We start from the raw sequence: 115,343 nt of genomic DNA on the forward strand, positions 1-115,343 counted from the left end.
AGCTTATTTTCAAGCAAGATTTTTATTGATTTTCTTTTCTATGTCCTCATCCATAAACTTAAAATACGGAAGCAGTATCCCTAATACACCATACATCCGATAATCAACAATCAGGCAAGGAATACTTTCCTCATTAAGTGATACGGTATGATTTTTTTGACAGATTGCCGTGTTATATATAGTAAAAACCCAGTTCTGTAAGCCTTTTCAGTTATTGTACATAAATATGTTAAAATGATATTATGAGCACATATGATAAATAGAAAAGGGTGGCGGAGTATGCTGGAAAACAACGATAAGAACGTTCGTTTACCTCATGAAATTATTCAAATTCTTGATAAGAGCTCTAATGGGAAAAATATTGATGAAAAGGTACGCTTATCACTAACTATTGGAATGTTTGCAGAAGGTACTGTTACTTTAGAGCGTGTTGCTGAACTTGCAGGAATACCATTGGTAAATTTTATAGACATCCTACAAAGTATAAAAATCCCCTGGATGGAATACACTCCTGAACACATTAAAGATGATGAACTGGCTATTCAAAAATACAAAGACAGGACAAATAAATGACATCAATTATAGATTCATATTGCTTTTTCTAAATCCCCATCCAAAAATTTAAAATACGAAAGCAGTATTCCCAATAAAGAAGTAGTACTTATCACCATCCCTATCATTAAATACAATGGACGAACTCCCCAAATTTCACTTAAAAATCCTCCTGACAGTATACCTAATGGCATCATGCATCTAATAATCAACAGCCGTACAGAGAATATTTTCCCCATTAAATGATTAGGTATGATTTTTTGACAGATTGTTGTATTATGTATTCCAAAAACAGCCATGGCAATTCCGCCTGCTACCTCTGCCAGAATTCCCAATAAAACACTTGTATTAATAAATAAGAAAACAAATGTAAGCCCGCCGGTAAATAAGGCTCCGAGCATTAATCTTCTTCGGCTTTTATATTTCATTTTACCAACCAGGATAGAACCTAAAATAAACCCGACCGGAAAACCAGCCATAAAATAACCGTATTCTGCATAGCTTCCCGACAATTCCTCAGTAATATAAGGAAGTGTCGTAACCATTGTTACCCCGACTCCAAATTGGACAAAACCCAGAAATATTCCCAGCCAGACAATGACGCGCTTCGTAAAAAAGTAAGTAATCCCTGCGGTAAATTCCTTGATCCATGGTTCTCTTGTTTTTTGCGGAATTCTGTCTTCCTGGATAAACAGTAATGCAAATCCGCTAAATAAGAGCAGCGTACTTACCAAAGTCATTGTAGGCATAACACCTATATATTCAATCACTACTCCCCCTAAAAAAGGAGCTGTAAAAGTCATTAATCGTGCCGTGCCTTCCAGGTATGCATTAGCCGCTTCTAATTGATTCCTTACCACGATAGAAGGAGTTATCGCCTGATTTGCCGGAACATAGAGCGGTGTAATTAATCCAACAATTATCTGCACCAGGTAGATATGCCATGGCAGCAGGCTGTCTGTAAATAAAGCAAACAACGGTACAAGAAAGACAAATCCTCTTGCCATCTGAGAGAAAATCAATATCCATTTCCGGCTCCACCGATCAATAAATGGACCAATAAACAGCTGGAGCACTAAAGATGGAATAAAATATAATAGCCACATACTCCCCAATGCTAATTTCGAACCTGTTAATTGATAGATTAAAATGGAATTACAAAAAGTCCCGAAAGCACCTCCCAGCTCTGAAATCCCATTGCCAATCCAAATGGAAAGAAACGATCTATTTCTGAAAATCGATGTGTCCATCCGCTTCCTCCTTTCATTTTTCCAGATACCAGTCAAATTCCTTTGCTAACAGAGTAAATACATTATTTTTTAAGCAATACTTTGAATCAATTATCTCTACTAATTTCGCTGCTCTTAATATCTTCAAATGATGGTGGATGGTTGACTTCCCTATATCCAGTTTTTCCGTCATATCCTGTAATGTCCTGGGGTGCTCAGACAGCATTTTAACCATTTTCAGACGCACCTCATCGCCCAATGCCTTATATTTTTGAACCAGAAAATAATCTGGCATATAACGGTCACTTGGAGATACACTTTCATTGGAAACAGGATAATAAAATACTTTTGTCCCTTCCATATCTGCCTCAATATTCCATGGACGATAAATATATTGAGGGATTAATAAGACGGTATGTACACTTGGTTCAGGCGTATAGGTAACTCCGCCGGTAGCCCACTGCACTAATTCCTCCGAAGACATTTTCTGCTGCTTCTCTTTCTTTGACTGATAATCCTTTTCCAAAATGACCTTTGTTTCCTGCTCACTCTTTCTCACTATTTCTTGGTACCAGCTGTTCATCACCTTTATCAGATGTTTTTTTAAAGGCTCCGCTTCACAACTGCTGATAAATTCGATATATGATGGAAAAAAGGGATTGTTAGCAGTAATACGCATCAGCTCTTTGATTGCTTTTTCCTCCCCTTGCGCAGCCTGCTCCCGATCTGCCTGATACGGATTTCCGATAAATGGCAGGCAAATAAATTTCAATTCTGTATCTGTTAAATGCTGTACATATTGCTGAAACACATCCAGATTGGAAAATTCCTGCTGGTGGAGTATTTGGAGCAATGCCTTCCATGTATTATTTTGTTCAACATAGTCCAATTCCTCCGATAACTCTGCTGAAACAGATTCTCTTGTCTGTATCCAATATTCTTTTGGCTTCTCTAATGTATCCAGCAATCTTGTGTTTGTTATTGCTGCGATTCCTAAAGCACACTCCCATAATATAGAATAAGTCAATTGGATCTCATAGCTCTCCCGTTCTCTGCTTGTTAGTTGCAAAACATCCATGTTATCGCTCCTTTGTATTTGATTAACTTTATCGTATCACATATTCTACAAATATAGAATATTATATTTCAAATTTATAGAATTTAATTACCCAAATCTTTCTATACCTCATTCTCAAGCACTTTACAGGCATACACTATGAAGATTATTTATTTCACAAAAAAACACTCTCTTAACCGAAAGTGCTTTTTATCAGGCAGAGTTATAACAGTACTGAAGAACAGAAAGCAAACTCGCCACTGGCATATATAACAATCATTGACCATCAGCTTTTTTCCAGCCGTTTGAAATGTATAAAACGGACAAAATAGACAAATAGAATAGCAAATATATGAAATCCTATCCATGCCCAGTTAAAAGATTCTGCTAATACATTTATAATCAGCGCGATAACAAAACAAACCACCGTAAAACCGAGAAGCACATTGAGTACGATGCGGTCCACCAGCTTATTAGGCTTCAAATCCTCCTCTTTAATCCCCTTCTTCTCTCTCCATTTATTGCCTGCCATTCTAAGAATCGGCGTAAGAATGATTAAGATAATCACAGCATACAGCACCAGCTGCCAAAAAGGTATAATTCCCCTGGTAAAACTCACCGCAATAGAACCGGCAAAAGCAAATCCCAGTGCAAGGTAACTGTCAATTGTCGGCGTAAAAAAGGGCAGCGTTAATTGTCTTTCCAGTTTCTTCAAAAAAGAACTCATATCAATCGTTCAACTCCTTGACATTGCTATGAAGAAAATAATCTTATTGTCTGAGTATCTATCATTGGGCTCTTAAAAATCTTTTCCCTAAATTGCACTGAAAGAAACAAGAAGAATACAGCTAATGGAAAAAGTTCATCTGTTTAATCCACGTGGTTCTTTTAAAAGCCTTTGCTTTAGATTCTTTTCCAATAAATATGTTTATAAATTACCTATACGTGGAAAAATGTTGCTAAACACAGAAAAAAATAATTAAAGGAGGAACACATGAATGGAACCAACAGAGATGCAGAAGAATGGTACTCCTAGACAGAAACAAGACAAACAGCCGGGACTCGAATCAAAAATGAATCCGCTCCCGCATCAGCCATATGATTATAAAGGAACGGATAAATTACGAGGAAAAAATGCGTTGATTACTGGCGGTGACAGCGGTATTGGCCGGGCTGTAGCCATTTTATACGCAAAAGAAGGAGCAAACGTAGCGATTTCCTATTTGGACGAGCATGAGGATGCGAAGGATACGAAGAAATCAGTTGAAGCTGAAGGAGTGCAATGCCTTCTTCTACCCGGAGATATAAAAGAAGAATCCCATTGTATTGATTTAGTCGAAAAAACCGTACAAGCATTTGGCGGTATCAATATTTTGGTTAATAATGCTGCCATCCAATTCGTTCAGGAAAATGTAGAGGATATTCCTTCTGAACAGTTTGAAGAAGTATTCCGTGTGAATTTCTTCTCGCAATTCTATCTGACAAAAGCAGCTGTTCCCCATATGGGAGAGGGAGATTCCATCATTAGTACTTCATCCATCAATGCTTATAAAGGAAATGCCACGTTAATGGATTATTCAGCAACCAAAGGCGCTATTACTGCTTTCACCAGAAGTATCGCACAAAGTCTGGAAAAAAAAGGTATTCGTGCGAACACCGTTGCTCCAGGACCAGTTTGGACGCCACTTATCCCATCTTCATTTGATGAAAATAAAGTAGAGCAATTTGGACAGGATTCTCTAATGGGCCGTCCCGGGCAACCTTCCGAGCATGCTTGGCCTTATGTGATGCTTGCTTCCAAAGAAGCTTCTTATATGACGGGACAAGCTATCCATATTAACGGAGGTAGCTGGACATCGTCTTAAGCATCCTGCAAAAATAGCCGGTATTCTCCCGTCAGAATACCGGCTATTTTCTATTTTATATGAAACTACTCTGTTTCACTTCTAAGATTTGCACTGCCGCATGATCATGAGGCTCTATATCTTTACTTTCAAATGGGTTCTTTCCTGTAAGCACACCGTATGCAATCACAACAAGACAAACATAGATAATCCCGATACTCACCCATTTTTTAATCGACATCAATTACGCCTCCCTTTTCAGCTTCAAGCGCTGGAGTCTGAGAGCGTTGAGCACAACAGATACAGAGCTGCATGCCATCGCTGCGCCGGCAACCCAAGGAGCTAACAGCCCAATCGCAGCAATTGGAATGGATGCAGAATTATAGGCAAAGGCGAAAAATAGATTTTGCTTGATATTTCGCATCGTTTTTGCACTCAGCTCAATACTGTCAGCCACACTGTGTAAATCACCGCGCATCAGAGTAACATCTGCAGCTTCTATTGCGACATCTGTTCCTGTACCAATTGCCATTCCAATGTCTGCAATGGCTAAGGCAGGAGCATCATTGATACCGTCACCTACCATGGCAACTTTTTTACCTTCCTGCTGCAGCCGTTTAATTTCATTTGCTTTTTGGTCCGGTAAAACCTCTGCAATAACACGATCTACGCCGACTTCTTTCGCAATTGCCTGCGCTGTCCGTTCATTATCGCCAGTAAGCAAAATCACTTCTAATCCTTGTTCATGCAAACGATCAATAGCTGCCTTCGAAGTTTCTTTTACGGTATCAGCAACAGCAATCATTCCTGCAAGCTTGCCTTGAAAACCGACGAGCATTGCTGTCTTTCCGTCAGCTTCCAATTCTGTCATTCTTTCTTCGATACTACGGATATCAACGTTTTGCTGCTTCATCAATTTTCTCGTTCCAATATAGAGAGGCTCTCCCTCCCATGTTACTTGGATACCGGATCCGGGTACCGATTCAAAGTCAGTTGTTTCTATTAAATCAATACGCTGTGCCTCTGCACCTTTAACAATTGCTTCAGCAAGCGGATGCTCTGAGTGCTTCTCAGCAGATGCTGCCATTTTTAATAAATCAGCTTCCGTCATATCCCCTTGAGGAACGACATCAGTCAATGCAGGTTCACCCTTTGTTACGGTTCCTGTTTTATCTAATACAATTGTTTCAATCAAGCGGGTGTTTTCTAAATACTCTCCGCCTTTAAACAGAACACCTAATTCTGCAGCTCTGCCTGATCCGGCCATGACAGAGGTCGGTGTCGCCAAGCCAAGTGCACAAGGGCAGGCAATAACCAAAACGGTAATCGCAGGAACTAAAGCTGCACGTAAATCCCCCGGCGAAACAAAGATGTACCAGGCAAGAAACGTTACAACAGCGAGCCCGACAACAACAGGAACAAAGATTCCAGATACACGATCTGCTACACGCTGAATATCTGCTTTACTGCCCTGAGCTTCTTCCACTACCTTTACAATCTGGGCAAGGGCAGTATCTTTTCCAATTTTGGTTGCTTCAATTGTCAGCGTACCATTTTTATTGATGGTTGAACCAATTGCTGTATCCCCGATATTTTTATCAACGGGTATACTTTCACCAGTAATCATTGACTCATCAATAGCTGACTTCCCTTTGACAATTGCCCCATCAACGGGTATTTTTTCTCCCGGACGGACAATAACCTGATCGCCGACAGCTACTTCTTCAATAGCGATCTCCAGCTCTTCACCATCACGGATAACACGGGCAGTTTTAGCCTGCATATCCAGCAGCTTTTTAATCGCTTGACCAGTGCGTCCTTTCGCACGAACCTCAAATAACTTCCCAAGCAGAACTAACGTAATAATCACCGCAGCAGCTTCGAAATAAAGCTCAGGCATTCCAGCTGCACCGTTGATTTGCCATTCTATTCCGAGAAAAATACTATAGAGATAGGCTACTGAGGTTCCCAATGCGACAAGAACATCCATATTTGCACTTTTATTTCTTAATGCCTTATAAGCTCCAACATAGAACTGTTTTCCGGCAATAAACTGCACAGGTGTTGCCAGTGCCAGCTGTACCCATGGATTCATCAGCATATCCGGTGAATAAATAAATGAGGTGAAAGAAAAATGCGTCACCATCGTCCATAATAATGGAAGTGATAAAATAGCAGAGAAAATAAATTTTCCGGTTTGATGACGAATCTCCTCTTCCTTCCGATTTGTTGTCTCTTCCTTGGATACCTGGGGTTTAAGCGCGTAGCCAAGCTTCTTCACAACCTCCATCATATCCTGGACAGTTACTTGATTTTCATTATATTCAACCGCCACATTCTCCAGAGCAAAATTGACATTTGCTTCACTCACACCATCCATTTTATTTAAACGTTTCTCAATCCGGTTGGCACAAGCAGCACACGTCATTCCCACAACATCAAATGTCTGCTTTTCATGCTGAACATGGTAGCCCAGCTGTTCAATTTTCTTCTCAAACGCTTCTATCGATGTTTGTTCGGGATTATAGTGGATCGTTGATTTTTCAATCGCAAAATTGACATTAGCATCCTCTACGCCATCTACCCGCTTTAACCCTTTTTCAATTCGGGTTGCACAGGCTGCACATGTCATCCCTTCAATAGGCAATGTGACTTCTTTTTTAGCTTCCATTTAAACCACCTCCATACCTGCATAGGGTATGTAATTATTTAAAAAGGAGATCGTGCAGAAAATAGATTGCACGATCCTTGATCATTTATCTAAAAAGCTTTCGAAACGAGATATTTTATTATTTATACAACGTCGTATCCCTGATCTTCAATTGCTTCTGTAATGTCGCCCAGCTTTACTTTCCCTTCATCAAAGGAAACATCTACTTTTCCTTCCTGAAGATGAACGTTTACTGTATCTACACCATCTAATCCACCAACTGCTCCTTCGACAGAGCTGACACAGTGACCACATGACATACCTTGAACTTGAATTGTTTCTTTAGTCATTTTATTAACCTCCTCTTAACTTATATATCCATCTTAACATACCCCTCATAGGTATTGTCAAGAATTTAATTTTTTAATCTTCTTATACTCGATTTGAGTATGATTTACCAGGTGAATCCTTTGATGAATATATAAATTCCTTATAATTCATGATATTCCGACAAATAAACCTGTATTATATGATTATCTAAAAGAAATCTCGTTTATGCGTAACTTAACGGCATTTTATAACCTATATGAAGGTCCTTGTCCGGTTGCTCCTCCTCTATGTTCCCGCTATTCTTAAAGATAGGTCTATTTAAGAGGATGTTCAAAAGTCCAATAAAAATGACACTGCGATAATTTGAACACGCATTCTATCGCAAGATTTTTTTATTATAGTTATAGAGAAGTGAGGAGAAATTTTATTATGAAAAAGAAGTTAAGCTATTTGCTCATCGGATTTTCCTTCATTCTGCTTGCCGCATGTGGAGAAAAGACAAATGAAGGAGGAGCAATTGTTTTAGCCGACGAAGGCTGGGACAGTTTAAGATTCCATAATGAAGTCGCCGGTTTTATTATTTCCAATGGTTATGGTTATGATACAGAAACAATGACAGGCTCAGCAGCTGCATTAATGACCGGATTGAAAGATCAGGAAATTAACATACATATGGAAGTATGGACGCAAAATCTTGGAGAATCTTACGCTGAAGGGTTGGAAAATGGCGATTATCAAAAGGTCTCTGTCAATTTTGACGATAACTTTCAAGGCTTATATGTTCCCACTTATATGATTGAAGGGGACCCGGAACGCGGCATTGAACCAATGACTCCAGATCTGGAGTACGTTACCGATTTACCGGAATATTGGGAGGTTTTCCAGGATCCTGATGATAGCAGTAAAGGACGAATTGTCGGCGCTATCTCCGGATGGGAGGTCGATAAAATGCTCTCAGATGGAATTGATGAATACGGTTTAGATGAATATTATAATTACTTCCGCCCTGGTTCAGAATCAGCAATTAATATTTCTCTGTTAGATGCTTATGAAAGTGGAGAACCCTGGATTGGGTATAACTATGAACCCAATTGGGTTATGGGTATGTACGATATGACACCAATTTTGGAAGAAGACCCGGATGGACCATTCTCCGAAATGGGTGCACAGGATATTGATATTACTGTAAGTAATGATTTAGAGGATTGGGCACCCGAAGTTGTAGAGTTTTTAAGTCACTACGAAACCTCCAGTGAAATTGCCAGTGATGCATTGCAGTATATTCAAGAGGAAGACGCAAGTACAGAGGAAGCTGCCGAAAGATTCCTGAGAGAGCATGAGGATCTCTGGACAGAGTGGGTGACAGATGAAGCAGAGGAAAAAGTAAAAGAGGCTTTAGAGTAAAACTCACATCATTTTAATAAAAATAAGTTTGGCCGATGCCACAGTAATTGAGATGAATTTCATCCAAGACTGTGGCATTTTATTCCAAGATAAGGGAGCAGAAAGTATGAATCAATCGGAACAAAAGCAAATTATGATGAACAATCTAAATGCAAAAATAAAAGCCAGATCAGCTATCCTTAAGGAAGCAAAAATTCATGAAACAGAAGACGGTTTTACTTATATAGATGCCGATCTTCCATCCTATAATTTTAATGTCGTAACACTTCCTGAAACGAATCGTCCTCTAAATCCTAATACTTTTAAAGAAATCATGGCGTATTATAACAGCAGAAAATACCCCATAAACGTATGGTGCTGGAGCCAGCAGACAGACATTATTACCTTATTTAAAGAAGCGGAGTTAAAGGATTATGGAACCGATTATTTAGGTATGATTGCAGAACTTGGAGACTTCCAGCCCATCGTTCCGGATACAGATGCAGACTTTCATTTTGAAAAAGCCGCAAGTCCTGAACAATTCGTTATTTTCGGTAATATTCTCTCCAGTTTATATTCAGGCACCAATGAAGAAAAACAAATTCAAACCTATTTTGAAAAAGCTGCTCACTCTACCCTTTTAGAGGATCATAATTTCCAGCACATTATCGGCTATCACCAAGGCAGACCTGCAGCGATAGGCTCCATATTCTTTTCAGACGGCATTGCCGGCTTATACGATATTGCCACCTTAGAGGGCGAAAGAGGTAATGGGTTTGGAACAAAATTAACGAATCATCTGTTAAGCACAGCAAAAACAGAAGGCGCAGCGTACTGCACTTTACAAGCATCTCCTGAAGCGGAGAGTATTTACCGGAAACTTGGTTTTGATACGATTGATAGGCTGAAGGTTTTTGTGAACTTTGGATAGGTATAGTAAAAAGTTGATTCAGGATTTTTGAAAACGGTATACTTTATTTAAACATTCATTTTCATTAGGGCAGGTTCAAAAGGAGTTGAAGCAATGTTTTACAGACGAAAATACTACCTGGTAACATCTGAATTCGCGGAAAGATTAAATGCACATTTCAAAGAAACAAATCTTCCTAACCAGCTAAAGCACGGATCCCGTCTGACAGGGCGCTGGATGAAAGACAATAAAGATAATACAACAGAAATTTTTGCTATTTGGGAGTATGACAGCTACGACGACTATTTACGAATTGAGACGGCTATCCGGGAAGATATGGAGCATGTAAAGCGTGTCCAGGCATGGTATGACAAGTTTGGTGGAAAAGAGTATGTTTTGAAGAACTATATTTTGGAAACTAAAAATGAATGGCTGCAATCTACTCTTGATTAACAAAGGCAGTCATAACCTATTAAAAAGCTCCAGTGAGCAATAACGGCCTGGCATGCTCGCCGGAGCTTTTCTCAATTTATTCTCTCTCCTGTAACCTTTTTCGTTTATGATCGAGATATAATCCCATTTTTTCAAATCAAAAGAAGCTGCTGTATGCTTAGCAAATAGTTTGATTCCTTTGCTGTATTCCTATACCCTCTCTTCTATCAATGAGCAGCTAAAAAATTCTCTATCTGCTTTAAGTGGTGTGCATCATGCTTCACAAATATTTTCACAAAGCTTTCTGTTGAAAAAGCTCTTTTTCCGCTACCAATAGTAAACCTGTCCTGCTTATCTACTTTTCTTACTGTATCTAAAAATTCTTCTCTCCGCTTTATAAACAAGTCTATTATTTGATAAACAGATTGGCCTTCAAGTGATTGGACAGCTTTTTCATTTTGAGCATCATGATCTGGAAAAGCCGGAAGATTGGCACCATTAGTCATCTGAGAAATCATGTTATGAAGATTGTAATCATCCCAATAATACATATGGCCAATAATTTCTCTTATTGACCAGGCTTCCTCCTTAATCGGTGTGACCAGTATTTGTTCATCCGCTTCTTTTAGCTTGGAAACTTCATCAATTGTTTTACTGTACTCCGTAAATACTTTGCTCATGATAAAACCTCTCCTTAAATTAGAATGCTTGTAAAGCCATAATATATTGCTCGCCCTTGGGACCTTCCTTCCGTTTACCCGTGTCTGCAAAACCGACATTATGATAAAGCTTTTGTGCTGGTATATTTCTATGATTCACTGCTAATACAATCTCATCACATTCAGGAAATACATCCTTTACAAACTCCGCAAGTATTATCATTCCTTTTCTCGCATAACCCTTCCGCTGATGAACCTGATTGATAGATAAAGCAGTTAAAAGAATAGCTTTATGATTCTCGGAGTATTCTTTTACACGATCCGTCTGATGCAGCAGAAAAAAACCCACCGGTTCTTCATAGTTCATAATCATGACACCATATTGACCTTCCGTCAGATCTGAAATCTCCTTAGGCAATGCAGTAAATTTGTGCTGTTCTTCCAGAAGCTCGAATTGATTCAAGTCATCAATGTATGCTTCTGTTAAGAGTCTCAAGGTTATTGCTTCTGTCTTTTCCATATGTATTCTCCTTATTAAATGTAACTTAATTTCCAGTTTAACATCTTTGGCTATGTTAGGTCTATATATTTTAGAATTTTCTAAAATATTTTTATACTGTATATCTAAAAAAGAGAAAACCAACTGCCTACCACGTAAAGCTCTGAATGACAATTTTGATTTTCTCTAAAAACCTTTATATATGCTTATTTTTTATCTCCACAACAGCTTCCACCGCTTCCTCCAATGAAGAGGTAATCACGCCATTTCTTTTCACTAACCCTACCAAAAACAAATTACGATACACAAATTGATTTTCTAACCCATCTTCTACCAGCGCATCTATCTTTTTCTGATTATCTCTTCCCTGCTGGCGTGTATCCGTAAATACCCCGACAATCGGGCGTTTAAGCATTGAAAAAGCCCCAATTTCAGCTGCTACACCAGAATCGATTTCTACTCCATCCAGTACTGCTATTAAAAAATCACTTTCTTCCAGCTTGGATAAATCCGCTTCTGCAATGATCTCACTATTCGCAAAAGCAGTCTTATCATTAATTGCCGCATTTTCCTGCGGTAAATATAAGTCTACTTCTGGAACAGCCTCACGAATCGCCTTTGCCAGCTGTTCATTCACATAACGATCGCCCATTGAAAATAATCCATTTGCCAAATAACCTTTCACTTCAAGCACCTCTTTATCCAGTCTAGTTCTCTTACTTATTTCTTACATTCATTCCTTCATATTTTAACAGAATTATCCTTATTTAGTTATCATTGCTGCTCTTTTTGAAACTCCAAATAGATATAAACTCCAACAATTAAAAAGGTCAGGATAAAACTCAGGAAAGCCTGCATATTTACTCCCAAAGGTGTGTTTCCCAAAATCAGCGGAGGAAAATTCCAGGCAATTAAAATAACAGGTAATATCCATGTTTTTGCCCAAACAGACATTAGTATTGCTGCAGCTGTCACTATTCCCAATAAAATCATATTTCCTAAGAATTGAATTGTTACGAGGGAGGTTTCTACATAACCATCCATAAAATAAGCCGCTACAAATAAAAGCATACCAATAACCGCCGGAATAGCGAGAATTCCATACTTTTTAGTTTCAGATAACTGATTTTTAGAAGTGTATCTGACCGCAAATGCCGAACCAATGATAAATAACAGCCCAATAACAACTGTACTCAGAATTCTAAAAAGGCTGTATGCTACAATTTCTCCATATAATACGCCTCGTAAGACATCACCAAATACCATAAAAATAATGGCACCTATAAGGATATATGGGATTAACCAGAATACGGATGTATTCTTTTTTCTATCTACTTCTTCCTTTAGTTCATCTAAATATTCCTGTGGAGATTTATTCGTAATTTGTTCAATGGGCTCATTATTTTGTTCCATTTCATAGAGCTGCTGTGCTAAATTATCTGCAACGCCCTCAATATCAGATTGTTCTATGCCTTGAGAGAATAAATACAGCCGCAGCTTTTCTATAAACCGGTTACTTTCCGAGCTTAATTTTGTCCGGTCCATTTCTATACCTCCTCCTACACCTTATCAATGTGTTCATATATTTATAATCATCTTATTTAGGTTTTTGAATTGTATTATCCACTCTTTGTCCAAGCAAACATCTTCTTATAACAAAACATCCTCATTTTAAAGGACATTTCCTTGTTTTACAAGAAATTTGGACAGAAAAAAAATTACTCTTCACTGGTAAAAGTAATTTTTTAAAAGTATGATATTAATCAAACAAGGTCGGCTTCTCAGGATCTCTTAAAAATTCAAATAAACGTTTGATTTGTGTTTCTGTATTCCGGTTTAATGACAGGTTAGGAAGGTTGTCTTCTGCAAAAAAATCAATTCCCTTTGTCTCCATTCCTAAGCTCGCTTCTCCACTGACAATCTCACATTGGATAAACAATTTATAATACTGATAGGGCTGAGGCGGATGAGGGTGCTTATGTGTATCAAAAACAGCCAGCAGCTTTTTGGACTGAACATGAAAGCCCGCCTCTTCCTGAATTTCTTTGGTAACATTTTCTCTAGGAGATTCACCAATATCACAGAAACCACCCGGTAATGCCCAGGCTCCATCATGCTTTTCACGGACCATTAAAATACGATTATCTTTAAAAACCACACCCCGTACATCGACTTTCGGAGTCTGATAGCCTACCTCATTAGCAAATAAATCACGAATAGACTCGAAATCTAACCCGGTATATTCATTCATAATTTCGATGCTTAACGTACGCAGCTGTTCATACCGTTCTCTATCATACATATCATTTGTAAAAGTTAAGCCCGCTTGAGAAATAGCCTGGATTTGCTTCGCCCATTTCAGCCACTTATCACTCATTAAAATACATCCTTTCCTCGAATTAATCGGTTGTAAAATAACGCTATATCTCTATGTAAAAAACAGCATAGAACATCTTTCTACACTGCTTTCATCTATAATTATAGCTGATAGTCTACACAGACACGATCCTGCACACACTCTTTCACAAAGCTTGATACACGGATATGCTCCGGATGTATTTGATATTGCTGCAACGCTTCTTCTGTCTCAAATTCGCTGTCCAGAATAATATCACGGTCACTTGTCGCCAAAGGATTAATAATGACATTGATAGAAACAACACCATCTATCTTATCTTTTAAGCTTTCTAATTCATTTTTGATTTTCTCTGCATTTACTTTTTTCTCTGCTTCACTGAAATTTTCACGATGATTCCATTGTACGATATGTTTTATCATGGCTTACAACTCCCCGTTTATTTTATAGTTAAAGTTTATCATAGACTTACTTCCCTTTACATAGATAACGTATTTATATATTTCTCTAATTTTCAGAATCATTTGATATGTTTTTTTAGAATGATAAAATATAAGTAAGGAATTTAAAATTAACATGGAGTGCTAACCTTAAGCGAACATAGATTACTATGAAGGTTAGCACTCCTTTTATAGCAAGGATTATGAAGAAATATTCCAATAATGAAAGGAAATAATTTCAAATTTTGATTAGGTTAGCACTTTTCTGGTCTTTAGGCCTTGCTGTATTAAGGTGTTTTATGTGTGCTTTCGCATCCTATATGGGTGCGTGGATTGAAATATGGATAAAATAGCACGTCAAGCACTTGGAAGGTTCGCATCCTATATGGGTGCGTGGATTGAAATATCAGCTGGCACATTCGGTGCTGTCAGCGTTAAATTCGCATCCTATATGGGTGCGTGGATTGAAATACTTCAACATCATCAATTGAGATTCGTTTTCGCTGTTCGCATCCTATAAAGGGGTTCGAAACCCAGCGCCTCCAATACAAAAAGACGAGGTGCCAAGTGTGGTATCTCGTCTTTTCGTGTTTGCGTTCCTGTTATTACTTTCTCCGCACAGCCATCCAAATCTCACTATACACATTATCAAGATTGCTATAATCCTCTACAAAAGAAATTTCAGGTGCTTTCACTAACTCATAATCCGAGGAAGGAAACCATTCAGCTGCTATTTTTGCCCATGTTTCCTGCATTGTTTCAGGGAATGGCCCTTGTGATGAAAAAATAACCCAGGTATAAGCAGGTACCTCCAGCACATCCAGCCCTCTAAAAGGACCCTCTTCATCTGTCAACACGCCAATCATATGGTTTAAATATCCTTCTTCTTGCGTTCTTCCTTCATCAAAATTATAAGAAGCATTAATCACCTGTCCAGGCTCTAAGTTAGCATGTTGACGCATTTTTGCTTTCTGGGATTCAGTAACACTTTGCGCTAATTTTTCAATTCCCGGATTAACTCCTTCAAACTGTATTGGCACCTGTTTACTGACTCCAATTATTTTAAACGCTTCTTTCTCCACAATTCGATAATCCATTTCTGCTCCTCCTTGAATCGTTAATTGGAAGGTGAGCCTCGGAAAGGCTTTAAGACGCTTTTTTTGCTGATTTCTCACTTCAGAAGGGTTAAATCCAGCCCATTCCCGAAACGCCCTGGAAAAACCATCAACAGAATGATAACCATATTTAAAAGCAGTATCTGTTACATTAATATCATCCCGCAACAAATCAAACATCGCATTGGAAAGCTTGCGGTTACGGATATAAGCTGTCAGTGTCATCCCGGCTAGGAAAGAAAACATTCTTCGGAAGTGGTAAATCGACATACCGGTAATTTTTTCTATTTCTTTCTCGTCGATTTCTACATCCAATTTCTCCTCAATATACTGTAACGCCTCATTCATTCTGCTTTGCACTTCCTTCTCCTCCTTCCATTAGTTCAATTATAGAAGCAGCTTGCATAAATCACTCGACAAAAAATAAACGGGTTTTATCGGTTATGATACATCAGTTGCTGGATAAAATCACTTTTCCTCTCCTGCCGTCAGCAACAGCATCAACAGCCTGTTTTATATCTGCTAATCCATATTTTGTTTTCTCAAAGCTAAGCAGCAGCTCTTTCTTCTCTACAAGGTTTATGATTTGCTGGAAGGTTCTCTGCCATTCCTCATGACCTGCCTTCTTGTTCCAGTGCCTTAAATGAAAAATATTCATTTTCACCTTATCTGCAAAAGCTCCCCAATTCATTTGCTCCCCAGACAACAAGCCTATACTTAAGAATTGTCCCTGACTTCGCAAACAGCCGGCTAAATCCGTTCCTGCGCTTCCGCCTAACGAATCAATCGCTGCATCTGCTCCTTTTCCATTTGTTTTTTCCATTACAACCTCAAACAGTGATTGACTGGATGTATCCACCACTTCAAAAGCACCAAGATTTAAAAGTGTCTGAGTATGTTTATTATTTCTCGTAACTGCAATCAAACGTAAATCTAAAATTCTGGCAAACTGCGCATACAAGTGCCCTATCGCTGACCCGCAAGCATTAACTAGCAGTACATTCTCAGGCTGTAATTTCAATATTTCTGTCAGTGTAACCCATGCAGTAACAGGGTTAATATACAGCTGTGCAGCAATGATATTATCCATAGATTCTGGCACAGGTACAACAAACCTTGCCGGAGCTATGACAAAATCCTGCCATGTCCCCTCACCTCGTAATGGCAGAACTTGTTTTCCAATGAGATCTGTACTTACTGAAGCTCCAACATCCTCTACAATTCCAACACCTTCATAACCGGGTATATATGGGAGAGGAATTCTGTGTGAATAGCTTCCTCTTACCGGGATTAAATCGGATGGATTAATCGGTCTGGCTAACATCCTGACCAATACTTCATCTGCGTTTGGCGGGCAAATCTCTTTTTCTCTCATCCTTAATACTTCATTAGGATGACCAAATTTTTCACAATAAATGTACCTGTTTCGCACTTTAAGATGTCCTCTCCTGTATGTCTTTTTCTTTTATTATAACGAAAAAAAGGAATAACAGCGTGCGTGTCATTCCTTTTTTCAAATACAATTATTAAATGTTTCACTATCAAATAGCCTTTTTCAGGAAGTATAGATAGCCTCCAATAAAAAACAATAGAAAGCTGCCGCCAACAACCATTAGAATTTGATCCCAGGGCACAAAAAAGACATCCTCTGTACTTCCACCAATATTCATCATTAAAAATGGCTGCCCCCAAGGATAATACGGTCCAAACCGTTCTGAATTAATGACTAATATTGTCGGTAATGTAAAAATAACATTAATCGCAAATGGAGCTGCAAAGCTTTTAAATGCAATGGAAACCCATAACTGCAAAGCAATTAATGGTAATGTTGCCACCCAGCCTCCGAAAATAGACTTCCAAACAATATCCATTGGAAAAGGATCTGTAATTCCTTCTATCATACCTACTAAATAAATAGAAACCAAGTACATTAATTGCATAACAAGCATCAACAGAATCAGCAGCAGGTATTTAGAAAGAAAAACCTTCCCTCTCGTTACCGGCAGTGCCAGCAGCTGCTTCCAACCTCCCTCCTGATGCTCATACCGGCAAATTACACTGGCTAAGACACCTGAAATCAATGGCAGGAATAAGATAGCATAAGTAAAATTCATCATAACCAGCTTTCCATGCCACGCATTGATTCCTTCTATTTCAATAGATGAATTGGCTATCCCAATAAATAATCCAATCAGCGGCGCGATTAATAGAAGAAATAGTACTTTTGATTTTCGCAGCTTATACCACTCAGAATTTATCACGGAAAACATTTATTTAACGTCCCTTCTTTTAAAATCAATCATTCCCAGCACATACAGCACCAATCCAAAACCGATTCCTAATAAGGCATTTATATATGAATGGTCCCAATCATTAGATAGTGCCGGCCATTTCCAAATCACCCAGTCAGGTAACAACGGAGCAGAGTATGCTAAAATCACTCCTACCGCCCCTAACGTGACAGGGATGGCCTGATTCTTACTTACAGAAGCCACCCAAAGCTGTAATCCCAGAACAGGAAGGGCAGCAAAGAAAGGCAAGAAACTATACTCTATTATTCGTAAATAAGGGATATCCGCTCCCAATCCCAACGTCAATCCATATCCAAGCATAAAAAGAAATAAGAGTACAGAGGATAAAAATACGATACAGCTGACTACCGTAAATTTAGATAAATACACTGCCCGCTTGGAAACAGGTAAAGCAACTAACTGCTTCCAGGCATTTGTTTCATCTTCAATGCTCGCCATAAAGGATGTCAAAATCACTATCCCTAAGACAATAGCAAGCGGCGTAAATGTGTTGATGTTCAAAATATAATAAAGCCAGCGGTCATCCATCTGATCAAACAAATAATCCTTTCGCACCCCGTAATTCACCATCTGTAATGCCACTACACCAAAAGGACCAATCAGACATAACAGCCACATCCCTTTACGCTTTATCTTTAAAAAATCCGCCTTCACCAGTGAAAGGATCATCCTGCCTGTTCCTCCTTTGTCATCTCTAAGAAAATATTCTCCAGAGATCTTTTTTCCTCCTGTACTCGATAAATAGAGAATCCCTGCTGGACAAGATAGCGAATGGAAGCTGCTACCTGCTCGTCATCTTCTGCCTGCAAGGTTACACTTTCTTCCCCTAAGTCTGCTTTTTGTCCATTAGCAAGCAGCGATCGCCACGCTGCTTCATTATCGTTCACCTTCACCTGAATAGAAGCTTGAGCAAATTTACGCATGGTCTCGATCGAATCCTGAAAGATCATTTTCCCCTTAGATACAACACCTACTCTGGTCGCCATCTGATCAATCTCAGATAGTAAATGACTGGATATCAGCACCGTCATACCGTATTCTTTCGGCAGACTTTGAATCAGCTGACGCATTTCAATAATGCCGGATGGATCCAGCCCGTTTGTAGGCTCATCCAAAATCAGCAGCTCCGGCTGATGAAGCATGGCAGCAGCAATCCCGAGACGCTGTTTCATTCCAAGCGAATATCCTTTCACTTTCTTATTGGCAACCCCATGCAGGCGAACCTGTTGAAGTACCTCATCAATTCGCTTCTTTGGTACGTTAAGAATTTTTCTGCTTGCTTCTAAATTTTCCTTGGCAGTTAAATGCGGATAATAGGAAGGGTTTTCTACCAGTGATCCGACATTTTTCAAAATTTCTATCCGGTTATTCTTCATATCTTTTCCAAATAATTGGACAGAGCCGGAAGTCGGCCGCATTAATCCCAGCAGCATGCGGATGGTTGTTGTTTTTCCAGCTCCATTTGGACCAAGAAATCCATATATCTCTCCCTTAGGTATCTTCATTTCCAAATTTGATACTGCTTTTTCTTTTCCAAATGATTTTGTTAAATGCTTCGTTTCTACGATATATTCCATCTTTATCACCTCTACTTTCAAGGATAGAGGTACAAGGTTAAAATGAAGTATGGACTTTGTTTAAAGTTTGTTTAAAAAGCTGCGTACTATAAAATAAAAAATATTTCAAGAAAATATAGAAAATGAAACTTTTTATATCCCTGAATGACTCTAATAAATGAGGGGAGGAATCATACAGTGAAGCACAATATACATACCGTGAAAAAAGCAATAGATGGGGATGCTGCGGCTTTTGAAGAACTGCTTTTCCTGGAAGAGCAAATGCTGTATTACAAAGCGCTCTCTTACGTTAACAATAAACAGGATGCTCTGGATGCCATTCAGGAAACATCCTGTAAAGCATTTCTAGCCATTGGTCAATTACGAAATCCAGAATATTTTTCAACATGGCTATTCCGAATCCTGATACGTAAGTGTTACCAGCTTTTAAAAGAGCGGAAACAAATTATTCCTTATGAAGAAAATGAATTATTCATTCGATTAGAGAGCAATCAAGAGAAAGAAATAGAATCATTTCATCTGAGTGAAGCATTATCCAAACTGAAAACCTCCTATCAGACTTCTATTATCTTATTTTATTATCATGACCTTTCGATTCAGGATATTGCAGAAATTATGGAGAAGCCTGCTGGAACAATAAAAACATATTTACGCAGGGCAAAGAAGAAATTAAAAACCGAAATAGAAAGGAGTTATAAGTTAAATGAACAATCGACATAAGCAATTAGAACCTTTCCCTAAAGAGCAAGTACGTTCAGCTATTCAAACAGGGATGGAACAAGCAGAAAAACAACGCAGGAAAGAGTCAGTGAATCCTCAGCAGCATCGAAGAAACAAGATTAAACGAAGAATATTCTATGCTTTTGGCAGTGTTGCAGTTATTTTTGTCATATTGATTGGTTCATCGTACTATTCTCCAGCCCTGGCAAGCAGCCTGTCTCAGATTCCTATTATCGGTTCTGTATTTGAAAGTTCAAATTTGGCTAACCTCGAAAAAGCTCATAAGCAGGGATTAACCAGCCAAATTGGAGAAACTCAGACCGTTAATGGAATATCTGTTACACTCGATGAAGTCTTGTATGATCAGAATAATATTAGCATTAGTTATATCATTGATTCAGAAAAACCGCTTGAAGAGAATTATACTAGTGCTGGTATGGAATTTACCATTAATGGAGAATCACCAAATATGGGTTCCTTAATGTATATGGAATCTAGTCAATCAGCAACAACCCGGACAGCAGTTCAGGAAATAAGCGTAACAAAAGAAATGCCGGATAAATTTGAACTGGGAGTAATTTTAAAAGGGGAGAATGAGGAAGTTTGGAATTTTTCAACTTCTGTAGAAAAAATGGAGAACATTCAAACCATCCCTGTCCAACATTCCCAAAGTGCTGACGGAATTAACCTTACTATTACAGATCTGTCTCTCAGTGAACTAGGCGTCAGCATATCTTATGAAAGCCTTGATGAAAAAACAAATTTTGGTATTATCCGGGTAGACCGTATTGGAATAAATTTGTTTGATCAGGATGGCAATGAAATTACTTCCTTTTCCGGAAGTGGAGAAAGCTGGTTTTTCGATAATAATCCGGGATTTAAAAATATTGAACTGTTTGATCCAATTGATTCCAATGTTACAGAACTGACAATTATTCCTTATTTAAATAGAGGCGCGGAGTTTGATAAAAACGGGGAAGAGATTAAAATAGAAAAAGAAGATGTTGATTTTGAACCTATTATAATTGAAATACCAAAATAGACTATTATAATCGGAAATATATCTGAATCCTTTAGACAGTAAAAAGCAGTGGCCGCCAACTTGTAATGGATTTCACTGCTTTTTACAAAAGAATAGTATATCAATTACTTTGTGCAGCTTTAACTAAAATATTTTGATGCAGCTCATTCCAATTATTACTGTAATTATCTACTTCTCCCGGATCTATCCAGATTCTTTCTTCCGATTCATAAGCACCCTTAAACTCATAAACTCGCTGCACATCCATACGGTAAAATACCTGATAACCGATTCTCGGATAAGGGCTGTCCTTATCCCATTCGATATTTTCGGTATGGTTTACTTCGATACAACCTAAAAGATAACACCCCCCTGTAACATAGCCTTCTTCATATGCCTCACGTTTAAAACAAGCTACAGGCGTCTCTCCTTTTTCAATATGTCCTCCGGGTATATCCCAGCCTCTCGCATTTAAATTTACAAGGAGCAGCTTATCGTTTTTGAAGCATAAACCATGTACACTTGTTATAAGCTTATTTTCAGGCAGATTGTTATCTGGTATCCAGGTTAATTTCACTTTTCCATTTCCCCAATAGGTGTAAATACTTGTCATCGAGACTCCTCCCTGCTTAAAGTTTCTTCATTTAGAGCAGAGAGATTAACCTTCCACTCTTTTCATCCTGATAATCTTTATCGTGGTTCCTTTTTCAGTCGAATCCATATCCCAATCCAGACGCATTCCCTTTACCATCATATCAACAATAGAAAGACCGATTCCTGCTCCTTTTTGTTCTGTATCCACCTTCATGCCCTTTCCTTTATCTGTCACCACTATAGCATCATGCTGCTCTGTTGATTCTGTCCCCACGGCAATATATTTTCCATCTGCTGCATGACGAAGAACATTTTGCAGAAGATTATCTAAAATCCGGCTAAACCATAATGGATCAATTTTCCATTTATTCTGTTCAAATGCTTCTATGTCAATATCAACTTCAAATATTTCCTTTTCAAAAACTGGATACCAGGCTGCCAGATATTGACGAAGAAATCGTGCCATATCTATTTCTTTTAAATCCTTCTTATATTTACTCGCCATCAGCAGCGTATAAGACATTAGATTTTCAATTAATTTATCCACATCTTCAATAGATGCTGACGTCAGCTTAAGAGAACGCTTTGCTTCTGTTGGTAAATCCATTTTCTGCAATGTGTAGGCCTGTGCGTTTATTTTGGTTAGTGGTGTACGTAGATCATGCGATAAATTGGCAATCAGCTCTTTACGCAGCTGCTCTTCCTCTTGTTCACGCTCTCTACTTTCTCTTAATTCCTGTACCATTCGGTTAAAGGACTTCTCTAAGTCCCCAATTTCATCCTGTTTCTTCTCTTCAATAAGAATCGGCAGTCCATCCGTATCCCGAATTTCCATAGCTTCCTCCAAACGAACCAAACGCTTACGGATTCCTCTGAAAAACCATAAAGAAAGAAATATAAATAAAATCACGACACCAATTGTCAATATAATTATCGCCCAGCCATATTCATCATTCAGTTTTTGCCCATCGGACTTAAGCATATCCCGGGGTAGCTGGAAAACAATAAACCCCTCTTCCTCGCGTTCTCCTACAAAAGCAACGACAGTAAATGGATCTTCATCATAATGATTTTTTAAAAATTGGGCGGTGTATGTTGCATCCCATTCATCCGGTAAATTTTCCTGAAGATTGCTTTGCAGATTCAAAGTTCCGTCACCATCCACCCAAAACATAGAAGCATTCGGGTACACTTCCTGCCACTCTTCAAACAAAGGGTTAATATCATTTTTAGATGTTATTTGACTGGCTTCCTGATGCCAGTTTTCTTCTATTTCTTCATACCCCTCCTGTCCCCCTGATGAATCCCTGTCTCCCATCAGATTAAAAAAGATAATGATGATAGCGAGGTAAGCTGCGTACAGTATAAATAGGGCAATAATAATAATCAATACATATTTCGCTAATAAAGAGTGGAAAAATCGCTTCATTGCTTCACCCGATAACCAATCCCGCGAATGGTTTCAATAATAGTCGGTTTCGCTGGATTTTCTTCAATTTTCTCACGCAAATAGCGGATATGCACCATCAATGTTTTATCCCCTTCCATAAAACGCTCTCCCCATACACCTTCATAAAGCTGTTCCTTCGTTAAAATCTGATTCAGATGACGAAGGAAGTATTGAAACAGTTGATACTGCTTCCCAGTCAGTAAAATTTCTCCTCCAGTATGTTTATTGATAATAACCGACGATTTCGTATCTATTTGAAGATGCCCAATTTCCATGCTGTCTTCTCCCTTTTGAAAACGGCGAAGCAAGGCATCCACACGTGCTGCCAATTCATCAGGATGGAATGGTTTTGTAACATAATCATCCGCAAAGCTCAGCCCCTCCAGCTTATCCTCCACTGCGGAGCGAGCGGATAACATCACAATCGGTGTATCCTGATTCACTTTTTTTATTCGCTTGCCGATTGAGAATCCATCAAGTCCTGGCAGCATAATATCTAAAATGGCAAGATCAATATCGTTTAAATATTGTTCTAATTGGTTTCCGGATGTCAGCCAGGTCACATTATGCCCTCTTCCTGTTAAATCTTCTGTTACCCATCGTCCGATTTCTTCTTCGTCTTCGATATATAGGATATGTGCCATTTTTTCACCTCATTGACTTCTGATTTTTATTTGTATTATTACTTTTATTTCATTTATTTGCTGGATAAATTTTATAAAGTTCTATAATCTCTGTTTAATAATCATAACAAGAGTTATTAGGAAGTGAACGAAAATCCATTATTTTTAAACAAAATTTAAATAACACACTTAGCTTGCTTTGATTTAATTCTTCTATCCCTGCGCTGCGAAGAACTGCCTTACTTTAAATAGTAAGTAAATATATAGTGATATCTTATTTTCCAAGCATTAAATATGCTTTCTTATGCTATACAGATGTGTTAATGGAAATATAATTGGTTAGGTCGTTCAAGGTATGTAAGAGAGGTAATTGTTTATGATTATCATTTGTATTTATGGTAAAGTAGAACTATCCTCTATTGTTATGTAAAACTTATCATAATAAAGACGAATTTCTTATGAATAAATATTTCAAGCTAATTATTTTTTACAGGTGCTAACCTAAAGCGAACATGAATTACTAGGGAGGTTAGCACCTGCTAGTTTATAAGGGATTTATGAGGTTTCAAATAAAAATGAATCAAAATGCGGGAGGTTAGATTCAGGTTAGCACTTTATTGTTTATAAAAGCTTGCTGTATATAGTCTTATTATGTACGCTTTCGCATCTTATATGGGTGCGTGGATTGAAATCCAATGGCTTTACCGTCCATTTCACTAGTAACGTTTCGCATCTTATATGGGTGCGTGGATTGAAATCTTAAAATTGGTGGCGGACTTGCCGGGATGATAGTTCGCATCTTATATGGGTGCGTGGATTGAAATTGTATCTCCATAGTAATTATAAGTATATCTTACATTCGCATCTTATATGGGTGCGTGGATTGAAATTGGAAGACAACTTTAAGGATTTATTTACACCAGTTCGCATCTTATATGGGTGCGTGGATTGAAATTTTAGTTAACTCTAATACTCCTACACTTGCTAATTCGCATCTTATATGGGTGCGTGGATTGAAATTTTGATAATAGATTAGGCGGCAGCGGGAGTGATTTCGCATCTTATATGGGTGCGTGGATTGAAATGACAAATTCAATATTGAAAGAAAAACAATTCATATTCGCATCTTATATGGGTGCGTGGATTGAAATTCTAATACAAGAGCCAGCTTAGGATAATGTTCTATTCGCATCTTATATGGGTGCGTGGATTGAAATATGAACGAACCAGTCAATATATGAATGATCATGAATTCGCATCTTATATGGGTGCGTGGATTGAAATTTTGTTGTAATAATCATCCATATTAGGAACATCTTCGCATCTTATATGGGTGCGTGGATTGAAATTGTAGGTTCAGGTTCAGGGTCGGGGTCTGGCTTGTTTCGCATCTTATATGGGTGCGTGGATTGAAATATCAGACTATCCTGTTGCTATACAAGCAAATATTTTCGCATCTTATATGGGTGCGTGGATTGAAATATCAGACTATCCTGTTGCTATACAAGCAAATATTTTCGCATCTTATATGGGTGCGTGGATTGAAATTGTGAATCGCACAAGAGATGATAACGGCGTACGGTTCGCATCTTATATGGGTGCGTGGATTGAAATATTTAAGATGCGTTTTAGATGGTCAATTAGCTTGTTTCGCATCTTATATGGGTGCGTGGATTGAAATCGTATGACGCAGGATTATGGGATTGGCTTAGATATTCGCATCCTATATGGGTGCGTGGATTGAAATACATCCTATATAACAACCACCAAAGCTCCCGGCCCAAGATAATATAATTCCATTAAAAATCCATCCTCATACAATAAACTATTAATGAGGATGGATTTAAAATTTTTATTCCTTCTCCCTAACCATAACGCAAAATCCGCTCTGCAGCCTTTCTCGCTCCAGCAATATTTCTCGAAACCGGTCCAATTTCCAGCTCAGCTAATGCACCAGCTACAAAAAGACCACTTTTCCATTCAAGAGATTTAGAAACAATAGGAAAACCACAAGGCGCACAAGGCAATTTCATTTGCTTTATTACTGGATCTAACCATTCCTTGCCTGGCATTGCAATTGCTGGCCCCGTTGCCAGCATAATAGAGCTCCCTTCCAGCTTTTCATCATTTTCCATAAAAAGCTGCATTGCTCCATCAGCCGCTGCTTTTATTTCCTGGATACAGCCTGTATGAATATCCAGCCTGCCCGTTCTTTCTTGCTTCAACAGCTTTAAATATAAATCTCTGGTTATAGAACCATGGTTCCTTGCTTTTTGTATGGTTTCCCGTCTTTCTTTATAGCTGGTAAGCTTATGGTACTTATTCAAATATTTAGGTCCCAGCCAGCCTGGATCGCTGTCAAAATGATGAATACGTAACGGATGCCGTTTTACCAGGGTAACAGAATGGATGGATTCTTTTTGAGTAAGTGCATAAGCAAGATGTGCTGCAGTCATGCCGCCGCCAATAACAATTACATCTCCTGTATCCGGGAGCCTGCTGTCCATTTCAAATACATGCCCCAGCGCTTTATTATCCCTATACTTCTCAGCCCATGATGGATAATGCGGCGTATGGTTAACACCCATAGCAAGCACTACCCGCTCACTTAAGAAACAACGTCCATCCTTAACACCAACTTTCCACCCCTGTTCTGTCCATTTAAGTCCATTTACCTCTCCCTGCAGCCAACATTTCATCACACCTGTTTCTTCCAGTAAATCCAGACTGTGCTGATTAAACATGTCTAAACGCGGCCGCTGATACCGTCCTTTAAAGCCCGAGGCATAATTGTTTATGGAAGAGTATTTTTTTAAACTGTAGGGATCGGTATGTAAATGATGAACTAAAGGGGAGCGTAAATATTCCATTTCAATCTTGGCTGTAACTGTCCTCCATCTTTCCAGCGGCTGTTTATGAGAATCGATAATTAATAAATCTTTTTTCTCTGCTTTTTTCTCCGCAAGCAGACGGGAAGCTACGCAGCTTCCTTGAATTCCCCCACCAATTACTATCCATTTATACATACATATCCCTCTCTTCCTTTTCACACTCATCATAAACGTAATCATTACGGTTTATGATTAAAATTTTTTAGTACGGTATACATACTTAAAAAATTATCCTGCCAGCTTCTAAATATCTATTTTTTCTTTTTCATCCTTCATTTCAGCCTCTTTTTCGTTTACAATCCTTCTGTATAAAAATATTTCCTCTTTTCGTTTGTCTCAAAAGTACCTGAAACAGCATTTGTACAGTCGAGCCAACGCGTTTCTAGGTTTATCTTTTCTATACAGTTCTCTATTTTCTCTTCAATCTTTTTTAATACTTCTAAAAGCTCAGGTAAGGATAAACCAAATTCTACAGCTACTTGCTTGTGTGGTATTTTAGCTCGAAGCAAATCAACAAAATGTTCAGGTGTCAAAGCCCTCTCAGAAATTACATTTTCCATATTTATAACTTTTCCATATAATAATCGTTCCTCTTTTGAGAGAAAGCGGCTAACCACCTTTTCCAAAAGCTTTTTATCTAAGTAACTATCCATTTTAAACACCTCACTAGCTGCCAACTCGCTTTAAAACGTAATAATTACGATTTATCACGGAAATAATATTACTTTACCACGAAATATCGAGAAAGACAAGATATTATTGTATAAAAATATTTAAATTGGATTCAACTGTAAAACGAATTAAGTTATTTCCCAACACAAAAAAAGCTATCATATGTCACAATTCCATAGCATAGGATAGCTTTTTTCATTATTTACAATAAACAACAGAATCAAATACCCTTAAAAGTCATCATTAGGATTGAGACTATGCGTTGAATCAGGATACTCAAGATCACCCGCACTTACAGTCATTGTTACGCTGAAAAGCGAGAAAACTACCAATACAGCAATTAATAATTTCTTCATCCAATCCCTCCTCTCATATCTAGAGCTTTTTTTATCTTAAAATAAGCTTGTTTATACTGCTTATTTTGAGAATAATAATCAGATAGCAATACGTTATATCGAAAGAGAATATCTGTATCGTTTCTCTTTTCAAAAAATGGGATAGCAACAGTTTCCAAATATTCTTTAACATCCTTTTCATCCAATTGTAATCGAAGTACATGAAATTTAATCGCATGCTCCTCCAAATCAGGCTTATCAGCTAGTACTTCCCCTTTAGAAATATAATGTGTTGCTTTTTCCTCATTCTTTATTTTCAGGTATATACTTGCTAATGCCTCTATCGTTTTCAGATTATGCTGCTCATCTGTAGAGACAGAGAGGCTTTTCTGATAGTAAACAATCGCTTTTTCAACATCCTTCTTTTTTTCAAAAGCAAGTCCCATATTATGGTAAACTTTCCGAAGCAGGTTTGTATCATCTTTTATAACCTTTTCTATACGGTAATAATAGTCAATTGCCTCATCATAATTATTCATTTTGTGATAATTAATACCTAATAAAAAATAACAAACTGTACATTGATTATAGTTCATTTCCTGTAAGTATTTATTTAAAGCGGTTTCTAAATGCTGAATCGATTTGTATATATTTCCCTTCCTGTTGTAAACCAGGGACAGCTCATAATGAATATCTGCTTTATATGGATAATTCAGCGAATTTGCCAACCCCAGATATAACTCAAGCGCTGCGTCATAATTGCCGGATACATAATGGTATAAGCCACAAACTCTATTAAATAACGGCATGATTTTCAGATTGCCATACTCCTGTAAAGCTTCAACTTCCTGGAATTTTTCTTCGGCTTCTGCCCGCGTTGAAAATCTCAAAGCAAATCGTAATTGCACTAAACTGATAAGTAATTTCATGCCGGGATCCAGTGAATTCTTGTATTTTTCTAAAAATAATTGACAGGCCTCTTCTGCGGCTGTCTGATTTTCTTTAATTAAATTATAAATGTCTTCCGCTTCTCGGACGACTTCATCACTCATTGCTTCATCTGTTTGAACTAACTCCTGGATGCTTATTCCAAATCTTCGGGCCAGCAGCTGTAGGATTTCTTCATTAGGAACGACATTGCCGTTTTCAATCTTGCTGTAATAGGATACAGAACAAATACCTTCAACAATCTCTTGCTGCCTGGATTTTTGTTTGTTTCGTAAAAATTTAAGTTTTTGTCCTAAATCCAACTTCCTCTCTCCTCTGTATGAAATTTCTCCTATTCTAAATGTAACACAGTTCTAATAATAATTTGAAGTCTATTTTTAAAATTAAAATTTGTCTATGTAACAATAATAACAAATTACATTCAGAAAAGTATAAAATTTAACTCGAAACGACAATATTTTTTATTTTTCAGCACAAATTCGCAATTTTACCTTGTTTATTACATTATTTTCCTATTTTTTAAAGCAAAATTAAATAAGCTGCTCTATGACAATAGCAGCTTATTTAGTTCATTCGTATTCTATGATAAAATACTTTAACACATTAACGTGTTCTCCTACCTTATATCTATACGATTTATTTTTGTACCAAACATTTTTTTATTTTTCTATTAAGAAATGATTATTTAAGAATAAAGTCGATTCCCTCTGCCAGTTCTTCAATAGATTGCACCACTACCTTTGGAATACATTCATTTTCCTTAAAGGGCGCCTCTCTTAATCTATTTTCTTTATGCCATTTTTCTTCACATAATCTTATAAAGCTTGGATGCTCCGTCCTTTTATTCATTGGTAATGATAAAATTTCAGTTGGCAGGGATCGATGAATAAAAACAGAAGTAGTATCTAATTTATTTGCCAATACTACATCATGGTCAATTCGATCACCGACATGCGCCACAATTTCTCCTTCATCTGACAGTTTCTTCAATACAGCTGGATTCGGCTTGGCAAATCCAGCCGAATCAGATGTAATTATTTCATCAAACATTTTATCAAGCCCTAATTTCTGCAATACCGGGAGCTGATACTTGGCGTAACCATTTGTTGCAGCTGCAAGATCGAAGCCTTTTTTTTTGATTTGTTCCAGATGATCCAGCATATTGTCTTCCAGCAAATAAATCTTCGGTGACTCAGAATGCTTGATAACCATCTTTTCGATATCTATAGCTGAACCTGCTCCTAAATTCCCTGTTACGTCAGTTATAATATCATCCCAGTCATATGCTTCTAAAAACCGCTCTTCACTCATCCTTTGTAAGTGCTCACTGACAATCAAATTTAGAATATCCTCTTCCGTGTCTGTTTCTTTCTTTAACATATTCACAACATCCGGAAAAACCCATTTCCCAAAGGGATTTCGCATGATTGTTTCATCAAGATCAAATGTAATCCATTTTGTTCCCACTTACTTCACAGCTCCTTCCGTCAGGCTATCCATAAACTGTCTGGAAGCGAATAAAAATGCAATAATCATCGGTAAAGACGATAAAGTTAAGCCGGCAAACAGCAGATTCCACTGTGTATCATACTCACCGAATAATGTTAACATCCCTAAGGGAATAGTGGATAACGAATCAGTCCGAATAAATATTAACGGATAGAAAAAATCGTTCCAGACATTAATCAGGTTTACAATCCCCACGATTGAAATAGCTGGCTTCATGATCGGCAGTACAATCCGGTAATACACTTGAAAATCATTACATCCATCTAACCTTGCTGAATCCTCCAGGGCTCTTGGTACCGTCCGGAAAAACCCATAGAATAAAAATACTGCGAATGGGATTCCGCCGGCAACATAGATAAAAATTAAAGCGAACAGCGTATCTACCAATCCTAATTTCAGCATCGTCATATAAAGCGGTATAACAGCCAGCTTCATCGGGAGCATCAGCCCAATCATGAAAAATGCTAACAAATATGGATTCCATTTAAATTTATATCGTGAAAGATAGTAGCCGGCCAGAGACGATACAAATAGTACAATAAATACAGCGGAGGCACTGACAATAATACTATTCACAATATAATTGGAAAAATTAACGACTTCCCAGACCTCTATATAGTTATCTAAATTGAAGGAAGTTGGCAAACTTAAAGGATTTGTAAAAATCTCAGCATTCTCTTTAAATGAAGAAACAATCATTAAAAAAATGGGATAGCCAAAAACAAACGTAAATAATGCTAAGACGGTGTACTTTATGGTTTGTAATAACGGATTCGTTTTCATCTTCTCTTCTCCTTCACTGTTTTACCTTTCGAAGTCTTTCCGCTTGAAGACAAATAAAATGAGACTTGTCGCCATGCCGATAATAATAAATAGAACGACTGCAACTGCTGAACCGAGTCCAATTGCCTGCCCTCCATCAACTGTTCCGAAAGCTAAACGGTAAAAGAAGGTTGTCAGTACATCCGTTGAATAATATGGCCCTCCCGAAGATCCCTGCATAGCAAATACATATTCAAATGTTTCAAATGATCCTATAAATGTGAGCACAGTCATGATCATCAGTGCCGGTCCAATCATAGGGAGAGTAATTTTAAATAAAACAGTAAATGAATTCGCTCCATCAATTCTTGCCGCTTCGAAAATTTCCTTATCAATCGCCTGCAGTCCAGCTAAAAATATCAGCATAGAAAAACCAATGGATGCCCAGCTGTCAACAAATATAACACTTAAGAGTGCGGTACTCATATCACCCAGCCAGGGTCTTGTGAATGCTTCAAGTCCGATTGCTTCTAGCAGTGTATTAAGTGCACCTCTGGTCGGGTTTAAGATTAAGCTGAATAAAAAACCGATTACGATAACAGACAGTAATTTCGGCAAGAAGAACATGCTTTTAAAAAACTCTTTACCTTTAATTTTACTATGTATAATTAAAGCTAATATAAGTGAAATAATTAGTTGGGTAATTACCGTAACGAAAAAATAAATCCAGTTATGACTGAATGCGTTCAGGAAAAAATCCTTGTACGGTTTCTCTGTAAATAACGTTATAAAATTTTGAAATCCTATAAAATCCACCCGCTCAAATCCATTAAACGAATAAAAGCTGTTTAAGGCAGCCGAGATTAATGGATACAGCTGAAAAACACCATAAATCAGTGCGGCAGGAAGTATGAATAAATGAACAAGATGCTTTTTATATCTATTTTTCCGCTTATTTTTAGCCATGGAGTCCACCCTCCCAAAAGGTGAATACACAATCAAAGGTGATTGTGTATTCATTTTTATTTAAGTGTGTGTTCAAAAGGTCTGATAAATAGGGCCAAGAAGTTTAAGGCGACTAACTTTTTCCGAACGGAGCGTATGCTTTATAATACGTGAGTATCGGAAAAAGTTAGTCAACGCACTTCCGCAGGATGCGGTGGCTTCTACGTTGCCCACACGACGTGGGCGCTCTTAGTAGAAGATCCTCTTATCGCCGTGTCATCTTTATTGGACTTTTTGAACATCCTCTTTAACGTTACTCATCTTCCTCAATCATCTCTAACTCTTCCACTCCCTCTTCTGCAGCTCTTTCTGCATTTTCCTGTGATTGTTCGAGTAATTCTTCCTTTGTGATTTCTCCTAAATACATGCCCTGCAATCCGTCTTCAAATATCCCCTTTGTAGATGGAGATCCTAACCCATACTCAACAAGCATAAGATAAGGAGTCGAGTTAGCCTCTGAAGCCTCCATAATTTGTTTTACAATATCATGTGATGCAGTTACTCCCTCTACAGCACTAACCCGGGTTAAGTTATCGGTAAATAATTGGCCGAACTCCGGGCTGGCCATAAATTCCATAAACTTTAAGGCTTCTTCTTCATGCTCTGTACCTTCCACAACACCATAGGAACCATCCACCCAGTTCATAACTAATGGATCATCTGAACCTTCCTCCTTAAACCCGGGAATGACACCTATGGAAAGGTCAGGGTTACTATTTTCCAATACTTCTAATTGAAAATCTCCATTTACATACATTGCTGCTTCTTCTGTATAAAATAATGCTGTTGAATCCGCATCATCTAAAGCCATAAAGTCGTCAGCTATATATTCTGTAAGCTCTTCCATTCTATCTAAGGACTCCATCATCCGGGGGTCTGTTAAATCAGCTTCACCCTCTGTTATATCCTCAACAAAGTCATTGCCTCCATATGCAGTTGGCGTTATAACCCCGTGCAGCATAGACAACAGCCACGCTTCTCTTCCACCCACGGATAATGGTGTAACGCCATTATTCTTTAATTCCTGGCTGACCGCTATAAAATCATCCCATGTTTCCGGAGGCTCCAGCCCATATTCATTAAAAATATCTATATTATAGTAAATCAGACCAATATTTAAAGACAAAGGTATTCCATAGGTATTTCCATCACTTCCCTGCGCAGCCTCTAAATACGTTTCATCAAAGTTATCAAGACCCTCTATATCATCTAAAGCCACTAAATATCCATTATCCGCAATTGTCCGGGCACCTGTATAAGGTCTGAGCTGCACAATGTCCGGTCCTGTTCCTGACACTAAGGCATTGGTTAAGATTGTGTTATATTCCGTAGCCTCAAATGGATTAAATTTAATTTTAATATCTGGGTTTTCTTCCTCAAAAGCAGCGATTATCTCCTCATATGCAGATCTGTCCTCTGTTCTCCAGCTATACATTTCCAGCTCTACAGCATCTTCACTTGAATTACCGGAACCTCCCCCATTTCCACATCCAGCAGCTATCCCGCTGAACAAGATGAAGAATATTCCAAGCAATAGCTTTTCCTTCATTACTGAAAACCTCCTCTGTGCTTTTATTACAGCGCGACTTTTTTATGAGATGAATAACCGCTACAGAATGCCTTTTGAGGAAGCGCTGCCAAAACATTTGAGAACTAATTTTTTTATTAACTGTGGTGGAAAATTAAAAACATCCTTTCCCTTTTACTCATCTTCTTCAATCATCTCTAACTCTTCCACGCCTTCTTCAGCAGCTCTTTCTGCATTTTCCTGTGTTTGTTCAAGTAAGTCTTCTTTCGTAATTTCTCCCAGATACATTCCTTGCAGCCCATCTTCAAAAATTGTTTTTGATGTCGGCGAGCCTTCTCCATAATGCACAAGCATAAGGTAAGGTGTGGAATTTGCTTCAGAAGCCTCTGTCACCTGCTGAACAATTTCGTGTGTAGCTGTTACCCCATCTACAGCACTTACACGGTTCAAGCTATCACTGAACGTTTGTCCGAACTCCTGTGATGCCATAAATTCCATGAATTTCAGAGCTTCCTCCTCATGCTCTGTTCCTTCAACGACTCCGTAAGAGCTGTCCACCCAGTCCATCGCCAGCGGTTCTTCTCCGTCTTCCTCCTTGAATCCGGGAATAACACCAATTGGAGTATCCGGAATATTATTTTCAAAGGTTTCTAATCGATAATCTCCATTAATATACATTGCTGCTTCTTCTGCATAGAATAAAGCTTGTGCATCATTATCGTCTAAAGCAACGAAATCATCTGGCAAAAACGCTGCAATTTCTTCCATTCGATCTAGAGACGCTACCATACGTTCATCCGTTAAGTCTGTGTTCCCTTCTGTTAATTCATCAACAAATTCGTTACCACCATATGCTGTCGGCGCGATAACACCGTGAAGCATCGATAATAGATACGCGTCTCTTCCACCTTGAGCTACAGGAATAATATCATTAGCCAATAATTCCTCACTAACGCTTACAAACTCCTCCCATGTCTCCGGAACTGCTAATCCATACTCTTCAAAAATATTCTGGTTATAAAAAATAACACCCACGTTTAATGACAATGGTATTCCATAGGTACTTCCGTCACTTCCCTGTGCTGCTTCTAAATAAGAATCGTCGAAGTTTTCAATGCCTTCTATATCATCTAAAGCCACTAAATATCCATTGTCGGCAATCGTCTGGGCTCCTGAATAAGGTCTCAGCTGCACAATATCCGGTCCTGTTCCCGACACCAGTGCATTGGTTAAAATCGTATTATATTCCGTAGAATCAAATGGATTGAACTTAATTTTAATATCAGGATTCTCTTCTTCAAAAGCTGCAATTATCTCCTCATATGCCGCCCTGTCCTCTGTTCTCCAGCTGTACATTTCCAGCTCTACGGCATCTTCATTTGAGCTGCCGGAACTGTCTCCATTACCACCACATGCAGCAAGCATTCCACTGCATATAATTAAGACCATTCCAAACAATAGACTCTTCTTCATTACTAAAACCTCCTATTTAAAGTATTAAGATTGGTATGATTCCTAAATTATTCAGAGCAGTAATATGCTCACCTCCTATATATGTTTATTCTTTATTCCATTCACCCAACGCTTTAACAAAGTTTCCCTGATGCTTCCTCAATCTTTCTTGAGCAATGCTTGCATCAACATCAAACATCAGCATCAGTATAGCTGCTTTCGTATCTCCACCAGCTTTGTCATAGACCCGGCCGGCCTCTTTATCGCTTGCCTGAGTCAATTCTTTAATAATAGATATAGCTCTATTTCGCAGTTTCTTGTTTTTGGCTTGTAAATTAATCATCAGATTTTCATATACTTTCCCCGTCCGCACCATGGTTACTGTAGACAGCATATTCAACACCAGTTTTTGAGCTGTTCCTGCCTTTAACCTTGTTGATCCGGTTAATATTTCCGGACCTACAGGAAGCTCAATGGCAATATCCACTTCCTCTGATAATCTTGTATTCTCGTTACAGGAAATTCCGATTGTTGTTAATCCTAATGCTTTTGCCTTCTTCACCGCTCCCAGCACATAAGGTGTCTGACCGCTTGAAGCAATTCCTACGATTACATCTCCTTGCTTGGCAGCTTCCTTCACATCCTGCTCCCCAAGCTGGTCATTATCTTCTGCATTTTCGATAGCAGTACGCAGTGCTTTATCCCCGCCAGCGATAATACCTTGAATAACATCAGGCGTTACACCAAAAGTCGGCGGGCATTCAGAGGCATCCAAAACACCCAGCCTGCCGCTTGTCCCTGACCCTAAATAAATGACTTTATGCTTTTTCTCAATTGCTGCTACCATAGCTTCTACAGCCTTCTCTATTTGTGGCAAAGCTTTCTCTACAACATCAGGAACTGTTTTATCCTGTTTGTTCATCAACTGTAAAATTTCATAAGTTGTCTTTTCATGTAAATGGTTCGATTCTTTATTTCTCATCTCTGTCTGCATACACATACATCCCTTCTCTTCTAAAAAATCCTGGACGCTTACCGGCTGATTAATGTTTCATAAATCAGCGTGTGAAACTTTCTTCTGATTTCAGGTAATCGATGCTCCCTCCCATAATGAACCATATTGGTCAGCAAGACGGTAATAATTTCTTCTTTCGGATCAATCCACAGGCTTGTTCCTGTAAATCCGGTATGGCCAAAAGAACCAATAGACCAGGCTGGACCACAGGTTGCTCCAATCGATTTGTCACATAATACCTCAAAGCCCAGACCCCGATTTTGAATCACATTTTCTTTGATTAAAGCCATTGTCTCGGGTTTTAAAACCGACTGTGTTTCCGGATACAGCCAGTAATTCGCATAGGCCGCCACATCCTTAACAGTTGAAAATAAACCTGCCGAACCGCTGACACCTCCCAGATGAAATGCTTTTTCATCATGAACCTCACCATGCACATATTTCTCATTAACTTTCTCAGTGGCTGCAATTTTATTTTTCTCAATCTGTTCAGGAAGGAAGTCCGTATCTGTCATGCTCCATGGCTGATATAACTCCTTTTTTGCAAATACATTCAGTCTCTGCTTCGTTATTGTTTCTATTAATTTTCCCAGTATAATCATACCGATATCACTGTATAATACTTGGGTACCAGGAGGATAAACTGCTTTGCAATTCAGAACTTCCTTCCATACATCTCTTTGTTGATAACGGTTTTTAAAGGTTAAATCCGCAGAAACGCCTGATATATGCTGCAGGAAATGACGGATAGTAATGTCTTTCAGAGGAAATTCGGAAAGATACTTACTCACCGTATCATCTATATGCAATTCCCCTCGTTCATATAAAAATAAAATACCAGGCAGTGTACACATAACTTTTGTTAAGGAAGCTAAATCAAAATAAGTATCTGCTGTGACTGGAATACGTTCCCCCTGATTGTTTAAAAATGAGCCTGCACTGCTTAATGTCTTTCTCTGCTTCCCGTGCTGAATAAGATAAACTGCCCCAGGAATTTCATCTTTCGCTATCAATTCCTCCAAATACTGTTCATAAGCATTCATTTACTAACCTCTTTTCTGCCTGTCACTTGTATTTGTAAGCATTGTTTCAATTTGTTCTGCAGAATAACCCTGCTGTTTAAGAACGAGCACAATACTTCCGACAACGGGATGCCTTTGTGCTTTGATTACCTTTACTGATGAAATCGCAGCTAATTCAGCTGTTACTTCTTTGGCTATAAAATCATTTTGAAAAATTCCTCCAGCCAGTACAAATGGAATATCCTTTACATCTGTCTGGAACAATTTTTGAAATAAAATCCCTCCGCGTTCCGCTATCTGCCTGGCAGTCTCCCTGATAATATTTAGAGCAACCTCATCATTTTGAGCAGCTGCCTGAAAGACATAGCTTGCGAATGCTGCTATCCGCTGTTTTTCAAAATCCTGATAAATAACAGGGACCAGCTCTTCTATCCGGTTAATAGCTTCTCCTTCCAAGATATGATTTGTCAGCATTGTTTCAGGCCCTAACCCATCTAATTCATTAAATACAGCTACCAAAGCCTGAGAGCCTATATGATATCCACTGCCTGGATCACCGCCGACCAAATGCCCCCATCCTCCAATACGAATTGTCTTTGCTTGATGAACGCCGATGGTGATCGCTCCTGTTCCGCAAATAGATACGATGCCATCCCTGCCAAGCGTTTCTGAATAAAGGGCAATTTTCCCATCATTTTCAACTATTATTTCTTTTATTTTATGTAAATACTGAGAAGATTCTTTAAAGTATTCCAGCCATTTCGTCTGGTCTGCTTTTCTTCCCAATCCTGCAATCCCTAACCCGATTGATAATTCGATATTTTCAGATAAAAAAGGAGATTCATATGCTTTGTTTATCATTCGATTAACTACACCCACAGAATGCGCATAGCTGGTGCTATGCGGATTTGCAGCTTCTTCCTCCCCTTCCCAAATGACCCCCTCTCCTTTATGAAATAAGCTTGCTTTTGTTTTTGTACCCCCGCCATCAATTCCTAAAATATACATTTCTCTTCACCCTTTTTTAGGATTTCGAAATTCTCTTTGTAAAGCCTCTCTCGTCTGGTTCAGATAATTAATTGTTGCATCATAATTTCTTGAGGCAACACCGGTAAATAAAATATCAATAATATTAAGCTGTGCAATTCTTGATGCTGTCGCTGCACTTCGGACCAGATCGGATTCTACAGATGAAACGCATAGATGAATATCCACTAATTCAGATAATGTATTTTTTCCGTATCTGGTAATTGCTATTGTTACAGCATTATTTTGCTTCGCATTCCGGATTGCAGAGAGTACATGTTTGGTTTCCCCGGAATAAGAAATTCCAACAGCAACATCTGTTTCTCTGAGCGTGACAGACGAAGTTAATTGTAAATGTGCATCCTCATAGGCAGTACAGTATTTATTAATTCTCAGGAATTTCTGCTGTGCATCCTGAGCAATAACCTGTGATGCCGCCGCTCCATAAAAATCAATTCTGTTTGCTTTATTTAACGCTTCAATTGCTTCCTCCACACTATTTTTTTCTAAGATTTTTAATGTCTGTCTGATTGATTCCACATTTTTCTGGGAAACTTTCTCAATCAATGAATTGACATTTTCATCGGATATAATTTCATTTCCGTTGTAGATATTTAATTCACTGGTCTGCAAGTCCCCGGCAATTCGCAGCTTTAAATCCTGAAAACCGGAAACTCCTATATTCTTGCAAAGACGTGTAATTGCAGCTTGGCTGGAACCGCTCCGGTTCGAAAGCTCTTTAATAGATAGACGCACTATTTCCTCAGGGTTTTCTAATATATATACAGCGGCATTTTTCTCAGCCGGTTTTATATGATTCATTGCTTCTCTTATTCGAATCAGGCCATCATTATTCATTTTTTGTAAACCCTTTCATTTATAATTTATATGGAGTATATTACAATTGAAATTTAATGTCAATATTTTTATAATATTAAAATTAAATTTCAAATACAAATTTTATTTCTGATTAATTTGTAATGACAGCTTGTAAAGGGTATCTTCTTTCACGTAAAAAAGGTGAAATCTGTTTACAATATTATAAAACAAAAAATCCGGACTGCTCATAATGATTACAGCAAACCGGATTTTATATGGCTAACATCCTTACATTGTCATTTAACAATTCATCACTATAAATTAGGCTAAGTAAACAACTATAAAAAGTGGTTCAGACAATCTGTTACCTATTTTTCAACAGCATCTAACAGAGCTTTTTTGCCACTCCTCAATATTTATATCATTCCCGTTTTTTTCTTCTTATATATTGTTTCCTCATTTATTCTGCAAATAATTTATGATATCAATATATACTGATACAGCTGTCCAGATAGCATCTTCATTTATATCAAATTTTGGATGATGATGCCCGGCCGGTAACAAACTGGGAAAAATCATGTATGTGGCGAGGCCACCATTTTTTTGAACGTGGTCAATCATATATGAGGCATCCTCAGAAGCCTTTAATGGCAGTACATCAAAAATTTCTTTTACATCTGAATTATTTTTACATGCCTCTTTCACAATTTGAATCCATTCCTTATCACACTTAGATCCTAAACCCTGCCCCATGAATTGGATACTGGCTTTGACATCGTGCATCATAGCTGCGGCTTCAATAACTCTCACTGCTTTTTCATACATATATTGATTTAACTCTGTCGTCTCTCCCCGCGTCTCCACCATCATTACAGCTTCATCTGCAATCACATTCCGTCCGCTTCCACCGGATAAGCGGCCAACGTTAATTCTTGTTGTTCCGTCTCTATGCCGGGGGGTAGCATTTAATTGCAGCAGGGCTGTCGCTGCTGCAGTTAAGGCATTTTTCCCTTCATTCGGCTCTACACCTGCATGTGCAGATTTCCCTTTAAAGGTCACATCAAATTTTGTACTCGCCAGCAATTGATCAGCTGTTGCTGCTACACTGCCGGTCTGCAAAGAGTTAATGCCTAAATGACCGCTCATAAAATAATCGACATTATCCAGCCAGCCTTTCTGAACAATACTGTTTGCTCCTCTTAATCCCTCTTCAGCCGGCTGAAAGATAATCGTGAATTTTCCTGTCAGCTCATCCTTATGTGCATCCAGATATTTTGCGACAGCAAGGCCAATACTGATATGCCCATCATGCCCGCATGCGTGCATTTCCTTTGAATGCTGTGATAGAAACCCTTCATCAAATGGTATATGCCCTGATTCCTCAGACTCGATAATAGGCAAGCCGTCAATATCATACCTCATCGCAATATGCGGTCCTTTCTTCTCGGTGTCTAACACTGCGATTACTCCGGTATGACCGCCATCCAGCTTTTCTGTAAAAGCTTCTGGAACACCGTATGCTATCGCCCGCTTTTTACTTGCTGCTATTTCTTCAGCTTTTGGAACACCATAGCGTTCCTTGCTTTCAAGTACTTCTTTACCGATATATAATTCAAAAGACAGGCTTTGAAGGAATTGATAAATTTCAAAAGTAGTAATAAATTCCGTAAATCCGACCTCTGGAAAGGTATGAAACTTCCTGCGTGTATCCACAGCAAACTTTTGCAATTCTTTAATCATTCCTCTTCCTCCTTAAGAGTATGAAGGGTATCGATAGCCGCCTGTGTCATTACCGTAACACCGTATTCTACCGCGTCTTCATTAAAACGGAATGCAGGGTTATGCAGCGGCTTCTGGCCTTCTCCAACAGAGCTTCCCAACCAATAATAGACACCAGGGTATTTTTGCAGGAAGCGGCTGAAATCCTCTCCTGCCAGACTCGGGTTCAATGATGGGGCAGCTTCTTCTCCATACAGACCTGTTATTGTCTTTCGTATTTGTTCTGCCCACTCAGGGGTATTTATTGTCGCCGGGTAGCCATCCAGGTATTCGACTTCTATTTCAGCTCCCATAGCTGCAGACACATTTTTTACTATCTCCATAAATCTTTGCCGAATCATTTGTTTGGTTTTATTGGACTGTGTTCTGACCGTCCCGAGAATTTCGGCTGTTTCTGCTATGACATTATGCTGTGTACCTGCTGTAATCTTGCCAATCGTTACTACAGCTGGTTCAAAGGGATCTGCATTTCTGCTTGTAATTGTCTGCAACGCATTAATCACCTGATTTGCAACAATAATAGCATCTACTGTATCATGCGGCATCGAGGCATGGCCGCCAGAACCTTTAATAGTTAATTTAAATCGGTCAGAATTGCCCATAACCGGGCCAGCCATCACACCAAATTTCCCTACTGGCAAACCAGGCCAAACATGCTGTGCAATTAATACATCCGGCTCATGCACATCAAAGACACCGTCCTCCATCATCTGCTTCGAACCACCGGTCGGTGATTTCTCTTCAGCAGGTTGAAAAATCAATAAGACCTTCCCAAAAATCTCATCCTTTCTGGCCAATAATGAACGGGCCGTACCAATAAGCATTGCTGCATGAGCATCATGGCCGCAAGCATGCATGACACCCGGGTTTTTAGAACTGAAGGATTCCCCAGATATTTCATCAATTGGTAAAGCATCTATATCTGCTCTCAGTCCAACTGTCTTACCTGGATGAGACCCTTCAATTACTCCTAATACACCTGTTCCTGCATACCCGGTTGTATAAGGTATTCCGTATCTATCTAACTCTTCTTGTATTCTTTTGGATGTTTCAAATTCTTTATCACTTAACTCTGGATTTTCATGTAATAAACGGCGAAATTTAATTACATCTTCGACAATATCAGTGCGAACTGACATAACATCACTCCTCTTTATATTTGGAAAGATCTGTTCTAAGTCTAATTAACATAACTTCAAATATCAATTTACTTAACATATCCCTATTTATTTATTATTATAATTAAACACTTTCTCAGCATACCATTTAAAATTTGATTGATCATCTTCTTCAATATGATTATTTTTTGTTATATAATGAATAACATTAATCTCTTAACGCTATGTCATTCTATAAACAAGGAGCTTACTATGCCCATCTTTATACATTATCAAACAGCTTCAAAGGAATGGAAACAAGCAGAAAATATTGATTCTGTACCAGATGATGCACTTTTTATATGGTACGATTTTGTAAATGCAGCTTCAGAGGAAAGCAAGCTGCTTGCTTCCAAATTTCATTTTAATACGCTGGCTATTGAAGATACGGTAAAGACTGTTTCACGCCCTAAATTTAAAGAATATCAAGATTACCAATTCCTGGTCTTCCATCTGATAAATCCTAAAGATTACCGTGCGCAGGCTATTAATCTCTTTATGAAAGACAATATCCTCGTAACCTACCATCAGGACAGGCTAAAAAGACTGGGTAATATAGGAAAAGCTATTCGGAAAAGCTACCCTTCCCAGCTTGTCACACCTGCAGATATCGCTTTTATTATTTTAGATTTTATTGTCGATAGTTATTTTGAATATGTTTATCATATTGAGGATGAAGTTTTTTCTTTTGAAGACCGGCATGTAAATGATGTTACAGATAATAAACTGATGGAGGATGTTTTCCAGATCCGCTCGGTGATGATTAAAATAAAACGTGTTACTATGCCGATGCAGGAGCTTATTCAGCACGTAAAAGACGAAACATCCTTCATACAAACGAAGAAGCAGAAAATGTATATACACCATATCGAGGATCATATTATCAAACAGATGCATATCATTAAATCCGCACAGGAAATGACTGGAGATATTCGTGATAACTACGATTCTTTAAACTCCTACCGCTTAAATAATGTTATGAAAATATTAACGCTGGTTTCTGTTATCTTTCTGCCTCTGACATTAATTACCGGGATTTACGGCATGAACTTTCGGAATATGCCGGAACTACAATGGGATTTTGGCTACTTTGCCATTCTTGCTGTGATGCTGCTTATCAGTATTGTACTTATTATTTATTTTAAATTTAAAAGATGGTTTTAAATAGAGAGAGACATTTTCCATGTCTTTCTTTTTTTATTTTGACTTCCCTCTTTCTCTATCCATCCCGATAAATAGGAATGATATACTTTATCTAAAGAAGGAAAATTCAATTGAATGGGGGATCTTTATGAATGATAAAAAATCACTAAGCAGCATTGAAAAGGCACTGCAGCTTCTTAATTGTTTCTCAGAAAAAAAGTTTCAGATGACTGCTGAAGATTTGGCAAGGACTACCGGTATTCCAAAATCATCTGTATTCCGCATGCTCGCTACCTTGGAGGAATACAACTATATTAAGCGGACGAAAACCGCTCATAAAACATGGTACAGTCCCGGCTTTGCCTTTTTTGAAAAAGGGATGATGGTCCATCGGCAATTTAATATAAGAGACTATACCAGAAGCAGAATGGTAGAGCTCCGTAATGAATGGAACCTGAATGTACAGCTCGCTGTCCAGGACGGGCATGATGCTTTATACATAGAACAAGTCCCGTCATGGCGGCCTATACAGCTATACCCGGCTATCGGCAGAAGGGCCCCTCTCTACGCGGCTTCATGCCCCAGGACACTATTAGCTTATATGGAGGAAAGTGAGCGAAATGCGATTCTCAGCAAAGCAAAATGGACAAAATTCACACCGGCAACACCTGGTGGTATAGAAGAGACAGAAAAAGCTATTCAGCAAATTATAGAGACAGGTTATAGTATCAGCAGAGGAGAACTGATCGGCGGTACTACAGGAATAGCAGTACCTATTTTCGAGCCTGTCAGTAATCATATTCTTGCTGCTCTAAGTATTGCAGGCTTAGATACAGATTTTGAAAAAGATGAACTTTATTATATTTCGATACTGAAAGAAACAGCAAAGGAAATCCATGATTCCATAAAAAAGTGAAATTTTTAATTAAATTCAATAGATTTATTTTTCTGATTCTTATATAATGGATTTTAAATATCATTATATGAGATGGAGGGTAATTTATATGGCCGTTGCAAATAACAGCACGACAAGCAATTTAAAACGCGGCTTAGGATTTGTTGATTTATGGAGTGTCGGAGTCGGCGCTCTTATTGGCGGAGGAATATTCACTGTTATTGGACCTGCGGTTGCCGAAGCCGGTCCGGGACTATTCATTGCCTTTATTATTGCAGGGGTTGTAGCTACACTCTCCTCTATGAGCTACGCTGAATTAGCATCTATCTGGCCTTATCAGGGTGCTTCGTATGCCTATTCTAAATTTGCTTTTGCACCAATATCCTCTCACCTGGGAAAGTTAGTTGCCTTATGGTGTGCAGGGTTATACTTTTTATCATTCTGTTTTGCTGCGGGCGCAGTAAACCTGGGCTTTGCAGGATACTTTAATTTTATTTTTCCAGGCCTGCCTCCAGCTATTATTGCACCGATTGTTTCTATTGTTATTACCGGTCTTCTTTTAGTTGGAATAAAGGCTACTGGAAAAGTAAATACATTTTTCTCAATTATCCAAGTAGTTGCCTTGTTTGCTATCGCAGTAATTGCTATATCTGCAAACCCATTGGGACCATTCGAATACGAGAGCTTCCTGCCTAATGGCTGGAGCGGTGTCTTTGCAGCTACTGCTTTGATTGCTTTTGGTCAAATGCAGGTGGAGGCCGTTTTAACACTTGGAGAAGAGGCCAAAAATCCTAAAAGGAACTTGCCATTGGCGCAAATCTCTGCTCTTATTACCGTCGTTATTTTATATATCATAACCGGATATGGTGTTGTATCATCAGCAGATCCTGCAGACTTGGCAGCCTCCAGTGCTCCACTGTCTCTGGCCGTTGAAAATGTCATGCCGGGTATCGGAGCAGTCTTGATTGCTATTGCTGCACTGACAGCAACTGGAACCTCTACTATTGGCTGTTTACTCGGATCTTCACGAATGCTTTATGCCGGCGCACGTGAAAATGCGTTTCCCAGTATTTTTGCAAAGGTAGGAAAAAAATCAGGCGCTCCCTATATGGCTATCATCCTTACTGGTGTCATCGCTCTGCTCACAACAATGACAGCTGTAATGGGGTATGCTGCAGCTATTAGTTTGTTAGTCAGCGCAGCAGTATTTGCCAACTGGCTTATGATGGCGCTTATGAATATAGCGCTGGTTATAGTACGGGTAACTCGGAAAGATCTTACTCCAAGTTTTCGTTACCCTGTGAATATCAGGAACATTCCAATATTGGCGATACTGGCAGCTGTTGCCTGCATATGGATTCTTACATACATTGAACCATTACCTTTATTTATCGGTTTCTCATGGATTGTTCTATTAACTATATGGTATTTTGTCTATTCCAAAGACCGCTGGAATTTGTTAGACGAAGAGCAAATGAAAGAATTAACACGTAATACCGAAAGGGAGTCGAATTAAAATGAAAAAATTATGGTTACAGGAAAACAAATGGGAAGATGTAGAAAATTATTTAAAGAATAAAAGTACGATATTGATTCCATTTGGAAGTGTGGAACAGCATGCTAAACACCTTCCACTTGGAACAGATGCTTATTTATCCCAACAAATTGCTGAAGATGTTGCCAAAGAAACAGAAACATTGATAGCTCCGCCGGTATGGACAGGCTGGGCACCGCATCATATGGCCTATAAAGGAACAATTACATTACGTCCTGAAACATTAACAAGTGTTGTGGAAGATATGTGTGAAAGTCTCATCTATCATGGATTCAAAAAAATCATCTTAATCAACGGACATCGTGAGGCCAATTTACCTCCGATTAAAATCGGTATGACAAGAGTACGGAACCGGACTGGTGCGTTCCTGGCAATAGCCGATCCTTTCTATATTAATGCTGAAAAAGGAAAAGAACTCAGTGAAGTCGCAGAGGGAGGAATTGGACACGCGGAAGAACTCGAAGCCTCTCAAATGTATCATTTCTTCCCTGACCTTTGTTCACCTGAAAAAGCAGAAATTAATATCCGGGATCACCATCGTTTTATGCAGCATGACCCTCATGTATCCGGCGATAAAATGATTACTGCCAGTGACGTCGGTACTTATAAGCAGGCAACAAAAGGAATTGGTATCATGGGAGATGCTACAAAAGCCAATGCTGAAAAAGGCAAGGTCTATCACGACGCTATGATCGCCAATATCGCTGAGTTTGTAACCTATTGCGAAAAAGAAATAGATGTAGAAATTAGAAAAAAAGATATTCCTTTATAAAATTCCTCTCATGGAAATCTTTATTTTATTTACATGGAATCAATCGGACTAAAAAACATACAGCTGTTCAAATTGATTAAACAGCTGTATGTTTTTTTATTGCCTTACTCTAATAGATATCTAAGTATTTTTCCCACGGATTTTAGACAAATGGAAATCATGTATAATCGAAATAACAGGACGAATCAGCATTTGGATACTCCCAATTACGAATAGAACGGTTCCCGTAAACATGGTACTGTCTCGAAAGAACATAAAGCTTCCAATCAGGAAAAGCAATCCAAGGACTACATCATTAATTTGATAGAGAAGTTTATAAATGGAGGTGACTTTTAACTCCACCCATTCCAGATGTAAATTCTTACAAAATGAAATCTCGCTTAAAAGTCTGTTCTGAAAGCGCAATTCAAATGATTGAAAGCACTATTTTTATGTTTGCTTCCTTTTATACCGATTCTTATCTATGTTATGATTTATAAAGTTTCGTTATCAAACGCTATATATAATAGTCTGGGCGTTCAGCCTAAAAGTAAATACGAGGGAGACTTTTCTATGAAACCACTTTTACTGGGTATATCTGGTTTAATGATTACTATATTAACGATTATCAGTTTTATTGTTTACCAGAAACCAGCTTTTTTTATGACTTCTCCGTTTGAAATAGATATTACAGAGAGAACCGCTGATCCAGCAGATACAGGGGAACAAGTTCAAGAAGAATTACAGCCTGTTGATTACAATGAGCCCATAAGTTATTCTCTGCAAAACAATAAGCTGCACCTTACATATGACTCTGGAGAGGATTGGACTGAGGTACCGATTGAAACCGATCAGCTATTTGCCGGGGATTATAACGGTCCTGAACAAGAATTGATTGATAACAGCTATGTACTGACTGAAGACCGGGCTGCTTTCCTGCATACGGACACAGTGAATCCGGAGCAAGAGCGGGTGATGCTTACTTATTCGACAGATAAAGGAGAAACCTGGGAAGAATCAGAAATAGCCTCTCCTTTTCCAGGACTCCGATTTCGAAAAGTCGATTTCTTAGATGATCAATTGGGATATGTGATTATCTCCGGCAGCAGAACGATGTCTCAGGAATATTCCACCGCATTCCTCACAGAAGACGGCGGAGAAACATGGCAGCAAACCAATAGCCCGGAGGAAACAAGATTGATAGCAGATGGAGGATTTGTTGATGAATCTACTGGCTTTCTCTCATTGGGTACAATTAGCCCAGAGGCCCCGACGCTCTATGTTACACAGGATAAAGGAGAAAGCTGGCAGCTGGCTGAATTCAATATGCCAGAAGAATACGAGCCCGTTTTTGTTATTGCAGAGACACCAGTTCGAGATGGGGAACAGCTGACTGTTACACTGAACCAAGGTCCAAATGGGGACTATGCCGGCGGATTGGTAAAAGGAGAATTTATCTCTGATGATAATGGAGAAACATGGAACTTTTCAAAGGAGGTAGAGCCGGATGAAACAGAATAATAAAAAAGGCTGGCAAAGGATTGTTGGAATAATTTCATTGCTGATTGCTGCCGGCTTGTTCTGCATACAGCTCGGCTATCTCTATGTCCACTCTCATTACGAGCTTGTGTACATTGATCATCGTTTATTTTACTTTATTAATATTGTTTGTATAATTTGTCTATTATTAGGCATTTTCCTTTTGCTTTCTACTACAAAAAGATTCAAGCTAATCATTGCGGGACTGGCGGTTCTTTTGATAGCAGTTCAGCTGATCTTGCTCTCCAGCAACAATCAACTGGTTAAAAGTATGACAAGTCTATCGCCAAACGGGCAGCATGTTTTATCTATCAAAAAGAATCTTATGACAGAAGAGATGGTCTATTATCGGTCATACTTTGGCATTTTTTCCCGTGCACAGGAAAGATTTCCTTCTGATGTTAAAGATGAGATGAAAGTAGAATGGCTTGCAGACGATATTGCTGCTATTACTTATCAAACAGACGATAATTCTATTCAGCAGTTTATTGCTACTTATGGAGACAGAGGCGGAGGAATAAGCTACTATTACGTCGGAGCGCAGACACATGGAACATGGAAAGGTGAAGATGTAGAGTTAATCAGCAATTCTGAGGGAATTATGATCACAGCAAATGGCGAAACAGAGCATTTTGATTGGGAAAATACCCAACAATTTGGAACCTTGGCCATTGTTTTAGAAAAAGATAATGAAGCTGCCTGGACCATCTCTTTAGATGAAAATTTCGAGGTTGACTCTGAGATGATACAGCATCCAGATGAAAATATTACTTTATACCGTGCTACGATGGATGATAATGAACCGGTTAAGCTTCAAAGGCAGAGTGAATAAATACAAATGAGAGCCGCACTGGAACTGGAATAATGACATTACACTAAAAGCTATTTCAACAAATTAGATGAGAAAAAGGAAAAGATGACTATCACCAAGTCATCTTTTCCTTTGTTTTAAGAAGCTTTCTTCCAATCCGAGACGTCCACCTCAAGCGGAATATTATTAGCACGAGCTTTAACAGCCGCTTTAAAGAATAAAACAACCAGAAGTGCTGCACCAATGAAACCGCCGCCCCATGATATATTCATCGGTAAATTAAATCCGATTGGCTGTGATAAAATATAGGTAATTACCATAACCAGCATAAACGTTCCAGGAATCAAGGCAACAAAATAGTTTTTTCTTGCAATATAGAGATACATTGCTCCTACAAAGAGAGCAATTACCGCCGTTGACTGGTTTGCCCAGTTAAAATAGCGCCACAACAAATTAAAATCAATTTGCGTTAAAACAGCGGATACTACAAATAAAGGAAGAGCAATCCACAAACGGCTGGACAGTTTTTTCTGAGCAACCTTTAAATAATCTGCAATAATCATACGTGCACTCCGGAAAGCTGTATCTCCGGAAGTGATCGGAAGCACAATAACACCAAGTACGGCAAGAGTTCCACCAATTGCTCCCAGTAATGTAGTCGATGCTTCACTTACAATCGCTCCAGGTCCTCCAGCTGCCAATATCTCATTTAATCCATTATAGCCACTGAACATACTCATGGCAGCTGCCGCCCAGATCATTGCAATAATCCCCTCGGCAATCATCATGCCGTAGAAAATTTTGCGCCCTTCTTTTTCTCTTCTTGTTGTACGTGAAATAATTGGTGTTTGTGTAGCATGGAATCCTGATAAAGCACCGCAGGAAATAGTAAAGAATAGTAATGGGAATATAGCAGCTCCCTCAGGATGGAAATTCTGGAAGGAAAGCTCTGGAATCGGAGCTCCTGTAACAACCAGACCAATTCCCACACCAAGCGCACTCAGTAAAAGCAAAGCGCCGAAATAAGGATAAAATCTGCCAATAATTTTATCAACAGGAAGAAGTGTTGCAAAAATATAGTAGACAAAAATAAATGCAATAAAAATCCATAAAGCTACACGTCCATCTGCCAGTAAGTGCAACAGACTTGCCGGAGTAGAAACAAACACAGTACCAACCAATAATAATAGTAATACTGCAAATCCGTTTACGACATGCTTCATAACCTTCCCTAAAAACTTACTCGCAAGCTCTGGCAAATGCGCTCCCCGGTTGCGGATGGAAATCATCCCAGTTAAATAATCATGCACTGCCCCTGCAAAAATGCACCCTACAACAATCCAGATAAATGCCGCCGGACCGTATAATGCTCCCATAATCGGCCCAAATACCGGCCCGGTACCAGCAATATTTAACAGCTGAATCAGCGAGTTTTTTGGTGTACTCATTGGAATATAGTCTACACCGTCTCCATTAACATAAGCTGGAGTAGGACGGCTTTCCTTCACTCCAAACATCTTCTCAATAAACTTTCCATACGTAAAATAACCAATAACTAATAAAACAATCCCCGCCAGAAATGTATACAAATTTTCTCCCCCTCTTGTATATCTTTTAATGAATACGTTTTCAATCATTATAAAATATACAAGCCGGAAAGAGACGGAATCTGGCATAAAAGGTTATATTTATGAGTTATGATGTTCTCTCAGGTTATTAAGATGCATTTTGCGGAAAGGTTTAAATTTCCAGTTTCGCTCGTAATGCTTTTACATAATTTCTGCTGACGGATAATGTATCTTTACTCCCCTCCAGCTGCAGGTGATATGCTCCATTAAACCATGGTGTTAACCGTTGAATATGCTCCAGGTTAACCAGGAAACTCTTATGTATCCGGAAAAACCCATACGCCAATAAGCGGTTTTCCAGCTCCTTCAAAGGCATTTTCGTATCAAATTCCCCCTGCATGGTAACTAGTTTTGTTCTTTTCTCTATCCGTGACATATATAAAATATCCTTAAGCTCTAAATAATGAATATCTCCCTCGACTTCTACAGCCAGTTTTCCAAGCGTTTTCCCTTGATTCTCCTGTTTTCCAAGGCCAATTTTTTTCTCCAGCCGCTGTACTGTTTCCACAAGCTGCTCTTCATCATACGGTTTTAACAAATAATCTACTGCATCATACCGAAAAGCTTCTGCAGCAAATTGCGGATATGCCGTCGCAAAAACAACGAACGGCGGCTTTTTTAATTCCTGGATTGCCTTTGCCACCTCCATCCCGCTCACCTTTGGCATTTCCACATCTAAGAAGATAACATCAGGCTGATGCTGCATTGTTTTCATAATAGCCTCTTCTCCGGATTCTGCCTCTTTAATGGATTGTATCTGAGAAAAAGCACTTAACAAATGCTTTAATTCCTCCCGATTATACGGTTCATCATCAACGATTAGTACATTCATCAGCTGACCCATTGCTCTTTACCCTCCTTATGCGATAAGACAAAATATATATTTGTTCCTTCATCCTGCCCTGTTTCAATCTGAAGCAAAGCCTCTTCTCCAAAAAGAATATTTAACCGCCGGTTGACATTGTATAATGCTAACCCGCTTCCAGTTTTTGAGTCAATTGGTTTACGCCGTATTTGATTGACTACTTCCTTCTCTATTCCTTTGCCATTATCCTTGATGCCGATATACACACCTTCTTGCTGTTTTTTAATCACAACCTCTAAAATGCAGTCACTATCCTTATCTTTAAATCCGTGCATAATCGCATTTTCAACTATCGGCTGTAAGGTTAAAGGAGGAATAATCTCTGATAATACCTCTTCATCAATCACATATTGTACCGTCAGCCTATCATTAAAACGTTCCTCATATAGGGATAAATAGGCTTGAACCTGCTTCAGCTCCTGTTCTAAGGTTGTTATTTTTTGAGTGGCTGCCGACAAATTCTGTCTAATGAAATGGGACAGAGAAATCAACATCTTTCTGGCCTTCACCGGGTGGAGACGAACGAGCGATACAATGGTATTTAACGTATTAAATAAAAAATGTGGATGAATTTGTGCCTGAAGCGCTTTGATTTCTGCTTCCTTCGCTAATTGATATACCCGCTCGGCCTGGCCAATTTCCAGCTGATGACTAATCATGGAGCTTAATCCGGAAATAAGCTCCATATTTACATTGGTTAAATCATTTTCCGACTGAAAATAGAACTTCAGTGTACCAATTATTTCTCCACGCTCTTTTAGAGGTGCAATAATAACAGCTTCCAGCGGACAATCTGCATTTGTACAATGAATGGCTTCTGCAGTTGCCATTTGGATTTTTCCGGTTTCTATTGCGTCTACTGTTATCTTTGTCTGAATCGGATTCTCCTGCTGATGATGATCATGTCCAAGCCCGATATGTGCAAGAATTTCTGTTTTATTAGTTATCGATACTGCACTTGTGTTCAGCTCTTTATGAATAATACGGCAGACAGCATCTGCAGCTTCGATATGCAAACCATTTCGTAAATAAGCAAGTGTCTGATCAGCGATTCTTAATGTTTTTTGGGCCTGAACCGCACCAGCCTTCTCCTCTTCCTTTAATACACTTTTAATAACCAGCAGAACCAGTACAGAGCCAATGCCATTTGCCAGAATCATCGGTAATCCTATTAAATTGACCAAAGCCCACGCCTGCTCTATCGGACGGGCTAAAGCAACTATCACCAGCATTTGTACAGCTTCAGCAAAGGCTCCTACAAAAAAAGCTGTTTTCAGCTTAATTCGTTTATTTTTCCTGTAAAACAAACTTGAGATAACTCCTGCAATCATGGTTGCCACGCCACATGCAATTCCTGTAAATCCTCCCAGAGTAAAACGATGAGCACCAGCAATCACTCCAGCCCCAATACCGACCTTTGGGCCGCCAAGTAACCCTGCAATAACAATTCCAATGACTCTCGAATTCGCAATGGCTTCTTCTGTCATCAAATCTGATGCCCAGCGATTAAATTGCAGGCTTTCTGTGTTTACATTCAGCCCTGTGTATGTTCCAATAATCCCGAAAAAGGCAAAAAACATAACTGCAGTAAGAGTCTGCTGGCGATTCAGCTGATCCTGATAAAACATTTTCCGGAAGAAGCGAAGCCTTGTCAAAACAAAGGCTATCGTTACAATAATTCCAACCCGTTCTACTAACGTAATTAATAATTCGAACATCGTAATGCTCCTTTCCTTTTTACTCTCTCGAAAACGCTCTCATTATTATAGCAGTTTCCTAGAAATTTGAAAATTGGTGCTCACAGCGTTTATCAGGATAAATAAAAACTCTATTCAGCAAAAACTGCACGCTTTCTGCCAAATAGAGTCTTAAATTATGATAGATTTTTTAAAATGGCAGCAGCTGTTTCTTTATCATCGAAATGGGTGGTTTGGTCGCCGACGATTTGGTATGTCTCATGTCCTTTTCCGGCAATAAGTACAATATCTTTTGGCTGAGCCATTTTTATAGCTGTTTCAATAGCAGCTTTACGATCAACATTACATTGATATTTGCTATCACCTATCCCTTCCGCTATCTGTGCTACTATTTTTGATGGTTCTTCTGTTCTTGGATTATCTGAAGTAATTACTACATAATCACTGAAAGCACCTGCAATGCTTCCCATTATTGGCCGTTTATCAGGATCACGATCCCCGCCACAGCCAAACACGGTAATAACACGCCCTTCGGCAAATTCCTTTAAGGTGGTCAATACATTTTGTAAAGCATCTGGTGTATGCGCGTAATCAACAAGTACCGAAAAAGGCTGGCCGGCATCAACTGATTCCATTCTTCCTTGAACACTATCTAATTGTTTCAAGCTGTCCCGAATACTTTCCAGAGGGATACCTTCCAGTAGAGCTGCTGTAATGGCAGCTAGTGTATTATAAATATTAAAACGGCCAATCAGCTTTAATTGAATATCTATTTCTCCCTTGAAGGTTTCTGCTTTAAAGGAAATACCGCCGGCTCCCATAGTAATATTTTTTGCAGAAACATCTGCTTTATTATCAATACCATAGGTTATGACTTCAGCTGATGTTATCTTGCTAAAATATGCAGAGGCAGACTCATCAGCATTTAACACGGCATAAGATTTATTTTTACCCGAGCTGTTATTCCCTAATCTGGAAAACAAGAGTCCCTTTGCTGCTTTGTATTTCTCAAAATCTTTATGATAATCTAAGTGATCCTGGGTTAGGTTTGTAAATATACCAATTTTAAAATGACATCCTATCACTCTGCCCATATCCAGTCCCTGGGAGCTTACTTCCATCACACAGCAGTCTACTCCCTGGTCAGCCATTTCTCTTAAGTTTTTCTGTAAAGCAGGCGGTTCATGCGTATTAATTTGGACAGGATTTAATTTATCCTTGATTTTCACTCCGTTATTCCCCATCAATCCCATATTTAATTTATGATTAGAAAATATCGTATCTATTATGTAAGATGTTGTTGTTTTGCCGTTTGTTCCTGTAACCCCATAGAGTTTAAGCTGGCTGGAGGGATAATTATAAAAATGAGTGGCCATTACTGCCATTGCATACCTGGCATCCTTCACCTGAATTTTGGTAACACCCGGATAGTTATCCACCTCTTTTTCAACAACAATTGCCGCTGCTCCAGCTGAAACAGCTTCCTCAATATAATCATGCCTGTCTGTTAAAAAGCCATCAATGCCTGGTACACAAATAAAAATATTTCCTTTTTCTATTTTTCTGGAATCCATTTGAATACCGGTGACAGGAATATCTGTGCTGCCTTCCGTTTCTTTTATTGCCAGTAAATGAACCAGTTCTTTTAAGTTCACCTGTTCATCCTCCTCTTACATTTAAATCCTATAATAATATTAATATTTTTTGGTATGTACTGATATAATTAGCTAGTATAAATATATATAATAATGCTATCTATTATACTATAAATAAAAAAGGGAAGGAAAATCTGACCATGGAGAAGGAATTCGTAGGCACATGCACTTTATGCGGGAAAAGCGTTTACTGTCATAACGGCTTTTTAGAAGGTGTTGTACAGGAGAATCATACACTGGTCTGCTTTGCGTGCCAGAATAAAACGGAAGAGGATAAGTCTTTATAGGTGGGCTCCATTTATAAATAACTTTTTTCACTTTTATAAATGGAGCCTATTATTTGGTTTTATTATTTCATTTATGGCATTACCAGGATAAAGAAGCATTAGCCCAAGATTTAATTCATTCTATCTTAGAAGATTTAACGACATCTTTTCGTTTTCCCTACAAAAATAAAAAGTAGCTGACGGTTGATAGTTTATCCACTTCAAATGTGATTATTTTTTATCACATATTGAATAATATGGCTTTCTACCAGTTGTGGAAGGATTCAGAAGGTATCCCCGGATTCCAGTCACAATTTATCAATACACTTATTCAGCTGCATAAAAATGATATCTCTAACTACGCAAACCAAAAAACCGATATGGATAATGAATTATTCATCACTTATCGGGCCTATGGTGTTTGGGGGTTAATTATAAATTGGATAAAAAGTGATTTTCAGACACCAGTGGAGGATATGACAAATCAATTAATTAAAATTTTGAATTATCATCCAGCTTCTAAATACAAATTAAATAATTATTAGCTAAGCATTTGTTCAGAATTTTTTTATTTACATTCTAAAACAAAAAACTGGCTCAAGAAAATGTTTGCCTACTCAAAAGTTAACCATAACTCTTCAAATAGACTCTCTTCTTAAACCAGTCTCACCAGTATTATTATTTAATTCGCAAGCTCATCCATTGGACCAAAGAATTCGAAATGAATATCATTATCGGCAACATTTAATTTTCTTAAATGTCCATTTATTGCACTCATAAATCCTTTAGGGCCGCACATGTAAAAGGATGCATCCGTAGTTGGAATAACGGTTTTTAACCAATCGTAATCAATAAAACCTTGTTTATCACAAACATCCGCATTAGGATTATCCTCATAAACCGCATAATGCGTTACTTGCTTATTTGCTTCTGCAATAGAAGCTACATTGTCTTTCATTGCATGATACGCCCTAGATCTAGCAGCATGGATGAAGATAACCTTTCTTTCAGGCTGTTCTTTTACGACAGCTTCCAGCATACTTACTAATGGGGTTAAGCCGACTCCTCCACTAATTAACACTAATGGTTTTTGTTCTGTTTCATTCAATACAAAGTCTCCAGACGGCGAAGTGATGGAAACAACGGATCCTTCTTGTACCTGATTGTGTAAATAATTCGATACAATGCCTTCAGGGTTGTGTTCATTCTCCCGCTTCACACTGATTCGTAAAAAATTCTGGCCGGGAGCCGCTGATAAACTATACTGGCGCAAATGATCATAAGGTTCACCATCAATTTGTGCTTTTATGGTGATATATTGTCCCGGCTGATAAGATGGAATTTCTCCATTATCAGCAGGTTTTAGATAAAAGGATGTGATGACTTCACTTTCCGGGATTTTCTCTGCGACAGTGAAGTCACGAAATCCAACCCAGTCTCCAGGTGCATTTTGTTTTTCATCATACATTTCTTTTTCAACGCTGATAAAAACATCTGCAATCACACCGTAAGCTTTTCCCCATGCCTCGATAATCTCATCTGTAGCAGCATCTCCAAGCACTTCCTTAATCGCAATTAACAGATACTTCCCAACGATAGGATATTGTTCTGGCTTGATATTTAAGCTCGTATGTTTATGCGCTATTTGTTTCACATTAGGCAGGATATTCTCCAAATGCTCGATATTTGCTGCCGCTGCATATACAGCCCCGGCTAATGCTTTTGATTGTGCCCCTTTCCGCTGATTCGTCTGATTAAAAACATTCTTTAATTCTGGTTCATTCTCTAACATAATTTTATAAAAATGTTTTGTAATAGCTTCCCCGTGCTCCTGTAATACGGGAACTGTTGATTTAATAATTTCAATTGTTTTTTGATCTAACCCTGCTTCAGTGCTCATTTAAAAACCGCTCCTTTATTATATAGTGCTTCTATCATTAAAAGATGTATTTCGAATACATCTTTTATTCTATTCCTGTTAAAATGTGAATTCAATGTGTCTAAAGCAAATTTATGTTACAATTATGTGAAATAATTAACAAACGGAGAGATACTATGAACTTAAAAAAATATACAGACTTCTCCTTACGCGTTTTGATTTTTACAGGGTTAAAGGAAGAGAACGAACTTTCAACAATCAAAGAAGTATCCGACGTATATTCCATCTCACCAGAGCACCTGAGAAAGGTTGTCCATGATTTAACGAAAAGAGGATTACTGACATCAGTACGAGGCAGAAATGGCGGTTTCCGTCTTGCTAAGCCTGCTTCTGACATAAATATTGGATTATTAATCCGCTCACTGGAGAGTGATTTTAATTTACTCGAATGCTTTGATAAAGAGACAAATCATTGTGTAATTTCACCAGGCTGCTCCCTGAAGCATGTTTTAAACAAGGCATTATTTCAATTTTTTAAAGTGCTGGAGGAGTATACGCTGGAAGATTTGATACAGAATGAGGAAGAACTGAAGGAACTGATGGGGATGAAAAGTTAATACAGGCAGATGCTCCTGCAATTTATCATGATGTTATTTATAAGACAGTGATACAAGAACATCTCTTTAAAGCAATTATTTATTTTCAGGAATGTGCTTTATTCTTGTTTAAGTCTTCCCCGTCCTCTATTTTTACAAATGCGTGGACCATCTCGCTGAATTTCTTCTTCTCCTCAATATACGGAAAATGGTTGCTGTAAGAATAAGCATATAATCTGGAATTAGCCAGCTTCATCGCGATTTCCTCTGAAAACACATATGGACACTGCGCATCATGTACACCGCAGTATACAAATACAGGTACTTTTACACCTGGCAATTCCTGCGTAATGTCGTACTCTGGTAACTCCGTATATGAATAATAATCCAGCCTGCTTCCTATGGTTTTCCCGCTGCTCGGCTTTTGGAAATATTCTTCTCTTTTCTCTGGATAATATAAGGACATATCTGACCATTCCTTATTCGCCTGTTGTCGCTCGGCCTTATTCGTTGACGTTTTTAAGATGTTAAGAATTTCTAATAAACGTTTATTATGAGGAGACTCCTTACAGTAAATACTCTCCGGGTGCTTCATATACTGCTTCGATGCAGCTGCTCCGCCTACAATTACTTTTGTTAAAGAATCCGGTTTTAAAATCGCATATTTCAATCCCAGCATGCCGCCAGTTGAATGTCCGGCAAAAGCCCATTTTTCATAACCTAGAGCTTCCCGGATTGCTTCCAAATCATACACTGATTCCGCCATGCTTAATTGGTATTCTTCCTCTGCTTCACAGGAATTTCCGGCTTCTCTTAAATTTACGAGAATCACCGAGAAATAGTCGGTAAACTCACTGGAAAAATAGTCCCCCAGCTCATTGAACGCACTGTATAAATGTGTTGAACATAAAGGTTCTCCTTCTCCTTTACGAAAAATTTCGAAATTTCCCCTTGCTGTTGTTACAATCTCTTGTTTCCACATTTTAAAACCTCCCTTATTTGAATTTTAACATAATTATTCCAATTTCAAATAACTACCTATGGAAAAACCTGGATCATTTTCAACAAATTAAAACCGCAGAAAATCAATAGCAGGCAAATTCTGTCTACTCGGCTTTACTTTTGATTTTCTACGGTTTATTTAAATTTATTTTCAGGCTGACTATTAACCCATTTTAACTATCGGCTTAATTGTCACGCTTTTTTTAGAGTCTTCAAATGCTTCATTCATTTGATCAAAGTCATTAAAATAGACCTTATACAGTGTTATTTATCCTGTATAAGGCCCTGGTAATTTATATATATATAATTATTCTACAGCCTCTTCCTCAACCTCCGCATTTCTATCATAGGCACTCTGCTTAATTTCCAACCATTCCTGATAACCCAAACGATCTATTTCAGCAAGGTATTCTTCCCATTCCTCATCTGCTTTACCATTAGTGATCCACTCTGACTTCTTGCGTTCCACATATGGGAATAAATCATTTTCAATATCACTAAGCTGTTTTAATTCATCTAAAGACATAAATACTTTTGGATAAATATTATCATTATTCATATAAGGCACTAATGTTTCATGCAGTTGGTCCAATCTCCATGCTGCATCATCCGGCATCGTCGTTACATTCCCATAGTAGCTGTCCAAAACAGCTAACGGTCCTTCAATAGCTGTCTCTTCACGCAGTTCTACCGGCGCAGTACCTTCCAACGGTAAATGCTTCAACATAGCTTCATTCTCATCATATTCAAAGATATTTTGTTTCTCTTCATCTCCATAAGTTCCCCAGTTATCCTGCACGGATTGCATCGGTTCATACAGCTTATCAATCCACTTAGCAGTAAGCTCTAAATTCTCGTTGGCCGATGTAATAACCATACGTGACCGATCAAAGCCCATTCCATTGGAGCGCGCGACATGCTTATGTCCATCTGGTCCTTCTAATGGAGGAAGTAATGCATAATCTTCGGTGCCGGAAATATTCGCCATATCCCACGTAAAGTATAAACCGTAACGTCCTTCCTGTCCTTTGGCTAAGTACGTATTCCATTCCTGCTCAAAGGCTTCTATATCAATCAAATCTAATTCATATAATTCATTTAAATAGTTAATTGCATCTTTATAACCTTCCTGTGCAGAGGTGAACAGGACTTCATCCTCGTTGGTGACAACGGTGTGATCCCAGTTCTCCCCTTCGCCGAATGGGGAGAATAAAAAGGATACATCTTCCCCGCCGCTGCTGATCATAAATGATAAAGGAATCGTTTGACCATCTCCAGCCATATCATTTTCTTTGAAAGCTACCAATGCCTCCTTTAATTCTTCTGTCGTTGAAGGCATCTCCAAGCCCAGCTCGTCTAACCATTTGACATTAATCCAGCCGGTAGCATCTAAGGAATGGATACTTTCTTTGCCAGATCCTAATTCCTCAATCCACGGAAAAGCATAGATATGACCGTCCGGTGCTGTCATCATAGCACGATATTCCGGTGCTTCTTCTAATACAGCCTGCAGATTGGGCATATATTGATCAATTAAATCTTCTACTGGAATAATCGCTTCATCAGCAGCTAAATCCAATAATTCATAATCACTATAACGCGTATTCATAATAGCATCCGGTAAGTCACCACTTGCGACTGCCAGGTTACGCTGCTCGGTAAAGGATTCACCCGAAAAGCTCTTCCAGTCAATGTGCACGCCTGTCTGTTCTTCTAAGCGTTGCAGGATTAACTTGTCATTAGGATCTTCCGGAGCCATTGGTGAGCTTTCTGTAATAAATTTCAAGCTGATATCCTCTTCCTCTACCGGAAAGGTGATATCACTTAATTCATAATCCTCTGATGATGCTTGATCACTTTTGCCGCAGCCCGCAATGATCAGCAGGCTAATAAACATAGCTGCCGCTAAATAACGATATAAACCTCTCATACTTTTAACCCTCACTTTTTTATATTATTTTAATGATCCGACCATAACACCTTTTTCAAAGTACTTTTGGAAGAATGGATACATTATCATCAATGGTAAACTTGCTATAACAATTGCCGAATACTTAATCATTTCTGCCAGACGCTGCAATTCTGCCCTTGCCATCTGGTCGCCAATCATCCCCGGCTGCACTTCATTTTGGATCAGAATATCCCGTAAGATTAACTGCAATGGATATAGGCTTCGATCTTCCAAATAAATCATTGCGTCGAAATAGGCATTCCATTGACCGATGAAAGAGTATAGAGCTAATACAAAGATAATCGGTTTCGATAATGGCAGAATAATGCTTAAAAATATTCTCGCATCCGATGCACCATCTATCCTCGCAGCTTCTATCAATCCCTTTGGCAACCCCCTAAAATACGTTCTCGCTAAGATAATATTCCAAACAGTAATCGCACCCGGCAAGATAATTGCCCACGGTGTATTGAGCATTCCCAGCTCTCTTACTAACAGATAAGTTGGTACCATTCCGCCGTTAAAAAACATGGTAATAATGAAATAGAGCATAAGCGCTTTCTTACCAACTAAGCCGTCAACAGATAGAGAATAACCTGCCATAATCGTAAAGATGACGGAGACCAATGTAAATCCGGTCGCATAGAGAATAGAATTCAAAAAGCCTCTCATAATTGAGCCATCCTGGAAAATACGAACATAGCCATCTATCGTCCAATGACTGGGGTCAAAAGAAATTCCTTTTGTCAGTAATACATCGGGCTGCAGGAAGGAACCCAGCAGCACGTACAAAAGAGGGACAGTTACGATTAGTACAATAAGACCCAACAAAATCTTGTTAATAAATAAAATAAATTTATCAGACTTGGAATTATTAATTAATTTATTATCCATGAAACTGCCTCCTCTCTAATACAATGTTTCTCCGTTTAGTTTTTTCACTATAAAGTTAACAGCGACTAATAAGACTAAGCTTATAATGGAATTAAATAATCCCATCGCTGCACCAAACGACCAGTCTGCTGATTGCAGCCCCCGTTTGTATACGTACGTATCAATAATCTCTGAAGCCGGTATGTTCATAGAAGTCTGGAGTAAGTAAGCCTTTTCAAAACCTATTGCCATAATTCCTCCAACCGCTAATATAAACAACACTGTCATCGTAGGCTTCAATGCCTGTAAATCAATATGGCGGATTCGCTGTAATAATGTAGCACCATCCATCGTTGCAGCATCATGCAGCTGTGGATCTACATTGGAAAGCGCTGCTACATAGATGATGGAAGCAAATCCTGCCCCTTGCCAAATACCTGAAGCAATGAAAATCGTTCGAAAATATCCGGGTTCAGACATGAATGAAATCGGCTGATCAAATACCAAACCGAGAATGGCATTTAGAGGACCTGCCGGGGATAAGAAAATAAAAATCATTCCCGCAATCACGACAACGGAGATAAAATGTGGCGCATAAATGATTAATTGAATATTCTTTTTCACTCTTGCCTTTCTCAATTGATTCAGCATAATTGCCAGAATGATCGGAACTGGAAACCCTAATAAAAGATCAAAGGCACTTAATTTAATGGTGTTCATAAAAATTTGCTGAAAGTTAGGAGACTCTAAGAAGTTACGAAAATGCTCAAGTCCTACCCATTCGCTCTCCCATACTCCTTTTAAAGGACTGAAATCTTTAAAAGCAATGGTCACTCCATACATTGGAATATAATTAAAAATAAAAACTAAAATAACAGCCGGTAATAAAAACAAATAAAGAATATAATTTTTTCTGATATATGCCAGCGCACCACTTTTCTTTTTCTTTGCCGGCGGTGTGTTGCCAGGTAATGTATCTGATTTTGATGTTGCCATCTAAATCCCTCCCTTGCTTAAGCTCTACACTTTGCTGTAATCTTTTCGTAATCTAAATATAGCAAAGTTTGTATGCGTTTTATTTCAATATTTTAGGGCGATAGATTATAAAATCTTCGGTTCATGACATGGATTCTGAAAATACCTTTTGGATAACCTGCAATTAAATTACGCTCTCATTAAAAACACAAATAAGCCTGTGAAATAAAAGAAGCTCTTTTACTTCGCAGGCTTATTTGTATAAGTTCAACTTCTATAACTATGTGGATTCATGTAAAACTTGCTTCTTAGGAAATGATAATGAGGCAATCTTCATTATTATAAAACTCATAAAACTGACACCCAATATGAAAACTAATGCCGGAACAAGTATATATAAATAGACAACTGCCGCAACAAAAGCAGCCAGCATAATCGTTTGAAAAGGGCGGGCAATCGTCAATATGCAAGCATACCGGAAATACTCCTTCCACTTCAAATCAAAGTGGACATATACCGGAAAGATATAAAGCAGGGCTATCAGATAAAATATACCAATGATAAGAATAAGGTTAAATAACAGCACCTGCACACTTTCATGGCTCATGCTTTGAATAATACGAAAATCTATTAACAGGAATAAACCAATAAAAGAACCTGCATATCCAATTAAATTTGATGTCTTAAATGAAGCTTTAAAATGGGCAATGAACTCTGGAAATACCGACGCATCTTCATCTTCAAGAATCATTTTCCTTACAACGGCGAATAGAGCTGCTGTTGCTGGAAAGATGCCAAAGACAATACCTCCTAATAGAGTAAATGCTATCCATAGCAAATTTAAATAAATTAAATTAAATCCAAGAGTGCCCAGCCGCATATACCATTTATTTTCAATCATATTGCCCCGCTCCTTCTTTGTCACAGTGTAACTGGTTGTAAGGTCTAACTATCATTCAGAGAAAAAGATAAATCCTCAACTGAATGAAATTTCACTTTATAATCACTGTATCAAAAAAGCAGGACGATCAATTGCAATATTTTTGGAATAGATATTATAAATTTTTTGGCACAGAATCAGAAAATTAATCAGCTTCCCTAAGACGCTTATTTATGGTTTCCACAGCTTCTTCTACAGAAGCTTCCACATCCTTATTCGCCAAACCGATATCTTCAAATAACTTTTTTATTGCTTTGCTTATATCTGGATAGGCAGGTGTTACCGGGCGGTTTCTGGAATAGGAGTAAGCTTGCTCTGCAAAAATATTATAAGGATAGGTATTAAATGCAGGAATATCTTCAGCTACAGAATAACGTGCAGGAACTTCTCCCGTGATAGAGCTATATTTCTTCATAGATTCATAGCTTGTTACATAGCGGATAAATTCCCATGCTTCTTCCGGGTGATTCGTGCTGGACAGTATCCCAAGTGCCCAACTGCCATTCGGAACTACTTGATACTTTGACTTTGGAAGCGGAGCAATACCAAAGTCTTCTCCCAGCTTCAATCCCTTTTCCTCTAAATCCGTTATTGCCCATCCGCCAAGAACCGTCATCATTAATTGGCCATTTTCAAAAGCCTCAGCCGGAAGCTCTCTGACAGCTACTTTGTCTTTATGATACAAATCCTGATAAAATTGTAAAGCCTCCATCGTCTCTGCTGAATCTAAGTATCCGCTGGCCGTTGTCACATCCGGACTAACCGCTTCTCCGCCGAACTGCCAGATAATCGGAAGCTTGAAATAGGCAGGAGCTTCCCCGCTTCCAAATCCTTGTGCCGGATCAATACCATAAATTCCTTCTTCCGGCCGTTGACCCTGCTTTAATAACCCGACCACTTCCTCCCACGTCATTGGACTAGCAGGATCACTATCTGGATATGGAAGATTTGCATCTTCCAATAGATTCATATTGTAATATAAAGCAATACTTGATTCTATCAACGGCATCAGAAACAACTGGTCTTTATAAGTTAATCCCTCCATAATTGTTTCAGAGAAATCTTCCTCCAAACCATCTTTCTCTGTCAAAAATTCATTTAAAGGCATCAAAAGGTCTGCCTCTGCATAGAGAGCGACATAAGGGCTGTCAATTGCCATTATATCTGGTCCTGTACCAGTAACCAGTTCTGTCCGCAGCTCTACTTCATAATTGGCATACTCTATATTTTGCATGTTGACGTGAATATTAGGATGGGATTGGTGAAAATCCTCCAGAATCTCATTGTAGGCCTTATTCTCCGCTGCATTTCCATAATTACGCCAAAACGTTAACTCCACAACATCCTCCTGCTCCCCGCCCAGTCCGTTTTTTTCCTTTTCGTCTTGTGTAGATAAAGGTTGTACCAATATAATCAGATAACCCACAACAATACTTACTAATATCACAAATATGCTGTAATAAATTATTCTCCTCATGATACATCACCCTTTTACTCTATATCCAATGACTTTCGATAATTTGCTGGTGTTTCATTTACATGCTTCTTAAAGACAATACTAAAATAGGATGAACTGGAAAAGCCAACAAGATTAGCCACATCAATTATTTTCAAATGCGGGTCTTTTAAAAATTTCTTTGCCTCTTTCATCCGGACTTCAGTTAAATATTCGCTAAAATTTTTGCCGATCTGTGCCTTGAAAATTTCCGATAAATAAGCACTGTTTATATGAAAAAGCTCAGACAAAATTGTCAGTGAAATATCATTCCATAATACTGGTCAATATAACGACGGACTCCATCAACAATCTGTCTGCCATCCGTTGATCTTGTATCATAGATTTGGGCAACAATTAACTCAGCGAGCTGAGTAAGATAAGCGATGACTTTACCCTGATCATTTAATTGCCAGATGACTTGCTGGCATTCCCAGATCAACTGTTGTGCATTGCTGTTCTCAACATTATATTTTTTGGCGATAGAGCCAAGGCAAAACAAAATCCGGTTCGCAACAATTGAAGACGATAATACCGATTGAGCTGTTGTTTCACCCAGCAAAGATTCTAACTCCCTCTGAAATCTCGACATATCCATCTGCTCAATCGCATTAATAATATGCTTCTCCAGATCTGGTGAAAAATCCATCAGCTCCTCTCTTTTAACATGCTCATTAATTACCTGTGAATGATGATTTAACTGATTCTGACTCCATGCGAGCAAACTGGAAATATAGCCTGTCTTCAATTCTGACAACCCAGTTACCGGATTGCCGGTTCCAATAACGGTCTCTAATTTTAAAAGTTTATTTATTTGATGCTGGATCATTTTCGTTAATCGATCAGGATGATTATCAAAATTCTGATCTAATACAATGAGAAAGTGCATCATATTTGTATAACTCAAATCATAAAAGGCGAATATCCCCGGCCGTTGTTCGACTAATTCCTTGCACAGCATTTGAAAAGCCATCCGCAATTCGTTCACCCGATTCGCCTGACCGCTAAAGTCTCTCACTCCAACACTAATAAACTGTACCTTTAAATCCTCTTTAAGCAGCATATCCAGCTTCAGCTGTTCCAGCCGCTCCTTTACCAGGCTGTATTGAAACCACTCTTCTTTCACCAGCGACAGCAGATATTGTTCTTGTACCTCCTGAAATTGTGTCCGCGCCTGCCGCTTAACCTGATCCAGTTCAAGCTGCCTTGTGCGATCCTGATCAATTTCTTCCTTCATTTGTCTTAAAACCTCCGCTAATTCATCTGGGTCCACCGGTTTTAGCAGATAATCCCTTACCCCTTTTTTCATCAGACTTTTCACATACTCAAAATCCGAATAACCAGATAATACAATCACTTTGACATGAGGGTACTTTTCCCGGCAATGTCTTGCCAGCTCTATCCCGTCCATGATTGGCATCCGGATATCAGTCATTACCAGATCTACCTTCTCTTCCTCCAATTTTGCCAATGCACCCTCGCCATTCGCAGCCTCTGCTACTATATGAAATCCAGCCTCCTCCCAATCTACTTTCCATCGTAACCCCTTGCGAATTTGGATTTCATCATCAACGATCAAGACGCTTCTCATCCATCATCTTCCTTTCTTCTGCTATTTGCAGGATGATAATTGTACCTCCGTTTAACTCTGTCTCAATTCGATAATTGAATCGATCTCCATAATATAACTGCAAGCGATCCAATACATTCTTAAGTCCGATACTGTTTCCGCTGCTCTCCAGAGTATCTGCCTGATCACTCATTGATAAGCTTTGAATTACTTCATCTGATATTCCAACACCGTCATCTGCAATTTGCAGAGTTAATTGGTTATCTTGGTATTCAGTCTTTATTTCAACATGTGCATGCTCTTTAGAAATCAAACTATATTTCACTGCATTTTCCACTAATGGCTGGATAATAAATTTAATAATCGGAAATTCTTTTGCTTTCGTATCCTCTTCAATTTTAATTTCAAGATCCCCTTCATAACGAAGCTCAAGAATTTTGGCATAGTTACGGATATATTGTATCTCTTCAGTCAATGTCACAAGGTCCGACTTTGTATTCAACGCATAACGAAGCATCTTCCCTAAATAAACACTTACATTTACCACCTCTTTATTCTTCCCTTGTGCTGCTAAACCTCCAATAATTTCAAGTGTATTATTAAGAAAATGAGGATTTATTTGCAGCAATAAAGCCTTATATTCAGCATTACGCCTGCGAATATTAGTTTTATATTCACTATCAATCAATTGTTTCAAACGATTCACCATCTGATCAAATACTTGTAATAAATAACGAATTTCATTGTTTTCGGATCGGATGGCAGGTATAACCTTCTGTGCGCTGTTGAAATCCCCTTTTTCCAAGTAACGCATTGCCTTCATCAGTCCCCTTAAAGGATCAGTAATCGACGAGGAGAAAAGAAAGGAAGCAATAATAGTAATTAAAAATAAACCGATACTTAGCAGCAACAGACTTTTCTGTAATTGATTGGAATGGGAAAACAAATCATCTTCGGTTACTTCACTAATTAAAATCCAATCTCCTACTGATAACTGTTGGTAAAACATCAGATATTTTTCCTCTTCGTCTTCTATTTCAAGCAAACCCTGACTATTTCCCATACCTGCAATCTGTTTCAAAGACTGATCAATGATGGACTGCGGAGTGTGAATATCTTCTGTTAAAACATTTTCGCCTTCATGATCCACAATAAAAGCGTGGCCTTGCTCACCTATCTTAATTTTCCTCAGTGAATTTTCTATCATTTCTGTGGAGAAATTAACCTTGATAACCCCGCTGTCCTGAAGGGTATTTAAATCCACAAGGGGTATCAGATGACTATTGATTGGCATTTCCCGTACTAATGCTGATTGCTGATTTGCATCAATATGAGAATGGGTAAAGGTCTTATCATTTTTAAGATAATCCTGGTACCATTCCGTTTCCTCCAACTCTGGATAGTCGCCCCAGATTCCTTCCCCATCATGTGTAAAAATGGAGACGGAAATATTATTAGAATTATTGACCATCATGGAACTGAGCATATCATTAAGCTCGTTTCTCACCATTAATCTGGCAGTTTCCAATGTTTCATCATCATTATTATTATTGTTCTCTACTCGCAGCCAATCCTGTGTAATGGAATTAGCTAATACCTGCTGTCCTACATCCGCCGCCTGCATTGTAACAGAGTCAACATAGAGTGAGAATTGATCCATCATACCAATCGTTAACTCTTGTGTTTGTTCCCTTATATAATTTGTAAATAAATTCGGCATAATTAGAGACAAAATTAAAAAAGGAATGGTTAACACACAGGAGAAAACGAGAAATAATTTATTCCGCAACGATAAAAACATATAAAGTCCTCCATAGAAAATCTCTAAGCTGCCAATCCTTTTTTCATTATATCATCACGGAGAAAGAGAGAATCCTCCATTCAGCTGCACTGTATTTTAGAAAAGGAAGGTGAGTCAGACCTTCCTTTTTCATTGCATTATTCTTTTTCAATATCCGAGAACACCTCTGCTGATACCTGCCATTGCTGATTTGAGCTTGCCTTCTCTTCCTGCAAGTCTGTCAGCGTAAGTTTTCCATCTTCTGTTACCGTCAATACCTGTCCATTATGAAGAGAACGAATGACTACAGCTTCATTATCCAGCTGTTCAATCAGCCAGCGCTGGTTGTCATAACCAAGATAATCATATAGTTGAATTTTTTGTTGATTGGTATCGAGGTCAAATGCCTGACTATGCTCTGTTCTAATTGAATAAGACCCCTGTTCGTCTCCTGTCGGAAAAAGAAACCACATCATTTGTTCTTCTTCCAATACTACGGGCTCTTCATTTTGCAGGTTAGCAGCGTATAATGATTGACCCGTTTCTACATTCATAAAAGCAGTTTGTGCTAGATCAGCATCTGAGACCTGGTTTATCTCTACATTTTGATATGTCGCTTTGCCATCAAAAACATTTAATCCAAAGTGCCCTTGAGCAAATGTGCCATCCCGGAGATTAATGATATTCTCGCCATCAACGTCAATACGGATATGCGGTCCATTGGCTTCGATTTTGATAGCATAGGTTTTACCCGGCTCGATAAATGCTGGTACATTACTAATCACCATATGCTCTTCTAACTGACCATTTACCTTATAAAACAAGCGGAATGCCTTCATATTAGGGTCTAAATTAAAATAGTAACCACTACTGCCATCTTCATTTGCCCGAAACACGATGGCCCCGGCGCCGCCATCAGGGCTCAGTGTCATATCAGCTTCATAAATAAAATTCCCACCTGTATCCTCCGCCATATAATTGGCGTCCCCGCTATGCGAACCACGAATTCCTGCTTCCGTTTTCAGCCATTTTACTGTTTCAATATCAGATTGCCAGCCTGTCAGATTGGTATGGAATTCTCCATCATGCACCTGTATTTCCAGCGTTTTTGAAACCTTTTCATCCGGTGCAGAAACAGTAATCACTGCTTCCCCATCACCAACAGCTTCTAATTCAGCCTGTTGATTATCCGACGTAATAATATGAACCACATCCGTGTCAGATACAGACCATGTCAAGTCCCCAGAACCAGCACCATTTTTCAAAGCAGCCTGAAGAGAAAGTGTATCACCGATATTCATCTCTCTTTTACTTGTATCCATCACAATTTCTGCCTCATCTTCATTGTGACGATCCCAAATATCTTCCAACTGATTTACTTTTAATGAGATAATCTCGACAGGTCCATTTTCTGTATAGAAGCTCATCCCTCTGCTTGCCGCATCAGGGAAAATAACATCAGAGAAAACCACTCGTCCATCGTTCGCAAACACCTCTATCGAACCATTGTCTACGAAAATATTTAATTTCACGCGCTGCCCATCAAGACTTAAATCTGCTTCATGACGTGTGCTAAATTGATTGGAGAAATCTGTTTGTCCAGATTCCGAACGGTCAACAAAGATTTGCTCATCAGCCGGGCGATATCCAATCACACTTTTTTCTTCAGCACCCTGACGAACCCGAAAACCAAATTCTGATGCATCACTGTCAGATGGAATCTCAATCTCTGCTTCGATTTGATAGGATTCACCATCAACCTTCTCCAAAAGTTTTTCTGCATCTTCTTCACTTACCTGTTGATTACTTGCTTCAAATATCGTCTCACTAATCGGAGTTAATTCTTCAATTGGAGATTGAGCAAGCCGTATCCCCTGTTCTGTATCTATCAGCCTTAATTCCCTTGGTATCGTTAATTGTCCTTTCCACTCCTCTGTCGGAAAATCAAATGGATAATCCCAATTCGTCATCCACGCAAGGGTAATCCGACGGTCATCTGGCATATCCGCAAAAGACATCGAAGCATAAAATTCCTTGCCAAAATCAGTTTTCAACACATCTCCCGCTTCATTATCATTAATAAATGTTCCTTCTTCTGTTAAATCACCAATAAAGTATTCGGCATCAGAGCCCTCTGTATTCGGGTTGGCACCGGTACTAATCATTAACACCCATTTGGTCTCATCTGTTCCTTCTATTGGTAATTCAAATAAGTCCGGACATTCCCAAACACCGCCCCGTACATAATCTTCATATCCAAAGCTGTCAGTATGCTCCCAATCAATCAGATTTTCAGAGGTGAAAAAACGGATATGATCACCTCCTGAAACGGCCATTATCCAACGATTATTTTCTTCATCACGGACTACTTTAGGATCCCGAAAATCCCAGCTTCCCGGATCATCTTCTGTCTTTCCTGGGTTATCAATTACAATAGGATGCTCCTCCGAATATTCCCATGTGCGCCCTTTATCATGACTATAAGCAAGCCCAATTCGTTGATTTCCGTTCTCTTGGTCAGGATTAAAAGAGGTATAATAAGCAACTAACCCCTTCCCGTCTGTATCAGAAAAAAGCCCGGATGCATTATCTTCATCTACAACAGCTGAACCCGACCAAACATGACCATGCTCATTCCAAGGCAACGCAGTGGGCAAATGCTTCCAATGGATGAGATCTTCGCTTACAGCGTGCGACCAGGTACCGCCATCCTGATGAAAGAGATGATACTCCCCTTCAAAGTAAACAAGGCCGTTTGGATCACTTGCCGACCCTCTTGCCGGTGTATAGTGGTAGTTCGGACGATAATTTTCTTTGAAATATTTATCGGTTGGTACCGTATAGACATTTTCAAAGTAAGCTGCTCCCGACAAATTAACCAGCCCAATCTGACCTTCCTGATATTGATCGTCTGTATATTCTATTGCCGGCTCACGATAACCGTCCAGATAGGCTGTTACTTGGTTATCCTTCACTATAAGCTCCATATGATGCCTCGCCCCGCTGATGGAGGAATATGATTGCTCTGAGCTTGCCAGCACAGTACCATCCAGTAACTGCAATTGCATCTCAACTTGTTTATTCAGCTTCACTAATACGACTTGGTAACCATCCGTTGTCTCTTGATTTGTCCGGAAAGAAAATCCAGCAGCTCCCTCTTCTTCTGCAAATGAAAAATCACCTTCCATAACAAAGTTATCTTCTTGTCTATCAAAGGTCAGTTGTCCTTCTCCAGTAGCTTTTATCCCCCGGATATCCGGCTGCCACTGTCCTTCTGTCATAATAATCTCACCTAAATTATGAGCAAAATCACTTACATATACATTCTCAAAATATCCTGTTCCATCCTCCACATGGAGTCCCAAAACTCCAGATGCATCGTTTTCTATCTCCGTTACCAATATCTCGTTATACTGATTATTCCAGTATACTTGAAGCTTCTGATTAACTACTTTTACTTTGAGATGATATATCTCTCCCGCTTCCATCTCTATTTCTACTTCCTCTAAAGGCTTATCTAAATCTTGTCGATCATAAAGCTGAAGTCTGCCTTCCTCTTGATCTATTTGAATCATATAACCTTGCTTATCTGTTGTGCTTGCCCGGAAGATTAAACCAGCTTTGGTTTTCTTCTCAGCTATTTTAATATCTGCCTCATAGGTAAAGTCATCAGCAGCTGTATCAGAAAATGCTGCAGCCTGCTCATTCTCCTTTGAAGTTAGCTGGATACCTTGGACAGTATCCTTCAGTTCCCCTGTACCTGCCACGCCCCAGTTCCGTAAATTCGTATTTGCTTTGTTCATTTCTTCCTCCTTATCAACTGCCTCAATTTCTGAGTCATAAATAAACACGATAGCCAGTATAAACAGCATAAACCAGATAGAGCGCTTGCCTATCATTTTTCTGCCGATAGTAATTCCTCCTTTTTAATAGTCATAAAAAAACTGATTTTCCATTTTATATCAACCGGTTGACATAAAATTAATAAATAGACGAATAAGTACAAGACCATCATAGAGTAACCGCTTTCATATGTCAAGCGGTTGTCATAAGATAAAACATTCTGCAGTAGGGGTTTTCTTTCATCCCCCCTGACCAAGAAACAATGGCTAAATTCCCAACATCGTGGGACTGCAACAAAATTCAATCACCTTTTTATGCCCTGTATATTGTATTTTGTGTATCAAGAGAATTTACTCTCTTACAAGAAGGATACTTCCGTTTTATTAACTATATCTTCACTACCCATCACTTTTATAATGAATCAATGTATCCTCTTTTGCAAAGCCGGCTTTCTCGTAAATATGATTCACTTGATGATTTCCAGCATCTACCGTAAGATGTATCTCATTTATTTCAGAATAGGAAAACATTGCTGTTAATGCTTCCTTTAACAGCAGACTCCCAAAACCTTTATTTTGATAATTGTTCGATACAGCAAAATATTCTAACGATGCTTCAGAAACCTCCTTGTCTATTTCAAAATAAGCATAACCAATAAGCCCTCCATTATCATCCTTCAAAACCCTCAGTATATTATCCTTGCCGAGTCTGCTCCAGATTGTCTCTGCGTCATAATATGTACCTGGAAAAGTGACATCATGCAGCTCTTGAAATACAGGAAAATCTTCTGCTTTCATCGAAATGCTTTTTATTTCCTCAAGCATGTCAAAACGGCTCCGATGGATGATTAAACTTAAATGATGACCTTTTTCTTCAGCATTTATCTGCTTCAAAAACAATTGCTGCTTTGTATTTTTTTCGTTAATTAAGAAGGAAAATTGCTGAACTGCAGGGTAATTTTCTTTTAAACATCCCCATAACTCAGCGGATATCTCCATACTTTCTGTTTTATTAAAAGGGCCCCAGGCCTCTGCTTCCCTATTTTCAATATCCAATCCGCATGCAGCTATAATCTCACCAGTGTTGTTTTTTGCTATAAAAAAGGAAGCGTCTCCCTTTTCATCAATGAAATCCTCTTTAAGCGTTCTCAAAATATCTGCCTGATCGGTTCCGCAAAAACCAATATGATTGAATTTTTGATTATTTATATCAGCAAGAAATGCGGACAGTAATTCAAGATCATTTGCTCTTTCTATTAAAATACTCATTGAAAATCTCCTTTTATCTTCATGATCCATATCTGCACGTACTTTCTTTTTAAATGTAACATATTTTTTCAGAAAATATCCATTTATTCCATAAGCAGCGAAATATATCTTATATTGCTTGTTAACGTACATACTTTTACAATAAATGATAGACACATACCAATATATAGATTGATTAACTGAAGAGGAGGGATTTTTTGCAGAATTATCAGTGGGAGCCTTTATCCGTTGAAGAAATGCGTTACCTGATGAAAGATATCTCTATACCATGGTGGATTGCTGGCGGCTGGGCGCTGGACCTGCATTACGGGAAGCAGACAAGAAAGCATGACGACATGGATATTCTTATTAGGAAAATAGATTTACCTTTATTAAAAAAGCATCTGGGTGAAAGCTATGAATTATTTCTTGCTAACAATGGCAGTTTATCCAAGCTTACAGATTCAGAGAATTTAAATATACAATCAGGCAGTATCTGGGTGAAAATGAAGCATGAAATAACCTGGCTATTTGAAATTATGCTTATAGATACCGAAAATAATGAATGGATTTATAAAAGAGAGAATCAGATTAGAAAACCGCTAAATGAGATTGGAGCAATAACTGAGGATGATACACCCTATATAAAACCTGAGATACAATTATTATATAAAGGCGGGAGTTCTGTTATCAGACAAAAAGACGATGATGATTTAGAGCGGATGCTTCCTATTCTGAAAAGAAATGAAATGGAGTGGCTTTACCATACATTAAGTCAGCAATTTAACGGGGAACATCCCTGGCTGCCAATAATCAATAATAGAATTCAAAGTCTCCCCTCTCATATCTTAGTTGTTGGCGGAACTGGCATATTATCCGAAGCATCCCTATGGCTTACTAATAATTCAGCTAAAGTCTCCATTATCGCACGCGATCAGGGAAAAATGGAAAGATTGATGTCTAAAGCCCATCCAGATACCTTCATTACACCACTATTGGTAGATTACAAAGATAGTGCTGCATTAAAAGAAAACATCAAAAACTGCATTCAGCAAGATGGTCCAATTGATTTAGTTATTGCTTGGATTCATTCTAGTTCTAATCATGCTTTAGATATTGTTTCCCGTGAAGTTGCACAGCAAAGTTCGACCTGGAAGCTCTATCATGTATTGGGGAGCAGCTCAAATTTAGCTCAAATCAAAGAAGCTGCCGTAAAGAAATATTCAGGCTGCCAGTACAGACAAATTCAGCTTGGATTTATTTTAGAAAAAGAACATTCCAGGTGGTTAACAAATCAAGAAATCAGCGAGGGAGTAATTGATGCTGTTGCTAATGAAAAGAGTGTCAAAGTTATTGGCACTCTGGAGCCTTGGGATAGACGGCCTTAACTGTTACTTTTTTTGATTAAGCAGCTGCATTTTTATTTCATTAAAATAATCATTCTCCATTGTTTATTATATAAGAACTTCTTCCATTTTAGAGAAATGAATCAGTCACCGCATTTAGGTTATTTTTTTGGTTATCTGACAGGGCCAGTATTAAACCGGCAAAAGCAACAGCTGACTTTCAAATACTGTCATAGCATCACCCCCTGTCTAATGGGAGTGTGCCAGTCACTCTTAAGTTATCCGAATACTATTGATATATCAACTATACCATAAGACAAGCACTTTTCATTATCTATATTCATTGAGAAAAAATGCTTGTATCAATATGAAAATCATCTATTACAAAATAAAGGTGGGAACTTTATGAAAAAAGGAACCATACGGCCAATTGCTATTTGCCTGTTTCAAAAAGACAACACAATACTTGTTGCTGAAGGCTATGATTCTGTAAAAGAAGAATTCTATTACAGACCAATTGGTGGAGGAATTGAATTTGGAGAAAAAAGTTCAGATACCTTGATAAGAGAAATAAAAGAAGAATTAGATGCGGATATCTCTAATCTTCAATTTCTCGGTACGATTGAAAGTATTTTCACTTTCGCTGGAGACACAGGTCACGAAATCGTTCAGGTCTATGATGGGGAATTTATCGACAAGTCCTTATATAACCAGTCTGTTTTACTTGTAAAAGAAGATGATGGAAATACACATAAAGCGATGTGGAAACCTTTAACTGCATTTCAAAATGGAAAATTACGCCTTGTCCCTGAATCACTTTACAATTTATTAACAAAATGAATTTTTCTGATTTTCTTTGTTAAAATCGGGTAAGAGCATACATTAGAAGGAGTGATTCATCATGAGATTAAATAAATCTTATCTTGCAGCCTTAGGAGTTTCATTGATGCTTATTCTCGGTGCATGTCAGAGTGATGAAAATGAGGAACCGGAAAATCAGGAACCAGATCAAGAAGAAAATGACAATGAAGATGGAACTGAATCAGAGGATACAGAGGAAAATGATAATGAAGATGGTTCCGATGAAGACAAAGTTGAGGATATTTTTGAGGGTGGGGAATAGAGTTAAATATATTTAAAAGCTCTAATGATCCTTTCTCTTCGCCTGGAAAAATTTAAGCTGTCATAAAAAGGCTGCCAATAGATAAAGGCTTGATGACCTTATTAGATTCCATAAAGGAGAACCATGCCAGAGGCAGTACGACAACCCTGTCAGGGGATGTGAGCATAACAGAAAATGGTACATTACCAAGTGATGAATGAATGTTAAATAGGGTGAAGCACACCGTCCAGACGCGTACTTCACCCTATTTTACAGAAAACAGCTTTTTAATTACTTCCCTGCTGCATATACTCAAAAACATTTCTCGCCTTAGAAATCACATAGCCACTTCCCCCGCGTTCCTTCACATCCTCTACCATCATTACCAATAATATTTCAGAGTCCGTTTCCTCGAAGCCGACAAACCAGCCATTTTCATTTCCATTATCATCTTCTTTGCTTTCTTTAATTTCTGCTGTTCCGGATTTTCCGCCGATGACCATACCAGGAATATAAGTAGTATGCGCCGTGCCCTCGGGGCTCTCAACGATCTGAACCAGATTCTCTTTTACCAGATTTGCTGTTTCCTGACTGATAAGGTTTTCCTTCCATATTTCAGGTTCATCCTTTTCTACCAAAGACGGGTACAGCATATTTCCTTCGTTAAGATAGGGCGTATAGGTTAAAGCAAGATGCAGCGGGCTCATCATTACCTGCCCCTGTCCATAAGCTGTATCAGCAAGCTGTGCCTCACTGTCAATCTCTCCATTATTTGTCAAATTAGAAGCTGGAATCGTAAATGGAAATGGAATCTCTTCACCAAATCCAAATCCGACCGCTTCTTCTAAAAAGGTATCTTTCCCCATCTCCAGAGCTTCCTGCGCAAAATAAATATTATCCGAATGAACAAAGGCATCACGCAGATCGACATTCGCTTTATCATGTACACGGGTGACATAATAATCTCCCCACGAGTCATCCTTTGTCCAATGAAGTCCATTAATCTGCCTTACCTTTTCAGGGTTGGTCACTCCTGATTCCAATCCAATTGATGCTGTTATCGTTTTAAATACAGAGCCTGGAGCATAACGGCTTGTAAAACGATTTAAGAATGGCTCATCCGGATCTTCACTCCATTTTTCCCATTGTTCTCCTGACAATCCCCGGACAAAAGCATTTGGATTATAGGCTGGAGAGCTGACTAAGGATAAAACATTTCCGGTATGCGGATCTACAGCAACAGAGGTTCCCGGATCCCCTTCAAATTGCTCAAATATTTCCTGCTGCAGTGCAGCATCAATGGTTAATTGTATATCCTCGCCGTCAACAGGTTCTTTTTTAGCCAGCGTTTCTTTCAAATCACCGTCTGCATTACTTATATAAATATGGGTACCATTTTCTCCCCGCAATTTCTCTTCAAATACCTTCTCCAGGCCTGCGTTCCCAATTACATCTCCTGCAGCATAACCATCCAGTTCTTCCAGCTGTTCAGCGGATATTTCCCGTACATAGCCTGTTAAATGAGCCGCTGAAGCTCCCAGCGGATAGGTACGGACCGTCTTTACTTGAGAGCTCACTCCCGGAAGCTTCAGATAGGTTTCTATATCATCTTCTTCCATCGGTAATGTTTTTATCGGCACAAACACTTCCGGCGTAACCCAGGAGGCATCCAGTGCTTTATCTATTTCTTCAACCGAAATACCCAACAGATCTGCCAGCTTTTCTTTTGTATGGCCTTTATCTTCTTCCAGCAGCCCAGGTATGACACCAATGACATTCGCCTCTTCATTGATTGCAAGCCCGGTTCCATTCTTATCCTGCAGCTCCCCTCTTTCTGCTTCTAATGTTTTTACCCTTACTTTATCTCCTGTACTTAACTGTGGAAAAATCTGTGACGAATTCCATTTAATCAGCCAAAATCCCTCATCATCCTGTTCTAATGTCAGACGATGACTATATTCAATTGAACCGGCAATTGTATCCATCTCTACACTATACGGAACAGTAATAAGATCTCCCTCCGGCTCTAATTCCTCCTCTGCATCTGCCTGTGATGTTATTCGTAAATTTTCCATCTCCATTCCATTATATATAGCTTCATAGCGTTCAATAAACGCTTCTTCCGTTATTTTGTTTTTCACTTCCTCGGAAAGCTGTTCATACATGGCGTGAAAATCTTTATTTTCCCAGTTGGAAAGATAGTCGTTTAATACTTCTGACGGCTCCTCTTTCTTAGAACATCCACCAGCTAGCAAAAGCAGCAATACAATCAGGATAATCGTCCGGTATCCTCTCATTTTTCCACCTTCCCGTTATTCTTCATTCTGCAGCTGTTCCATGACGCGTTCAGCAGCTTTTTCGATTAATTCATCATGATAATCTGCGTCTACGGTATCCTGGCTGGAAAGAACGGCGATAACAATCGGAGCTTCATTGTCAGGCGGCCAGACAACAGCAATATCATTTCTTGTACCATAGCTTCCTGCCCCACTCTTATCTCCCACTTCCCATCCTTCTGGAACGCCTGCCCGAATTAACGAATCTCCAGCTTCATTTCCTGTTATCCAGTCAATCAGCAATTCACGCTTGTCTTCAGGAAGTAAATCACTTAACACATATTTTTGCAGGCTTTCAGCAAGAGCTTGCGGGGTGCTGGTATCCCTTTTATCTCCTGGAACGGCTTCATTTAATTCTGTTTCCATTCGATCCATCTCGATTGTTTCATCACCGTTTTTTCTTAATATGCCTTCTAGGCCATCTGGTCCTCCGAGTTCTTCTAACATAAGATTTCCTGCTGTGTTATCACTGTAACGGACAGCAGCCTCTATAATTTCTTCCAGCTTCATCCCATCTCCTGCATGCTTCTCTGTCACAGGAGAATATGTTACTAAATCCTCTTCAGAATAAGTAATTACTTTCTCTAAATCTTCTATTGAATTTGTTTGTAAAATAGCTCCCGCTGCCAATGCCTTAAAAGTAGAAGCATATGCAAATCTTTCATCTGAACGGTAGGTAACGGTCTGTTCAGACCCTGTGTCAATAGCATATACACCAAGTCTTGCATCAAATTCATCCTCCAGCTCTTTAAAAGCTTCTTCGCCTTGTGAAGTCTGTTCTGGAGCTTCAGAATTTTCTACGCTGCTCTCTGTTTCATTGGAACAGCCTGCTAGTCCTATCGCGACAATCGACAACAATAAGATGAAGCCTTTCTTATTAAAAATATCTTGAAATTGTTTCATTTAAAACCCTCCTAAAACTATATTGACTACAACTGTAATACAATACTACACATGTAGTCTAAGTTTGTCAATACCTACTTTTATCCTTTACAATTTTTTTACTGACAGATTGATAACTTCGCTTTATAATGCTAGAATTTAATGTATTACAAATGTAATTTAAAATAAAATCCGGTAAATCGTTCATATATAATTACCGTAACTGAAGAATGGAGACGAAAAGCATGTTTATAACAACACTTATTACAGGCTTCATTATTTCTTCCATTACAATCGGGCTTATTTTTCTAATAAAAAAGTTATTCCCAAAACAGCTATCCGCCAAATGGCAATATAATCTATGGTATTTATTGCTTTTTGCTTTGATCATTCCTTTTATTCCCGGCCGCTTCATTCCAGCCGGGAATCTGTTTCATACATTTACAGGCAGTTCTTCTGCAGATGGAAATTCTGCTGCCATAAATAGCGCAGCGTCCGGAAGCGGAGGAACAAATTCGAATTGGATGCAGGATTTTTCCGTAACGGTAACGCAGACAAATACAGAGCTGTTAAATGGAATTGCCGCTGGGATATGGATTGCTGGAGCCCTTGTTTTCACAGGGCTTTCTATACACGCGTGGCTGAATTTAAGGAGTATTAAAAAGTCGATTTCTCACGTGGAAGATAAAGAAATTCTAGACCTTTTCCAAATATCTAAGCAGCAGTTAAATATCTCAAAAAATATCGTATTGGGAGTTTCAGATAAAGTACGTTCACCGCTGACATTCGGATTGCGTAAAACCTTTGTTGTGCTGCCGGCGAATTTTGAAGAATGGTTATCCAGAGATGACATCAAGCATATTCTTCTTCATGAATTAAATCACTATAAATATAAGGATATTCCTATCAACTATTTAATGGTTTTCTTTCAAATCATCTACTGGTTCAATCCTTTTGTCTGGATTGCCTTTAAAGAAATGCGTCTGGACCGTGAGATTGCCTGTGATCATGCTGTATTAACATCCTTAGATGATAACAGCTATAAGAAATATGGAAACACAATTATTCATTTTATCGATAAATCTCCCAGTCCTTCGTATAATAAGCTGGCTAATCAATTAAATGGCTCTAAAAAGCAGATTAAGAAACGGATTATAGAAATTGCTTCCTTTCAAGCAGACTCTAAATTACAGCATGCCAAAAGCATCGGCATCTTCCTGCTGGCCGGCCTTTTTGTAGTTACACAGATTCCGCTTGCTTCTGCGATGGCTAATGACAACAGCCGCTATACAACTTTTAATCATGAACAGACAAGCGAAGAAGATCTTAGTGCTTATTTTAAAAATTACGAGGGCAGTTTTGTTCTATACGATATGCAAAAGGATGCATATCATATCTATAATAAAGACCAGAGCACATTGCGGGTTTCTCCTGATTCTACTTATAAAATCTATAGTGCCTTATTCGGATTAGAGGAGAACGTTATAACACCGGAACAAAATAGGATTGAATGGGACGGTGTCGAACAGCCTTATGAGCAATGGAATGGAGACCAAAACTTAGAGACTGCTTTAAACCGCTCTGTTAACTGGTATTTCCAGCAAATCGATCAAGAAATAGGTCTGGACAATGTTCAATCCTATCTAAATCAAATCCATTATGGAAACCAGGATACTTCTGGCGGTTTGGAGCAATATTGGCTGGAATCCAGCTTGAAGATTTCGCCAGTGGAACAGGTGGAGCTGCTACATTCATTCTATAACAATAGCTTTGATTTTCAGGAAGAGCATATTGAAGCTGTTAAAAATGCATTGCAAATGGATGAAAATGACGGCTCTGCACTCTATGGAAAAACAGGAACAGGTAATGTGAATGGCAAGGATATAAACGGCTGGTTTATCGGTTTTGTTGAAACAGAAACAAACACGTATTTCTTTGCAACCAATATACAGGATGAGGATAATGCCTCTGGAAGTATCGCAACAGAAATAACCTTAGCTATTTTAAAGGATAAACAAATTATTGATGAATAGAACCGGGGTGATATATATGTCAGAAGGAGTACCGAGCATCTCTGAAGCAGAATGGGAAGTAATGAATGTACTATGGAAAAAAGCGCCGCAGACAGCGAATGACGTCATTTCCAATCTGCAGGGGCAAAAGGATTGGAAAGCAAAAACAGTACGGACACTTTTAGACCGGTTAGTGCACAAAGAAGTTGTTGGTGTCAATAAAGAGCAGCGTGTGTATACTTTTTATCCGCTTTATTCCCAGGATGAATGCCAGCGTGCAGAAGCGGAATCATTCATTAAGCGGATCTACGGCGGCACGGTAAAATCGATGCTTGTCCAATTTATGGAGGAAGACTCTTTATCCGAAGAGGATATTGAGGAATTAAAATCGATTTTGGATGAAAAACCGAAAAAGAAAAAATAACCTGCTCAGAGAAATGATGAAGGGACTGAATCATGCACAGAAAACAATACTTTCCAGACAGATTTCTATAAAATATTGGAGGGCAAAGTATTGAAAGAAGAGCTATTTACAAAAAGATTAATCTTACGAAAAATGCGGATATCTGATGCCGCCGCGCTATTTAATATCTGGTCAGACCCGGCTGTTGCAGCATTCATGAATATCTCTGCTTTCACAAGTGAATCGCAGACAATCGAAATGATTAACCTGCTCAATAAATTAGCTGAAAAAAATCAGGCCATCCGCTACAGTGTGCTTGATTTGAATTCAAAGCAGATTATTGGCTCCTGCGGCTTTAATGCTATCGACGCAGAAAACGCCCGGGCTGAGATTGGCTATGATATTGCGAAAGTACATTGGGGAAAGGGATATGCACCCGAATCCATTCAGGCGTTAATTGATGAAGCCTTTTCGAATTTAGAAATCAACCGGATTGAAGCGAAAGTAGAGCCGGCAAATATAAATTCGATGAAAGTATTGCAAAAACTAGGGTTTACCTTCGAAGGAACGTTGCGGCAATATGAAAAGGTGAAGAGCAATTTTGTTGATATGTATATGTACTCGCTCTTAAAAAATGATTAATTATACTAAAATCGTTCCAGGTCTGCTACAGGATCGGTTTTTCTTTAAAGTTTTTCATTTCAAAAACAGATAAGGAAAGTACGCACTCTCCTTATCTGCTTTCTTTATAAATTTCTTTAATAAATTTATTTGGTGACTCTATCCAAAAATGCTCTTACCTTCTCTATATCCGTTACATGCTGATTACACAAATGGCTGTCAGCACAGATATAATTATAGTGCTTGGTAAATGTCCCGGGAACCTCACCTTTTACAGAAGTGGTAAGACGGACAACTTCCGTATGCTGGTTGCAAAGCGCACAAATACCCTGTGTTGCCGGTAGTATAAAAGTGCCTTTCAGTGCTTTAAAGCTTTCATTTTGTTCCACTACTATATATCTCCGCAGTTTTCCAGGGTCATCCCAGGCTAAATAAGAAATTTGCTGAAAGTCGGTCTCCTCCAGATTAGGGAGCTTCAGCTTTTTTTCCTTTTTAAACAGGCTTTTTAAATTACTTGCTTCCACTGCTTTAAATGGAATAATATAGGGTTTCAGCTTTTCTAAAAAGACTTCTCCCTCTGCCCGTTCATTGATATCTATTAACGGCTGGATTATTTTTTCTTCTTCATCAGACCATGTAAAGGAGTCTATCAACTCACTTTTCACAATCCCGCGTACAGCCAGAATAACATTTTTATCCTTTGTTGTGGCCAATGCACGTATAATTTTATCTGTCTGCTGCTCTATAAAACGATAATTCGCTACTGTTAAAAACGGCTCAATTAGTTGTTTTTCCATTTGAATTCACTCCATTATATTAGGCTTTTTATTAAAACATACGGCCTAAAGAGATCATTCATTATTTATTCTGCTTTATTATACTAAAGACCTCTCAGACCAAAAGGGCGCCCAGCCTAGAGTAAGCATTACCAAAGAATGCTGCCATTTCGATTCCTCCTTAAAAAGAAAGCTACAGCCAGTATAGCACTTTTTCCAAATAAAGCTTCACGATTTATATAATTCTTAAAAAAATCTGGAACTTCAGGATTCGTTTCAGGAAAAGAAGGGAAATATATACAGTAGAAGGAGTGATACATCATGAGACTGAAAAAAACATATTTTGCAGCACCAGGTATAGCACTCTTACTTTTCCTGGGAGCGTGCCAGGGTGCTTCACAAGCAGAAACGGATACCTCACAAGAGGAATCGGATGAAGAAACTGTATCTGGTACAGAGGATGACCAGACGGAAGCAACAGAAGGCAATCAGGAAGACTCCGCAGAGGAACCGGAAAATAACAGTAACGAAGAACAACAGGCAGAAGCTGAGGATTCAAGTAATGAAGATGCCTCCTCAGAGAAAGAAAATACAGAAGCTGAAGATTCTTCCAACAGTAATATAGAAGAAACAGATTATTCCAGTGAGCAGGAAGCAATTAACGCAATTGAAAACTATGAAGAAGTTGAGCAGACAAATATAGACCTTGGTCATGGCGTCAAAGCTCTTTCAGAAGGAGCTACCGGCCACAATTATGTTTCATGGAATGAAGGAAAATGGCTGATTCGCGTAAATGCTCCGACTGACCCAGAATTAGCAACCGGAAATTATAAAGACGGTGAGGAGCTTGCCCGGGCTGTCGTAGATTATTTAGAAACAAATTATCTACCTGCGCCTGATGAGCGTGGAGTAATTGAAATTGACGATTTTGACGAACATCCCGGAACAGTCATCCGCTGGCAGAAAGGAAGCACCGTTTATGAAATTGATGAGAGTACAGGCAATCCAATAGATGCATTACAAATTGCTGTTGAAAGTGATTCTTAACCGTGAGAGACTTGCCTTTTAATATATAGAGGCAAGTCTCTTTGTTTATTCGTGTAACATAATCGCAGGCTTTTATTCATTTTTGCTTGATACTTTCCAGAAGCTGATTCAGCTCTCTCTTGCTGTATATATGTATCACCTTTTCTTCATATACCTCTATCTTTCTTTGTGCTTTTACTAAATTATTTGTATCATACGCAGCATTCCATTTTAATAACTGCACCAAGTCTCTTATATTTTCTTTTTTAGTCGGCAAAATACGAAGCTTTCTTTTTAAAAACCGGTTAATTATTCTCATTTGCCTTACGTACATATTTGTATGTAAAACAATGATTTGATCCGCTTTTTCAAAACTGGCCTCCAGCCAGGCAAAATAGACACCTTCCATAATCCAGGAATCTTGTGAAAGTATATCCTCCAGTTCCTTGTCCCTGATCGCAGGATCTTTTTTCGTTCCATAGCTTTTATTCCAAAACAAGTTATCCAGATCAGCAGCCGGAATAGCAAGAATATCTGATAACACCCTTGCCAGATAGGTTTTCCCGCTTCCCGCACCGCCGATAATATGTATTTTCTTTACTTCTTCCTGCAAATGTGTCACCTGCTTTCTGTTTCAAAAATGAATCACCTCCCTACTGTTGAAGCGTAAGGAGGCAAAGAATAATCTAATACTGATTTAATGCTTTCATGAAACGGAGAATATCATCTTCCTGAATCGTATTTACTGCTGCTTTATTACGCTGTTTTTTTCCACATTTGTTACATTCGTGAATAATTTGATAGCCCTTCTTTCCAGAATAGTCTATCTGAATTGGCCGCATGATTCCTCTACAGGTACTAAGTCTGTCTCCCGGCTCATTATCCAAATGCTTTGAATATAGGCAGAAGGGGCAATGATTGCGAAAGCTCCCGTTTGTTACTGCCGCCACACCCGCCCCGCAATGCTCACATTGAAAGGCTGTATTTTCTGTTATTCTGCTCAACGTCCTCATCCTCCAAGATAATTTTTTTATCTTTGGAGAATGGGTTCTGTTTGTTTTCCTGCTACTTGCAGTTTCAGGCTTTTAAGGAGAAGGGACAAATTCACCGTCTTGTTCTGCAAAACGATTACTTCTAGTTCCAGCTTCACAGGAGCTTATTTCATCTCCTGATCCGGACCACGATTGATTTTGTGAATTTATATCAGCCACTGTAAGACAGCCAACGCCATCTTCCATTAGTAAGTGTTCTTCCCTAATCACTGACATCGGCATCATCCCCAATTAAGGACGTTGATTCCATACTGATATGCGCAAATGACTCCTCCTCTCTTTTCAAATTTAGATTATTCTCTTTTTTTATTATAGAATGGAAGCATATCATTCACAACCTCTTCACGAAAGCTGGTTTGAATATTTATAGAATGGAGGGGTAGGTATGTTCAAGGAATATGGAGAGTTAAATACAAAATTATATGAAATTACCAAGCCTGTCGGATACTCTATGAGCGGTGACATAACTAAAGGAGTGATAGTATCTTGGAGATCCAAACAGAACGACTGATTATACGCCTGTTTACAGCTGCAGACAAGGATATTCAGGCGCTATATGAAATATTGAGCGATGAAGTCGTGAATCAATATTTGCCTTTATCCCCTCTCCAAAATATACAAGAAGCGGAAACCTATTATGCTGAAAGGGTTCTTCCCATGTATCAAAACAATGCAGGATACTACTTGGCGATTTGTCTAAAAGAAAATAATCTGCCGATTGGCTATGTGACTGTCAGCCTGGGAGAAGGACATGATTTTGGATACGCACTAAAAAAAGAATTCTGGGGAAATGGCTATGTGACAGAAGCAGGTCATGCTGTCATTGCAGAGCTAAAAGATACTGGACTCAAGTATATTACTGCAACACACGATATCCTTAACACCGCCAGCGGGAGAGTTATGCAGAAGCTGGGGATGATTTATCAATATTCTTATAAAGAACAATGGCAGCCAAAGGATATTCTCGTTACTTTCCGAATGTATCAGCTTAATTTAGATGATAAAAAAGACCGTGTCTTTAAAAAATATTGGAATATGTACGCTGAACATTTTGTAGAAGATATTTCAGATCCCGGAAGATAATCCCTTTCTAATATTGGGATTATCTTCATTTATGTCAAAAGCAGGGCATTTGAAAACATCAACATTTACCTTATCTTCGTTTATCAGTTGATACGGTCCCAGTGAATAATTAACTGTGAATTTCATATATCTGCTTCACTTAATCTATCTTTCAACATTCCATATTCATTCAATTATATCAATTCCCCATAAAACAGCTTAAAATTTTTATTGACAAACTTGTATATACAAGTTAAACTGAAAACGTTAACACTTGTATATACAAGATATGAAAAGGAGGAATGACATTGAGTAAATACACAGCTCCATCAAAAGAATTATTGGAAAAAGTCGGTGGAAGTGACAACATCTCTGTCGTGACGCATTGTGCAACCAGAATGCGATTTGTCTTAAATGATCCAGAAAAAGCAGATGTAAAAGCTATTGAAGATATCGATATTGTAAAAGGAACATTCACACAGGCTGGACAATTCCAGGTTATTATCGGAAATGAAGTCGCTTCCTTTTATAATGAATTTACGAAAATAGCTGGTGTCGGCGATACTTCTAAAGAAGATGTCAAAGAAGCAGCGAAACAAAATATGAATTTTATCCAACGGTTAATGGCGCACTTAGCAGATATTTTTACGCCGATTATCCCGGCACTTGTTGTAGGGGGACTGATTTTAGGTTTCCGGAATGTCATTGGTGAAATTGAAATGCTGGAAAATGGAACAATGACATTAGCGGCATCCTCGCAATTTTGGTCGGGATTATATGATTTTCTCTGGTTAATTGCTGAAGCTATCTTTCATTTTCTCCCTGTTGCTATTACCTGGTCTATTTCCAGAAAGATGGGAACAACGCAAGTACTCGGAATTATTTTAGGTCTTACACTCGTTTCACCACAGCTTTTAAATGCTTATGGCGTTGCAGAAGCAACAGAAATACCAGTCTGGGATTTTGGATTTTTCCAAATTGAAATGATTGGTTATCAAGCACAGGTTATCCCGGCTATTTTAGCAGGTTTCGTATTAGCTTATTTAGAAATATGGCTCCGTAAAATCATCCCGCAAGTGGTATCGATGATCTTTGTACCTTTCTTTGCATTACTTCCAGCTGTGATCATAGCTCATGTTGTGCTAGGTCCAATCGGCTGGACCATTGGTTCATGGATCTCAACTGTTGTCTATGATGGATTAACTTCGGCATTTGGGTGGTTGTTTGCTGCAGTATTTGGTTTTGCCTACGCACCACTCGTTATTACAGGTTTACATCATATGACAAATGCCATTGACTTGCAATTAATGAGCGAATTTAATGGTACAAATCTCTGGCCAATGATTGCTTTATCTAATATTGCACAGGGCTCTGCTGTTGTAGCAATGATTTACCTTAACCGAAAAGATAAGAAGGAGCAGCAGGTATCTATTCCAGCCGCTATCTCCTGTTATTTAGGAGTTACAGAACCGGCACTATTCGGTATTAATTTACGCTATTTGTTCCCATTTATCGCCGGTATGACAGGCTCTGCTGTTGCAGCAGTTATATCTGTCGGATCCGGTGTTATGGCTAACTCCATCGGTGTCGGCGGTATACCTGGAATTTTATCTATTCAATTACCACATATGCTGATGTTTGCTGTAGCTATGGTTGCAGCTATGGTGATTCCGTTTATCTTAACAATTGTTCTATCCAGAACAAAAATGGGTGTAGATGCATACAAACGCTTAGGTAAATAAAAATAAGGAGGGAGTCTATCCCTCCTCTTTCATTGATATACAACGGGAAATAATTGAAACAAAGCAGTATTTAGGAGGTTGACTATGCAAGAAAAATGGTGGCAAAAATCCGTCGTCTATCAAATTTATCCAAAAAGCTTTAATGATACGACAGGTAATGGAATGGGAGACATTAACGGAATTACAGAAAAATTGGATTATATCAAAGAACTGGGGGTCGATGTGATTTGGCTTACCCCTATTTATGTTTCTCCTCAAAATGACAATGGATATGATATTGCAGATTATTATGCCATTCAGTCGGACTACGGAACAATGGAAGACTTTGAAATAATGCTGGAAAAAGCACACAAATTAGAGTTAAAAGTGATTATGGATATCGTTGTTAATCATACATCAACCGAACATAAATGGTTCCAGGAAGCCAGGAAATCAAAAGATAATCCTTATAGAAATTATTATATTTGGAAGGATGGCAAATCTGGAGAACCGCCGACAAACTGGGAATCCAAATTCGGCGGCAATGCTTGGGAATACGATGAAACAACTGGTTCTTATTATTTACATCTCTTTGATGTTACCCAGGCTGATCTTAACTGGGAAAATGAAAAAGTCCGCAATGATGTCTATCAAATGATGAACTTTTGGCTGGATAAAGGGGTAGATGGCTTCCGGATGGATGTTATCAATTTAATTTCCAAAGACCAGCGTTTCCCAAATGATGACGGCAGTGTCGCTCCGGGAGATGGACGTAAATTCTATACAGACGGACCGCGGGTACATGAATTTCTCCATGAAATGAACCAGGAAGTGTTTAAAGGCCGTGAAACGATTACCGTTGGAGAAATGTCATCCACTTCTATGGAGGATTGTATCAAGTATTCGAATCCGGCACGCGAAGAACTGGGTATGACATTTAACTTTCATCATTTAAAGGTTGATTATCCAAATGGTAAAAAATGGACAAAAGCACCGTTTGATTTTCTTTATCTCAAACAACTGCTATCTGACTGGCAGACAGGCATGCAGGAAGGCGGCGGCTGGAATGCGTTATTCTGGTGTAATCACGATCAGCCGCGAATTGTATCCCGCTTTGGAAATGATACAACCTATCATAAGGAATCGGCAAAAATGCTGGCAACAACGATTCATATGATGCAGGGTACGCCTTATATTTATCAGGGAGAAGAGATTGGAATGACCAATGCCGGCTTTGATGATATTAGCCAGTACAGGGATGTAGAATCACTGAATATGTACAAAATAAAGAAAGCAGAAGGTTTATCCGATCAGGAAATCATTGAAATTCTTCAGGAAAAATCACGGGATAATGCAAGAACACCAATGCAATGGGATAATACAGCCAATGCCGGATTTACAGAAGGAACTCCTTGGATCGGTCTTCCTGATAATTATCAGAAAATCAATACGGAAGCTGCAACTGCTGATAAAACATCTATTTTTCACCATTACCAAAGACTAATCCAGCTTCGAAAAGAGTATCAAGTTATTACTGACGGAGAATATCAGCTCATTTTGCCCAATGACTTTGCAATTTTTGCGTATATAAGAGAAAATAAAGATACAAAACTATTAGTAGTAAACAATTTTTATGCAAAAGAAGCAAAGCTGGAGTTACCTGAATCGATTCATCGTACATTTACAGACAGTGAGATTTTACTTTCTAATTACACAGATTCTCCATCTTTAGTTTCAGATCCGATTTCACTGCGGCCGTATGAGTCTATTGTTTATTATCTAAAGAAATAAATGGAGTTAGTTGCGATGCGAAATAAGTATTTGATTATTTATCAGGAAATGGCTCAAAAAATAGAAAAAGAAACATTTAAAGCAAATGAATTCCTTCCGTCGGAAAATGAATTAGCTGAGCAATATCAGACATCACGGGAAACGATTCGGAAGGCTTTAAATCTGCTTGCCCAAAATGGGTACATTCAAAAAATCCGCGGCAAGGGATCGACGGTGATTGAACGGAATAAATTTGATTTCCCGGTATCCGGTCTGGTCAGCTTTAAAGAACTGGCTGATAAAATGGGAGAAAAGCCGATTACAACGGTTCATCAATGTGCAAAAATCAGCGCAAATGATTTTATCCAGAAGCAATTAAAGCTGGCAGAGGATCAGGAGGTTTGGGAAATCATTCGGACCCGTTCCTTCTCTGGACAGCGCATCATTTTGGACAAGGATTATTTAATAACCAAAACCGTTCAGCACATCTCTATGGATATCGCAGAAGCTTCTATTTATGACTATCTTGAAAATAAATTAGGCCTTATCATCAGCTTTGCAAAAAAAGAAATTATTGTTGAGGAACCGACAGCAGAAGATCATGAGCTATTGGATTTAGAAGGGTTTTATAATGTGGTGGTTATTAAAAACTATGTCTATTTGGATGATGCGACATTATTTCAATATACCGAATCCAGACACCGTCCAGATAAGTTCAGGTTCGTTGACTTTGCCAGGAGAGAACATTAGAAGAAGGCTGATATAAGTACTTAATTGCTTATATCAGCCTTCTTCTCTTTACAATATTCTTTTGACAGATGATTAGGGGATAACGTACTCACGTTAAAAATCAATAAAGCTGTCCATTTCCCGCTTCATACGACATTCGGGAGATCTTTTCGGATCGTGAAACCCCATCTTTTTTTCGCTTCCGCCTACGTTGCTTTCGTCTTTGGTTTTCCCATGCTGCTCTTCCTTTCCTAATTGTCGTAAACTCCTTCGTTCCTAATCTATTAACACTTTCTCCTCCGTATAAAACAAATGTGAAAAGCATCTGCAGTCCGATGAGCCAAACCCTTTTACCGGCGTTGTCCCGCCATTTTCCCGCCTCAGCCTTTCGAAAAGACCACATTCCCCTTCTATATCCGGATAAGTTTGCACAGCCTGAATTTGCAGGTAAGGACGTAAGTAATCGATATGCCAGCGCAACTTTTTATCCATCTGGATATGCCGGTCCACCCGTGCACGAATATTTCGCTTTGCGCTTCCTACGTAAACATAATAACCCTCTGGAAAATTAAATTCTCCCAGTTTGCCGATAGTAACCGCTTCTGCATCTTCCGGAAGCCATGCCTTCACGCAATAAAGTGTATCCGTTTCCCGCACAGAATAATTTACAGGCTTCATTTGTTTTGCCACCCCGATTGCTCTTGATTCCGTTTAAGAAATTTCTCAAAACGTTCTTCGCTTCCTATTTGTTATTATTATATCTTAAAAAATCAGCTGACAAAATGATCAACGTCTAATATACAATTTCCCTTCAAAATCTTTTTATAAATTTAAACTTGAACCTTACGTCACGTAATGTTTTATCCTATTATTAGAAGGGAGCAGATAAAATGACGAATGAAATTATCAGAGCACTTGTTTTAGATAAAAGTATCCGTTTATACTTTACGGACAATACAAAAGTTCTACAAGAAATCATGGAATTAAGTAAAATAAAGGATAAGGTCTGTTATTTGGCACTAGCTAAATCTGTTTCCATTATGAGCCTGCTTTCTGTAACCTTAAAGACTAACGAGCGAATCAGTGCTGTTATTACATTGACTAATCAAAAGCAAAAAATTTATGCAGATACAGATGCAGCAGGAAATGTACGCGGCTATGTTAATCAAGCACTGTTAGAAGCGCACCAGCAGCAAAATTCAGATCAATCTCTTCAGGAATTTATCGGTCCAAATGCTTCTATACGGATGATGAAGGGATTTGAAATGAACCAATTCACAGGGATTACAGATATGTCTTATCAAAATATGGATGACGATTTTGCATATTATTTTAAACAGAGTGAGCAGACAGACACTATGCTTCAAACAAACATGGAATTTGATAATAATCACTTTCTTATCAAAAGCTATGGAATCTATGCTCAGGCACTTCCCGGGACAAAAGAAGGTTCATTAGAGTATGTCCGGGAGCAATTTGCAGCAGAGAATCTTGCTCCTCTGCTGCTTGAAATGAATGATGCAGAAATAGAAAAAGAGTTAAATCAGCGCTTTAATAACTCAAAGGTAATGGAACGAAAATCGATACAATTTACCTGCCACTGCTCGAAGGAAATGTTTTATGGCTTTCTATTTTCGTTATCTGATGAAGAATTGCAAAAAGCTATCGACTTAAATATCTCTATCGATACAAAATGTCATATTTGCGGCAGACAATATACTTTCAGTCCTTCTGAAATAAAAACACTTTTACAAACGAGGTGAGTACATGCAAAATTACTGGACTACCGGTCAATTAGCCACTCTTACAGGTCTGTCCATCCGCACACTGAGATATTACGATCAAATCGGCTTATTTTCACCTTCACTTTATACAGAAGCAGGACATCGGCGCTATACCGGGGAGGATATGCAGCTGTTGTTACAAATTCTTGTATTGAAAAAAATGCATTTGCCTCTGGAGGAGATAAAAGAGATTATTCGTACAAGCAGCCAGGATATGCTGGGTACACTGGATCAGCAGATTAATCGGGTTAAATCAGAGATAACTATGCAGCAAAAGCTGTTACAGCAGCTGGAGCAGACCAGGATGGAAGCTGTTAAATCAGAGCGTATTTCCGTTGAAGGTCTAACCTCACTCTTTGAGTTAATCCAGTTCAATCATTCCAGTTATTTTACAGAGGAACAGCTTCAAAAAATGAGAGAGTACTACCTCAATACAAGTGATACAGCTTTAAAACTAGGGAAAAAACAATTTAAGGATCTTTTAAAAGCATTAAAAGACAGTAAGGAAAAACAAATTCCTCCACAAGATCCGTCTGTGCAGGAGTTAGCAAAAAAGTGGCAGGGATTAACGAATATTTTTTCAGATGGAGATAATGGAATCACTAAGAATGCTGAAAAATTCTATGCTGAGAATCCCCAGCCTGCACTGCATTATGGCTTGGATAGTACGTTATATAAGTATATTCAGGAGGCCTTGGAAGAATAAAAGAAAAGAAACAAGTATGACAGTTCACTGCAGTAAATATCTATTTATATTAGAAAACTTGGTTGTCACCAAGCTTTTTAGGTGACAGCCTTAGTTACACTTATGCAGTAATAAAGTTTATACTTTCTTAACTGTTAAAAAAGGCTAACATATGAAATCCAGTTTGAGTTAGCCTTTATCTAAAATTATTAAATTAAATCATTATACTTCTGGGCACCATATAAAACACGCATAACAAATACACTTTTGTCCTTAATTAAATAAAAAACAATATAATTCTCAACAATAAGTTTACGATAACCTTTATCCTTTAATATATCATCTGCTACTAACTCACACGAAAATGGAAATATACCTAACCTTTTAATTTTAAGTTCTATCTTATTTATTAATTTATCCGCAGCATCTTGATTGTACAAATTTCCAGATATATACTTGTAAATTTCATCCAAATCTTTTACAGCTTTCGGAGCTATCTTAACTATATATTTATTATTTTCCATACTTCTCTTTCAACTTTTCAAATACTTGTTCAGCTTCTAAAAAACTTTCCTCATGATTCAGCTGTTTTTCTGCTTGCGCCAATTTTTCGTATAGATCCAGCTTTGCTAATGATTTTTCATAAGTCTCCAAGCTCATCAGAACCATGTCGCCATAACCATTTTTTGTGATAAAAATTGGTTCCTCTAACTGATGGCATAATTCAGATATTTCCATTGTATTTCTTAAATCTTTTATAGGTCGAATTTCAGGCATTATACTCCCTCCTTTTTTATATAATAACATAATTATGTCCTAATTATGTTATTATATGCATTTTCCCAAGAAGATTCCTTCAATAATTTCTTTTTACTGAAAGTTTGCAACATCTATACAACTAACCTGATTTAATCTATAATTTAAATTTAGGTCATACTTTATACATATGAAAGAAGGAAAAATATGAAATACTACGCAGCTTCCAGCTTTCGAAATATAAGCAATGTCAGGTTACTTACTTCCGCATTAAACGAAAAAGGCTTTACCCAAACTTATGATTGGACAAAAAATCAACACGCAGCTACTATCAAGGATTTAGCAGATATAGGAGAAAAAGAAAAACAAGCGGTTCAAGACTCTGACTTCCTTGTTGTATTAAGTCCGGCAGGCAAGGGAAGTCATATCGAATTAGGGATTGCTTTAGGGCAAGGTAAACCAATTTATCTACACTCTGAAAACAATGATATTTTAGATTTTGAAACCACCAGTACCTTCTATCATTTAGATGGTGTTAAAATGTTTGTTGGAGAACTGCCAGCTTTTATCGATTTTATATTATCCGAACAAGATATTTCTAATTATTAAGTACTTCTTTTCCATTAAAAAATGGCTTCCCTCTACTTGAAGCCATTTTTTGAATAAATATTATTAAAGCATACCGCAGATGTATCCTCCCATTATTTACGGTTAAGATACTGCTCCCTTTTGAGAGCATGCTAATACGTTTGCTTAATTAAAAAGGCTGCCATTTTAATTGTTTTGCTTTATTATAGCGATTTTCCACCTCTGTCCAATTCACGATATTCCACCAATTGTCTACATAGTCTTCTTTCACATTCTCATATTGCAGATAATAGGCGTGCTCCCATACATCGAGAACGAGAAGAGGAACTACATCCCATTGACTTAAGTTTTGATGCTTCTCCGCCTGCAGAATTTCCAGACGCCTTGCCCGCGGCGACCATACTAAGATAGCCCAGCCTCCGCCCTCTACATGGTTCGCTGCTTCTGTAAAATGTGCTTTAAACTGATCATAGCTGCCAAAGGACTGCTCGATTTCACTCATTAAATCTCCTGTTGGCTCACCGCCTCCATCCGGGCTCATCACCTTCCAGAATATCGTGTGAAGATAATGTCCTGCACCATTAAATGCAGCTTCTCTTTCCCAATGTTTAATCAGATCATAATTGTTATCCCAACGTGCCTGCTGCATTTCCAGTTCTGCTTTATTCAAACCGTCTACATAGCTCTGATGATGCTTATCATGATGAAGCTCCATAATTCTTCGTTCGATATAAGGCTCTAAAGCATCATAGCTGTAAGGTAATGGCGGAAGGGTATGCCCGCCAATCGGAACAACTCTTTCACGATTGCCTTCTGCGCGGCTCTCCTTCATGCTCTCTTCCAGATAAGAATTTAACTGTGTATATAAATCTTCGGCGCGCTTGTAAGCATCCTCCTCTTCTGCAATTTGATTATTGGAAAGCTCTTCTTGAAATTGATTTAAATTATCCCTCCACTCCTGCAATGCTTCCCCGCCAGTATTTCCTCTAAGATGTTCACTTGATTCCCGATACGTTTGCAAAATTTCTTCACACCATTGTTTTATTGAATTAAGGTATTGTGACAACGATAAATCCTCCCTAAAATTAGTCGTTAATACTATATGCAAGAGATAGGTGGGCTGATAATATTTTTAATAGGAACAAATGATTAAACAAACGTTTGAATTAAATTTTCCTATTAAGATGATGTCCATTGTCCTCCATTCACGTGTAATGTCTGACCCGTAACAAAACGAGAATCATCTGACGCCAGATAAACAAATGCAGGTGCTACTTCAAAAGGCTGGCCCTGCCGCTGCATCGGATTTCCTGCCAGCATTACTTCATCCGCCGAGAAACTGGCTGGAATCAGCGGTGTCCATATACGTCCTGGAGCGATGGCATTTACCCGGATCCCCTGATCCACTAAATTATTTGCCAATGCTCTTGAAAAGCTGACGATAGCTCCTTTTGTGGCAGTGTAGTCCAGCAATTGTTTATTTCCCTCATAAGCTACAACAGATGCCGTGTTAATAATCGAGCTGCCTGCTTTCAGGTGTGGAAGTGCAGCACGGGTAGTATAGAAATGGGAATATACATTTACTTTAAACGTATCATCGAATTGTTCATCTGTAATGTCCAGCAGGCTTAATTGCTGAAATTGAATACCGACATGATTGCAGAGGATATCCAGTTTCCCAAACGTTTCAATCGTTTTTTCTACAATATAACTGCACTGGCGCTTCTCCCTTAAATCTCCTGCAAGCAATATACAGCGCTGCCCAAGCTCTTCAATACGATTTTTTGTCCGATTTGCATCCTCATGCTCATCCAGATAAGCAATAGCTACATCTGCACCCTCTTTGGCAAAAGCAATTGCAGCTGCCGCTCCCATTCCGCTGTCTCCTCCAGTGATAAGTGCAGTCTTATCAGCAAGCCTATTACTTCCTTTTTCATTTACATTCTCAATAATTGGCCTGGGCACCATCCATTTTTCCAGCCCCGGCTGCCGATATTGCCGCTGCTCAGGTACAGTCATTGCAACCTCTTCATACTGTGTTATTTTCCCGTAGTTTGGATACATCGGATATTTTTGATCTGCTGGTTTATTTGATTTATCCTGTGTCATAAACATCCTCCTTGAAATCACCTGGATAGGTTACTTTATGACACTTGGGCGGAGATAGTGAAAAGAGGAAAGGTTCCGTTCCACATTATAGAAATATGAATAAGGTATGAAGGAGAAGCAAATCAAGGAGGAAATTGTTATGCAGCAATATTATTACAACCCTGAGGCGACACTTTTATTAGTAAAGCATTCCAATAAAAAAGTAGACGTATTGTATACGGCAAATCAGCATATGTTCCAATTGCCGAAAATCGGGCCCAGGCCGCCTTATTTTATAAATCCTGTTTACGAGCAGTATTATCCGGTTATCTAGTGCTGTACGATGAAATTCTAAAGATGTGGAAAAGTAAGCTAAAAAATTTTCGGATTAACTGCTTAAAGCTAATATTATTCTTCGGCTAGAGTGATATTAGCTCATACATAGAAAAATTTATTTCATGGGAGTTTTATTTTCCACTACAGAACAAAACAGCGATACTTATTCATTTGAAAAATATCATAACGTTTCTAAACCAATAAAAATACCGATCAAAAATCGGCATTTTTTCTTATTATTCATTTACTTTACTCTTAATAAAAAGTCCCAGGCTGTGCAGGAGTCTGCGGTCTCCACCAGGACTCTACCGTTTGCCACGCTGATTGAAAATCCTGCCCCTGTCCCATCAGGTAAGCGATCGCTACAGCTTCTCTTAATGCATGTGGATAGCCAAGATGCTGTGCTTCCCTCATTCCGTGATTGATTACCGGATTAACTGCCGATAAAACCTGCTGCTCCATCGAATTTTGCCCCATATTCGGCTGCTGATAATTCCGGGGATATTGCTGATAGTGTTGGGGCTGCTGCTGGTTATAAAAATCCATATGTTGATTTGGGTTAAATGGATTAGTCAAATTAGACACCTCACTTATAAATTAGGTAAATTCCCTACTGTGCAGCCTATGCTTTCGATATTTTAAATGTTCCTTACAAACAATTAGATACCTTTGATTGCAGGTATATCAATTTGTAAGTAAGATCATTATATATACCCGTATAATAAATAGATTTTATAAGAAGCATTTATAAATTCAAAGAACAAAAATTCTGAAGCAGCGATGGAGTGATTGATGTGAGAGACATTAAGATTGCGGTAAAAAAATGATAAAGGAATAAAAAAGAATATCTTTAAGAAAGGAATTCTAATATGGAAATAAATTTGAAAAACAACGAAAAAGCATTTATTCGCCCCTATGAAGAAAAAGACTTCAGTAAAATACAAGACTTAAATAAAGAAGCAGCAGTCCTCTACTTCAAAGCGGACTGCTGCTTCTTTAAGTATCTCTTGTCTTCTTTCAGTACCAGCAAATTTTTTTATTGCTAATTTCTTTTATTTAACAGTAATAACAACATCTTCCCCAGCTTGAACCTGCTTCACATCTTGTTTATTTAAAGCTTCGATATCACTCATATTTGTAATAAGCATTGGTGTAACAGTACTTACAGCTTTTTCACCTACTATTGCCAAATCCACATCAACAAGGGCATCGCCTTTTTTGACTTTATCCCCTTCTTTGACATGGATTGTGAATCCTTCTCCATTCAAAGCAACTGTTTCTAAACCAATATGAATTAAAATTTCCGCTCCATTGTCAGCTTTAATCCCTACTGCATGCTTTGTCGGGAACGCTTGTACAATATCTCCATCAACTGGTGATACAACTTTTCCACTAGATGGTTTAATAGCAATTCCGTCTCCCATCATTTTTTCAGCGAATACTGGATCAGGCACTTCTTCCAAAGGGATTACTTCTCCATCAACTGGAGCAAATAATTCAATTTCCTGATTCTCTTTCTTTTTAAAAAGCTTCCCAAACATAGCTATCCCTCCAAGATTTATATATATCGATTTTATCACATGTTCCAGAGAATTACTTTAATAAGCCCATCAGAAAATCGCTGCAGACAGATTTTGATTAACTCTTCTCATTGTGTAATCTTTTCCCACGATCTTTCGTTACTAAATGCCCATCTGTAATAAGAAGTTTATACGCTCCACCTCTTGGATAACCATTATGGCACTTATTATTTCATCCTTACTTGAATTAGCCGATGAATTAATAAATTTCTTTAAAAAACAGTATGGTGTACAAGATTCTTTTTTGAGAGGAAGCTTAGTAACAGAAAAGTGGGATGACAACTCTGATATTGATATAGATATTAATGTCTTTGGAGTCGATAACGGCCAATTTGCAAAATAGCAATAACAAAGAACCCAGCTATTTTTCGATATCCGGATTCTTTGTTGGCAGAGAGAAGACTTGGCTATACCTCAGCCTCTTTGAAGCTAGTCCTGTTCCTGCTTTTCCTTATCCCAGTCTTCAAAATCATCATTATTTAAGTTTCTTAACTTACCGTTATTTTCGATTACTGCTTCCACATCTACATTGATATTTATATTTGGATATATTTCTTCCAGAAAGTTTTTCAGCTCTGCATTGGTATAATTTTTTCTGATCCGGTTGCTTATTCCTAATACATCTGCATGTTTACCCTGCAGCTTTTTTACCAGTTTAAGGGTATCTTTTTTCATTTTTTCTTCAAACATTTTCTGAATTTTATCATCATTCAAATGGTCCTCTGCTTCAGAGACAATCAATACGAATTCTAACCTTATAGTCAGGTCGACTTCATCTCCTCTAAATTTGTAATCATATTCTACATCTCTTTCAACGAGCTCTACATTGGTGGTGTCATCAATGGTCACAAATGTTTTAATAACATTTTCTTCATTATTTAACAAATTCATCAGCATAACTTCAATAGAGTCTAATGTTTCAACAATTTTTCCATCCTTGAGTACGGATGCACCAAAGTAATCCATTTCCAGATTTTTATTTGAGCTGATTAGCGGTATAGAAATATCCGATGTATACGAATGAATACCTCTATAAACCTCCCATAAAATAACTTCTGGAGTATTAATTTCCCAGCCAATCTGTTTTTCCAGAAAACCAAATATGGGTACCCCTACTTTTTGAAACGTATCAATCATCTGATCAATATAGGTATTCATATCCTCTTTCGTAAATGCAATCGCTGGTGTTCCGGGTACATCACGCATCCTCATGAAGGTGTTTATTATTTTCCCTATTCCTTCTTTACCCAGCTCCTCGTCTAAAACAATAAAACCGATATGCTCTAAGTCAATAGTTGTTTCAATTTTTTTCTTAAGCTGTTCAAGGGCATCTACAATCGTAATTCCCTTGCCATCCACTTTGGCCAAATTCCGCTGTTCAGATACTACTGATACTGGAATAATTAAATACACATGAAATAAATCTTCATCTTTCGTCAGCCCCATCAAAATAGGTGTGGAACGGTAATTAATATCTCTGGAATCCCAGCATCCGCTTAAAAAGATCAGCGATAATAAGAGAATGAGTATTTTTTTCCAATCATTACGTTTCATGCTTTTGCCTTCTTCCTATCCAAAAGATGAAAATCAGCAGACTGATAAATGAATAAAAACGAAGTGGTATAATCCATATGATATGTGTCTGCACCTGCTCCCATGTAGAAATCATATTTGCTGCTATTGTAATGATGATGACTATAATAACAAGGGCAACCGATGCATGCAGTTTGCTGACCCGGAACATATTTTGATATAGCATTCGCAAAATATGCAATAACATCCCTAAAAAAATCGTTGCGTAAATAAGCAGACTTAAACCAAAAAGACTAGTCAGTGTTTCAAAGATAGACCATTGAATATCGACTGTGGCTAACATTTCAATATAGGGAAAAGTAAAATTCCGCGCTACTTCATACCCAAAAACCAGCATAGGGGAATAAGCAGCCATAAAAATAAAAGGAATTAAAAACCATGAAAACCAGAAAATTGTTTTATAATTGAGTTTCTTTTTTTTAGGCAGAAAAGCAAAAAATAAAAAGGTAGGAGACAAGACTAAAAAACCTGTAATAAAGGGCATTTCAAATATAAAATCGATATTATCTACCTTCATCGGAAAGAAGTTATACCATTCTGCATTGAAAAAGGATAATATGAAAATAACCACAATAATATAGGATGAAGCCCCGGCAATTAAAAACGTTGTCCGGAAAATACTCTCCATTGAACCAAGTCCGATATATGTAGCCGTAGCGACGAAAATAACCATGACATATAAAATCGGCGTCTGGTTTAGAAATAATACCGTAGTAAATTCAGCATAGGTCCGGATAGAAACAATAACCGTTCCAATGATAAACAGCGATAAAGGAATCATAAATATGATGGAGATGAACCAGCGTTTCTCAGGTAAATATTGCAGGACATTAGGGTTTTCCAGCTTAGACATCCCAAATAATAAAATTCCTACAAGAGCGATATGTGTAAATCCATGAATCAAAACAACCAGCCAATGCCCATTATCTACCGTATCCAAAATCAATGTCGGATAGAGAAGAAACATTACTCCTATATTCGTTAATAAAAAAAAGGTAATAATCAATAAGTTATTGATTTTCACTTTGAATCCCTTCCTTTTTCCACCGGACATAAGGAACTCCAAAACTCGTAATTCGGGCTATATAGGAGCATAAAACCAGCAGACCGATAACATGTCCCAGAATCCCAAATAAAGCAGAGAAAATAACAATGATATACTTCATCAGCCGTAAGGTAATTCCATTTTCAAAATTAATTACAATACCATTGGCAATTGTCGTAGCAGCAATAATAATAATTAATACACCACTGACCAGACTGGCTTCTACAATGGCCTGCCCCAAAATAATACCGCCTACAACACCAATTGTATTGGATATAGAAATAGGCAGACGGACTGCCGCTTCGGTAATTAATTCAATCAGGAGCAGCATAATAATTATTTCTATAAAAGCTGGATAAGGTACAAATTGCCGGCTTTCTGTGATAGAGAGGGCAAGCTGAACCTTCAGCATCTCAGGATTTATAGTAATCAGGGCTACATACAGCCCCGGCAGTAATACTGCAATCATAATTCCAACAATACGCAGCATATATAGAGAATACACAAATACACTCAGATAATTACTGTCACTCGGCTGCTTAAACACATCAAAAACCGTATTGAACATTACCAGTGCAAATGGATAGCCATCCATAAAGAAGACAATTTTCCCTTGTTCTATGTACTCCATCGCATTTTCCGGAAGCTCAGTGGAGGATACACGGGTAATCAGGGAAAATTTAGAAAATCCGAAAGCAACGTGAATATCCTTCACCTGCTTAATTTCATTTGGATAATCCTCAATTTTCTTCTTGATCATTTCAACCATTTTTTGATCTGTGGTACCCTTCAAAATAAGAAATGAAAAGCGGCGGTTTCTTTTACCATGCTGTGTTGTCATTACTTCAAAATCTTTGGATTGATATTTACTGCGTAACAATCCTATATTTTGCTGGCTGTTCTCTGTAAACGCATCCTTTGCTCCATAAATAACCGATTCGTTAACTGGTACTTCTATACTTCTATAAAGGGGCTGAGAGACAGGATCTACGATTAAAGAAGCTTCTTCAGCACGATCCCAAATAATTAATTTCCCTTCATACAATGCTTGCATTTGTTTGTTTATTTCTATTTTATTCCATGTAATGTTTTTCGATTGAAAACCTTTTGACCCTTGTGACTTATTTTCTTGATTACCAATTAATGCCTCGACTATTTCCCATGTCGCCGAAAAATCCACCAGACTTTCAAAGCCGATCACATCATAAGCAGTATCATTAATCATGATGGATTTCATTTGTAAATCTTTATTTTTTTGTTTCAAATTCTCTATCTCGTTCATGAAATCCATTGCCGGCACCCTTTCTCTTCTCCTATCTTTTAGTTATGAACCAGCAGGCGCATTTTCATACAAAAAAGTCATCAGGTTTATTTCATTCAGTGGTTTTCATTTTTTCATGGACGTAAAAAAAATAATATAAGAAACCTTTTCTTGCTTATTCCGTATTATCTATTAAAGAAGTACCACGGAGGCAGGATAATATGTTGCGTTTTTTCAAGAGCAAGCGCAGACAAAGAGCAATAAAAAAAGTAAAAGATGGAGATGGGCATGCATTGAAGCCATTTCGTTTTTACGAGGTATTTTATCGTTCGCTTTTTTATATAAAGCTTCGTGAAGAGGATGGGGAAATGCACACGTATGCAGTTCATGTTGATTATTTTGATGAAAATGAATCAATCGATTTATATCGTGACGGAAAGCATCATGCAAAAGCTTCTAATCCAGCTTTTTTCCCGGTTTCTGGAGGAGTTATTGAGGCAGCAACAACAACCTATGGTTTGAAACGGATTCATTATGTGACGGAGGATGAACAGGAGGTTGTATTATCTCCAGACCGCCGTTCAGCTGAAGGCTTGCGGATGCGCCTTGATGCCAAATTCCCTGAAATCAGCTCCATCATTGGAAAACTTGCCGTTATCATTCTTTTGATTTCTTTAATATTGGGCTTGCCACAGCTGGCTGCCATGATTTCGCAGCTTCCTATCATTGAGGAAAGATGGGGCTCCTTTACATCACCGATAATCCTTCCAGCCTGGCTGAATACGACACTGCTGGCCGCCGGAACTATTGCAGCTATCGAACGTGCCTTAACACTAAAAAATCATTGGCTAATTGATATGGAAACGAGCTGGTGGGATGACTAGGTGAAATACGATGACTTTTGGATTTGATATACAGAGCATTATGATATGTGCTGTTTTTCTATACGCAAAAAGAGGAGCGCTATTCTATTGCAAACGGGCAGGAGGATCAGATACATCTTGAAAATGTCCTCCAGCTGGCTGCTATGATTTTCAATTTTGAAACATTTAAGCTGATTGAAGTATGATGAGAAATATATTCAATCAGCTCTTTTTTCGTTTTGTTCCTCTTCCCATAACCGTTCAAGCTGATAATTATCATCTGAAATCTGTAATGCATAAATATCTGGATTACTAAGTTTTCTCCACGCCTCGAATCCTGCGTTTTTATCATAATAATACAGAAGCAGCGATATAATTCCTCCATGTGCAACAATGATGCTGTTATCGGCATCACTTTCACGTATTTCGTTCACTGCCTCAACAATTCTTCCTGTTGCCTCGTTACTGCTTTCGCCGCCTTCATATTTTAAATCTAAATCTTTATAGGTTGCTTCAAGTTTAGTCATCCAGTCAGGCATTGAAGCAGAACTGAGCACTCTTTCCCGCAAACGGTTATCCACTTTTATTTTCAAATTATTTGCTTCTGCAAGCGGCTCTACCGTTTGTATTGCACGTAAAAATGGGCTGGAAATAATACGATCCACTTTCTTTTCATACAAAAATGCAGCCAGCTTTTCCGCCTGCTCTTTCCCCTTTTCTGTCAAGGGAGCATCGGGAGCCTGTCCTTCTGCTTCACAATGCCGGATAATATAAATTGTTTTATTCATATTAATCAACAGCTCCTTCATTTAAAAATTTGATCTATACTCTTAGCCTAACATGGTTTTAGGATATATTTCTGATTTTCATTATTTTTTTGAACCTTTTTCCTCCCTTGTTTGTATAGTCAGTAACAGCGGCTAATTAAAATAAAACCATACTTTACTTATTTGCTACATTGCATGCACAATGAAATGTAATAGAACAAATATCATCGCATTGTACTGATTTTAACAAGTTTCAGCATACTATGCTCAAAAAATATACAGATAAGGAGAATCATATGGGAACAGGATATATTATTTCTTTGATTGCAGCAGGAATACAAATTATACTGATTTTGGCAGTCAGTATACCATTTAATCGTAAATATATAGTCAAAGAAGATGGGAAAATAAATTACAAAAAGACAACGGTCTATTTAAGATGGAATATATTTGATACAGTTACAATAGCAGTGGCAGCTTATACCATTCTTTGTACAGTAATCTTATTTTTCTTATTAGCTTCCGGAGAAAATATTGAAAACTCCTGGGTGCAATTTTTATCCAATCAGGCTCAAGCCTGGGTTATCGTAACTGTTTGCTATTTTATCAGCCGTATTTCCATGACTTTAAAATCCATCAAGGCGCATCTAGAGGATAAAGAAGATGAAGCGTAACGAAGAATGGATGGAGTTGTATCAGAATGGAGATGAAACAGGTTTTACTGAATTATATGCCATTCTGCATGAGCCTCTCTACTGCTTTTTATACCGGTACACTCAAGAAGAGCAGCTTAGTGTCGACATCGTCCATGATACCTTTGAAATCCTGCAGAAGAAAAAACAGACATTCGATCCTGATAAAGGAACTGTCAAAGCTTATTTATTCCAAATAGCTTACCGATTATTAATAAATAAGTTAAACAGAAGGAAAAAATGGCGCTCCCTGCTTCCCTTTTTGATTCCACAGGCTGACCACTCAATAAGCATGGATGAAAAAATGTGGGTACAGCAGGCAATCGCTGACTTACCTGATAAACAGCGAGCGATTATTTTACTTGTTTACTATGAGGACCTGCCGCAAAATGAAATTGCATCCATATTAGATATTCCAATAGGCACCGTTAAATCAAGACTACACAAGGCAATGAGCACACTAAAAAACGACCTGAAGGAGGATTTTCATGCTGAAGGATGAATTTAAAAAGGAAGATACATTAAAGAAAGAACTGGATCAATTTCATGTGATTGTTCCTGAGCAAAAGCTGATGCAAAAACAAGTGGCTTGGCAGCGTTTTATACATTACTTAGCATCTCCGGCAAAGGATCCTTTAGAAAAGACAACTGTCACATTCACAGGATTAAATTTAACAAGAATTGTTCCTTTAGCATTGGGTATCGGGATAAGTATTGTTCAGATATGGGTTCACATGTAGAAAGAAATAAGTCCCTCAAATAACAGTTTTCGATGTTATTTGAGGGACTTATTATTAATGATTGGTTCTTCGGTACACTTCTCAGCCTCTTCTAAATTCTGCATGAATTGCCGGTGCTTGATTTGATGCTGCAGATTTTCTATATCAAACTGTGATTTTAAATATGGATACATCTTAGCTGTCTCCTTCTTTTTTTTCCACAAACAGCCCAAAGCTTTTCTTAACGCACAGATTCCATAAAACGCTCTTTCTCCAGCTCCAATACCTTCTTCTGAATAGAAGCTTCTTCCTCTTCCCGCTCCTGTTCATCCAGGATACGGGATGCTGTATCTGATTCTCTGGCAAATAAATGAAAGAGATCTGCTTTTTCTCCCAATACCTCCAGCATCGCTACATCCATGCTGTCTTCTGTTAATAAGCGGTAAACAACTACATTCCGGGATTGTCCCATTCGATACGCCCGGCTGATCGCCTGCTCCTCCATCGTCGGCTTCCATTGCGGTTCACATAAAATCACAACATTCGCGGCCTGAATATTTACTCCGACACCACCGGCAGTGATTTGACTGACCAGAACTGAGCCAGCCTCATCTGCTGTAAATACATCTATAATTTCCTGCCTTTTATGATTAGGAACGTCTCCAGTAATTGCCCGGTGGGTCCCATCCTCTAAATTTTTACTGATGGTCTGGATAACATCTTTAAAATAAGAAAACACCAGCACCTTATGTCCATTTTCTTTGGCATTCTCACAAATTTCCAATAGCTTCTCAAGCTTCGGCGATTTATCTGGTGTTCCACCCTGCCAGGCGGCACGACGCATTGCCATGACCTGTTCATCCTTCACTGCCTGCTGATAGAACTTTTCCTCTTCCTCCCCGAAATGAATCCACTCTGGAATAATTTCTAATTCTGGAAGTTCATTTAAGACATCCTTCCGATTTCTTCTTAAGTACACGGGAGCAATTGCTTTCCGAAATGCCTGCGGATGATGCAGGTGCATTTCTTCAGTTAAACTGTTCGCGATTTCCGGCTGTAAAACAGAGATTAATTGCTTCATTTCTTCCACACTATTTTCCAGTGGTGTACCGCTCATAAATAAGACATACTCTGCCAAATCGGCTAAATGATAAACATTTTGCGAGCGCTTGGCACCTGGATTTTTCACATAATGTGCCTCATCAACAATGAGCGCATCGAGATAATGTTCTTTTTCAAGCGGCATATGGCCTGCCAATTCAAAGGTTGTAATTAATACTCCGGTATTTTCTTCCCATGCTTTAAACTGTTCGTCCCGATTGCTGCCATGGAAGACAAATGTCTGTAAATCAGATCGCTGTTCAATCTCTCTTTTCCAGTTTGCAACCACACTTAATGGACAAATAATAATAGCATGTCCTTGATTGTTTTGCGTAAGATGATTAATAATAGCGAGCGCCTGAATCGTCTTTCCCAATCCCATTTCGTCACCCAGCAGCGTCTTTTTATACAGCAATGCATACTTCGCGCCGAAAATTTGATAATTTCTTAGGGTAATGTTCAGTCCTCTGGTATCAAATGGATAACTGTTCACCGCTTCTACTGCCTCTGGCGGCAAGCTTTCTGAAATATTTTCCGAGTCAAAGTCCGTTGCTTTCTCGATCTCTGTATAGTAGAAAGCATTTTCTGTTTCAAAATGTTTTTTAAGTTCTTCTTTGCTCACTTCAAAATCAAGCATATAATCTAATCTTTTCTTGATCTGATTCAGTTCCTTTTGATGCTTGCTTTTATTTAAATTAGCAAAGGCAGATCGGATTTTCTCCTTCTCCTCTTTCGGCTGGAATAATGCCCCAAAAAAGCTCTTCTGCTTCTTTGCAATTTCAATATCGGGAATCGTTTCTTCATAATATTCCTGGAACTTCGCTTGCAATTCCTCCAGAATTTTCAGCAGATGCCACTTCTTATAAATGGATTCCAGTAAATTGAAATCTTCATCAGAGATATCATCTGGATTCACACGTGGAATTGCTTGTTCATAAACGGATGATTTTATCTTTGAAACAGCTTGATAAAGATCCTGTGCCGCTTTTTCATCAATACCCTCTATCTGCATAAAATCCTCAATTTTTTGATCAGCTATATCTTTCATTGTTTTAAAGCCATTCTTCATCAGATTATCTACAGGAAACCCTTTTTCCAGTGTTAGAATCGTATCCAGCGGCATTGTTTTTAAATGTTCATTTCCTGAGCTTGTTTTCAGCCTCTGCCATATTCCCTTAATCCGATGATTAAATAGCTCCTCTGAGCTGATGTTGATGCTATCGTGAATTCGATTCAGTTCAGCTTCTAACCGCTCCACATCCTGTTTCGTTCTTACCATGATTACTCCTCCTGCTGCTCTATCTGAAACATATATATTTATCACAGGCAGCTGTTGCGGCATGATGAATACCACCTGCTGCCCGTCTTTATTTTAAGATTACGTTTTATTATTGTAGCATTCTTTATCCTTTGATAAAAAGAGAATACGTCCTTGTCACTTCATATTTTTTCTCCATGAAGTATTAAAACTGTTTCACCAGTCTAACTCAAATTAAAAACTGCTCCTTAATTATTGAAAAAACCGCTTGATATAAGAATATCAAACGGCCAAACGATGTTCATCCTGTCTTATTACGGAGATTTCTATTCAATGAAGTTTCATTTATATTCACATAAAGCAAATTCTATGTAATATGATAAGAATTTGCCCTATGAACATTTTGAAAAAAATGCTTGTGAGATTTATTTTTGCTGTTTCCCTTGAGCAGATAATGGTTTCTGTTTAATAACCCCTTATAATACTGGGCAAATCCCGCATGTGATAAGCGCAAATTAGCCATTCTTTTCATTGGCTCATCTGTTTTATCCATCCTATCATCCTCCTTGCTTTAACGTATGTACAAGGAGGATCAATTATGAAAGCCTGCGTAAATAATATCGCTATCACAAATACAGGCTGGCTCGAATAACCGCCAGCCTGTATTTGTGAAGTGTTCCTGATTAGCTTAATTGCATTGTTGTGATACAAGTAAAATCATCGTCAAACGTGCTGATCTCGGATGTCACTTCTTTTCCGTCATGTCTAATTTCAACCGTATATGTTTCATCCCGGGGGAGCCACAGGTCAATAAAGCCATTTTCTTCCGTCTGCATGGTCTCATCTATGACAACATCACCTTCTGCAGTTTCAATATATACATCAAAATCTTCCAGAACCATTTCCCCCTGGCAGCCTGTTAAACTATGAATTTCACAAGGGTGTGTCTGCTGCATAAAAGGGGCAATCGAAACAAAAAATTCATCCTCCGGCAAATCATAAACTGCTTGTTCATTTCCCTCATTATCTGTAACAACCAGCTGTTCGGAAGTAATGGATGCATTCTCATCAACTATATCTTCCGTACTGTATCGATGAACTAATTCTTTAATATCATCTGTTTCTTTCAGTGCATTTTCCTCCTGTTTATTATCCTCTCCACTGCAGGCAGTTAATAAAAATAACAGTCCGAACAGGATCAGGCTCATTTTTTTGGTCATGCAATTCACACTCCAAATAAGATTTCTTGTCTTGTATTATACGGGAATGCAGTAGCATTTCCTATATAGTCCAGGTAACTGACACAATTTAGTTAACTTTAAGGAGCAATAGTGAACAGAGAAGTTCAAAAAATGGATGAAAGTGATTTGAAAGATGCAGTTTTTCATCATTTCGTCATTTTTATTGTTGACAAAAATATAATTGCACTATTTCGTTAACTCACTAACAACTCTTCCTGCTCTATTATTTCATCTTGTTCTCTACAAAATCCATAATTACCTTTTTAAATGTTGCAGGGTTTTCAACATAAGGATGATGACCGCTAGTTAAGACCTGGACGTCCATTTTATTGAATTTAAAGGACTGATGATGGCTTGGTCCAACAGCATAATCATCTTTGCCGGCAATTACTAATACAGGGTTATCTATTTTCCCGGACAACAATGTAAAATCCTGAAAATATTCAGCAGAAGAAAATACGAATTTTTGAAAGTTGGAATCACTGTCTAAACCCTCATTATCAATCATATCCAGCTCTTTCTTTTTATCTGTATCGACAAATTGCAGCTTAAAATAGAGCCCTTCCTCTATTAATTTTGTTAAAATACCGAAGTATGTATTCATAAATTTCGACAGGCTGTCTGCGGCGATACCTGTCCATTCCAGTCCCAGCATTTCAGATCCTGTTCGCATTTGCTGCATAAAGGACTCCGTCATATTTAAGGTAGCATTAGCTAAAATAATTCCCTTTGTTCTCTCTGGAAACTGTTCTGCATAATTTATCGCAAGTATACCTCCAAAAGAATGTCCCATCACCAGCCATTCATCTATTTCCAGATGATTCCTCAGCTCTTCTATATCGCTTATTAATCTATCTAAAGAATACGCTTCTTCCTCACTATGCTCCGATCTTCCGCAGCCCCGCTGATCAAGATAAACCATTTGCAATTTTTCTCCAAGCGGTTCGTTCATAATGTGTTGAAAAGATTTGCTCCAATAGCCCGGTCCTCCATGCAGATACAGACAAGGGATTCCAGTACCGCTTACTTCAAAATATATTCTTATCCCGTCACTTGTTTTAAAATACATAAACAGCCTCCTTCTGCACTGAACCACCCAAAACAAAGTGTATTTGGTGAAGATGCCTATCCAGCATTATTTACCAAATGTGCGGCTCTGTGTCATTCCTTGATAACAAACCATCCTTTTTATTCCGGCAACTGTACGATTTCATCAATCGCTCTTTCAATATCCTGCCTGGTATTATAAACGTGCGGTGCGATTCGGATGATATTCTCCTTCGCAGTTAATACAATTCCTTTTTCTTGCAGCTTATGAACGACCTCAGCAGCCCGCGGATGAAAAAATGCTGTTAAACTTGTTCTGTTTTCCACCTCTTCAGCTCCATACAGTCTCAATCCTTTTTTACGCCCATACTGAACTGTGAACGCTCTCAATTCTTCAAGATATGCAGCAATATGACGGACTCCCACAGAATGAATAAAATCCAAAGACGCCTTAGCAGCATAAGCACTGATAAAGGAAGGTGTACCTGTATCAAATTTTCTTGCATCTTTCTTCCCTTTTCCCAGCCAACCAGTCATGCTAGGCTGAAGTGTATCGGCAATTTTTTTATCAATATACAGAAAAGCAATGCCGGGAATTCCTAATAAATACTTCCTTGTTCCTGTTGCCAAAAAATCAATTCCCATCTCTTTTACATGAATAGGGCAATGTCCTGCAGATTGATAGGCATCAACAAATAATAACGAACCTTTTCGATGAGCAATTTCTGCTATTTCTTTGATATCCAGCTTCAACCCGCTTTTATAATGAACATGTGGAATAGACGTTAGCAGTGTTTTTTCACTGATATGGTCCTCAAAGGATGCCGGAGAAATCTTCCCATGCTCAGATGGGATCACATGAAGCTTCCCCTGAAATTTTGCCTGGGCAGTCCATACATCTGCAACTGTTGGGAAATCAAAATCTGTGAAAATAACTTCATCTCCTGTTAAAGGATCTGGAAAAGCTGTCGCTATTGCAGAGATTGCATGAGATACCGAAGACACAACTGCTATTTCATCCGGGTCAGCCCCAATAAGTGCAGCAAAGGATTCCCGGGCTCTTTCCAGCATTCCCATTGCTGCGTCCCAGTTTATTCCATTAGCCCGTAATTCTTCGTGATACGCTGTGATTGCATCGGAAGTACTTGCCGGCAGAAGCCCTTGAGAACAGCTGGCAAGATAATTCCGATTTGTTAATGTAGGGAATTGCGAGACAATCTTTTCGTTCATGTTATCTCTCCTTTTAAAATAAAGAGTTAAATATAGACGCTTTGTATTTCCTGAGCTTTATACGCACGCAATACCTCGCTTATCATCGCTGGAACATTTTCCTTCTCTATCGATGCAGATGCATATTGTTTAACCTCATGTCCTCCAATACAGACACTGTACATTGCGCTTTCAAACAGGCACTGATCATTACTGTCATTACCAAATGCAATAAAATCCTTCACCTGCAAAGCATGCAGCCCTCTTACTTTATTGATTCCAACCGGGCTGATGTCTATCGCATTTTCACCCTTGTAACAGGTTATATTTACAGGCATAGTGGAAAGCTCATCTATTATTTGCAGTGAAGGCTGAAACAGGACCAGCTTACACAGCTTATCCAGACTTCTCAGCTCCCGATTCTTAGCTGTAGCCTGATTAATATTCTTATAGATTGGATGTGTCTTCTCTCCTGTAAAAGCATAATCCCAATCACTGTCTGCTAAGTAGGTTATCTGATTATCTTCAACCAGAGTTTGAAGCTTTGTAAGCAAACTATCTTGAAAATGGATAACATCAATCTTTCCACCATTTGAAGTATATGCTCCATTTCCTCCAACCAGTTTCTCTTGTTGAAAAGCCTGGGGCAGAACAGGCAACAAATCCCGGATCGGTCTTGCAGATGCAAAAATCACCTCATGCCCTGCTGCTTTTATTTCCTCCAGTGCCCGTATAATAGACGAATCTATTGTTTTTCCATCAAAACAAATTGTGCCATCTATATCAAAAACAAAATTCATTTAAATCACCTCTTTTTTCAAGTATACTATGTATTAAAAATTACAAAAGGACAGATGTCCCGAGGAGAAAATCATATGGCATTAAAACAATTTGCTGCTATCTATCATTATTCGATTCCAAATACATTGGAGAAGGAAATCACCATTCGCACATACAAAATAAATGAATACATATTAACTGCCGGAGAAGAAATAGATGGATTTTACTTTTTAATAAGTGGAAAATACTTTGTTTCCAGTCAGGAAATTACAGGAAAGGAGCTGTTGCTGCGTTACTGCCAGACTCCTGCCATTATGGGAGACATTGAAATTCTGGAAGACTGTCTGATTCAATCAAACTGTATTGCAGCAGAGCCATGCACTTTTGTCTTTATCCCTAAAAAGATTTATGAAAAGGAGCTAAAATATGATGCGTCATTCTCACAGATACTGTTAAGAGAATTAGCTTATAAGCTCCGGACATGCACCATTTCATCCAGGGTGAATGCACTGTCTCCTGCCAATGTCCGGCTTGCTGCTTTTTTATGCACTGTTTCTTCTGATTCTCAGGTATCTTATATCTCAACCAATAACCTTGAAGAAACCGCCGCTTTAATTGGAACAACAAAAAGGCATGTTAATCGTATTTTAAAGCAGTGGATGGATCAGGGGATCGTGGAGCGGGAGAATGATGAAGTACGGATTTTACAGTGGGATAAGGTGAAAGAGATTTCTGAGGATGTACGGTTTGAATAACGAACTGGACAATTAGGTATAAAGTGCAATAACTTTCTAATATTAAATAAATAAAACTCCTTTTACTCATTATGAAAAAGGAGTTTTATTTATAGAGAGCTTTTCTACACATTATGAGGCTTTATTAAGTAACGAGGAGCATGTAAACTAAAATCTTCTTGTCACAACATAAGTTATCGCATTTGTTTGCAGCAGGGCATCTCTATCGTCACGTTCTATGGTATACTTCAAAGGTTTCACCAGCCGCTTCCGTACCTCCCAGCCGTCATACAGCCTGTCTAATTTATGAAGCATTTCTTCTGTCTTAATATTCACTTCCATCATGACATCTAACTTTTTATTTTTCTCGATATCTATTTCTTCTACCTCAGAATTAACAATAATGCAGTTGATGCCATTCTTTTTAGTTCCCTGTGCCATACTTTCGATTACTTTATTAAAAACAGCTTCAGAAGCGACATGCTCTAAAGCAGATACTGCGATAATAAAGTCAAATCTCTCTTTTTTGATTGAATAATCTTCTATATCCCCTGTTTCCAGCTTAATGACTTCTTCCACGTCATATTCCTTACTGTATTGCTTTAATTTTTCCGTTGCCGAAAGCAATAAATCTACGCAGACAACTTTTCCTCTGCCTTTTATTTCTTTTGCTATTGGAATGCTATTCCGGCCAACCCCCGATCCTAAATCCAGAACACGAATATTCGTTTTTTCTTTAAAATATGGCAATTGCTCCATCACTGTTTTAACAGGCTTGTACAGCCAGGAGCCTTTCTCAAACAGCTTATAATTATCATAACATGCATCATGATATTCCTTTTCTTTATTTCTGATGTATTCTACCCTGTTCATTAGAATCTCCCCCCAAGATGGTGTAATACTTTAGTCGTCCTCTGGCTCAAGAAGCAGCCTGCCCCGATCGTTGTAAATTAATTGCTTTCTCGTTTTCCCTGCTTGTTTCAATTTGCTATAGTAACTATTATACAGAATAAACTGAATTTCAGGAGGGTTCTTATGTCAGACAAAGTATCATTACAATTACCAGAAGCATTGGAGCAATACCGCTCTATCATTCAAGAGACGATGAACCCGGTTGTGAAGGTTTCTACTACAGAGCGGGAAACATCTTTATTCGAGAGTAAATTTGCAGGTAATCCGTATTTCCCTGTTTCGATGGAGTATCCTAAAAATGAAGAGGGAAATCCTTTAAAGCTGCTGGCACAAATTAATTTTGACGAGGTTCCTGTTCATTTGCCGCATTTCCCTCATACAGGAATTTTGCAATTTTATATCGATGGTTATGATGATGTTCTCGGAATGGATTTTGATGATGGCCAGAATCAAGCTGGTTTTCGTGTTATCTATCACAAAGATATTATTCAGGATGACTCACAATTAGTGCAGGATTTTTCTTTTGTAACCGTTCCAGAGGATGAGTTATTTTTCCCCGTAGAACAGGAGATGGGATTATCCTTTGAAATAGGCTCAGAAGCTATCACAGTAAGTGATTATCGTCGTGACAAGGTTTACGCAGATATATTTGATAAAATAAACAAAGATGAAAACCTGGAAGAAGAATTTTTCCAGCAATTCAGCGGGAAAGGTCATAAACTGGGCGGCTATCCATTCTTTACACAGGAAGACCCGCGTGCATATGGAGATTATCAAGAAAATGATATACTGCTGCTGCAAATCGATAGTGCCGGCGGTAACATTATGTGGAGCGATTCCGGTGTTGGAAATTTCTTTATCTCTGAAGAGGATCTGAAAGATAGAAATTTTAGTAACGTGCTTTATAATTGGGATTGTTATTAAAATGATGCCTGTGTTGTTCTCATGTAGAACAGCACAGGCATTTTACGTATTAATAAATAAATTCGTTTCCCGCTGATCACTCCCAGCTTGTATCCAATTTATCTGCATAGAAAGTAATTGCTTTGGAAAACTTCCGAATATCCACATCATTTGTCGTTTCCGCAAGGTTTTTTAACAAAAGCTCCATCGCCTGATTGTGCTCTTTTAAATTATATAACGTCATCGAATAGAATACCTGAATCGCTTTATTATCTGGAAATAAATCCATTCCCTTCAAAAATGTTTCCTTCGATTTTTCATACTCTCCCAATGTCCGATAAGTACTTCCAAGCCCTAATAAAGCATCTTCTAAGATCCTTTCTTCTAAGCCCAGCTGAATTGCTTTTTCATAGTATGGCACAGCACTTCTTTCTTCTCCCAAAATATCATGACTCCAGGCACATTGATAGTTGAGAAAAGCATTGTCCGGATTTTGTTCTAACAGCTTTAATATAATATTTCTGGATTGGTCCGCATTCCCTTTTTCTCTTAGTTCAATAGCCTGCTGTAATTGTTTGTTTAACTGTGGATCATCTTGATAAAAATGCTCATTCATCTGCTTCACCTCTCTTTAATCCCTTTCCCGGCAAAAACCGTCGTTTTCGTCTCCTCAGGCGTAACCAGCACCGGCCAATAAAATGCACCATCGCGCCAGCCCTGTTCCTCTGAACCATTCTGTCTTATCAACATTAATGATGGGATGACCCTGGCCAGATTTCTAGCTATTTTCAATTCATCCTGCTTCGTATCCGGTGCATCCTCAAACCGGCCGGTGCTTTTTCGAATACGCGCCATATTGCGATTCTGGCGTAAAATCACCCAGACATATCCCTTTCGATTGGTATCTGTATCCTCTGATAAATAATTCATCACAGCACAATATGTTTCCAGATCCCACTCGTAGCCATCTTCGAATTCATAGGTCTGATAAATCATTTCCAGCAGCTCTTGCATTTTTTCTTTTTTAATCAGGAAACAGCGGGCATCTTTTGGATGTACTGCTTTTGCTGTTTGCTTCATCGTTTCTACATACCTATCTATTTTCTTCATCTGCCGCTCCAGATAGCTCTTCGCAATCGTTTGAAAACCTGTTGGCAGCATTCGTTTACCCGGCTTCAACATTTGCACGCTTGATAATAAAATTTTATTTGGATTACATGGCAAAATCGTATTATCGATATCCTTTTGAATAAAGGTCACTTCTCCGCTGTTTGCCCCGGATTCAAATGCTCTGCGCAGCTCTGTATCAAATTCATGCATCTGCTCCATCACATCATAGATACGTTTTGTTGTATAAAAACGGGTAACTGCAATATCTGCAAATGGACGGGCTCCATACATCCGGGAATGCTGTAAAACTGTATCCTGCTGAAACTTTTGCGGGTTTCTGCCATAATAGAAGCCGATTAAATTTTTTATCGTAATACCACGGTCGAGAATTTGCCCGCCAATAAAGAAGTTTAGCGGCGTCCGTAATTTCAGCTCTCCTGATTTGTCTAGTAAATTATCGACATCCTGCTCGGAGTTTACGATTTCAATCAACAGCTCTTCTTCTATCAACGCATCACGAACGCTGGAAAGAACGTCGTCAAAGGCTGGAAAATACATCCCCTTCATTTGTGAGCGCACAAAATCCTGATAAGCTGTACGAACTAACTGGTCAAAGATGGGATCTTCCTTCTCTATTGCTGCGCGGAGCTGCTCCTCCATATGAAGCATTACCTCTTCCTGCCATTGATGAGCAGCCTTAGTGGTAATGGTATGCATAATAAACGCATATTTTTCAAGACGTTGACCCATCCTTTCCTGTTGAATATTACGAATTTTACTGCCGACAATAAAATGAATCAGCGCACTGCGAATGCCTTCGTAGC

General features: G+C 38.4%; 117 protein-coding genes and 1 CRISPR repeat array (1 of these 118 only partly in view). Of the genes, 38 read left to right on the forward strand and 79 right to left on the reverse strand.

What is annotated here, in order from left to right:
- Positions 1-279: 279 nt before the first annotated feature.
- Positions 280-573 carry a UPF0175 family protein gene (locus BN1068_RS21015; protein ID WP_175637216.1) on the forward strand — a complete coding sequence of 98 codons (294 nt, stop codon included), beginning with the start codon at positions 280-282 and terminating at the stop codon, positions 571-573.
- 14 nt (positions 574-587) lie between these two features.
- On the opposite strand, the gene BN1068_RS21020 is transcribed toward BN1068_RS21015, so the two are convergent.
- From BN1068_RS21020 to BN1068_RS21030, 3 genes are all read right to left on the reverse strand, one after another.
- The gene (locus tag BN1068_RS21020; protein WP_077604770.1) at positions 588-1,802 is read right to left on the reverse strand and encodes an MFS transporter; all 1,215 of its coding nucleotides are present in this window, start codon (positions 1,800-1,802) and stop codon (positions 588-590) included.
- A 13-nt stretch (positions 1,803-1,815) separates the two neighbouring features.
- On the reverse strand, positions 1,816-2,859 hold the full coding sequence (locus BN1068_RS21025; protein WP_077604771.1) for an ArsR/SmtB family transcription factor: 1,044 nt from the start codon (positions 2,857-2,859) through the stop codon (positions 1,816-1,818).
- Positions 2,860-3,124: 265 nt separating this feature from the next.
- Entirely contained in the window at positions 3,125-3,565 is a 441-nt protein-coding gene (locus tag BN1068_RS21030) for a hypothetical protein (protein ID WP_077604772.1), read from the reverse strand.
- 271 nt (positions 3,566-3,836) lie between these two features.
- Here BN1068_RS21030 and BN1068_RS21035 point away from each other — a divergent pair, with 271 nt between their 5' ends.
- A complete protein-coding gene (locus BN1068_RS21035; RefSeq protein ID WP_077604773.1) occupies positions 3,837-4,703 on the forward strand; it encodes an SDR family oxidoreductase in 867 nt (288 codons plus the stop codon).
- A 55-nt stretch (positions 4,704-4,758) separates the two neighbouring features.
- Here BN1068_RS21035 and BN1068_RS23765 read toward each other — a convergent pair whose 3' ends face one another.
- From BN1068_RS23765 to copZ, 3 genes are all read right to left on the reverse strand, one after another.
- Entirely contained in the window at positions 4,759-4,923 is a 165-nt protein-coding gene (locus BN1068_RS23765) for a hypothetical protein (protein WP_175637217.1), read from the reverse strand.
- Positions 4,924-4,926: 3 nt separating this feature from the next.
- Entirely contained in the window at positions 4,927-7,353 is a 2,427-nt protein-coding gene (locus BN1068_RS21040) for a heavy metal translocating P-type ATPase (protein WP_077604774.1), read from the reverse strand.
- 122 nt (positions 7,354-7,475) lie between these two features.
- Complete coding sequence (copZ, locus tag BN1068_RS21045; protein WP_077604775.1) at positions 7,476-7,682, reverse strand: copper chaperone CopZ; 207 nt, start codon at positions 7,680-7,682, stop codon at positions 7,476-7,478.
- Positions 7,683-8,091: 409 nt separating this feature from the next.
- Between copZ and BN1068_RS21050 the strand changes: the two genes are divergently transcribed.
- The 3 genes from BN1068_RS21050 (at position 8,092) to BN1068_RS21060 (ending at position 10,408) form a co-directional block, all read left to right on the forward strand.
- On the forward strand, positions 8,092-9,066 hold the full coding sequence (locus BN1068_RS21050) for a glycine betaine ABC transporter substrate-binding protein (RefSeq protein ID WP_077604776.1): 975 nt from the start codon (positions 8,092-8,094) through the stop codon (positions 9,064-9,066).
- A gap of 106 nt (positions 9,067-9,172) precedes the next feature.
- Positions 9,173-9,976, forward strand: a complete 804-nt coding sequence (locus BN1068_RS21055; RefSeq protein WP_175637218.1) for a GNAT family N-acetyltransferase — start codon at positions 9,173-9,175, stop codon at positions 9,974-9,976.
- Between the two features lie 93 nt (positions 9,977-10,069).
- Positions 10,070-10,408 (forward strand): NIPSNAP family protein, encoded by a 339-nt coding sequence (locus tag BN1068_RS21060; protein WP_077604778.1) that lies wholly within the window; start codon positions 10,070-10,072, stop codon positions 10,406-10,408.
- A gap of 206 nt (positions 10,409-10,614) precedes the next feature.
- On the opposite strand, the gene BN1068_RS21065 is transcribed toward BN1068_RS21060, so the two are convergent.
- From BN1068_RS21065 to BN1068_RS21115, 11 genes are all read right to left on the reverse strand, one after another.
- Positions 10,615-11,067, reverse strand: a complete 453-nt coding sequence (locus BN1068_RS21065) for a DinB family protein (protein ID WP_077604779.1) — start codon at positions 11,065-11,067, stop codon at positions 10,615-10,617.
- 19 nt (positions 11,068-11,086) lie between these two features.
- Positions 11,087-11,566 carry a GNAT family N-acetyltransferase gene (locus BN1068_RS21070; RefSeq protein WP_077604780.1) on the reverse strand — a complete coding sequence of 160 codons (480 nt, stop codon included), beginning with the start codon at positions 11,564-11,566 and terminating at the stop codon, positions 11,087-11,089.
- 175 nt (positions 11,567-11,741) lie between these two features.
- Entirely contained in the window at positions 11,742-12,230 is a 489-nt protein-coding gene (locus tag BN1068_RS21075) for a nucleoside 2-deoxyribosyltransferase (protein ID WP_077604781.1), read from the reverse strand.
- 89 nt (positions 12,231-12,319) lie between these two features.
- Entirely contained in the window at positions 12,320-13,090 is a 771-nt protein-coding gene (locus tag BN1068_RS21080; RefSeq protein WP_077604782.1) for an HAAS domain-containing protein, read from the reverse strand.
- Between the two features lie 214 nt (positions 13,091-13,304).
- Entirely contained in the window at positions 13,305-13,922 is a 618-nt protein-coding gene (locus tag BN1068_RS21085; RefSeq protein WP_077604783.1) for an NUDIX hydrolase, read from the reverse strand.
- 101 nt (positions 13,923-14,023) lie between these two features.
- Positions 14,024-14,323, reverse strand: a complete 300-nt coding sequence (locus BN1068_RS21090) for a Dabb family protein (protein ID WP_077604784.1) — start codon at positions 14,321-14,323, stop codon at positions 14,024-14,026.
- Between the two features lie 623 nt (positions 14,324-14,946).
- Positions 14,947-15,816 (reverse strand): AraC family transcriptional regulator, encoded by an 870-nt coding sequence (locus BN1068_RS21095; RefSeq protein WP_217697339.1) that lies wholly within the window; start codon positions 15,814-15,816, stop codon positions 14,947-14,949.
- A 91-nt stretch (positions 15,817-15,907) separates the two neighbouring features.
- Positions 15,908-16,888 (reverse strand): zinc-dependent alcohol dehydrogenase family protein, encoded by a 981-nt coding sequence (locus BN1068_RS21100; RefSeq protein WP_139344905.1) that lies wholly within the window; start codon positions 16,886-16,888, stop codon positions 15,908-15,910.
- A gap of 109 nt (positions 16,889-16,997) precedes the next feature.
- Positions 16,998-17,726 carry an ABC transporter permease gene (locus BN1068_RS21105; protein WP_077604786.1) on the reverse strand — a complete coding sequence of 243 codons (729 nt, stop codon included), beginning with the start codon at positions 17,724-17,726 and terminating at the stop codon, positions 16,998-17,000.
- Positions 17,727-18,437 (reverse strand): ABC transporter permease, encoded by a 711-nt coding sequence (locus tag BN1068_RS21110; protein ID WP_077604787.1) that lies wholly within the window; start codon positions 18,435-18,437, stop codon positions 17,727-17,729.
- Positions 18,434-19,345: an ABC transporter ATP-binding protein gene (locus BN1068_RS21115; protein WP_077604788.1), complete on the reverse strand. Its 912-nt coding sequence runs from the start codon at positions 19,343-19,345 to the stop codon at positions 18,434-18,436. The genes BN1068_RS21110 and BN1068_RS21115 overlap by 4 nt, the downstream gene beginning before the upstream one ends.
- Before the next feature lie 177 nt (positions 19,346-19,522).
- On the opposite strand from BN1068_RS21115, the gene BN1068_RS21120 reads away from it, so the two are divergent.
- On the forward strand, positions 19,523-20,065 hold the full coding sequence (locus BN1068_RS21120) for a sigma-70 family RNA polymerase sigma factor (RefSeq protein ID WP_254846845.1): 543 nt from the start codon (positions 19,523-19,525) through the stop codon (positions 20,063-20,065).
- The gene (locus BN1068_RS21125; RefSeq protein WP_077604790.1) at positions 20,049-21,107 is read left to right on the forward strand and encodes a DUF4179 domain-containing protein; all 1,059 of its coding nucleotides are present in this window, start codon (positions 20,049-20,051) and stop codon (positions 21,105-21,107) included. Before BN1068_RS21120 ends, BN1068_RS21125 begins: the two co-directional genes overlap by 17 nt.
- 100 nt (positions 21,108-21,207) lie before the next feature.
- Here the strand turns inward: BN1068_RS21125 and BN1068_RS21130 are convergent, their stop codons facing one another.
- From BN1068_RS21130 to BN1068_RS21210, 18 genes are all read right to left on the reverse strand, one after another.
- Complete coding sequence (locus tag BN1068_RS21130) at positions 21,208-21,699, reverse strand: NUDIX domain-containing protein (protein WP_077604791.1); 492 nt, start codon at positions 21,697-21,699, stop codon at positions 21,208-21,210.
- Between the two features lie 45 nt (positions 21,700-21,744).
- Entirely contained in the window at positions 21,745-23,109 is a 1,365-nt protein-coding gene (locus BN1068_RS21135; protein ID WP_077604792.1) for a sensor histidine kinase, read from the reverse strand.
- Entirely contained in the window at positions 23,106-23,774 is a 669-nt protein-coding gene (locus tag BN1068_RS21140) for a response regulator transcription factor (RefSeq protein ID WP_077604793.1), read from the reverse strand. The genes BN1068_RS21135 and BN1068_RS21140 overlap by 4 nt, the downstream gene beginning before the upstream one ends.
- Before the next feature lie 639 nt (positions 23,775-24,413).
- A CRISPR array of direct repeats spans positions 24,414-25,500; the repeat unit is 32 nt; unit sequence TTCGCATCTTATATGGGTGCGTGGATTGAAAT.
- 118 nt (positions 25,501-25,618) lie between these two features.
- A complete protein-coding gene (locus BN1068_RS21145) occupies positions 25,619-26,779 on the reverse strand; it encodes an FAD/NAD(P)-binding protein (protein ID WP_077604794.1) in 1,161 nt (386 codons plus the stop codon).
- Between the two features lie 158 nt (positions 26,780-26,937).
- The gene (locus BN1068_RS21150; RefSeq protein ID WP_077604795.1) at positions 26,938-27,297 is read right to left on the reverse strand and encodes a hypothetical protein; all 360 of its coding nucleotides are present in this window, start codon (positions 27,295-27,297) and stop codon (positions 26,938-26,940) included.
- 249 nt (positions 27,298-27,546) lie between these two features.
- Positions 27,547-27,672, reverse strand: coding sequence for a hypothetical protein (locus tag BN1068_RS24235; protein ID WP_260051776.1), 126 nt, complete (start codon positions 27,670-27,672; stop codon positions 27,547-27,549).
- Positions 27,669-28,901, reverse strand: coding sequence for a helix-turn-helix domain-containing protein (locus BN1068_RS21155; protein WP_077604796.1), 1,233 nt, complete (start codon positions 28,899-28,901; stop codon positions 27,669-27,671). The genes BN1068_RS24235 and BN1068_RS21155 overlap by 4 nt, the downstream gene beginning before the upstream one ends.
- A gap of 379 nt (positions 28,902-29,280) precedes the next feature.
- Complete coding sequence (locus BN1068_RS21160) at positions 29,281-30,066, reverse strand: HAD family hydrolase (RefSeq protein WP_077604797.1); 786 nt, start codon at positions 30,064-30,066, stop codon at positions 29,281-29,283.
- Positions 30,067-30,891 (reverse strand): carbohydrate ABC transporter permease, encoded by an 825-nt coding sequence (locus BN1068_RS21165; RefSeq protein ID WP_077604798.1) that lies wholly within the window; start codon positions 30,889-30,891, stop codon positions 30,067-30,069. It lies immediately after the preceding gene.
- Between the two features lie 21 nt (positions 30,892-30,912).
- A complete protein-coding gene (locus BN1068_RS21170) occupies positions 30,913-31,836 on the reverse strand; it encodes a carbohydrate ABC transporter permease (RefSeq protein WP_139344906.1) in 924 nt (307 codons plus the stop codon).
- Between the two features lie 292 nt (positions 31,837-32,128).
- On the reverse strand, positions 32,129-33,424 hold the full coding sequence (locus BN1068_RS21175) for an ABC transporter substrate-binding protein (protein WP_077604800.1): 1,296 nt from the start codon (positions 33,422-33,424) through the stop codon (positions 32,129-32,131).
- A 153-nt stretch (positions 33,425-33,577) separates the two neighbouring features.
- Complete coding sequence (locus tag BN1068_RS21180) at positions 33,578-34,876, reverse strand: ABC transporter substrate-binding protein (protein ID WP_077604801.1); 1,299 nt, start codon at positions 34,874-34,876, stop codon at positions 33,578-33,580.
- Positions 34,877-34,961: 85 nt separating this feature from the next.
- Positions 34,962-35,849, reverse strand: coding sequence for an N-acetylmuramic acid 6-phosphate etherase (gene murQ / locus BN1068_RS21185; protein WP_254846846.1), 888 nt, complete (start codon positions 35,847-35,849; stop codon positions 34,962-34,964).
- A 38-nt stretch (positions 35,850-35,887) separates the two neighbouring features.
- Positions 35,888-36,913: a serine hydrolase domain-containing protein gene (locus tag BN1068_RS21190; RefSeq protein WP_077604803.1), complete on the reverse strand. Its 1,026-nt coding sequence runs from the start codon at positions 36,911-36,913 to the stop codon at positions 35,888-35,890.
- Positions 36,914-36,916: 3 nt separating this feature from the next.
- A complete protein-coding gene (locus BN1068_RS21195) occupies positions 36,917-37,900 on the reverse strand; it encodes an N-acetylglucosamine kinase (RefSeq protein WP_077604804.1) in 984 nt (327 codons plus the stop codon).
- Between the two features lie 6 nt (positions 37,901-37,906).
- Positions 37,907-38,776 (reverse strand): MurR/RpiR family transcriptional regulator, encoded by an 870-nt coding sequence (locus BN1068_RS21200; protein ID WP_077604805.1) that lies wholly within the window; start codon positions 38,774-38,776, stop codon positions 37,907-37,909.
- Between the two features lie 417 nt (positions 38,777-39,193).
- The gene (locus BN1068_RS21205; protein ID WP_077604806.1) at positions 39,194-40,477 is read right to left on the reverse strand and encodes an amidohydrolase; all 1,284 of its coding nucleotides are present in this window, start codon (positions 40,475-40,477) and stop codon (positions 39,194-39,196) included.
- Complete coding sequence (locus BN1068_RS21210) at positions 40,474-41,655, reverse strand: M20 metallopeptidase family protein (protein ID WP_077604807.1); 1,182 nt, start codon at positions 41,653-41,655, stop codon at positions 40,474-40,476. Before BN1068_RS21210 ends, BN1068_RS21205 begins: the two co-directional genes overlap by 4 nt.
- Before the next feature lie 231 nt (positions 41,656-41,886).
- Here BN1068_RS21210 and corA point away from each other — a divergent pair, with 231 nt between their 5' ends.
- The 4 genes from corA (at position 41,887) to BN1068_RS21230 (ending at position 46,038) form a co-directional block, all read left to right on the forward strand.
- Entirely contained in the window at positions 41,887-42,837 is a 951-nt protein-coding gene (gene corA, locus BN1068_RS21215) for a magnesium/cobalt transporter CorA (protein WP_077604808.1), read from the forward strand.
- Between the two features lie 127 nt (positions 42,838-42,964).
- Positions 42,965-43,732, forward strand: a complete 768-nt coding sequence (locus BN1068_RS21220; RefSeq protein WP_175637219.1) for an IclR family transcriptional regulator — start codon at positions 42,965-42,967, stop codon at positions 43,730-43,732.
- 88 nt (positions 43,733-43,820) lie between these two features.
- Positions 43,821-45,227 (forward strand): APC family permease, encoded by a 1,407-nt coding sequence (locus tag BN1068_RS21225; protein WP_175637220.1) that lies wholly within the window; start codon positions 43,821-43,823, stop codon positions 45,225-45,227.
- A gap of 1 nt (position 45,228) precedes the next feature.
- A complete protein-coding gene (locus BN1068_RS21230; protein WP_077604811.1) occupies positions 45,229-46,038 on the forward strand; it encodes a creatininase family protein in 810 nt (269 codons plus the stop codon).
- A gap of 120 nt (positions 46,039-46,158) precedes the next feature.
- Here the strand turns inward: BN1068_RS21230 and BN1068_RS21235 are convergent, their stop codons facing one another.
- The gene (locus tag BN1068_RS21235) at positions 46,159-46,413 is read right to left on the reverse strand and encodes a YrhK family protein (RefSeq protein ID WP_254846870.1); all 255 of its coding nucleotides are present in this window, start codon (positions 46,411-46,413) and stop codon (positions 46,159-46,161) included.
- A 177-nt stretch (positions 46,414-46,590) separates the two neighbouring features.
- On the opposite strand from BN1068_RS21235, the gene BN1068_RS21240 reads away from it, so the two are divergent.
- Both BN1068_RS21240 and BN1068_RS21245 read left to right on the forward strand, forming a co-directional pair.
- Positions 46,591-47,538 carry a WD40/YVTN/BNR-like repeat-containing protein gene (locus tag BN1068_RS21240; protein ID WP_077604813.1) on the forward strand — a complete coding sequence of 316 codons (948 nt, stop codon included), beginning with the start codon at positions 46,591-46,593 and terminating at the stop codon, positions 47,536-47,538.
- Positions 47,525-48,388, forward strand: coding sequence for a hypothetical protein (locus BN1068_RS21245; RefSeq protein WP_077604814.1), 864 nt, complete (start codon positions 47,525-47,527; stop codon positions 48,386-48,388). Before BN1068_RS21240 ends, BN1068_RS21245 begins: the two co-directional genes overlap by 14 nt.
- A 116-nt stretch (positions 48,389-48,504) precedes the next feature.
- Here the strand turns inward: BN1068_RS21245 and BN1068_RS21250 are convergent, their stop codons facing one another.
- The 4 genes from BN1068_RS21250 to BN1068_RS21265 all read right to left on the reverse strand — a co-directional run bounded on the left by BN1068_RS21250 (position 48,505) and on the right by BN1068_RS21265 (position 54,212).
- Positions 48,505-49,956 carry a carbon starvation CstA family protein gene (locus BN1068_RS21250; protein ID WP_077604815.1) on the reverse strand — a complete coding sequence of 484 codons (1,452 nt, stop codon included), beginning with the start codon at positions 49,954-49,956 and terminating at the stop codon, positions 48,505-48,507.
- A 151-nt stretch (positions 49,957-50,107) separates the two neighbouring features.
- On the reverse strand, positions 50,108-50,839 hold the full coding sequence (locus BN1068_RS21255; RefSeq protein WP_077604816.1) for a LytR/AlgR family response regulator transcription factor: 732 nt from the start codon (positions 50,837-50,839) through the stop codon (positions 50,108-50,110).
- A complete protein-coding gene (locus tag BN1068_RS21260) occupies positions 50,827-52,578 on the reverse strand; it encodes a sensor histidine kinase (protein WP_077604817.1) in 1,752 nt (583 codons plus the stop codon). Before BN1068_RS21260 ends, BN1068_RS21255 begins: the two co-directional genes overlap by 13 nt.
- A 155-nt stretch (positions 52,579-52,733) precedes the next feature.
- A complete protein-coding gene (locus BN1068_RS21265; protein WP_077604818.1) occupies positions 52,734-54,212 on the reverse strand; it encodes a UDP-N-acetylmuramoyl-L-alanyl-D-glutamate--2,6-diaminopimelate ligase in 1,479 nt (492 codons plus the stop codon).
- Positions 54,213-54,705: 493 nt separating this feature from the next.
- On the opposite strand from BN1068_RS21265, the gene BN1068_RS21270 reads away from it, so the two are divergent.
- The gene (locus tag BN1068_RS21270) at positions 54,706-55,023 is read left to right on the forward strand and encodes a TetR-like C-terminal domain-containing protein (RefSeq protein ID WP_260051773.1); all 318 of its coding nucleotides are present in this window, start codon (positions 54,706-54,708) and stop codon (positions 55,021-55,023) included.
- Between the two features lie 137 nt (positions 55,024-55,160).
- Here BN1068_RS21270 and hmpA read toward each other — a convergent pair whose 3' ends face one another.
- Positions 55,161-56,378, reverse strand: a complete 1,218-nt coding sequence (gene hmpA / locus BN1068_RS21275; protein WP_077604820.1) for an NO-inducible flavohemoprotein — start codon at positions 56,376-56,378, stop codon at positions 55,161-55,163.
- A gap of 155 nt (positions 56,379-56,533) precedes the next feature.
- Here hmpA and BN1068_RS21280 point away from each other — a divergent pair, with 155 nt between their 5' ends.
- On the forward strand, positions 56,534-56,974 hold the full coding sequence (locus BN1068_RS21280; protein ID WP_077604821.1) for an RrF2 family transcriptional regulator: 441 nt from the start codon (positions 56,534-56,536) through the stop codon (positions 56,972-56,974).
- A gap of 85 nt (positions 56,975-57,059) precedes the next feature.
- On the opposite strand, the gene BN1068_RS21285 is transcribed toward BN1068_RS21280, so the two are convergent.
- The 11 genes from BN1068_RS21285 to BN1068_RS21330 all read right to left on the reverse strand — a co-directional run bounded on the left by BN1068_RS21285 (position 57,060) and on the right by BN1068_RS21330 (position 72,650).
- Complete coding sequence (locus BN1068_RS21285; RefSeq protein WP_077604822.1) at positions 57,060-57,935, reverse strand: alpha/beta fold hydrolase; 876 nt, start codon at positions 57,933-57,935, stop codon at positions 57,060-57,062.
- A 327-nt stretch (positions 57,936-58,262) separates the two neighbouring features.
- Positions 58,263-59,885 carry an extracellular solute-binding protein gene (locus BN1068_RS21290; protein WP_077604823.1) on the reverse strand — a complete coding sequence of 541 codons (1,623 nt, stop codon included), beginning with the start codon at positions 59,883-59,885 and terminating at the stop codon, positions 58,263-58,265.
- A gap of 24 nt (positions 59,886-59,909) precedes the next feature.
- On the reverse strand, positions 59,910-60,800 hold the full coding sequence (locus BN1068_RS21295; RefSeq protein ID WP_077604824.1) for a carbohydrate ABC transporter permease: 891 nt from the start codon (positions 60,798-60,800) through the stop codon (positions 59,910-59,912).
- Between the two features lie 15 nt (positions 60,801-60,815).
- Positions 60,816-61,775 (reverse strand): ABC transporter permease, encoded by a 960-nt coding sequence (locus tag BN1068_RS21300; protein WP_077604825.1) that lies wholly within the window; start codon positions 61,773-61,775, stop codon positions 60,816-60,818.
- A 259-nt stretch (positions 61,776-62,034) separates the two neighbouring features.
- The gene (locus BN1068_RS21305) at positions 62,035-62,655 is read right to left on the reverse strand and encodes a YesL family protein (protein WP_077604826.1); all 621 of its coding nucleotides are present in this window, start codon (positions 62,653-62,655) and stop codon (positions 62,035-62,037) included.
- Between the two features lie 184 nt (positions 62,656-62,839).
- Positions 62,840-64,171 carry an ABC transporter substrate-binding protein gene (locus BN1068_RS21310; RefSeq protein ID WP_077604827.1) on the reverse strand — a complete coding sequence of 444 codons (1,332 nt, stop codon included), beginning with the start codon at positions 64,169-64,171 and terminating at the stop codon, positions 62,840-62,842.
- A gap of 14 nt (positions 64,172-64,185) precedes the next feature.
- Complete coding sequence (locus BN1068_RS24130) at positions 64,186-64,440, reverse strand: helix-turn-helix transcriptional regulator (protein ID WP_254846848.1); 255 nt, start codon at positions 64,438-64,440, stop codon at positions 64,186-64,188.
- A gap of 5 nt (positions 64,441-64,445) precedes the next feature.
- On the reverse strand, positions 64,446-65,780 hold the full coding sequence (locus tag BN1068_RS21315; protein WP_254846849.1) for a response regulator: 1,335 nt from the start codon (positions 65,778-65,780) through the stop codon (positions 64,446-64,448).
- Complete coding sequence (locus BN1068_RS21320) at positions 65,758-67,560, reverse strand: sensor histidine kinase (RefSeq protein ID WP_077604828.1); 1,803 nt, start codon at positions 67,558-67,560, stop codon at positions 65,758-65,760. Before BN1068_RS21320 ends, BN1068_RS21315 begins: the two co-directional genes overlap by 23 nt.
- A 137-nt stretch (positions 67,561-67,697) precedes the next feature.
- On the reverse strand, positions 67,698-71,342 hold the full coding sequence (locus BN1068_RS21325) for a GH32 C-terminal domain-containing protein (protein ID WP_077605190.1): 3,645 nt from the start codon (positions 71,340-71,342) through the stop codon (positions 67,698-67,700).
- A 438-nt stretch (positions 71,343-71,780) separates the two neighbouring features.
- Positions 71,781-72,650 (reverse strand): GNAT family N-acetyltransferase, encoded by an 870-nt coding sequence (locus tag BN1068_RS21330; RefSeq protein ID WP_175637221.1) that lies wholly within the window; start codon positions 72,648-72,650, stop codon positions 71,781-71,783.
- 197 nt (positions 72,651-72,847) lie between these two features.
- Here BN1068_RS21330 and BN1068_RS21335 point away from each other — a divergent pair, with 197 nt between their 5' ends.
- The 3 genes from BN1068_RS21335 to BN1068_RS21345 all read left to right on the forward strand — a co-directional run bounded on the left by BN1068_RS21335 (position 72,848) and on the right by BN1068_RS21345 (position 75,098).
- Positions 72,848-74,017: a short-chain dehydrogenase gene (locus BN1068_RS21335; RefSeq protein WP_077604830.1), complete on the forward strand. Its 1,170-nt coding sequence runs from the start codon at positions 72,848-72,850 to the stop codon at positions 74,015-74,017.
- A gap of 363 nt (positions 74,018-74,380) precedes the next feature.
- A complete protein-coding gene (locus BN1068_RS21340; RefSeq protein ID WP_077604831.1) occupies positions 74,381-74,815 on the forward strand; it encodes an NUDIX hydrolase in 435 nt (144 codons plus the stop codon).
- A gap of 61 nt (positions 74,816-74,876) precedes the next feature.
- Positions 74,877-75,098, forward strand: coding sequence for a hypothetical protein (locus BN1068_RS21345; RefSeq protein WP_077604832.1), 222 nt, complete (start codon positions 74,877-74,879; stop codon positions 75,096-75,098).
- Positions 75,099-75,364: 266 nt separating this feature from the next.
- On the opposite strand, the gene BN1068_RS21350 is transcribed toward BN1068_RS21345, so the two are convergent.
- Both BN1068_RS21350 and bla read right to left on the reverse strand, forming a co-directional pair.
- Entirely contained in the window at positions 75,365-77,374 is a 2,010-nt protein-coding gene (locus tag BN1068_RS21350) for a penicillin-binding transpeptidase domain-containing protein (RefSeq protein WP_077604833.1), read from the reverse strand.
- 15 nt (positions 77,375-77,389) lie between these two features.
- Positions 77,390-78,316, reverse strand: a complete 927-nt coding sequence (gene bla, locus BN1068_RS21355) for a class A beta-lactamase (RefSeq protein WP_077604834.1) — start codon at positions 78,314-78,316, stop codon at positions 77,390-77,392.
- Between the two features lie 224 nt (positions 78,317-78,540).
- Here bla and BN1068_RS21360 point away from each other — a divergent pair, with 224 nt between their 5' ends.
- The 3 genes from BN1068_RS21360 (at position 78,541) to BN1068_RS21370 (ending at position 81,352) form a co-directional block, all read left to right on the forward strand.
- On the forward strand, positions 78,541-80,328 hold the full coding sequence (locus tag BN1068_RS21360) for a BlaR1 family beta-lactam sensor/signal transducer (protein ID WP_077604835.1): 1,788 nt from the start codon (positions 78,541-78,543) through the stop codon (positions 80,326-80,328).
- Between the two features lie 16 nt (positions 80,329-80,344).
- Positions 80,345-80,731 carry a penicillinase repressor BlaI gene (gene blaI / locus BN1068_RS21365; RefSeq protein ID WP_077604836.1) on the forward strand — a complete coding sequence of 129 codons (387 nt, stop codon included), beginning with the start codon at positions 80,345-80,347 and terminating at the stop codon, positions 80,729-80,731.
- Between the two features lie 90 nt (positions 80,732-80,821).
- Positions 80,822-81,352 (forward strand): GNAT family N-acetyltransferase, encoded by a 531-nt coding sequence (locus tag BN1068_RS21370; RefSeq protein WP_077604837.1) that lies wholly within the window; start codon positions 80,822-80,824, stop codon positions 81,350-81,352.
- A gap of 125 nt (positions 81,353-81,477) precedes the next feature.
- Here the strand turns inward: BN1068_RS21370 and BN1068_RS21375 are convergent, their stop codons facing one another.
- Positions 81,478-82,128, reverse strand: coding sequence for a FusB/FusC family EF-G-binding protein (locus tag BN1068_RS21375; RefSeq protein ID WP_077604838.1), 651 nt, complete (start codon positions 82,126-82,128; stop codon positions 81,478-81,480).
- Between the two features lie 300 nt (positions 82,129-82,428).
- Here BN1068_RS21375 and BN1068_RS21380 point away from each other — a divergent pair, with 300 nt between their 5' ends.
- A complete protein-coding gene (locus BN1068_RS21380) occupies positions 82,429-83,154 on the forward strand; it encodes a hypothetical protein (RefSeq protein ID WP_077604839.1) in 726 nt (241 codons plus the stop codon).
- 76 nt (positions 83,155-83,230) lie between these two features.
- Here BN1068_RS21380 and BN1068_RS21385 read toward each other — a convergent pair whose 3' ends face one another.
- From BN1068_RS21385 to BN1068_RS23465, 3 genes are all read right to left on the reverse strand, one after another.
- On the reverse strand, positions 83,231-83,746 hold the full coding sequence (locus BN1068_RS21385; RefSeq protein WP_077604840.1) for a P-loop NTPase family protein: 516 nt from the start codon (positions 83,744-83,746) through the stop codon (positions 83,231-83,233).
- Positions 83,747-83,819: 73 nt separating this feature from the next.
- Positions 83,820-84,137 (reverse strand): RNHCP domain-containing protein, encoded by a 318-nt coding sequence (locus BN1068_RS21390; RefSeq protein ID WP_229720210.1) that lies wholly within the window; start codon positions 84,135-84,137, stop codon positions 83,820-83,822.
- An 81-nt stretch (positions 84,138-84,218) separates the two neighbouring features.
- Positions 84,219-84,401, reverse strand: coding sequence for a hypothetical protein (locus BN1068_RS23465; protein WP_139344907.1), 183 nt, complete (start codon positions 84,399-84,401; stop codon positions 84,219-84,221).
- A gap of 270 nt (positions 84,402-84,671) precedes the next feature.
- Between BN1068_RS23465 and BN1068_RS21395 the strand changes: the two genes are divergently transcribed.
- The 4 genes from BN1068_RS21395 (at position 84,672) to treR (ending at position 89,488) form a co-directional block, all read left to right on the forward strand.
- Positions 84,672-85,268 (forward strand): GNAT family N-acetyltransferase, encoded by a 597-nt coding sequence (locus tag BN1068_RS21395; RefSeq protein ID WP_217697340.1) that lies wholly within the window; start codon positions 84,672-84,674, stop codon positions 85,266-85,268.
- A 287-nt stretch (positions 85,269-85,555) separates the two neighbouring features.
- Positions 85,556-86,989: a PTS system trehalose-specific EIIBC component gene (gene treP / locus BN1068_RS21400; protein ID WP_077604843.1), complete on the forward strand. Its 1,434-nt coding sequence runs from the start codon at positions 85,556-85,558 to the stop codon at positions 86,987-86,989.
- A gap of 84 nt (positions 86,990-87,073) precedes the next feature.
- Complete coding sequence (treC, locus tag BN1068_RS21405) at positions 87,074-88,759, forward strand: alpha,alpha-phosphotrehalase (protein WP_077604844.1); 1,686 nt, start codon at positions 87,074-87,076, stop codon at positions 88,757-88,759.
- A 15-nt stretch (positions 88,760-88,774) separates the two neighbouring features.
- Entirely contained in the window at positions 88,775-89,488 is a 714-nt protein-coding gene (gene treR, locus BN1068_RS21410) for a trehalose operon repressor (RefSeq protein WP_077604845.1), read from the forward strand.
- Positions 89,489-89,743: 255 nt separating this feature from the next.
- Here the strand turns inward: treR and BN1068_RS21415 are convergent, their stop codons facing one another.
- The gene (locus BN1068_RS21415; RefSeq protein ID WP_077604846.1) at positions 89,744-90,145 is read right to left on the reverse strand and encodes a GIY-YIG nuclease family protein; all 402 of its coding nucleotides are present in this window, start codon (positions 90,143-90,145) and stop codon (positions 89,744-89,746) included.
- A gap of 212 nt (positions 90,146-90,357) precedes the next feature.
- On the opposite strand from BN1068_RS21415, the gene BN1068_RS21420 reads away from it, so the two are divergent.
- Positions 90,358-91,230 (forward strand): Hsp33 family molecular chaperone HslO, encoded by an 873-nt coding sequence (locus tag BN1068_RS21420; protein ID WP_077604847.1) that lies wholly within the window; start codon positions 90,358-90,360, stop codon positions 91,228-91,230.
- 4 nt (positions 91,231-91,234) lie between these two features.
- Positions 91,235-91,957 carry a MerR family transcriptional regulator gene (locus tag BN1068_RS21425; RefSeq protein WP_077604848.1) on the forward strand — a complete coding sequence of 241 codons (723 nt, stop codon included), beginning with the start codon at positions 91,235-91,237 and terminating at the stop codon, positions 91,955-91,957.
- 188 nt (positions 91,958-92,145) lie between these two features.
- Here the strand turns inward: BN1068_RS21425 and BN1068_RS21430 are convergent, their stop codons facing one another.
- Both BN1068_RS21430 and BN1068_RS21435 read right to left on the reverse strand, forming a co-directional pair.
- Positions 92,146-92,460, reverse strand: a complete 315-nt coding sequence (locus BN1068_RS21430; RefSeq protein ID WP_077604849.1) for a type II toxin-antitoxin system RelE/ParE family toxin — start codon at positions 92,458-92,460, stop codon at positions 92,146-92,148.
- Positions 92,450-92,713: a type II toxin-antitoxin system Phd/YefM family antitoxin gene (locus BN1068_RS21435; protein ID WP_077604850.1), complete on the reverse strand. Its 264-nt coding sequence runs from the start codon at positions 92,711-92,713 to the stop codon at positions 92,450-92,452. The genes BN1068_RS21430 and BN1068_RS21435 overlap by 11 nt, the downstream gene beginning before the upstream one ends.
- Before the next feature lie 186 nt (positions 92,714-92,899).
- Between BN1068_RS21435 and BN1068_RS21440 the strand changes: the two genes are divergently transcribed.
- Complete coding sequence (locus BN1068_RS21440; protein WP_077604851.1) at positions 92,900-93,301, forward strand: group-specific protein; 402 nt, start codon at positions 92,900-92,902, stop codon at positions 93,299-93,301.
- 148 nt (positions 93,302-93,449) lie between these two features.
- Here BN1068_RS21440 and BN1068_RS21445 read toward each other — a convergent pair whose 3' ends face one another.
- The gene (locus BN1068_RS21445) at positions 93,450-94,346 is read right to left on the reverse strand and encodes a superoxide dismutase (protein WP_077604852.1); all 897 of its coding nucleotides are present in this window, start codon (positions 94,344-94,346) and stop codon (positions 93,450-93,452) included.
- 113 nt (positions 94,347-94,459) lie between these two features.
- Positions 94,460-95,389 (reverse strand): glucose 1-dehydrogenase, encoded by a 930-nt coding sequence (locus BN1068_RS21450; protein WP_077604853.1) that lies wholly within the window; start codon positions 95,387-95,389, stop codon positions 94,460-94,462.
- A 139-nt stretch (positions 95,390-95,528) separates the two neighbouring features.
- Here BN1068_RS21450 and BN1068_RS23770 point away from each other — a divergent pair, with 139 nt between their 5' ends.
- Positions 95,529-95,702 carry a hypothetical protein gene (locus tag BN1068_RS23770; RefSeq protein WP_175637222.1) on the forward strand — a complete coding sequence of 58 codons (174 nt, stop codon included), beginning with the start codon at positions 95,529-95,531 and terminating at the stop codon, positions 95,700-95,702.
- A gap of 257 nt (positions 95,703-95,959) precedes the next feature.
- Here BN1068_RS23770 and BN1068_RS21455 read toward each other — a convergent pair whose 3' ends face one another.
- Both BN1068_RS21455 and BN1068_RS21460 read right to left on the reverse strand, forming a co-directional pair.
- The gene (locus tag BN1068_RS21455) at positions 95,960-96,280 is read right to left on the reverse strand and encodes a hypothetical protein (protein ID WP_139344908.1); all 321 of its coding nucleotides are present in this window, start codon (positions 96,278-96,280) and stop codon (positions 95,960-95,962) included.
- A gap of 476 nt (positions 96,281-96,756) precedes the next feature.
- A complete protein-coding gene (locus BN1068_RS21460; RefSeq protein WP_077604854.1) occupies positions 96,757-97,245 on the reverse strand; it encodes a PTS sugar transporter subunit IIA in 489 nt (162 codons plus the stop codon).
- A 196-nt stretch (positions 97,246-97,441) separates the two neighbouring features.
- On the opposite strand from BN1068_RS21460, the gene BN1068_RS21465 reads away from it, so the two are divergent.
- Positions 97,442-97,627 carry a nucleotidyltransferase domain-containing protein gene (locus BN1068_RS21465; RefSeq protein ID WP_077604855.1) on the forward strand — a complete coding sequence of 62 codons (186 nt, stop codon included), beginning with the start codon at positions 97,442-97,444 and terminating at the stop codon, positions 97,625-97,627.
- An 86-nt stretch (positions 97,628-97,713) separates the two neighbouring features.
- Here BN1068_RS21465 and BN1068_RS21470 read toward each other — a convergent pair whose 3' ends face one another.
- The 3 genes from BN1068_RS21470 to BN1068_RS21480 are packed head-to-tail and all read right to left on the reverse strand — an operon-like array spanning position 97,714 to position 101,213.
- Positions 97,714-98,838: a Ger(x)C family spore germination protein gene (locus BN1068_RS21470; RefSeq protein ID WP_077604856.1), complete on the reverse strand. Its 1,125-nt coding sequence runs from the start codon at positions 98,836-98,838 to the stop codon at positions 97,714-97,716.
- Positions 98,828-99,901: a GerAB/ArcD/ProY family transporter gene (locus tag BN1068_RS21475; protein ID WP_077604857.1), complete on the reverse strand. Its 1,074-nt coding sequence runs from the start codon at positions 99,899-99,901 to the stop codon at positions 98,828-98,830. Before BN1068_RS21475 ends, BN1068_RS21470 begins: the two co-directional genes overlap by 11 nt.
- Positions 99,888-101,213 (reverse strand): spore germination protein, encoded by a 1,326-nt coding sequence (locus BN1068_RS21480; protein WP_077605192.1) that lies wholly within the window; start codon positions 101,211-101,213, stop codon positions 99,888-99,890. Before BN1068_RS21480 ends, BN1068_RS21475 begins: the two co-directional genes overlap by 14 nt.
- A 191-nt stretch (positions 101,214-101,404) precedes the next feature.
- Between BN1068_RS21480 and BN1068_RS21485 the strand changes: the two genes are divergently transcribed.
- Positions 101,405-102,067 (forward strand): hypothetical protein, encoded by a 663-nt coding sequence (locus BN1068_RS21485; protein WP_077604858.1) that lies wholly within the window; start codon positions 101,405-101,407, stop codon positions 102,065-102,067.
- A gap of 197 nt (positions 102,068-102,264) precedes the next feature.
- Here BN1068_RS21485 and BN1068_RS21490 read toward each other — a convergent pair whose 3' ends face one another.
- The gene (locus BN1068_RS21490) at positions 102,265-102,834 is read right to left on the reverse strand and encodes a histidine phosphatase family protein (RefSeq protein ID WP_077604859.1); all 570 of its coding nucleotides are present in this window, start codon (positions 102,832-102,834) and stop codon (positions 102,265-102,267) included.
- Positions 102,835-103,109: 275 nt separating this feature from the next.
- On the opposite strand from BN1068_RS21490, the gene BN1068_RS21495 reads away from it, so the two are divergent.
- Genes BN1068_RS21495 through BN1068_RS21505 form a run of 3 tightly spaced genes read left to right on the forward strand, consistent with a single transcriptional unit; the run spans position 103,110 to position 104,245 of the window.
- The gene (locus tag BN1068_RS21495) at positions 103,110-103,487 is read left to right on the forward strand and encodes a group-specific protein (RefSeq protein WP_077604860.1); all 378 of its coding nucleotides are present in this window, start codon (positions 103,110-103,112) and stop codon (positions 103,485-103,487) included.
- Positions 103,468-104,007 (forward strand): RNA polymerase sigma factor, encoded by a 540-nt coding sequence (locus BN1068_RS21500; RefSeq protein ID WP_077604861.1) that lies wholly within the window; start codon positions 103,468-103,470, stop codon positions 104,005-104,007. The genes BN1068_RS21495 and BN1068_RS21500 overlap by 20 nt, the downstream gene beginning before the upstream one ends.
- Complete coding sequence (locus BN1068_RS21505; RefSeq protein WP_077604862.1) at positions 103,994-104,245, forward strand: hypothetical protein; 252 nt, start codon at positions 103,994-103,996, stop codon at positions 104,243-104,245. Before BN1068_RS21500 ends, BN1068_RS21505 begins: the two co-directional genes overlap by 14 nt.
- A gap of 35 nt (positions 104,246-104,280) precedes the next feature.
- Here the strand turns inward: BN1068_RS21505 and BN1068_RS23775 are convergent, their stop codons facing one another.
- The 5 genes from BN1068_RS23775 to BN1068_RS21525 all read right to left on the reverse strand — a co-directional run bounded on the left by BN1068_RS23775 (position 104,281) and on the right by BN1068_RS21525 (position 108,893).
- Positions 104,281-104,418, reverse strand: a complete 138-nt coding sequence (locus BN1068_RS23775; protein WP_175637223.1) for a hypothetical protein — start codon at positions 104,416-104,418, stop codon at positions 104,281-104,283.
- A 47-nt stretch (positions 104,419-104,465) separates the two neighbouring features.
- Positions 104,466-106,604 (reverse strand): DEAD/DEAH box helicase, encoded by a 2,139-nt coding sequence (locus BN1068_RS21510; RefSeq protein ID WP_175637224.1) that lies wholly within the window; start codon positions 106,602-106,604, stop codon positions 104,466-104,468.
- Positions 106,605-106,950: 346 nt separating this feature from the next.
- Positions 106,951-107,136 carry a hypothetical protein gene (locus BN1068_RS21515; RefSeq protein ID WP_077604864.1) on the reverse strand — a complete coding sequence of 62 codons (186 nt, stop codon included), beginning with the start codon at positions 107,134-107,136 and terminating at the stop codon, positions 106,951-106,953.
- Between the two features lie 130 nt (positions 107,137-107,266).
- Positions 107,267-107,803, reverse strand: coding sequence for a CueP family metal-binding protein (locus BN1068_RS21520; protein WP_077604865.1), 537 nt, complete (start codon positions 107,801-107,803; stop codon positions 107,267-107,269).
- 244 nt (positions 107,804-108,047) lie between these two features.
- A complete protein-coding gene (locus BN1068_RS21525) occupies positions 108,048-108,893 on the reverse strand; it encodes an alpha/beta fold hydrolase (protein ID WP_077604866.1) in 846 nt (281 codons plus the stop codon).
- Between BN1068_RS21525 and BN1068_RS23470 the strand changes: the two genes are divergently transcribed.
- Positions 108,816-109,073 (forward strand): Fic family protein, encoded by a 258-nt coding sequence (locus tag BN1068_RS23470; protein ID WP_077605193.1) that lies wholly within the window; start codon positions 108,816-108,818, stop codon positions 109,071-109,073. The genes BN1068_RS21525 and BN1068_RS23470 overlap by 78 nt on opposite strands.
- On the opposite strand, the gene BN1068_RS21535 is transcribed toward BN1068_RS23470, so the two are convergent.
- Together BN1068_RS21535 and BN1068_RS21540 are read right to left on the reverse strand one after the other, a co-directional pair.
- Positions 109,013-110,101 (reverse strand): aminotransferase class V-fold PLP-dependent enzyme, encoded by a 1,089-nt coding sequence (locus tag BN1068_RS21535; RefSeq protein ID WP_077604867.1) that lies wholly within the window; start codon positions 110,099-110,101, stop codon positions 109,013-109,015. The two genes, BN1068_RS23470 and BN1068_RS21535, sit on opposite strands and share 61 nt — an antisense overlap.
- Positions 110,102-110,127: 26 nt before the next feature.
- Positions 110,128-110,880 carry an HAD-IIB family hydrolase gene (locus BN1068_RS21540; RefSeq protein ID WP_077604868.1) on the reverse strand — a complete coding sequence of 251 codons (753 nt, stop codon included), beginning with the start codon at positions 110,878-110,880 and terminating at the stop codon, positions 110,128-110,130.
- Between the two features lie 75 nt (positions 110,881-110,955).
- Between BN1068_RS21540 and BN1068_RS21545 the strand changes: the two genes are divergently transcribed.
- Positions 110,956-111,615 carry a Crp/Fnr family transcriptional regulator gene (locus BN1068_RS21545; RefSeq protein WP_077604869.1) on the forward strand — a complete coding sequence of 220 codons (660 nt, stop codon included), beginning with the start codon at positions 110,956-110,958 and terminating at the stop codon, positions 111,613-111,615.
- A gap of 147 nt (positions 111,616-111,762) precedes the next feature.
- Here the strand turns inward: BN1068_RS21545 and BN1068_RS21550 are convergent, their stop codons facing one another.
- A complete protein-coding gene (locus BN1068_RS21550; RefSeq protein ID WP_077604870.1) occupies positions 111,763-112,467 on the reverse strand; it encodes a class I SAM-dependent methyltransferase in 705 nt (234 codons plus the stop codon).
- A gap of 162 nt (positions 112,468-112,629) precedes the next feature.
- Between BN1068_RS21550 and BN1068_RS21555 the strand changes: the two genes are divergently transcribed.
- Positions 112,630-113,430 (forward strand): YwqG family protein, encoded by an 801-nt coding sequence (locus BN1068_RS21555; RefSeq protein WP_077604871.1) that lies wholly within the window; start codon positions 112,630-112,632, stop codon positions 113,428-113,430.
- 76 nt (positions 113,431-113,506) lie between these two features.
- Here BN1068_RS21555 and BN1068_RS21560 read toward each other — a convergent pair whose 3' ends face one another.
- Both BN1068_RS21560 and BN1068_RS21565 read right to left on the reverse strand, forming a co-directional pair.
- Complete coding sequence (locus BN1068_RS21560) at positions 113,507-114,025, reverse strand: tetratricopeptide repeat protein (RefSeq protein ID WP_077604872.1); 519 nt, start codon at positions 114,023-114,025, stop codon at positions 113,507-113,509.
- A 5-nt stretch (positions 114,026-114,030) separates the two neighbouring features.
- A protein-coding gene (locus BN1068_RS21565) for a Z1 domain-containing protein (protein ID WP_139344925.1) crosses the window boundary here: on the reverse strand, positions 114,031-115,343 show its 3' portion. The gene runs 892 nt beyond the window's last position; only the last 1,313 of its 2,205 coding nucleotides appear in the window; the start codon falls outside the window, past its right edge — the gene reads right to left on this strand; its stop codon occupies positions 114,031-114,033.

It is taken from the genome of Oceanobacillus sojae, assembly GCF_900162665.1.
Taxonomy (GTDB): Bacteria; Bacillota; Bacilli; order Bacillales; family Amphibacillaceae; genus Oceanobacillus; species Oceanobacillus sojae_A.

What these genes read in the sequence shown, in the direction of transcription:
- BN1068_RS21430 (WP_077604849.1), bottom strand. Translation starts at nt 92,460, where the DNA reads ATGGAAAATAATAAATATATAGTTAAGATAGCTCCGAAAGCTGTAAAA.
- BN1068_RS21260 (WP_077604817.1), bottom strand. Translation starts at nt 52,578, where the DNA reads ATGTTCGAATTATTAATTACGTTAGTAGAACGGGTTGGAATTATTGTA.
- BN1068_RS21125 (WP_077604790.1), top strand. Translation starts at nt 20,049, where the DNA reads ATGAACAATCGACATAAGCAATTAGAACCTTTCCCTAAAGAGCAAGTA.
- BN1068_RS21240 (WP_077604813.1), top strand. Translation starts at nt 46,591, where the DNA reads ATGAAACCACTTTTACTGGGTATATCTGGTTTAATGATTACTATATTA.
- BN1068_RS21080 (WP_077604782.1), bottom strand. Translation starts at nt 13,090, where the DNA reads ATGGACCGGACAAAATTAAGCTCGGAAAGTAACCGGTTTATAGAAAAG.
- BN1068_RS23770 (WP_175637222.1), top strand. Translation starts at nt 95,529, where the DNA reads ATGCAGCAATATTATTACAACCCTGAGGCGACACTTTTATTAGTAAAG.
- corA (WP_077604808.1), top strand. Translation starts at nt 41,887, where the DNA reads ATGCCCATCTTTATACATTATCAAACAGCTTCAAAGGAATGGAAACAA.
- BN1068_RS21170 (WP_139344906.1), bottom strand. Translation starts at nt 31,836, where the DNA reads ATGGCTAAAAATAAGCGGAAAAATAGATATAAAAAGCATCTTGTTCAT.
- BN1068_RS21115 (WP_077604788.1), bottom strand. Translation starts at nt 19,345, where the DNA reads ATGGAATATATCGTAGAAACGAAGCATTTAACAAAATCATTTGGAAAA.
- BN1068_RS21325 (WP_077605190.1), bottom strand. Translation starts at nt 71,342, where the DNA reads ATGAACAAAGCAAATACGAATTTACGGAACTGGGGCGTGGCAGGTACA.
- BN1068_RS21360 (WP_077604835.1), top strand. Translation starts at nt 78,541, where the DNA reads ATGTTTATAACAACACTTATTACAGGCTTCATTATTTCTTCCATTACA.
- BN1068_RS21300 (WP_077604825.1), bottom strand. Translation starts at nt 61,775, where the DNA reads ATGGCAACATCAAAATCAGATACATTACCTGGCAACACACCGCCGGCA.
- BN1068_RS21550 (WP_077604870.1), bottom strand. Translation starts at nt 112,467, where the DNA reads ATGAACAGGGTAGAATACATCAGAAATAAAGAAAAGGAATATCATGAT.
- BN1068_RS21020 (WP_077604770.1), bottom strand. Translation starts at nt 1,802, where the DNA reads ATGGACACATCGATTTTCAGAAATAGATCGTTTCTTTCCATTTGGATT.
- BN1068_RS21440 (WP_077604851.1), top strand. Translation starts at nt 92,900, where the DNA reads ATGAAATACTACGCAGCTTCCAGCTTTCGAAATATAAGCAATGTCAGG.
- treR (WP_077604845.1), top strand. Translation starts at nt 88,775, where the DNA reads ATGCGAAATAAGTATTTGATTATTTATCAGGAAATGGCTCAAAAAATA.
- BN1068_RS21055 (WP_175637218.1), top strand. Translation starts at nt 9,173, where the DNA reads ATGAATCAATCGGAACAAAAGCAAATTATGATGAACAATCTAAATGCA.
- BN1068_RS21480 (WP_077605192.1), bottom strand. Translation starts at nt 101,213, where the DNA reads ATGGATTTCATGAACGAGATAGAGAATTTGAAACAAAAAAATAAAGAT.
- BN1068_RS21525 (WP_077604866.1), bottom strand. Translation starts at nt 108,893, where the DNA reads ATGTATTTTAAAACAAGTGACGGGATAAGAATATATTTTGAAGTAAGC.
- BN1068_RS21470 (WP_077604856.1), bottom strand. Translation starts at nt 98,838, where the DNA reads ATGAAACGTAATGATTGGAAAAAAATACTCATTCTCTTATTATCGCTG.
- BN1068_RS21025 (WP_077604771.1), bottom strand. Translation starts at nt 2,859, where the DNA reads ATGGATGTTTTGCAACTAACAAGCAGAGAACGGGAGAGCTATGAGATC.
- BN1068_RS21425 (WP_077604848.1), top strand. Translation starts at nt 91,235, where the DNA reads ATGCAAAATTACTGGACTACCGGTCAATTAGCCACTCTTACAGGTCTG.
- BN1068_RS21460 (WP_077604854.1), bottom strand. Translation starts at nt 97,245, where the DNA reads ATGTTTGGGAAGCTTTTTAAAAAGAAAGAGAATCAGGAAATTGAATTA.
- BN1068_RS21315 (WP_254846849.1), bottom strand. Translation starts at nt 65,780, where the DNA reads ATGAGAAGCGTCTTGATCGTTGATGATGAAATCCAAATTCGCAAGGGG.
- BN1068_RS21375 (WP_077604838.1), bottom strand. Translation starts at nt 82,128, where the DNA reads ATGGAAAAACAACTAATTGAGCCGTTTTTAACAGTAGCGAATTATCGT.
- BN1068_RS21105 (WP_077604786.1), bottom strand. Translation starts at nt 17,726, where the DNA reads ATGTTTTCCGTGATAAATTCTGAGTGGTATAAGCTGCGAAAATCAAAA.
- BN1068_RS21090 (WP_077604784.1), bottom strand. Translation starts at nt 14,323, where the DNA reads ATGATAAAACATATCGTACAATGGAATCATCGTGAAAATTTCAGTGAA.
- BN1068_RS21220 (WP_175637219.1), top strand. Translation starts at nt 42,965, where the DNA reads ATGAATGATAAAAAATCACTAAGCAGCATTGAAAAGGCACTGCAGCTT.
- BN1068_RS21320 (WP_077604828.1), bottom strand. Translation starts at nt 67,560, where the DNA reads ATGTTTTTATCGTTGCGGAATAAATTATTTCTCGTTTTCTCCTGTGTG.
- BN1068_RS21340 (WP_077604831.1), top strand. Translation starts at nt 74,381, where the DNA reads ATGAAAAAAGGAACCATACGGCCAATTGCTATTTGCCTGTTTCAAAAA.
- treC (WP_077604844.1), top strand. Translation starts at nt 87,074, where the DNA reads ATGCAAGAAAAATGGTGGCAAAAATCCGTCGTCTATCAAATTTATCCA.
- BN1068_RS24235 (WP_260051776.1), bottom strand. Translation starts at nt 27,672, where the DNA reads ATGAAGAAATTATTAATTGCTGTATTGGTAGTTTTCTCGCTTTTCAGC.
- BN1068_RS21465 (WP_077604855.1), top strand. Translation starts at nt 97,442, where the DNA reads ATGGCACTTATTATTTCATCCTTACTTGAATTAGCCGATGAATTAATA.
- BN1068_RS21205 (WP_077604806.1), bottom strand. Translation starts at nt 40,477, where the DNA reads ATGATTAAAGAATTGCAAAAGTTTGCTGTGGATACACGCAGGAAGTTT.
- murQ (WP_254846846.1), bottom strand. Translation starts at nt 35,849, where the DNA reads ATGCAGACAGAGATGAGAAATAAAGAATCGAACCATTTACATGAAAAG.
- BN1068_RS21145 (WP_077604794.1), bottom strand. Translation starts at nt 26,779, where the DNA reads ATGTATAAATGGATAGTAATTGGTGGGGGAATTCAAGGAAGCTGCGTA.
- BN1068_RS21190 (WP_077604803.1), bottom strand. Translation starts at nt 36,913, where the DNA reads ATGAATGCTTATGAACAGTATTTGGAGGAATTGATAGCGAAAGATGAA.
- BN1068_RS21555 (WP_077604871.1), top strand. Translation starts at nt 112,630, where the DNA reads ATGTCAGACAAAGTATCATTACAATTACCAGAAGCATTGGAGCAATAC.
- BN1068_RS21280 (WP_077604821.1), top strand. Translation starts at nt 56,534, where the DNA reads ATGAACTTAAAAAAATATACAGACTTCTCCTTACGCGTTTTGATTTTT.
- BN1068_RS21195 (WP_077604804.1), bottom strand. Translation starts at nt 37,900, where the DNA reads ATGTATATTTTAGGAATTGATGGCGGGGGTACAAAAACAAAAGCAAGC.
- BN1068_RS21485 (WP_077604858.1), top strand. Translation starts at nt 101,405, where the DNA reads ATGTTGCGTTTTTTCAAGAGCAAGCGCAGACAAAGAGCAATAAAAAAA.
- BN1068_RS21035 (WP_077604773.1), top strand. Translation starts at nt 3,837, where the DNA reads ATGGAACCAACAGAGATGCAGAAGAATGGTACTCCTAGACAGAAACAA.
- BN1068_RS21040 (WP_077604774.1), bottom strand. Translation starts at nt 7,353, where the DNA reads ATGGAAGCTAAAAAAGAAGTCACATTGCCTATTGAAGGGATGACATGT.
- BN1068_RS21435 (WP_077604850.1), bottom strand. Translation starts at nt 92,713, where the DNA reads ATGCCTGAAATTCGACCTATAAAAGATTTAAGAAATACAATGGAAATA.
- hmpA (WP_077604820.1), bottom strand. Translation starts at nt 56,378, where the DNA reads ATGAGCACTGAAGCAGGGTTAGATCAAAAAACAATTGAAATTATTAAA.
- BN1068_RS21510 (WP_175637224.1), bottom strand. Translation starts at nt 106,604, where the DNA reads ATGGTAAGAACGAAACAGGATGTGGAGCGGTTAGAAGCTGAACTGAAT.
- BN1068_RS21135 (WP_077604792.1), bottom strand. Translation starts at nt 23,109, where the DNA reads ATGAAGCGATTTTTCCACTCTTTATTAGCGAAATATGTATTGATTATT.
- BN1068_RS21540 (WP_077604868.1), bottom strand. Translation starts at nt 110,880, where the DNA reads ATGAATTTTGTTTTTGATATAGATGGCACAATTTGTTTTGATGGAAAA.
- BN1068_RS21200 (WP_077604805.1), bottom strand. Translation starts at nt 38,776, where the DNA reads ATGAATAATGATGGCCTGATTCGAATAAGAGAAGCAATGAATCATATA.
- BN1068_RS21230 (WP_077604811.1), top strand. Translation starts at nt 45,229, where the DNA reads ATGAAAAAATTATGGTTACAGGAAAACAAATGGGAAGATGTAGAAAAT.
- BN1068_RS23465 (WP_139344907.1), bottom strand. Translation starts at nt 84,401, where the DNA reads ATGTCAGTGATTAGGGAAGAACACTTACTAATGGAAGATGGCGTTGGC.
- BN1068_RS21505 (WP_077604862.1), top strand. Translation starts at nt 103,994, where the DNA reads ATGCTGAAGGATGAATTTAAAAAGGAAGATACATTAAAGAAAGAACTG.
- BN1068_RS21330 (WP_175637221.1), bottom strand. Translation starts at nt 72,650, where the DNA reads ATGAGTATTTTAATAGAAAGAGCAAATGATCTTGAATTACTGTCCGCA.
- BN1068_RS21245 (WP_077604814.1), top strand. Translation starts at nt 47,525, where the DNA reads ATGAAACAGAATAATAAAAAAGGCTGGCAAAGGATTGTTGGAATAATT.
- BN1068_RS21030 (WP_077604772.1), bottom strand. Translation starts at nt 3,565, where the DNA reads ATGAGTTCTTTTTTGAAGAAACTGGAAAGACAATTAACGCTGCCCTTT.
- bla (WP_077604834.1), bottom strand. Translation starts at nt 78,316, where the DNA reads ATGAAACAATTTCAAGATATTTTTAATAAGAAAGGCTTCATCTTATTG.
- BN1068_RS21060 (WP_077604778.1), top strand. Translation starts at nt 10,070, where the DNA reads ATGTTTTACAGACGAAAATACTACCTGGTAACATCTGAATTCGCGGAA.
- BN1068_RS21050 (WP_077604776.1), top strand. Translation starts at nt 8,092, where the DNA reads ATGAAAAAGAAGTTAAGCTATTTGCTCATCGGATTTTCCTTCATTCTG.
- BN1068_RS21150 (WP_077604795.1), bottom strand. Translation starts at nt 27,297, where the DNA reads ATGGATAGTTACTTAGATAAAAAGCTTTTGGAAAAGGTGGTTAGCCGC.
- BN1068_RS21305 (WP_077604826.1), bottom strand. Translation starts at nt 62,655, where the DNA reads ATGATTGAAAATAAATGGTATATGCGGCTGGGCACTCTTGGATTTAAT.
- BN1068_RS21515 (WP_077604864.1), bottom strand. Translation starts at nt 107,136, where the DNA reads ATGGATAAAACAGATGAGCCAATGAAAAGAATGGCTAATTTGCGCTTA.
- blaI (WP_077604836.1), top strand. Translation starts at nt 80,345, where the DNA reads ATGTCAGAAGGAGTACCGAGCATCTCTGAAGCAGAATGGGAAGTAATG.
- BN1068_RS21175 (WP_077604800.1), bottom strand. Translation starts at nt 33,424, where the DNA reads ATGAAGGAAAAGCTATTGCTTGGAATATTCTTCATCTTGTTCAGCGGG.
- copZ (WP_077604775.1), bottom strand. Translation starts at nt 7,682, where the DNA reads ATGACTAAAGAAACAATTCAAGTTCAAGGTATGTCATGTGGTCACTGT.
- BN1068_RS21070 (WP_077604780.1), bottom strand. Translation starts at nt 11,566, where the DNA reads ATGGAAAAGACAGAAGCAATAACCTTGAGACTCTTAACAGAAGCATAC.
- BN1068_RS21450 (WP_077604853.1), bottom strand. Translation starts at nt 95,389, where the DNA reads ATGACACAGGATAAATCAAATAAACCAGCAGATCAAAAATATCCGATG.
- BN1068_RS21165 (WP_077604798.1), bottom strand. Translation starts at nt 30,891, where the DNA reads ATGAAAACGAATCCGTTATTACAAACCATAAAGTACACCGTCTTAGCA.
- BN1068_RS21290 (WP_077604823.1), bottom strand. Translation starts at nt 59,885, where the DNA reads ATGAGAGGTTTATATCGTTATTTAGCGGCAGCTATGTTTATTAGCCTG.
- BN1068_RS21225 (WP_175637220.1), top strand. Translation starts at nt 43,821, where the DNA reads ATGGCCGTTGCAAATAACAGCACGACAAGCAATTTAAAACGCGGCTTA.
- BN1068_RS21140 (WP_077604793.1), bottom strand. Translation starts at nt 23,774, where the DNA reads ATGGCACATATCCTATATATCGAAGACGAAGAAGAAATCGGACGATGG.
- BN1068_RS21110 (WP_077604787.1), bottom strand. Translation starts at nt 18,437, where the DNA reads ATGATCCTTTCACTGGTGAAGGCGGATTTTTTAAAGATAAAGCGTAAA.
- BN1068_RS21380 (WP_077604839.1), top strand. Translation starts at nt 82,429, where the DNA reads ATGAGACTGAAAAAAACATATTTTGCAGCACCAGGTATAGCACTCTTA.
- BN1068_RS21520 (WP_077604865.1), bottom strand. Translation starts at nt 107,803, where the DNA reads ATGACCAAAAAAATGAGCCTGATCCTGTTCGGACTGTTATTTTTATTA.
- BN1068_RS23470 (WP_077605193.1), top strand. Translation starts at nt 108,816, where the DNA reads ATGCAGATACAGACAAGGGATTCCAGTACCGCTTACTTCAAAATATAT.
- BN1068_RS21350 (WP_077604833.1), bottom strand. Translation starts at nt 77,374, where the DNA reads ATGAGAGGATACCGGACGATTATCCTGATTGTATTGCTGCTTTTGCTA.
- BN1068_RS21345 (WP_077604832.1), top strand. Translation starts at nt 74,877, where the DNA reads ATGAGATTAAATAAATCTTATCTTGCAGCCTTAGGAGTTTCATTGATG.
- BN1068_RS21535 (WP_077604867.1), bottom strand. Translation starts at nt 110,101, where the DNA reads ATGAACGAAAAGATTGTCTCGCAATTCCCTACATTAACAAATCGGAAT.
- BN1068_RS21415 (WP_077604846.1), bottom strand. Translation starts at nt 90,145, where the DNA reads ATGAAGCCTGTAAATTATTCTGTGCGGGAAACGGATACACTTTATTGC.
- BN1068_RS21310 (WP_077604827.1), bottom strand. Translation starts at nt 64,171, where the DNA reads ATGAGGAGAATAATTTATTACAGCATATTTGTGATATTAGTAAGTATT.
- BN1068_RS21285 (WP_077604822.1), bottom strand. Translation starts at nt 57,935, where the DNA reads ATGTGGAAACAAGAGATTGTAACAACAGCAAGGGGAAATTTCGAAATT.
- BN1068_RS23775 (WP_175637223.1), bottom strand. Translation starts at nt 104,418, where the DNA reads ATGTATCCATATTTAAAATCACAGTTTGATATAGAAAATCTGCAGCAT.
- BN1068_RS21420 (WP_077604847.1), top strand. Translation starts at nt 90,358, where the DNA reads ATGACGAATGAAATTATCAGAGCACTTGTTTTAGATAAAAGTATCCGT.
- BN1068_RS21065 (WP_077604779.1), bottom strand. Translation starts at nt 11,067, where the DNA reads ATGAGCAAAGTATTTACGGAGTACAGTAAAACAATTGATGAAGTTTCC.
- BN1068_RS23765 (WP_175637217.1), bottom strand. Translation starts at nt 4,923, where the DNA reads ATGTCGATTAAAAAATGGGTGAGTATCGGGATTATCTATGTTTGTCTT.
- BN1068_RS21495 (WP_077604860.1), top strand. Translation starts at nt 103,110, where the DNA reads ATGGGAACAGGATATATTATTTCTTTGATTGCAGCAGGAATACAAATT.
- BN1068_RS21180 (WP_077604801.1), bottom strand. Translation starts at nt 34,876, where the DNA reads ATGAAGAAGAGTCTATTGTTTGGAATGGTCTTAATTATATGCAGTGGA.
- BN1068_RS21130 (WP_077604791.1), bottom strand. Translation starts at nt 21,699, where the DNA reads ATGACAAGTATTTACACCTATTGGGGAAATGGAAAAGTGAAATTAACC.
- BN1068_RS21295 (WP_077604824.1), bottom strand. Translation starts at nt 60,800, where the DNA reads ATGGATAATAAATTAATTAATAATTCCAAGTCTGATAAATTTATTTTA.
- BN1068_RS21210 (WP_077604807.1), bottom strand. Translation starts at nt 41,655, where the DNA reads ATGTCAGTTCGCACTGATATTGTCGAAGATGTAATTAAATTTCGCCGT.
- BN1068_RS21015 (WP_175637216.1), top strand. Translation starts at nt 280, where the DNA reads ATGCTGGAAAACAACGATAAGAACGTTCGTTTACCTCATGAAATTATT.
- BN1068_RS21560 (WP_077604872.1), bottom strand. Translation starts at nt 114,025, where the DNA reads ATGAATGAGCATTTTTATCAAGATGATCCACAGTTAAACAAACAATTA.
- BN1068_RS21255 (WP_077604816.1), bottom strand. Translation starts at nt 50,839, where the DNA reads ATGGGTCAGCTGATGAATGTACTAATCGTTGATGATGAACCGTATAAT.
- BN1068_RS21545 (WP_077604869.1), top strand. Translation starts at nt 110,956, where the DNA reads ATGGCATTAAAACAATTTGCTGCTATCTATCATTATTCGATTCCAAAT.
- BN1068_RS21085 (WP_077604783.1), bottom strand. Translation starts at nt 13,922, where the DNA reads ATGAGTGATAAGTGGCTGAAATGGGCGAAGCAAATCCAGGCTATTTCT.
- BN1068_RS21490 (WP_077604859.1), bottom strand. Translation starts at nt 102,834, where the DNA reads ATGAATAAAACAATTTATATTATCCGGCATTGTGAAGCAGAAGGACAG.